The sequence below is a fragment of the Umezawaea tangerina genome (assembly GCF_003002815.1).
In the GTDB taxonomy this organism is placed as follows: Bacteria; Actinomycetota; Actinomycetes; order Mycobacteriales; family Pseudonocardiaceae; genus Umezawaea; species Umezawaea tangerina.
The window spans coordinates 114,445-227,423 of record NZ_PVTF01000002.1 but is presented as its reverse complement, the minus strand read 5'-3'; the positions used below and the strand labels follow the sequence as shown (position 1 = coordinate 227,423).

At 72.9% G+C, this 112,979-nt stretch carries 105 protein-coding genes (2 of these 105 only partly in view); 68 read left to right on the top strand and 37 right to left on the bottom strand.

All coding sequences use genetic code 11. The features are described from left to right. On the top strand, positions 1–8 hold the end of the coding sequence (locus tag CLV43_RS07100; protein WP_106186251.1) for a hypothetical protein. Its footprint begins 601 nt before the window's first position; the window shows 8 of its 609 coding nt (coding positions 602–609); its start codon lies beyond the left edge, outside the window; its stop codon occupies positions 6–8. Beyond that, on the top strand, positions 5–3,172 hold the full coding sequence (locus CLV43_RS07095; RefSeq protein ID WP_106186250.1) for an ATP-binding protein: 3,168 nt from the start codon (positions 5–7) through the stop codon (positions 3,170–3,172). Before CLV43_RS07100 ends, CLV43_RS07095 begins: the two co-directional genes overlap by 4 nt. Here the strand turns inward: CLV43_RS07095 and CLV43_RS07090 are convergent, their stop codons facing one another. Continuing rightward, positions 3,173–3,952, bottom strand: a complete 780-nt coding sequence (locus CLV43_RS07090) for an endonuclease/exonuclease/phosphatase family protein (RefSeq protein WP_106186249.1) — start codon at positions 3,950–3,952, stop codon at positions 3,173–3,175. A gap of 143 nt (positions 3,953–4,095) precedes the next feature. On the opposite strand from CLV43_RS07090, the gene CLV43_RS07085 reads away from it, so the two are divergent. Next, complete coding sequence (locus CLV43_RS07085) at positions 4,096–7,734, top strand: DUF4132 domain-containing protein (protein ID WP_170155724.1); 3,639 nt, start codon at positions 4,096–4,098, stop codon at positions 7,732–7,734. Here the strand turns inward: CLV43_RS07085 and CLV43_RS07080 are convergent, their stop codons facing one another. From CLV43_RS07080 to CLV43_RS07070, 3 genes are read right to left on the bottom strand one after another with little or no spacing between them, the layout of a single operon-like run. After that, entirely contained in the window at positions 7,735–8,328 is a 594-nt protein-coding gene (locus tag CLV43_RS07080; protein WP_106186247.1) for an ABC transporter permease, read from the bottom strand. Between the two features lie 28 nt (positions 8,329–8,356). Further along, positions 8,357–8,932, bottom strand: coding sequence for a TetR/AcrR family transcriptional regulator (locus tag CLV43_RS07075; RefSeq protein WP_211304272.1), 576 nt, complete (start codon positions 8,930–8,932; stop codon positions 8,357–8,359). Between the two features lie 56 nt (positions 8,933–8,988). Further along, positions 8,989–10,044, bottom strand: coding sequence for a medium chain dehydrogenase/reductase family protein (locus tag CLV43_RS07070; protein WP_106186245.1), 1,056 nt, complete (start codon positions 10,042–10,044; stop codon positions 8,989–8,991). 107 nt (positions 10,045–10,151) lie between these two features. On the opposite strand from CLV43_RS07070, the gene CLV43_RS07065 reads away from it, so the two are divergent. The 3 genes from CLV43_RS07065 (at position 10,152) to CLV43_RS07055 (ending at position 14,279) form a co-directional block, all read left to right on the top strand. Next, positions 10,152–10,796 carry a TetR/AcrR family transcriptional regulator gene (locus CLV43_RS07065; RefSeq protein ID WP_106186244.1) on the top strand — a complete coding sequence of 215 codons (645 nt, stop codon included), beginning with the start codon at positions 10,152–10,154 and terminating at the stop codon, positions 10,794–10,796. A gap of 716 nt (positions 10,797–11,512) precedes the next feature. Continuing rightward, the gene (locus CLV43_RS07060) at positions 11,513–13,198 is read left to right on the top strand and encodes a DUF4832 domain-containing protein (RefSeq protein ID WP_106186243.1); all 1,686 of its coding nucleotides are present in this window, start codon (positions 11,513–11,515) and stop codon (positions 13,196–13,198) included. Positions 13,199–13,250: 52 nt separating this feature from the next. Beyond that, positions 13,251–14,279, top strand: a complete 1,029-nt coding sequence (locus CLV43_RS07055; protein ID WP_106186242.1) for a S66 family peptidase — start codon at positions 13,251–13,253, stop codon at positions 14,277–14,279. 193 nt (positions 14,280–14,472) lie between these two features. On the opposite strand, the gene CLV43_RS07050 is transcribed toward CLV43_RS07055, so the two are convergent. The 7 genes from CLV43_RS07050 to CLV43_RS07020 all read right to left on the bottom strand — a co-directional run bounded on the left by CLV43_RS07050 (position 14,473) and on the right by CLV43_RS07020 (position 22,242). Continuing rightward, a complete protein-coding gene (locus CLV43_RS07050; protein ID WP_170155723.1) occupies positions 14,473–15,435 on the bottom strand; it encodes a LysR family transcriptional regulator in 963 nt (320 codons plus the stop codon). Between the two features lie 152 nt (positions 15,436–15,587). Beyond that, entirely contained in the window at positions 15,588–16,028 is a 441-nt protein-coding gene (locus tag CLV43_RS07045) for a hypothetical protein (RefSeq protein WP_106186240.1), read from the bottom strand. A 17-nt stretch (positions 16,029–16,045) separates the two neighbouring features. Then, a complete protein-coding gene (locus CLV43_RS07040; RefSeq protein ID WP_106186239.1) occupies positions 16,046–16,588 on the bottom strand; it encodes a CGNR zinc finger domain-containing protein in 543 nt (180 codons plus the stop codon). 73 nt (positions 16,589–16,661) lie between these two features. After that, on the bottom strand, positions 16,662–17,954 hold the full coding sequence (locus CLV43_RS07035; protein WP_106186238.1) for an MFS transporter: 1,293 nt from the start codon (positions 17,952–17,954) through the stop codon (positions 16,662–16,664). 165 nt (positions 17,955–18,119) lie between these two features. Then, positions 18,120–18,539: a cupin domain-containing protein gene (locus tag CLV43_RS07030; protein ID WP_170155722.1), complete on the bottom strand. Its 420-nt coding sequence runs from the start codon at positions 18,537–18,539 to the stop codon at positions 18,120–18,122. Between the two features lie 46 nt (positions 18,540–18,585). Further along, the gene (locus tag CLV43_RS07025) at positions 18,586–20,301 is read right to left on the bottom strand and encodes an AMP-binding protein (protein ID WP_106186236.1); all 1,716 of its coding nucleotides are present in this window, start codon (positions 20,299–20,301) and stop codon (positions 18,586–18,588) included. Between the two features lie 12 nt (positions 20,302–20,313). Then, on the bottom strand, positions 20,314–22,242 hold the full coding sequence (locus CLV43_RS07020; RefSeq protein WP_106186235.1) for an FAD/NAD(P)-binding protein: 1,929 nt from the start codon (positions 22,240–22,242) through the stop codon (positions 20,314–20,316). A 1,225-nt stretch (positions 22,243–23,467) separates the two neighbouring features. Between CLV43_RS07020 and CLV43_RS07015 the strand changes: the two genes are divergently transcribed. The 5 genes from CLV43_RS07015 to CLV43_RS06995 are packed head-to-tail and all read left to right on the top strand — an operon-like array spanning position 23,468 to position 28,347. After that, the gene (locus CLV43_RS07015; RefSeq protein ID WP_106186234.1) at positions 23,468–24,253 is read left to right on the top strand and encodes a YqcI/YcgG family protein; all 786 of its coding nucleotides are present in this window, start codon (positions 23,468–23,470) and stop codon (positions 24,251–24,253) included. 29 nt (positions 24,254–24,282) lie between these two features. Continuing rightward, positions 24,283–24,642, top strand: coding sequence for a cupin domain-containing protein (locus CLV43_RS07010; protein WP_211304271.1), 360 nt, complete (start codon positions 24,283–24,285; stop codon positions 24,640–24,642). Next, complete coding sequence (locus CLV43_RS07005; RefSeq protein ID WP_106186233.1) at positions 24,639–25,871, top strand: ATP-grasp domain-containing protein; 1,233 nt, start codon at positions 24,639–24,641, stop codon at positions 25,869–25,871. Before CLV43_RS07010 ends, CLV43_RS07005 begins: the two co-directional genes overlap by 4 nt. Continuing rightward, positions 25,868–27,064, top strand: coding sequence for an MFS transporter (locus CLV43_RS07000; protein WP_106186232.1), 1,197 nt, complete (start codon positions 25,868–25,870; stop codon positions 27,062–27,064). The genes CLV43_RS07005 and CLV43_RS07000 overlap by 4 nt, the downstream gene beginning before the upstream one ends. Continuing rightward, entirely contained in the window at positions 27,061–28,347 is a 1,287-nt protein-coding gene (locus CLV43_RS06995) for an ATP-grasp domain-containing protein (protein ID WP_146174669.1), read from the top strand. The genes CLV43_RS07000 and CLV43_RS06995 overlap by 4 nt, the downstream gene beginning before the upstream one ends. Before the next feature lie 42 nt (positions 28,348–28,389). On the opposite strand, the gene CLV43_RS06990 is transcribed toward CLV43_RS06995, so the two are convergent. After that, positions 28,390–28,905: a flavin reductase family protein gene (locus CLV43_RS06990; protein WP_106186230.1), complete on the bottom strand. Its 516-nt coding sequence runs from the start codon at positions 28,903–28,905 to the stop codon at positions 28,390–28,392. Between the two features lie 209 nt (positions 28,906–29,114). Here CLV43_RS06990 and CLV43_RS06985 point away from each other — a divergent pair, with 209 nt between their 5' ends. The 3 genes from CLV43_RS06985 to CLV43_RS06975 all read left to right on the top strand — a co-directional run bounded on the left by CLV43_RS06985 (position 29,115) and on the right by CLV43_RS06975 (position 32,483). Beyond that, positions 29,115–29,999: a LysR family transcriptional regulator gene (locus CLV43_RS06985; protein ID WP_106186229.1), complete on the top strand. Its 885-nt coding sequence runs from the start codon at positions 29,115–29,117 to the stop codon at positions 29,997–29,999. An 82-nt stretch (positions 30,000–30,081) separates the two neighbouring features. Then, positions 30,082–31,302 carry an LLM class flavin-dependent oxidoreductase gene (locus tag CLV43_RS06980; RefSeq protein ID WP_106186228.1) on the top strand — a complete coding sequence of 407 codons (1,221 nt, stop codon included), beginning with the start codon at positions 30,082–30,084 and terminating at the stop codon, positions 31,300–31,302. Further along, positions 31,299–32,483 carry an acyl-CoA dehydrogenase family protein gene (locus tag CLV43_RS06975; RefSeq protein ID WP_106186227.1) on the top strand — a complete coding sequence of 395 codons (1,185 nt, stop codon included), beginning with the start codon at positions 31,299–31,301 and terminating at the stop codon, positions 32,481–32,483. The genes CLV43_RS06980 and CLV43_RS06975 overlap by 4 nt, the downstream gene beginning before the upstream one ends. Here CLV43_RS06975 and CLV43_RS06970 read toward each other — a convergent pair. Continuing rightward, on the bottom strand, positions 32,473–34,773 hold the full coding sequence (locus tag CLV43_RS06970) for a molybdopterin-dependent oxidoreductase (protein WP_106186226.1): 2,301 nt from the start codon (positions 34,771–34,773) through the stop codon (positions 32,473–32,475). The genes CLV43_RS06975 and CLV43_RS06970 overlap by 11 nt on opposite strands. Before the next feature lie 158 nt (positions 34,774–34,931). Between CLV43_RS06970 and CLV43_RS06965 the strand changes: the two genes are divergently transcribed. Genes CLV43_RS06965 through CLV43_RS06945 form a run of 5 tightly spaced genes read left to right on the top strand, consistent with a single transcriptional unit; the run spans position 34,932 to position 41,150 of the window. Further along, a complete protein-coding gene (locus CLV43_RS06965) occupies positions 34,932–36,593 on the top strand; it encodes an ABC transporter substrate-binding protein (protein WP_211304269.1) in 1,662 nt (553 codons plus the stop codon). Between the two features lie 9 nt (positions 36,594–36,602). After that, the gene (locus tag CLV43_RS06960; RefSeq protein WP_106186225.1) at positions 36,603–37,583 is read left to right on the top strand and encodes an ABC transporter permease; all 981 of its coding nucleotides are present in this window, start codon (positions 36,603–36,605) and stop codon (positions 37,581–37,583) included. Further along, entirely contained in the window at positions 37,580–38,422 is an 843-nt protein-coding gene (locus tag CLV43_RS06955) for an ABC transporter permease (protein WP_106186224.1), read from the top strand. Before CLV43_RS06960 ends, CLV43_RS06955 begins: the two co-directional genes overlap by 4 nt. Then, positions 38,401–40,059, top strand: coding sequence for a dipeptide ABC transporter ATP-binding protein (locus tag CLV43_RS06950; RefSeq protein ID WP_106186223.1), 1,659 nt, complete (start codon positions 38,401–38,403; stop codon positions 40,057–40,059). Before CLV43_RS06955 ends, CLV43_RS06950 begins: the two co-directional genes overlap by 22 nt. Continuing rightward, complete coding sequence (locus tag CLV43_RS06945; protein WP_106186222.1) at positions 40,056–41,150, top strand: LLM class flavin-dependent oxidoreductase; 1,095 nt, start codon at positions 40,056–40,058, stop codon at positions 41,148–41,150. The genes CLV43_RS06950 and CLV43_RS06945 overlap by 4 nt, the downstream gene beginning before the upstream one ends. Here the strand turns inward: CLV43_RS06945 and CLV43_RS06940 are convergent. Next, entirely contained in the window at positions 41,143–42,570 is a 1,428-nt protein-coding gene (locus CLV43_RS06940; RefSeq protein ID WP_106186221.1) for a DUF2867 domain-containing protein, read from the bottom strand. The two genes, CLV43_RS06945 and CLV43_RS06940, sit on opposite strands and share 8 nt — an antisense overlap. Before the next feature lie 113 nt (positions 42,571–42,683). On the opposite strand from CLV43_RS06940, the gene CLV43_RS06935 reads away from it, so the two are divergent. After that, on the top strand, positions 42,684–43,445 hold the full coding sequence (locus tag CLV43_RS06935; RefSeq protein ID WP_106186220.1) for a sulfite exporter TauE/SafE family protein: 762 nt from the start codon (positions 42,684–42,686) through the stop codon (positions 43,443–43,445). Between the two features lie 6 nt (positions 43,446–43,451). Here the strand turns inward: CLV43_RS06935 and CLV43_RS06930 are convergent, their stop codons facing one another. Further along, complete coding sequence (locus tag CLV43_RS06930) at positions 43,452–44,726, bottom strand: ABC transporter substrate-binding protein (RefSeq protein WP_106186219.1); 1,275 nt, start codon at positions 44,724–44,726, stop codon at positions 43,452–43,454. Between the two features lie 291 nt (positions 44,727–45,017). Here CLV43_RS06930 and CLV43_RS06925 point away from each other — a divergent pair, with 291 nt between their 5' ends. Genes CLV43_RS06925 through CLV43_RS06910 form a run of 4 tightly spaced genes read left to right on the top strand, consistent with a single transcriptional unit; the run spans position 45,018 to position 47,427 of the window. Beyond that, complete coding sequence (locus CLV43_RS06925; protein ID WP_106186218.1) at positions 45,018–45,449, top strand: SRPBCC domain-containing protein; 432 nt, start codon at positions 45,018–45,020, stop codon at positions 45,447–45,449. Then, a complete protein-coding gene (locus CLV43_RS06920) occupies positions 45,439–45,768 on the top strand; it encodes an ArsR/SmtB family transcription factor (protein WP_106186217.1) in 330 nt (109 codons plus the stop codon). Before CLV43_RS06925 ends, CLV43_RS06920 begins: the two co-directional genes overlap by 11 nt. 32 nt (positions 45,769–45,800) lie before the next feature. After that, positions 45,801–46,943 carry a DUF899 family protein gene (locus tag CLV43_RS49130; RefSeq protein WP_106186216.1) on the top strand — a complete coding sequence of 381 codons (1,143 nt, stop codon included), beginning with the start codon at positions 45,801–45,803 and terminating at the stop codon, positions 46,941–46,943. 49 nt (positions 46,944–46,992) lie between these two features. Next, positions 46,993–47,427 (top strand): VOC family protein, encoded by a 435-nt coding sequence (locus tag CLV43_RS06910; RefSeq protein ID WP_106186215.1) that lies wholly within the window; start codon positions 46,993–46,995, stop codon positions 47,425–47,427. A gap of 6 nt (positions 47,428–47,433) precedes the next feature. Here the strand turns inward: CLV43_RS06910 and CLV43_RS06905 are convergent, their stop codons facing one another. After that, positions 47,434–48,315 carry an SDR family NAD(P)-dependent oxidoreductase gene (locus tag CLV43_RS06905; RefSeq protein WP_211304300.1) on the bottom strand — a complete coding sequence of 294 codons (882 nt, stop codon included), beginning with the start codon at positions 48,313–48,315 and terminating at the stop codon, positions 47,434–47,436. A gap of 77 nt (positions 48,316–48,392) precedes the next feature. Here CLV43_RS06905 and CLV43_RS06900 point away from each other — a divergent pair, with 77 nt between their 5' ends. From CLV43_RS06900 to CLV43_RS06885, 4 genes are all read left to right on the top strand, one after another. Beyond that, a complete protein-coding gene (locus CLV43_RS06900) occupies positions 48,393–49,310 on the top strand; it encodes a LysR family transcriptional regulator (protein WP_211304299.1) in 918 nt (305 codons plus the stop codon). A gap of 235 nt (positions 49,311–49,545) precedes the next feature. Beyond that, the gene (locus tag CLV43_RS06895; protein ID WP_106186213.1) at positions 49,546–51,309 is read left to right on the top strand and encodes a fibronectin type III domain-containing protein; all 1,764 of its coding nucleotides are present in this window, start codon (positions 49,546–49,548) and stop codon (positions 51,307–51,309) included. A gap of 649 nt (positions 51,310–51,958) precedes the next feature. Beyond that, on the top strand, positions 51,959–53,149 hold the full coding sequence (locus tag CLV43_RS06890; protein ID WP_106186212.1) for a beta-1,3-glucanase family protein: 1,191 nt from the start codon (positions 51,959–51,961) through the stop codon (positions 53,147–53,149). 95 nt (positions 53,150–53,244) lie between these two features. After that, positions 53,245–53,442, top strand: coding sequence for a hypothetical protein (locus tag CLV43_RS06885; RefSeq protein WP_106186211.1), 198 nt, complete (start codon positions 53,245–53,247; stop codon positions 53,440–53,442). Positions 53,443–53,612: 170 nt separating this feature from the next. Here the strand turns inward: CLV43_RS06885 and CLV43_RS06880 are convergent, their stop codons facing one another. Beyond that, complete coding sequence (locus CLV43_RS06880; protein ID WP_106186210.1) at positions 53,613–54,797, bottom strand: hypothetical protein; 1,185 nt, start codon at positions 54,795–54,797, stop codon at positions 53,613–53,615. 143 nt (positions 54,798–54,940) lie between these two features. On the opposite strand from CLV43_RS06880, the gene CLV43_RS06875 reads away from it, so the two are divergent. The 4 genes from CLV43_RS06875 (at position 54,941) to CLV43_RS06860 (ending at position 57,864) form a co-directional block, all read left to right on the top strand. After that, entirely contained in the window at positions 54,941–55,561 is a 621-nt protein-coding gene (locus CLV43_RS06875) for a DUF998 domain-containing protein (RefSeq protein WP_106186209.1), read from the top strand. A gap of 34 nt (positions 55,562–55,595) precedes the next feature. Next, positions 55,596–55,967 carry a YciI family protein gene (locus CLV43_RS06870; RefSeq protein ID WP_106186208.1) on the top strand — a complete coding sequence of 124 codons (372 nt, stop codon included), beginning with the start codon at positions 55,596–55,598 and terminating at the stop codon, positions 55,965–55,967. 25 nt (positions 55,968–55,992) lie between these two features. After that, positions 55,993–57,225 (top strand): RNA polymerase sigma factor, encoded by a 1,233-nt coding sequence (locus CLV43_RS06865; protein WP_106186207.1) that lies wholly within the window; start codon positions 55,993–55,995, stop codon positions 57,223–57,225. Positions 57,226–57,297: 72 nt separating this feature from the next. Continuing rightward, entirely contained in the window at positions 57,298–57,864 is a 567-nt protein-coding gene (locus tag CLV43_RS06860) for a sigma-70 family RNA polymerase sigma factor (RefSeq protein WP_211304268.1), read from the top strand. Between the two features lie 316 nt (positions 57,865–58,180). Here the strand turns inward: CLV43_RS06860 and CLV43_RS47005 are convergent, their stop codons facing one another. Then, positions 58,181–58,924 carry a zf-HC2 domain-containing protein gene (locus CLV43_RS47005; protein WP_170155720.1) on the bottom strand — a complete coding sequence of 248 codons (744 nt, stop codon included), beginning with the start codon at positions 58,922–58,924 and terminating at the stop codon, positions 58,181–58,183. A 64-nt stretch (positions 58,925–58,988) separates the two neighbouring features. Between CLV43_RS47005 and sigC the strand changes: the two genes are divergently transcribed. From sigC to CLV43_RS06825, 5 genes are all read left to right on the top strand, one after another. Beyond that, positions 58,989–59,555, top strand: a complete 567-nt coding sequence (gene sigC / locus CLV43_RS06845; protein WP_245886199.1) for an RNA polymerase sigma factor SigC — start codon at positions 58,989–58,991, stop codon at positions 59,553–59,555. Positions 59,556–59,706: 151 nt separating this feature from the next. Further along, entirely contained in the window at positions 59,707–60,765 is a 1,059-nt protein-coding gene (locus tag CLV43_RS06840; protein ID WP_211304267.1) for an ABC transporter substrate-binding protein, read from the top strand. Between the two features lie 2 nt (positions 60,766–60,767). After that, entirely contained in the window at positions 60,768–61,829 is a 1,062-nt protein-coding gene (locus CLV43_RS06835; RefSeq protein WP_245886198.1) for a FecCD family ABC transporter permease, read from the top strand. After that, positions 61,830–62,621, top strand: a complete 792-nt coding sequence (locus CLV43_RS06830; RefSeq protein ID WP_106186204.1) for an ABC transporter ATP-binding protein — start codon at positions 61,830–61,832, stop codon at positions 62,619–62,621. It begins immediately after the preceding gene. Between the two features lie 58 nt (positions 62,622–62,679). Then, entirely contained in the window at positions 62,680–63,111 is a 432-nt protein-coding gene (locus CLV43_RS06825) for an MFS transporter (protein WP_106186203.1), read from the top strand. Positions 63,112–63,285: 174 nt separating this feature from the next. Here the strand turns inward: CLV43_RS06825 and CLV43_RS50310 are convergent, their stop codons facing one another. The 3 genes from CLV43_RS50310 to CLV43_RS06810 form a co-directional block, all read right to left on the bottom strand. Further along, the gene (locus CLV43_RS50310; RefSeq protein WP_211304266.1) at positions 63,286–63,471 is read right to left on the bottom strand and encodes an ATP-binding cassette domain-containing protein; all 186 of its coding nucleotides are present in this window, start codon (positions 63,469–63,471) and stop codon (positions 63,286–63,288) included. Between the two features lie 120 nt (positions 63,472–63,591). Then, the gene (locus CLV43_RS06815; RefSeq protein WP_146174667.1) at positions 63,592–64,371 is read right to left on the bottom strand and encodes a hypothetical protein; all 780 of its coding nucleotides are present in this window, start codon (positions 64,369–64,371) and stop codon (positions 63,592–63,594) included. Between the two features lie 88 nt (positions 64,372–64,459). Beyond that, the gene (locus tag CLV43_RS06810; RefSeq protein WP_106186201.1) at positions 64,460–65,503 is read right to left on the bottom strand and encodes an alpha/beta hydrolase; all 1,044 of its coding nucleotides are present in this window, start codon (positions 65,501–65,503) and stop codon (positions 64,460–64,462) included. Between the two features lie 257 nt (positions 65,504–65,760). On the opposite strand from CLV43_RS06810, the gene CLV43_RS06805 reads away from it, so the two are divergent. The 7 genes from CLV43_RS06805 to CLV43_RS06775 all read left to right on the top strand — a co-directional run bounded on the left by CLV43_RS06805 (position 65,761) and on the right by CLV43_RS06775 (position 71,727). Continuing rightward, on the top strand, positions 65,761–66,582 hold the full coding sequence (locus tag CLV43_RS06805; protein ID WP_170155719.1) for an SAM-dependent methyltransferase: 822 nt from the start codon (positions 65,761–65,763) through the stop codon (positions 66,580–66,582). 71 nt (positions 66,583–66,653) lie between these two features. Then, a complete protein-coding gene (locus CLV43_RS06800) occupies positions 66,654–67,910 on the top strand; it encodes a cytochrome P450 family protein (RefSeq protein WP_146174666.1) in 1,257 nt (418 codons plus the stop codon). Positions 67,911–68,076: 166 nt separating this feature from the next. Continuing rightward, a complete protein-coding gene (locus CLV43_RS06795) occupies positions 68,077–68,820 on the top strand; it encodes an IclR family transcriptional regulator (RefSeq protein ID WP_281262146.1) in 744 nt (247 codons plus the stop codon). 61 nt (positions 68,821–68,881) lie between these two features. Beyond that, positions 68,882–69,934 (top strand): aromatic ring-hydroxylating oxygenase subunit alpha, encoded by a 1,053-nt coding sequence (locus tag CLV43_RS06790; RefSeq protein WP_106186197.1) that lies wholly within the window; start codon positions 68,882–68,884, stop codon positions 69,932–69,934. Beyond that, a complete protein-coding gene (locus CLV43_RS06785) occupies positions 69,931–70,113 on the top strand; it encodes a hypothetical protein (RefSeq protein WP_106186196.1) in 183 nt (60 codons plus the stop codon). Before CLV43_RS06790 ends, CLV43_RS06785 begins: the two co-directional genes overlap by 4 nt. Next, on the top strand, positions 70,113–71,009 hold the full coding sequence (locus tag CLV43_RS06780) for a PDR/VanB family oxidoreductase (protein WP_106186195.1): 897 nt from the start codon (positions 70,113–70,115) through the stop codon (positions 71,007–71,009). The genes CLV43_RS06785 and CLV43_RS06780 overlap by 1 nt, the downstream gene beginning before the upstream one ends. 118 nt (positions 71,010–71,127) lie before the next feature. Next, entirely contained in the window at positions 71,128–71,727 is a 600-nt protein-coding gene (locus CLV43_RS06775; RefSeq protein WP_106186194.1) for a TetR/AcrR family transcriptional regulator, read from the top strand. A gap of 27 nt (positions 71,728–71,754) precedes the next feature. Here the strand turns inward: CLV43_RS06775 and CLV43_RS06770 are convergent, their stop codons facing one another. Together CLV43_RS06770 and CLV43_RS06765 are read right to left on the bottom strand one after the other, a co-directional pair. Next, complete coding sequence (locus CLV43_RS06770; RefSeq protein ID WP_106186193.1) at positions 71,755–72,864, bottom strand: aldo/keto reductase; 1,110 nt, start codon at positions 72,862–72,864, stop codon at positions 71,755–71,757. A 76-nt stretch (positions 72,865–72,940) separates the two neighbouring features. Then, complete coding sequence (locus CLV43_RS06765) at positions 72,941–74,578, bottom strand: ABC-F family ATP-binding cassette domain-containing protein (RefSeq protein WP_106186192.1); 1,638 nt, start codon at positions 74,576–74,578, stop codon at positions 72,941–72,943. 352 nt (positions 74,579–74,930) lie between these two features. Between CLV43_RS06765 and CLV43_RS06760 the strand changes: the two genes are divergently transcribed. Together CLV43_RS06760 and CLV43_RS06755 are read left to right on the top strand one after the other, a co-directional pair. Then, positions 74,931–75,536, top strand: coding sequence for a VOC family protein (locus CLV43_RS06760; RefSeq protein WP_106186191.1), 606 nt, complete (start codon positions 74,931–74,933; stop codon positions 75,534–75,536). A gap of 67 nt (positions 75,537–75,603) precedes the next feature. Next, positions 75,604–78,324: an ATP-binding protein gene (locus CLV43_RS06755; RefSeq protein ID WP_106186190.1), complete on the top strand. Its 2,721-nt coding sequence runs from the start codon at positions 75,604–75,606 to the stop codon at positions 78,322–78,324. Here the strand turns inward: CLV43_RS06755 and CLV43_RS06750 are convergent. Further along, positions 78,281–79,273, bottom strand: a complete 993-nt coding sequence (locus CLV43_RS06750) for a hypothetical protein (protein ID WP_146174665.1) — start codon at positions 79,271–79,273, stop codon at positions 78,281–78,283. The two genes, CLV43_RS06755 and CLV43_RS06750, sit on opposite strands and share 44 nt — an antisense overlap. A gap of 198 nt (positions 79,274–79,471) precedes the next feature. Between CLV43_RS06750 and CLV43_RS06745 the strand changes: the two genes are divergently transcribed. Beyond that, a complete protein-coding gene (locus tag CLV43_RS06745; RefSeq protein ID WP_211304265.1) occupies positions 79,472–81,505 on the top strand; it encodes a glycosyl hydrolase family 28-related protein in 2,034 nt (677 codons plus the stop codon). Between the two features lie 176 nt (positions 81,506–81,681). After that, positions 81,682–82,467 carry a nucleotidyl cyclase domain-containing protein gene (locus tag CLV43_RS06740; RefSeq protein WP_106186187.1) on the top strand — a complete coding sequence of 262 codons (786 nt, stop codon included), beginning with the start codon at positions 81,682–81,684 and terminating at the stop codon, positions 82,465–82,467. A 55-nt stretch (positions 82,468–82,522) separates the two neighbouring features. Here the strand turns inward: CLV43_RS06740 and CLV43_RS06735 are convergent, their stop codons facing one another. Beyond that, positions 82,523–83,089: a TetR/AcrR family transcriptional regulator gene (locus tag CLV43_RS06735; protein WP_106186186.1), complete on the bottom strand. Its 567-nt coding sequence runs from the start codon at positions 83,087–83,089 to the stop codon at positions 82,523–82,525. A gap of 90 nt (positions 83,090–83,179) precedes the next feature. Between CLV43_RS06735 and CLV43_RS06730 the strand changes: the two genes are divergently transcribed. Together CLV43_RS06730 and CLV43_RS06725 are read left to right on the top strand one after the other, a co-directional pair. Next, a complete protein-coding gene (locus tag CLV43_RS06730; protein ID WP_106186185.1) occupies positions 83,180–83,797 on the top strand; it encodes an NAD(P)-dependent oxidoreductase in 618 nt (205 codons plus the stop codon). Further along, a complete protein-coding gene (locus CLV43_RS06725; protein WP_106186184.1) occupies positions 83,794–84,696 on the top strand; it encodes an SDR family NAD(P)-dependent oxidoreductase in 903 nt (300 codons plus the stop codon). The genes CLV43_RS06730 and CLV43_RS06725 overlap by 4 nt, the downstream gene beginning before the upstream one ends. A 45-nt stretch (positions 84,697–84,741) precedes the next feature. Here CLV43_RS06725 and CLV43_RS06720 read toward each other — a convergent pair whose 3' ends face one another. After that, the gene (locus CLV43_RS06720; protein ID WP_106186183.1) at positions 84,742–86,661 is read right to left on the bottom strand and encodes a discoidin domain-containing protein; all 1,920 of its coding nucleotides are present in this window, start codon (positions 86,659–86,661) and stop codon (positions 84,742–84,744) included. A 123-nt stretch (positions 86,662–86,784) separates the two neighbouring features. Between CLV43_RS06720 and CLV43_RS06715 the strand changes: the two genes are divergently transcribed. From CLV43_RS06715 to CLV43_RS06700, 4 genes are all read left to right on the top strand, one after another. Then, positions 86,785–87,771, top strand: a complete 987-nt coding sequence (locus tag CLV43_RS06715) for a LacI family DNA-binding transcriptional regulator (protein WP_106186182.1) — start codon at positions 86,785–86,787, stop codon at positions 87,769–87,771. 54 nt (positions 87,772–87,825) lie between these two features. Next, positions 87,826–88,377 carry an RNA polymerase sigma factor gene (locus CLV43_RS06710; RefSeq protein ID WP_106186791.1) on the top strand — a complete coding sequence of 184 codons (552 nt, stop codon included), beginning with the start codon at positions 87,826–87,828 and terminating at the stop codon, positions 88,375–88,377. Further along, complete coding sequence (locus CLV43_RS06705; protein WP_106186181.1) at positions 88,374–89,273, top strand: hypothetical protein; 900 nt, start codon at positions 88,374–88,376, stop codon at positions 89,271–89,273. Before CLV43_RS06710 ends, CLV43_RS06705 begins: the two co-directional genes overlap by 4 nt. 234 nt (positions 89,274–89,507) lie before the next feature. After that, the gene (locus CLV43_RS06700; RefSeq protein ID WP_245886197.1) at positions 89,508–92,645 is read left to right on the top strand and encodes an AfsR/SARP family transcriptional regulator; all 3,138 of its coding nucleotides are present in this window, start codon (positions 89,508–89,510) and stop codon (positions 92,643–92,645) included. Here the strand turns inward: CLV43_RS06700 and CLV43_RS06695 are convergent. Next, positions 92,642–93,076, bottom strand: coding sequence for a hypothetical protein (locus CLV43_RS06695; RefSeq protein ID WP_146174664.1), 435 nt, complete (start codon positions 93,074–93,076; stop codon positions 92,642–92,644). The two genes, CLV43_RS06700 and CLV43_RS06695, sit on opposite strands and share 4 nt — an antisense overlap. A 188-nt stretch (positions 93,077–93,264) precedes the next feature. Between CLV43_RS06695 and CLV43_RS06690 the strand changes: the two genes are divergently transcribed. Further along, positions 93,265–94,104, top strand: a complete 840-nt coding sequence (locus tag CLV43_RS06690) for a DUF4394 domain-containing protein (protein ID WP_106186179.1) — start codon at positions 93,265–93,267, stop codon at positions 94,102–94,104. A gap of 63 nt (positions 94,105–94,167) precedes the next feature. Here CLV43_RS06690 and CLV43_RS06685 read toward each other — a convergent pair whose 3' ends face one another. Together CLV43_RS06685 and CLV43_RS06680 are read right to left on the bottom strand one after the other, a co-directional pair. Then, entirely contained in the window at positions 94,168–95,067 is a 900-nt protein-coding gene (locus tag CLV43_RS06685; RefSeq protein ID WP_425445736.1) for an arabinan endo-1,5-alpha-L-arabinosidase, read from the bottom strand. 163 nt (positions 95,068–95,230) lie between these two features. Further along, on the bottom strand, positions 95,231–96,055 hold the full coding sequence (locus tag CLV43_RS06680) for a hypothetical protein (RefSeq protein ID WP_106186177.1): 825 nt from the start codon (positions 96,053–96,055) through the stop codon (positions 95,231–95,233). A 106-nt stretch (positions 96,056–96,161) separates the two neighbouring features. Here CLV43_RS06680 and CLV43_RS06675 point away from each other — a divergent pair, with 106 nt between their 5' ends. Genes CLV43_RS06675 through CLV43_RS06660 form a run of 4 tightly spaced genes read left to right on the top strand, consistent with a single transcriptional unit; the run spans position 96,162 to position 98,435 of the window. Continuing rightward, positions 96,162–96,902: a type VII secretion target gene (locus tag CLV43_RS06675; RefSeq protein ID WP_106186176.1), complete on the top strand. Its 741-nt coding sequence runs from the start codon at positions 96,162–96,164 to the stop codon at positions 96,900–96,902. Next, positions 96,902–97,921 carry a CHAP domain-containing protein gene (locus CLV43_RS06670; protein WP_106186175.1) on the top strand — a complete coding sequence of 340 codons (1,020 nt, stop codon included), beginning with the start codon at positions 96,902–96,904 and terminating at the stop codon, positions 97,919–97,921. The genes CLV43_RS06675 and CLV43_RS06670 overlap by 1 nt, the downstream gene beginning before the upstream one ends. Continuing rightward, positions 97,918–98,193, top strand: coding sequence for a YbaB/EbfC family DNA-binding protein (locus tag CLV43_RS06665; protein WP_245886196.1), 276 nt, complete (start codon positions 97,918–97,920; stop codon positions 98,191–98,193). Before CLV43_RS06670 ends, CLV43_RS06665 begins: the two co-directional genes overlap by 4 nt. Beyond that, a complete protein-coding gene (locus tag CLV43_RS06660; protein WP_106186174.1) occupies positions 98,181–98,435 on the top strand; it encodes a hypothetical protein in 255 nt (84 codons plus the stop codon). Before CLV43_RS06665 ends, CLV43_RS06660 begins: the two co-directional genes overlap by 13 nt. Positions 98,436–98,446: 11 nt before the next feature. On the opposite strand, the gene CLV43_RS06655 is transcribed toward CLV43_RS06660, so the two are convergent. After that, positions 98,447–99,208 carry an ESX secretion-associated protein EspG gene (locus CLV43_RS06655; protein WP_106186173.1) on the bottom strand — a complete coding sequence of 254 codons (762 nt, stop codon included), beginning with the start codon at positions 99,206–99,208 and terminating at the stop codon, positions 98,447–98,449. 71 nt (positions 99,209–99,279) lie between these two features. On the opposite strand from CLV43_RS06655, the gene CLV43_RS06650 reads away from it, so the two are divergent. Continuing rightward, positions 99,280–100,032, top strand: coding sequence for a helix-turn-helix transcriptional regulator (locus CLV43_RS06650; RefSeq protein WP_245886195.1), 753 nt, complete (start codon positions 99,280–99,282; stop codon positions 100,030–100,032). Here CLV43_RS06650 and CLV43_RS06645 read toward each other — a convergent pair. The 5 genes from CLV43_RS06645 to CLV43_RS06625 are packed head-to-tail and all read right to left on the bottom strand — an operon-like array spanning position 99,959 to position 103,037. Further along, on the bottom strand, positions 99,959–100,504 hold the full coding sequence (locus CLV43_RS06645; protein WP_245886194.1) for a hypothetical protein: 546 nt from the start codon (positions 100,502–100,504) through the stop codon (positions 99,959–99,961). The genes CLV43_RS06650 and CLV43_RS06645 overlap by 74 nt on opposite strands. A gap of 20 nt (positions 100,505–100,524) precedes the next feature. Continuing rightward, positions 100,525–101,163 (bottom strand): hypothetical protein, encoded by a 639-nt coding sequence (locus CLV43_RS06640; RefSeq protein ID WP_106186170.1) that lies wholly within the window; start codon positions 101,161–101,163, stop codon positions 100,525–100,527. Beyond that, a complete protein-coding gene (locus tag CLV43_RS06635; RefSeq protein ID WP_106186169.1) occupies positions 101,156–101,422 on the bottom strand; it encodes a hypothetical protein in 267 nt (88 codons plus the stop codon). The genes CLV43_RS06640 and CLV43_RS06635 overlap by 8 nt, the downstream gene beginning before the upstream one ends. Next, positions 101,419–102,603 (bottom strand): PPE domain-containing protein, encoded by a 1,185-nt coding sequence (locus tag CLV43_RS06630; protein WP_106186168.1) that lies wholly within the window; start codon positions 102,601–102,603, stop codon positions 101,419–101,421. The genes CLV43_RS06635 and CLV43_RS06630 overlap by 4 nt, the downstream gene beginning before the upstream one ends. Continuing rightward, positions 102,600–103,037, bottom strand: coding sequence for a hypothetical protein (locus CLV43_RS06625; protein ID WP_146174663.1), 438 nt, complete (start codon positions 103,035–103,037; stop codon positions 102,600–102,602). The genes CLV43_RS06630 and CLV43_RS06625 overlap by 4 nt, the downstream gene beginning before the upstream one ends. 747 nt (positions 103,038–103,784) lie before the next feature. Here CLV43_RS06625 and CLV43_RS06620 point away from each other — a divergent pair. Beyond that, positions 103,785–105,797, top strand: coding sequence for a carbamoyltransferase family protein (locus tag CLV43_RS06620; protein WP_106186166.1), 2,013 nt, complete (start codon positions 103,785–103,787; stop codon positions 105,795–105,797). Between the two features lie 72 nt (positions 105,798–105,869). Continuing rightward, positions 105,870–106,403 (top strand): chloramphenicol phosphotransferase CPT, encoded by a 534-nt coding sequence (gene cpt, locus CLV43_RS06615; RefSeq protein WP_106186165.1) that lies wholly within the window; start codon positions 105,870–105,872, stop codon positions 106,401–106,403. Positions 106,404–106,761: 358 nt separating this feature from the next. Here the strand turns inward: cpt and CLV43_RS06610 are convergent, their stop codons facing one another. Then, entirely contained in the window at positions 106,762–107,661 is a 900-nt protein-coding gene (locus tag CLV43_RS06610) for an aldo/keto reductase (RefSeq protein WP_106186164.1), read from the bottom strand. An 88-nt stretch (positions 107,662–107,749) separates the two neighbouring features. Between CLV43_RS06610 and CLV43_RS06605 the strand changes: the two genes are divergently transcribed. Beyond that, positions 107,750–108,451, top strand: a complete 702-nt coding sequence (locus CLV43_RS06605; protein WP_106186163.1) for a TetR/AcrR family transcriptional regulator — start codon at positions 107,750–107,752, stop codon at positions 108,449–108,451. 100 nt (positions 108,452–108,551) lie between these two features. After that, positions 108,552–109,259 (top strand): FadR/GntR family transcriptional regulator, encoded by a 708-nt coding sequence (locus CLV43_RS06600; RefSeq protein ID WP_106186162.1) that lies wholly within the window; start codon positions 108,552–108,554, stop codon positions 109,257–109,259. On the opposite strand, the gene CLV43_RS06595 is transcribed toward CLV43_RS06600, so the two are convergent. Then, positions 109,239–110,084, bottom strand: coding sequence for an alpha/beta fold hydrolase (locus CLV43_RS06595; RefSeq protein WP_106186161.1), 846 nt, complete (start codon positions 110,082–110,084; stop codon positions 109,239–109,241). The two genes, CLV43_RS06600 and CLV43_RS06595, sit on opposite strands and share 21 nt — an antisense overlap. 126 nt (positions 110,085–110,210) lie before the next feature. On the opposite strand from CLV43_RS06595, the gene CLV43_RS06590 reads away from it, so the two are divergent. The 4 genes in view from CLV43_RS06590 to CLV43_RS06575 are tightly spaced (at most 41 nt apart) and all read left to right on the top strand, a layout consistent with a single transcriptional unit that may run on beyond the window. Next, positions 110,211–110,564 (top strand): 2Fe-2S iron-sulfur cluster-binding protein, encoded by a 354-nt coding sequence (locus CLV43_RS06590; RefSeq protein ID WP_106186160.1) that lies wholly within the window; start codon positions 110,211–110,213, stop codon positions 110,562–110,564. Between the two features lie 2 nt (positions 110,565–110,566). Then, positions 110,567–111,478, top strand: a complete 912-nt coding sequence (locus CLV43_RS06585) for a catechol 2,3-dioxygenase (protein ID WP_106186159.1) — start codon at positions 110,567–110,569, stop codon at positions 111,476–111,478. Continuing rightward, positions 111,475–112,257 carry a 2-keto-4-pentenoate hydratase gene (locus CLV43_RS06580; RefSeq protein ID WP_106186158.1) on the top strand — a complete coding sequence of 261 codons (783 nt, stop codon included), beginning with the start codon at positions 111,475–111,477 and terminating at the stop codon, positions 112,255–112,257. The genes CLV43_RS06585 and CLV43_RS06580 overlap by 4 nt, the downstream gene beginning before the upstream one ends. Positions 112,258–112,298: 41 nt before the next feature. Then, a protein-coding gene (locus tag CLV43_RS06575) for an acetaldehyde dehydrogenase (acetylating) (RefSeq protein ID WP_245886242.1) crosses the window boundary here: on the top strand, positions 112,299–112,979 show its 5' portion. It continues 192 nt past the right edge of the window; the window shows 681 of its 873 coding nt (coding positions 1–681); its start codon is at positions 112,299–112,301; its stop codon lies beyond the right edge, outside the window.

Genomic DNA, 112,979 nt, shown 5'->3' with positions numbered 1-112,979 from the left:
CCAGGTGAACGAGGACGAGCGGCAGGCGCTGTCCTCGATCCAGTTCAGCTGGGCCGTGACCCCGGACGACATCTGGAGCCCGGCCGACCACCACGTCGACGGCCTGCACCCGCGGGCCGTCGAGACGATCACCCACGCCCTGGGGGCCGCCCGCCGACGCCCCGGCACCTCGCCCATGGGGCTGGTCCTGCGCGGCGAGCGCGGTGTCGGCAAGACGCACATGCTGGGGTGGCTCCGGCGGCAGGTGCAGGACGACGGCTCGTTCTTCCTGCTGAAGCTGCTCGACCGGGAGTCGTTCTGGGCGGGCGCCGTCCACGGGGTGCTCAGGGGGCTGCTCGGCCCCGACGGCGGTCAGCTGGGCACGATGCTGGGCAGGCTGGCGGATCTCACCGGTCACGACGCCGAGTCCCGGATGCGGCTGAGCGGCCCGCTGCCGGTGCGGAAGCAGGACGTCGACGGCCTGCTGGAGCGGCTGCACGCCGTCGACCCGAGAGTGGCGACCGAGTGCCAGGACACCCTGCGCGCCCTGGTGCTCTACCGGAAGACGGGCAAGGACTGGGAGGTCGGCAACGCCTACCTCGTGCTGGAGCACGGCATCGACGAGGCCGACCGGGTGAAGTGGGGCTTCCAGACGACCGACAGGTCCCGGCAGCTGCTGCTGGGCGACCTGTCCAGGATCTTCGCGCTCACCGGGCCCGTGGTCATGGCCGTGGACCAGGTCGACAGCGTCATCACCGAGGCCGCGGACGGGCCGGGGGAGCAGGCGCTGGTCGACCGCCTCGCCGACGGGCTGATGCGACTGCGGGAGGAGGCCACCCGCACGATCGTCGTGGTGGCTTGCATCCCGCGCTCGTGGGAGCTGATCGAGCACAAGGCGGTCAACTCCGCGGCCGACCGGTTCCGGGTCGTCGACCTGCGCACGGCCATGCCCAGCGCCTCCGTGGCGGCCGCCATCGTCGAACGGCACCTCGGCGGCCTCTACGGCGAGATCGGGTTCGAGCCCCGGTACCCCTCGTGGCCGGTCCTGCCCTCGGCGTTCGAGGGCAAGGAGGTGGCGCACTCGACGCCGCGCCAGCTGCTCCAGCGCGTCGACGAGCACGTCCGCCGGTGCGTCGCGCTGGACGAGGTCGTGGAGCTCGCGGACTTCGCGGACCGCGAGGTGGAGGTCTCGGGCGCGCCGCCGTCGGTGCCCGCGGAGTCCGAGGAGCTGGACGCGTTGTTCGCGCGGTTGTGCGCCGAGGCGGACATCGTGTCGCCGCTGGACCCGAAGCACGAGGACCGGCTCATGTCGGCCCTGCTCGGCGCGGCGCTGCGCTGCTTCGTGCTGGAACAGGACGTCAACGGCGGGCTGTTGGGCATCGACCCGCCGCCCGGTGTCAACCCGGCGCTGCACGCCCGGCTCCGGCTGACCGTCGACGAGGCCCGCGAGGACGAGGTCCACTGGAGCTTCCGGGCCATCTCGCACACCCACCACAGCGCGGTGCTGGCCCGGTTGAAGTCCGCCCACCTGGAGGCGGAGCTGCGCCGGGGTGACGGGCGCAAGCACCTGGTGGTGCTGCGCAACACCCCCTTCTCGTCCGGGCGGGCGACGGCCCAGGCGCTGGCCGTCCTCGAGGAGGAGGGTGGCGTGACCAGGACGATCGAGTCGCACGACCTGCGCGTGTTCACGGCGCTGGACGGGATGCTGCGCCAGTCGCCGCCGGGCTTCCTGCCCTGGCTGCTGGAGCGGCGTCCGGCGACGACCTCCCACCTGCTGGCCGGGGTCCTCGCCGACCTGGACGTCGTGGTCGGCGAGGCCGCGACCGCGGTACCCGAGGAGGCTGTGCCCACGGAGGCTGTGCCCGCGGAGGTGATGCCGGACGACCCGGCACCGGAGTGGCCGGGTGTCAGCGGCACGCTGGGTGCCGGTCCGGTGCTGGAGGAACCGCAGGCCGCGCCGGAGCCCGGTGAGTCCTCGATCCGACTCGGAACGGGTGTCAACAACGGGAAGCCGTTCACCCTGGAGCTCGCGCAGCTGCGCAAGCACACGGTCGTGTTCGCGGGCAGCGGGTCGGGCAAGACAGTCCTGTTGCGACGGTTGGTCGAGGAGGTCGCGCTGCACGGGGTGTCGTCCATCCTGATCGACACCAACAACGACCTGTCCCGGCTCGGCGACCGGTGGCCCGCGCCGCCGAACGGCTGGGAGCCGGGCGACGCCGAGCGCGCGGACCGCTACCTGCGCGAGACCGACGTGGTGGTGTGGACACCGCGCCGCGAGGCGGGCCGGGCACTCGCGCTCGACCCGTTGCCGGGGTTCGACCGCGAACCGGAGGACCCCGACGAGTTCCGGATGGCGATCGACGCGGCCGTGGCGGGCCTGCTGCCGCGCACTGGGCTGACCGGCCGCAAGGTCAACGCGGGCCGGGCGGTGCTGACCCAGGCGCTGACCCGGTTCGTCCGCGGCTCCGGCGGTGACCTCGGGGACTTCCTCGCCTACCTGGAGAACATCCCGTCCGGGGTGAGCACGGTGCGCGACGCGGTGCGGCTGGCGGGCGACATCGCCGACGGCCTGAACACGGCGATGATCAACGACCCGGTGTTCGGCGGCGCGGGGGAGCGGCTGGACCCCGGCGTGCTGCTGACCCCGCCGCCGGGCAAGCGCGCCAGGGTGTCCGTGGTCAGCTGCATCGGGCTGCCCAACGAGGAGCAGCGGCAGACGTTCGTCAACCAGCTGCAGCTCGCCCTGTTCTCCTGGGTCAAGCGCAACCCGGCCAGGGACCGGCCGCTCGGCGGTCTGCTGGTGCTGGACGAGGCGCAGACGTTCGTGTCCTCCCGCACCACGACCGCGTCCACGCAGAGCACGCTGACGCTGGCGTCGCAGGCCCGCAAGTACGGGCTGGGCATGGTGTACGCGACGCAGGCGCCCAAGGCGCTGCACAACGTGGTCACCGGCAACGCCGCGACCCAGTTCTTCGGACTGCTCAACGCCGGTGTCCAGATCCAGGCGGCGGTGGACCTGGCCAGGGCGAAGGGCGGTCGCATCGAGGACGTGTCCCGGTTGCCCGCCGGGCAGTTCTACGGCGCGACCGAGGGCACCGGGATGTCCAAGGTGCGCGTGCCGATGTGCCTGAGCCACCACCCGCCCACGGCGCTGACGGAGGAGGAGGTCATCGCGCGGGCCCGGCGCGGCTGATCAGAACGTGTAGTTCACGACGAACGCGGGGTGGTCGGTGCGGCGCATGGTGTAGGTCTGGGTGGAGACGAAGGCGAGGGTGCGGGCGACGACGTGCTGGACGTCGCCGTCGCCCTTGCGGAACCAGCCCGACGGGACGCAGTTCTGGGCGTTGGTGGTGGAACCGGGGCTGTACTTGAGGTTCAGGTCGCCGACGACGACGTGCCGGGTGGACGGCGAGGCGGTCGGGTCGTAGGACAGGACGGTGGCGGGCACCAGTTCGCGGCACTGGGCGAGTGCGGTGGTGCCGGTGGTGCTGAGGTGGGTGGTGCAGGCGGTGAAGCCGCGCACGGCGCTCAGCGCGCACGCCCAGGCCCGCATCTCGGTGCCGCCGTCCTGCGCGGCGTACACGCCGGTCCCGCTGGTGGCGATGCCCTCCTTGACGATGATCCCGCTGCCGTACGCGCCGCGGCCCGCCGTGCACTGGTAGTCCGAGCCCGTGGACCGGTTGCGCACGAAGGCGAACTGGTAGCGCGCGCTCGTGCCGACGGCCGCGGTGAGGGCGGGCAGGTCGGAGAGGCACACCTCGTTCACCGAGACGACGTCGGGCTGGCGGTTCTGGATCATCGTGACGGCCTCGCCCACGGCGAGCCCGTTCTGGTAGCAGCCCGCGATGCCGCTGTTGCAGAGGTTCATCTGCAGCACCTTGAACGCGGTGGCCGCGTGCGCGGGGACCACCGCCGACGCGGACAGGAGCAGCGCGGCCAGCAGGAGGCCGGTCGTTCGGCGCGGTGAGCCCATGGCGCCCATGCTCTGCCCTGGCCGGTGTCCGGTCGTACCGCCGACCGGACGCGCGGGCCCCCGTCGCTTCGGGAAACCGCCGGAACTGTCGGTGCTCCGGGTTACGGTGCGGCGGACATCGATCCACAGTGGTGGGAGGGGCCGTGCGGCGGCTGGAGTACGTCGGGGGAAGCTCCGAGAAGTTCTGGGAGGCGTCCCGGCAGGACACCGCCGTGACGGTGCGCTGGGGGCGCCTGGGCACGACCGGGCAGAGCAAGCGCAAGGAGTTCGCCGACGAGGCCGCCGCGGAGGCGTTCCTGTCCACGCAGGCCGCGGGCAAGCTCCGCAAGGGCTACCGCGAGATCGGGGGAGACCCGGCCGAGGCCGCGCCGGTGGTCGTGGCGGACCGGACCGCCGAACCGGTGCCGGAAGCGGAGCCGGTGGTCGTGGCCGATCCGACTGGCGACCCGGTGGCGGAGGCCGCGTCGGTGGTCGCGGACTGGCCGGACGAGGACGTGTTCGCGCCCGGCGGGCCGGTGCGGGCGGCGTACCCGCGTCGCGACCAGGGGCGTGGGCGGTACCAGGCCGACCCGGCGGTCGACGGCACGGCGGCGGAGTTCGCGCAGCGGTACCGCCGCAAGCTGGACGCGGTGTTGCAGGCGACGGACCGGGAGATCGGCCAGGCGGTGGCGCGCTACCTCGACGGTGCGGCCGACCCGTTGGGTGCCGCCGCCACGGCTGTCGCCCTCGCCGGGATCGTGGGCTACCGGGAGCGGCGCGACCTGGCGAAGCTGGCCCCCGAGTGGGTCCGGCGGAACGGCGTGGGGTTCGCCGCCACCGCGACGGTGCTCGCGGCCGAGGTGGTGAGCGACACCGGAGGCCCGGCGAACCGCACGCCGATGGTCCTGCGCCGGGCGAAGGGCGACGAGCGGCTTCCGTGGGGCTCGGTCGTCGACGAGGTGCGCGGTGACGTGCGGCGCGCGCTCGCCGCGGCCGACGACGAGCAGTACGCGGCGGCGGTCGCCGAGGTCACCGCGCTGTCCACCGGTGGTCCCGGTGCCTGCGTCGCGGCGTTCCTGCTGCCGACCGAGACCGCGCTGGTGGACCGGGCGCTCGCCGTCGTCGCGGACATCACGGGCGGGATCACGGCGGCCTGCGCGGTAGCCGCGGTGGGCACGCCGGAGCAGCTCGCGGAGGTCTCGCGGTTCACCGCGCACCGGGCCGCCGAGCGGGACGGCAGGGTCGTGCCGACCCTGCTGCGGGCCCTCGGACCGGCCGCCGCGGCCGCGTTCGCCGACTGGCTGGAGGGCGCCGACGCCGACCTGGGCCGCAGGCTGCTGGCCGGGCTGGTCGAGATGCCCACCGACGACGCGTTCACCCGGCTGCTGGTCCGGGTCGACGGTCCGCACGTCCGGCCCGCGCTCCAGGAGGCGGTGCGGCGCTACCCGCGGCGGGCGGCTCGGCTGCTCGCCGCGGCGGTCGTGGGCGGCGAGCCGTGGGCGCCCGCCGCGCGCGACCTGCTGCGCAGCCACCTCGTCGCGTTCCCCGCCCTGCTGGACGACGTCGTGCCCGGCTTGGCGGCCGCGCAGCGGGAAGCCGCGCTGGCGCTGCTCGACGGCGTCGACCGGCTCCCCGACGCACCCGCCGAGCTGCTGCCGGACGTCCTGCGCACCCCGCCGTGGACACGCCCCCGTCCCGCGCCGCCGGTCGTGCTGCCCGGACTGCCCGTCACCGCCGCGGCGCGGATCGCGTGGCTGCCGGGGGAGGAGCGGGCCGCTGCCGCCGAACGGGACGGGAACCTCCTCTACCACCGCCGCACGACCGACTGGGCGGCCGAGGTGGCGCACCGGGTCGAGAACGGCGGCATCGCCTACCCGACGCTCCTGCACGCGCCGCTGGAGCTGGTGGGGCCGCTGGTCGGCGTGTACCGGCCGCGCAGCGCCTGGCGCGTCGAGTCGTGGGGCACGGCGCTGCTGGAGCGCTTCGGCCTCGCCGCGCTGCCCGCCCTGCTCAGCCTCGGCGGAACGGCGGACGTCCTGCGCGTGCTCCACCCCGTGCTGGACGAGCGGGTCGCACGGGCGGTGGTGGCCGCGCTGGACAAGAAGTCCGCGCGGTCGCAGGCCACGGCCTGGCTCACCCGGCACGGTGCCGCCGCCCTGCCGTTCCTGCTGCCCACCGCCCTCGGCGCGCCGGGCCGGGAGCGGACCGCGGCGGAGGGCGCGGTCCGGCTGGTCGCCGCCGACGTCGGCGAGACCGCGGTGCTGGCCGCCGCGTCCGCTCTCGGCGCCGACGCCGTGGGCGCCACGCGCACCGTCCTCGCGACGGACCCGTTGTCCCTGCTGCCCAAGAAGCTCCCGGTGCCCGGCGCGTGGGTGGACCTGGCGTCGTTGCCGCAGGTCCGGTTGCGCGACCGGTGGTTCGCGCTGCCCGCCGACGCGCTGCGCGACCTGCTCACGATGTTGGCGCTGGGCCGCCCCGGCGAGCACTACGGCGGCGTCGACCCGGTCGTGCGGGCCTGCGAGCCCGCGTCCCTCGCCGCGTTCGGCTGGGGCCTGTTCGAGCAGTGGCGGGCGGCCGGGATGCCGCCCAAGGACGGGTGGGCGCTGACGGCGCTCGGCGTGCTCGGCGACGACGGCACCGTGCGCGCCCTCGCCCCGGTGATCCGCGCCTGGCCGGGCGAGGGCGGCCACGCCCGCGCCGTCACCGGCCTCGACGTGCTCGCCGACATCGGCACCGACGTGGCCCTCATGCACCTCGACGGCATCGCGCGGAAGGTGAAGTTCGCCGGTCTGCGCGAGCGGGCGGGGGAGAAGATCGCCCACGTGGCCGCGAGGCTCGGCCTGTCGCCGGAACGGCTGGCCGACCGCCTCGTCCCGGACCTCGGCCTGTCCCCGGACGGCTCGCTGGTGCTCGACTACGGTCCGCGCCGGTTCGTCGTCGGGTTCGACGAGCGGCTGCGGCCGGTCGTGTCCGATGAGGACGGCAAGCCCCGCAAGTCCTTGCCGAAGCCCGGTGTCAAGGACGACGAGGAGCTGGCGACCGCGGCGTACCAGCGCTTCGCCGGGCTGAAGAAGGACGTGCGCACCCTGGCCGCCGACCAGATCACCCGGCTGGAACGGGCGATGGTGGGCGGGCGGACGTGGACCGGCGCGGAGTTCGCCGAGTTCCTCGTCGGTCACCCGCTGCTGGTGCACGTGGTGCGGCGGCTGGTGTGGGTGGTGCTGAGCGGTTCGGGCGCGGTGACCGGCTCGTTCCGGGTGGCGGAGGACCGGTCGCTGTCCGATGTGGACGACGAGGTGCACGCGCTGTCCGCGGACGCCGTGGTGGCGGTGGCGCATCCCGTGCGGCTGGGCGACTCCACGACCGCGTGGGCCGAGGTGTTCGCCGACTACGAGATCCTGCAACCCTTCCCCCAGCTCGGCCGCCCGGTGCACGTGCTCACCGAGGCGGAGCGGGCGGGCAGCAGGCTGACGCGGTTCGAGGGTGTCGTCCTGCCCACCACGCGGGTGCTGTCCCTGGTGCGCCTGGGCTGGCAGCGCGGCGCGCCCATGGACGGCGGCGTGGAACCGGGTCTCTACAAGGAGCTCCCCGGCGGTCTGCACGCGATCGTCGAGCTCGACCCCGGCTTGGTGGTGGGCGACCTCGACGCCCTCGGCGACCAGACCGTGCGGCGCGTCTTCGTCGACCGCGACACCGCGGGCCACCGCTGGCACACCAACCCGGCCGACACCACGCTCGCCGGGCTCGACCCCGTGTCGGCCAGCGAGGTGGTGGGTGACCTGGCGGAGCTGACCGGGAGGTGATCAGGCGGTGAGGCGGCGGTGTTCGAGGAGGGCGGCGACCGCGTAGCCGCCGCCGCCCGCGATGGCGAGGACGGCGAAGAGGGCGGAGGTGTCGAGCAGGAGGGCGGCGGAGGAGGTGAGGGCGAGCCAGGCACCGAGGCAGTAGTGCAGGACGTTGCGGCGGACGGCGCCCTCGCCGAGGTAGAGCAGGCCGACGACGAGGCCGGAACCGGTGGGCCACAGGACGGTCTGCAGGTCCGGGGTGTCCACCATGGACGTGAGGCCGGTGATGACCAGGAAGAGCGCGGTGAACCCGCCCGCCCAGGAGAGGCCGAGGAGCTGGCCGGAGAGGGCGTCGGGGCGGCTGGCGCCGCGTTGGGCGGTGAGCGCGGCGATGGTGCTGTGGACCGTGCCCGCCGCGAGGCCGATGCCGAGCAGGGTCATGGGGAGCCAGCCGGGTAGTGGGAGCAGGGGGTCCGCGCCCTTGGACAGGGCTGCGGCGCCGTGGCCGAGCACGTAGGCGAGGCCGAAGCTGACGTAGGTGGCGCGGTTGTCGACCCGGCCGGTGCGGACGGCGGCGGGGGCGGTCGGTGCGGTGAGGGTCGCGGTGCTCATGGCTGGTGCCTCCGGTGGCGGGTGGTCGTCAGGCGACGAGGTGGGACAACGGGACGGCGAGCCGTTCGGTGATGTCGGCGGGCCAGGGGAACGAGGTGGCGATGGCGCGCTGGTGGGCGAGGCCGTGCAGCCCGACCCACAGCGCGACCGCGTCGGCGTCCGGGTCCTCGCTGGTGCAGCAGCCGGCGTCGACGCAGGCGGTCATGGCGTCGGCGACGAGCCGCAGCGTTCCCGCGCCGAGCTCGGCGAGCTGGTCGGGGGTGATGCCGCTGTCGGCGGCGGGCATCCAGGCGCCGCCGAACATCAGGCGGTAGCGCTCGGGATGGGTGCGGGCGAAGTCCAGGTAGGCCCGGCACAGGGCGTGCAGCCGGGTCCTCGGGTCCTCGCCCGCCGCGTCGACGGCGGACCGGAGCCACTCGCACAGCTCGGCGAACGCCTGCTGCACGACGGCGAGCACGATGGCCGACTGGTCCAGGAAGTGCGGGTAGATCGACGGAGCGGCGATCCCGACGCCGCGGGCGACCGCCCGCAGCGTCACGGCCCTCGGGTCGCCGCCCGCGTCGAGCAGGGCGGTCGCGACCGCCAGGATCTCGGCGCGGAGCAAACCGCCCTCTCCACGCCGGTTGCGCGCGCGGGGCCGTGGCGAACCGGCCGCGGTGCTCATGGCCTGGGCACGTCGGGGACGATGACGATCTTGCCCGCGACCGTGCGCGACTCGGCCAGCGCCAGCGCCTCCCCGGCCTTGGCCAGCGGGAACTCCGCGGCGATCTGCGGGGTCAGGACGCCGTCGGCCACCAGCGCCAGCACCCGGGTGAGGTCGTCGCGCAGCCTGCCGCGGAAGGTCTCCAGGCGGCGCTTGCCCGCCCAGAAGTTGTAGAAGCTCGCGCCCTTGCCGTTGGGCAGGTAGTTCCACGCCAGCAGCCGGAAGAACGACTTCAGCACCGGCAGCTGCGAGTTGCCCTCGTCGTCCTTCGTCGCCGCGGTGCCGTAGGACACCAGCGTCCCGCCCTTGCGCACCAGTTCCCACGACTTGTGCAGACCGGCACCGCCGACGTGGTCGAACACCGCGTCCACGCCGTCCGGCGCGATCTCCCGGATGCGCTCGTACATGGCCGGGTCGCGGTAGTCGACCGGGACCACACCCAGCTCGCGCAGCGTGTCGTGGTGCCGCGGCGACGCCGTGCCGATCACCTTGATCCCCGCGTGCCGGGCCAGCTGCGCCAGCGTCGACCCGACGCCGCCGTTGGCGCCCAGCACCACGATCGTCCCGCCCGACCGCACCTTCGCCGACCGGTGCAGCATCTGCCACGCCGTGACGCCGTTGACCGCCACCGTCTCCGCGGCGGCCGCCGACACGCCCTCCGGCACGGCCACCAGGTCACCCGCGTCGAGCAGCAGCGAGCTGGCCCAGCCGCCGATCTTCGTGGCCGCCGCGAACCGGCGGCCGACCAGCCCTGGGTCCACGCCCGCCCCGACCGCGGTCACCGTGCCGACGACGTCGTAACCGGGCACGAAGGGGAAGGCGGGCTGGTCGTAGTACTTGCCGCGCCGCATCTGCTGCTCCGCGAACGACACGCCGCTCGCCTCCATCCGCAGCACGACCTGCCCCGCGGCGGGCGCGGCCAGCTCACGGGTGCGGACCTCGAGCCCGTCCGTCCCGACCTTGCCCGGCAGGACGACCTCGGTGGCGCGAGTGCTGACAGTGCTGCTGTTCATGGCGTTCTCCCTGTGCGGTCGTTGTGCTTACGGCGATAAGGTTACGCACGTTCGCTTAGCGAGCACAAGAGGTAACGCAAGTAAGTTTCTTCGCGTAAGGTAACGGCATGGCAGACACCACGGAGTCAGACGCGCCAGCCCCCACCCGCGCCCGCAACCGCCGGGGGGAGGGCGCTCGCCTGCGTGACGACATCGTCGCCGCCGCCGTGGAACTGCTCGACGAGACCGGCGACGAGAAGGCCGTCACCCTGCGCGCGGTCGCCCGCCGCGTGGGCATCGCCGCCCCCTCGATCTACCGCCACTTCCCCGACCAGCCGATGATCATGCTCGCGGTCGTCCGCCAGGCCTTCACCGAACTCGAGGACCGCCTCCAGTCCGCGATGACCACCGCACCCCCCGACCCCCGCTCCCGCCTACTGGCCCTGGGCCACGCCTACCTCGACTTCGCCCAAAGCCACCCCGGCCGCTACCGCACCATGTTCGGCGGCCTCTGGATGCCCGACCTCGACCAGACCACCCTGACCGAAGCCGACCTCGCCGCCCTCGGCGACACCAGCATGCAACTCCTGGTCGACGCCCTGACCGGCTGCGTCGAGGCCGACCTCGCCACCAGCGACAACCTCCCCGCCGACGCCGTCGCCCTCTGGCTAGGCCTACACGGCCTCGCCCACCAACGCGCCGTCACAGTCGCCTACCCCTGGCCCCCCGACATCGCCGACCGCATCATCACCACCCTGGCCCACCTGAAGTAGCCCAACGACGCTGGAAGCAGGGGTGGGGTGGGAAAGAAGGTGGCGGTGGGATGGGCTGGGGTAGTGGTGGGGCAAGTGCTCGTCCGCTTGCGCGGACGAGGCAACGACGCTGGAAGCGGGCGTTGGGCGGGGTGATGGGACGCAAGTGCTTGCCCGCTTGTGCGGAGCGGCCCATCGACGCTGGAAGCAGAGGCGGGGTGGGAAAGAAAGTGGTGGTGGGATGGGCTGGGGTGGTGGTGGACAAGTGCTTGCCCGCTTGTGCGGAAACGCCCAGCGACGCTGCAAGCGACCACGCTTACCCGCTTAACCACGCCGGAAGCGAGCAACCGGCCAGTGACGCTGCAAGCGACCGCGCTCGCCCGCTCGTGCGCCCGCTTGACGATGCTGGAAGCGAGCAACCGACCTGCGCACGCTGGAAGCGAGCGTGCTCGTCCGCTCGTGCGGTCGGCTTGACTTGGGGTTTTTGGGCTTAAACTTGCGGCGGCGGGCAGGCTCTACCACCTGCCCTTTTTCGCCCGACGAAGCCCAAAAAAGGGGCCCCAAGTCAAGCCGACCGCACCCGGAGACGGCTGTAGCGATACCCGGTGTCGAGGAACCAGCCACCCATACCGGGCAACACCCACAGACCGACCAGACCTCGCCCTCCTCTAGATACGCCTCCTCCTGCCCCGCTTAGATAAAACCCCCGCCGCGGGCGCAACCACCGAGGAGACCACGTGCCGAAGATCGTCTGGGGCTTGACCCTCGCGCTGGCCGCCACCTGCACGGCGGCGACCCCCGCCGGTGCCACCATCTCCACCCCGTCGGTGACCAGCACCGCCACCACCGTCACCTACCAGGTCGCCTACACCGGCACCCCCGCGTTCGCGCGGGTCTACGTCGACGTGGACCGCGACGCCACCACCGGATTCCCCCAAACGGGCACCGGGGCCGACTACCTCGTCGAGAACGGTTCCCTGTACCGCCACACCGGCACCGGCTGGTCCTGGACGCTCCTGAAAACGGTCTCGTTCACCTCGTCCAACGGCTCGGCCCGGTGGACCGTCGACCGGGCCGATCTCGGCGAGCAGGCGTCCCCGAACGACGCCGACGCCGTGTTCCAGGTCGAGTCGCCCTTGGAGACCTCCGCCAAGACCACGTACTCCTACACCGGCGGCAGCGGCGGTGGCACCACCTACGAACCGTCGTCGGCCACCATCGCCAACCCGGAACGCGGCCTCTACCACCACACCCAGGACTGCGACAAGGCCGACTTCTCCGCCGACACCCTCCGCCAGTACCGCGAGTCGCAGTCCATCACGCTGGTGATGTGCGTCTTCTACTTGGCGGAGTTCAAGTCCGCTCCCATCGCCCAGTCCGCTTTGGACCGTCTCCAACGCCAGTTCGCCGCGGCCCGCGCGGCGGGTGTGAAACTGGTGCTGCGCTTCGCCTACACGGCGTCGGACGCCGGTGACGACGCGCCCAAGGACCGGGTGTTGGCCCACCTCGACCAGCTCGCTCCTTACCTCTCGGGCAACTCGGACGTGGTCGGCGTGGTGCAGGCGGGCTTCATCGGCGCGTGGGGGGAGTGGTACTACACCCGCAACTTCGGCAACGCCGGCTCGGTGTCCTCAGCCGACTGGGCGAACCGCAAAGCGGTGGTGGACAAGCTGTTGAGCGTGCTGCCCGCGACCAGGGCCGTGCAGCTGCGCACGCCGAAGTTCAAGCGGACCCTGTACGCGGGCGGCGCGACGCGGTTGGGCCACCACAACGACTGCTTCCTGGCGAGCCCGGACGACTTCGGCACCTACGAGAACACCGCGGTGGAGTACCCGTACCTGGAGACCGAGACCCGCACGGTGCCGATGGGCGGCGAGACCTGCGCCCAGAACGCGCCCCGCTCGGACTGCCCGACCGCCACGGCCGAGCTGTCCCGGTTCCACTGGTCGTACCTGAACACCGACTACCAGCAGGGTGTGCTCCAGTCGTGGGCGGCGCAGGGCTGCCTGGCGGACGTGACCAACCGGCTCGGGTACCGGTTCACGCTGCGCGACGGCTCGTTCCCGGCGACCGCGGCGCGCGGCGGTGGTCTCGCCGTCCGGATCAGCCTCACGAACGACGGTTACGCCGCCGCGGTCAACCCGCGTTCGGTGGCACTGGTGCTGCGCAACACCTCCAGCGGCGCGGTGACCCGGCTCCCGCTCAACGCCGACCCGCGCACGTGGCTGCCCGGCACGACCACGGTGGCTCAGACCCTGACGGTGCCGTCGTCACTGGCACCCGGCACGTACGCGCTGCTGCTGGAGCTTGCGGACCCGGCGCTCCCCGGCCGTCCGGAGTACTCCGCGCGGACGGCCAACAACGGCCTGTGGGAGGCGTCGACCGGGTTCAACGACCTCCGGCACGCGGTGGTCGTCTCGTGAACCCGAGGTGATCGGGCGGGGGAGGGGGCGGCCGCTGGACTACGTTGACCCCATGGCCGTCACCTTCCCCGCACCGCTCGTACCGGGTGACCGGATCGGCGTCACGGCGCCCTCCAGCGGTGTCCCCGATGACATGAAGGGGCGTCTGGACCACGCGATCCGCGTCGTGGAGTCCCACGGCTACGAGGTGGTCGTGGGAACGTGCATGGACGGCTCCGGGCACGTGAGCGCGCCCGCCGCCGAGCGCGCGGCGGAGCTCGTGGCGATGCTGACCGACCCGGCGATCAAGGCCGTCGTGCCGCCGTGGGGCGGGGAGACGGCGATCGACCTGCTGCCGCTGCTCGACTGGGACGCGCTGCGCGGGGCCGAGCCGACTTGGGTGGTCGGGTACTCCGACATCTCGACGGTGATCACGCCGCTGACCCTGGTGACCGGGGTCGCGACCGTGCACGGCAACAACCTGATGGACACGCCCTACCGCACGCCGGAAGGGTTGTCGTCCTGGCTGGACGTCGTCGCGGCTCCGGCCGGGTCGACGCTCGTGCAGACGCCGCCGGGCCTGCACCGCACGGCGGGGTTCGACGACTACCGGCTGCACCCCGAGGTCGACCGGTTCGTCCTGGACGCGCCCGGCCGGTGGACGAGGCTCGACGGCGAAGGTGACGTGGACGTCGTGGGGAGGCTGGTCGGGGGCTGCGTCGAGACCCTGTGCAACCTGACCGGCACCCCCTTCGGTGACGTCGCCGGGTTCCGCCGGAGGTCGGCCCCGGAAGGGCTGATCGTCTACGTCGAGGCGTCGGACTCCGACGCCGCGGCGATCTGCCGCCACCTCCACGGCATGAGGCTGGCCGGGTTCTTCGACGGCGCCGAAGCCGTCCTCGTCGGTCGAACCGCTGCCCCCGCGTGGGGTGCGCTGACGCAGCACGCCGCCGTGCTCGACGCGCTCGGCGGACTGGGGGTGCCGATCATCGCCGACGTCGAGTGCGGCCACGTCGCGCCGTTCATGCCGCTGGTCAACGGCGCGTTGGGTCGGGTCGTGCACACGGCCGGGCACGACCGCCTGGAACAGACCCTGGCGTGACGGGCCCGCGGTCCCGGAGTTCGCGGTCCGCCGCACCACCGGGAGAGTCGCCGGGTTCGGCCTTGGAGTGACCTATGTGGACACCGCGGTGCCGTCATCCGGTCGTAGGACGAGCCGATGGTCCACAGTGGAGAGACGGTGGTCGGGACCGCCGGACGCGTGGTGGGGGATCCCGCGTCCGGCGGTCCCGCGGTCACCCGGAGACCAGGCCGGGGTAGCGCGACCCCGTGCTGGGCGAGGGGATCCGGGGGACGATGCCGCCGTGCGGGCCGCGGTCCGGGCGGTGCCACTCGCCCGCGACCCGGTCGAGCTGGGCGTCCAGCGCGGTCAGCAGGCGGGACTCCTCCCAGTTCTCGCCCCACAGCGCGTAGCTGCTGACGGTCACCGGCGAGGCCCAGCACAGTTCGACCAGCTCACCGGCCAGCAGCTGGTCGGTCACGGCGACCTTCGGCAGCAGGGCCACCCCCTGGCCCGATCTCGCCGCGATCTTCACGGCCTCGATGGTGCCGAACTGGAACGGCGCGACCGTGCGGTCCGCGGGCAGCGCGGTCCGCAGCGCGACGTCGTACACGCAGGTCGCCTGCACGATCAGGGTTCTCGTGCCGCACAGGTCCGCCGAGGTGACGACGTCCCGCTCGGCGAGCGGGTGCTCCGGCGTGGCGACGAGGGTCAGCGGCTCGGTCGCCAACCGCTTGGACTGCGCCCCCTCCGGGCCCGGATCCACGCAGTGGGTGACGGCGACGTCGATGTCGCCGCGCGCCAGCGCTTCCGCCATGTGCGCCGGTCCCTCGTGGAAGGTTCTCAGCGTCAGCCGGACGTCGGGGTGCGCCGAGTGGAAGTGCCGGATGACGTCGGGGAGGCGGTAGGTCGTGATCGACTCGCTCGCGCCGATGGTCATCCGGCCCACTAACGACGCTTTGGGCGCCAGGACCGACATGGCCTCGTCGGACAGTCTGAGGAGCCTGGTGACGTACGGCAGGAAGCGCTCCCCGCCCGGAGTCAGCCTTACCCCTTCCCGTCTGCGCTCGAAGAGCGGCGCGCGCACGACCGCCTCCAGTTTCTTGATCTGCGAGGTGACGGCGGACTGCGAGTACCCCAGGATCGCCGCCGCCTTCGTGATGCTCCCCGTCTGAGATACGACCCGAAAGGCGTTCAATTGCCGGATGTCCAATTTGAGTCCCCAGAAACTGCTCCGTGCCCCGAATGCTTCATCGCTTTGCAGTGGCGCGACCGGTCGATCATATCGGCGATCCAAGTTTCGGGGGCGTCGTTCGGATGGGCTGGAGAAAGTGATTGCGGTAACCCGAATCAACATCGGTTCTCGCAATTGTGGGCGTACTGAGGTTTCGCCCGATCCGTTCCGAATGGTGGGACGGCGGCGCGGATCCCGCGGGCCGCCGCGGCCGCGGCCACCTCCGGGTCGTCGCACGCGAACACCGTCACGGCCGCGCCGAGGCTGAGCGCCGTGGCGAGGTGGACGGCCTGGCTCTCCTCCATGCCGCCGTCGGTGAGCGAGTCGGCGGACTCCCGCATCAGGTCCGACACCTCGACGGTGACGACCGCGGGCGAGTCGAGGACCGCCCGCGCGCGCCGGAGGACCGCGGAGGGCAACGGGGGAGAGGTGAGTTCGACCTTGCTCAGCTCGCTGGACACCGCGATGCCGTCCTCCGTCTCCGACAGCAGGGCCGGCAGCGGATCGTCGTCGAGTCCGGCGACGCGGACGAGCGCCGAAGTGTGCAGGTAGATCATGGGCGGTCCTTGTCGTGTCAGGGTTGGGCGGCACGGCCCCTGTGCGCGGCAACCCGTGCCCGGTTCCCGCAGGTCGCGGAGGAGCACCAGCGGCGGGAGCCCGCCCGCGAGGTGTCGACGAAGAACGTTCCGCACACGTCGGCCTCGCACTGGTGCAGGCGGACCAGGTCCGGGCCGCCGACCAGGTCGACGAGGTCGCGCGCGACCACCGCCAACGCCTGCTCCGGGGTGGGTACCGCGACCTCGCGCCGGAGCCCACCGCCGGGGGTGTCGACCAGGGAGACGGCGGGCGCGGGGTGGGCGGCCCGGCGGTTGACCAGCGCCACGTCGTCCGGGCGGGGCGCCCCGCCGCCCGTGACGGCCACCAGCAGCCGGTAGGACGCCTCGCGCAGGGCGCGGAACCCGGTCACGTGCGCGGCGTCGGGCTCCTCGGTGGGGCGCAGTCCGCGCCGCGCCAGCCAGCCCGCCAGCGACACCGGATCCGCCAGGTCGTCGCTGGGCTCGCCCAGCCTGCCGCGCACCGTGCCCACCAGTTCGAGGCACACCCGCTCGTGCCGCACCGGATCGTTCAGGACGTCCGCCTCCTCCGCACCGGTGGCGCGCGGACCGGTCGCCGCGCGCCGTCGAACCGGCTCAGCCCACAGGGAGCTCCCTGGGCATCAGCAACGCCGAGGCTACCGCCGGCAGCGCGCCGACCAGGAGCATCACCACGGGCCACGACGACGCCGCGAGCACCAGCGGGATGATCAGCGGCGTCACGAACGCGCCGCCGAACACCATCGTGTTCTCCAGTCCGAGCGCGGTGCCCGAGCGCTCCGCGCCCGCCATGGTCGCGATCTCGGCGTAGTGCACGCCGTGCCAGCCGCAGGCCAGGAACCCGGCGGCGACGAACAGGCCGACCACGATCCACGTCGGCGCGAACGAGTAGAGCGACACCCCGACGAACGCCGCCGCGATGGCCCAGCTGTACACGCGCACCAGCGTCCGGCGGTAGCGGCCGCCCCGCTGGTCGGTCCACCGGCCGCCCACCACGCGAGAGGCGGCGGCGAGGAGCTGCACCACGACGAGCGCCACCACGACGCCCTCGATCGGCAGGCCGATCTCGGAGGTGAGGAACACCGTGCCGAAGGTGAGGACGGTGAACTGCGGGAGGTCGAGCAGGAACGCGGTGATCGCCACCCGCCAGATGTCCCAGCGCTTGAGCGGGCTGACCACGGTGGTGGCGGCCATGCCGTCGGTGGCCTTGGTGCGCGCGATGGGCGGCTCGTCCAGCCACAGGACCACGGCGACGGTCGCGGCGAGCATGAACGCGGTGAGGAACCCGAACACCCAGCGGAACCCGGCGCCGAGGGCGAGCGACGGCATGATCGCCGCGCCCAGCGCGCCGCCCAGCGGCACGGCGGCGACCCGCAGGCTGATGGCGAAGCCGCGCTTCTCGGGCGGGAACCAGCCCATCACGGCACGTCCGGAGGCGCCGTTGACGCAGCCGCCGAGCGCGCCGGACAGGAACAGGACCGCCGCCAACGCCCAGGCGGCCGGTGCCGTGCCCCCGCCGGGGACCAGGAACGCGGTCACGTAGGCGAGGGTCGCCGTCGTGCCGCCGAGGCCGATGATCAGGACGGTCCGCTCGCCGATGCGGTCGGACAGCACGCCCCAGAACACGTCGGTGATGAAGATGCCCGCGGTCACGGCCGCGAGCACGAGACCCAGCTCGGCCAGCGAGAAGCCGTAGGCGGCGGCGAGGATCGAGCCCGAGGTGGGGATGCCCTGGAAGGTGGCGCTGAACGCGGCCTGGGCGAAGATCCCGATGCCCAGGATGCCCCAGCGGTAGCGGGGGGAGTGCTTCTTGCCGGTGCGGCCGACGACCACGTCGTCGCCGCGCGGTGGCGGTGTGAGGTCCGGTCGGTCCTGCGTCTGCTGGGACATCGAGTGCTCTCCTGGTTCGTTGCGCGGAAACCGGTGGATCCGCAGGACACGACCGTCATGTAATGGCTTCAACCCATTACATGATGGTCGTAGAGGGGCCGCGGGGGCAAGCGCCACCCGCGGCCGGGGTGGCGGGGCCCGGTCGGGCCCCGCCACGGGGGAGGACTACTCGGCCTTGGCGCCCGCGGTCTGGAGGGCGGCCGCCTCCTCGGCGGTCACGCGGCGGGTGCCCTTCTCCCGCACGACGAGCGCGTAGCAGCCGGTGGGGGAGGAGACCTGGTGGATGCTCTCGGGCTTCTCGATGAACAGCGTGCCCGCCGGGTAGCGGTCGCCGTTGTCGTTGTGCAGCTCGCCGTCGAGGATCAGCAGCATCTCGTAGCCGAGGTGCTCGTGCAGGTCGCCGTGCGAGCCGGGCTTGAAGTGCGCGATGTACGCCTCCGCGCCCGCCGGGCCGGTCTCGGCCTGGGTGTAGAGCCACTCGACGTCCACCGCGTTGCGACCGGGCTGGACGTACTCCTCCCACTTGATCTGGCCGTTGTGCAGACCGCCGGTGAACAGGGACGAGTAGACCTTGATGTCGCGCATGGCAGTTCTCTCTCCTTCGGGGTTGCGGTGCGGGGTGGGCGTGCGGTCAGCCGATGCCGGGGGCCGCGGGCAGCGCGGCCTCCAGCAGCACATCGGCCAGGTGCTCGACGGTGCCGGGGAACTCCACGCCCCTGGCCCGCTCGACGTCGCGGGCCCGCAGCTCGTTGCGGCGGATCTTCCCGGACGTGGTCTTCGGCAGCGCCGCGAACTCCAGGCGGCGGATCCACTGGTGCGGCGCCAGGTTCGCCCTGGCGTGGTCGAGGATGCGGCGCGCCGTGTCGACGTCGGGCTGCTCGCCCGCGGCCAGCGACACGTACGCCTTGGGCACCACCAGGCCCACCGGGTCCGGCGCGGGCACCACCGCGGCCTCCGCCACGGCCTCGTGCTCCAGCAGGACGCTCTCCAGCTCGAACGGCGAGATGCGGTGGTCGTAGGACTTGAACACGTCGTCGGTGCGCCCGACGTAGTGCAGGTAGCCGTCCGAGTCCCGCTGCGCGATGTCGCCGGTGTGGTAGTAGCCGTCGGCGAACGTCCTGGCGTTCTTCTCCTCGTCGTCCACGTAGCCGGGCATCACGCCCAGCGGGCGGCGGGAGAGGTCGACGCACACCTCGCCCTCGTCGCCCACCGCGCCCGTGGTGGGGTCGACCAGCACGATGTCGTAGCCGGGCAGCGGCTTGCCCATCGACCCCGGCCGCACCGGCAGGGACGGGCTGTTGCCGATCTGGGCCGTCGTCTCGGTCTGCCCGTAGCCGTCGCGCACGGTCAGCCCCCACGCGGCGCGGACCTGGTCGATCACCTCGGGGTTGAGCGGCTCGCCGACGCTGCCCGCCTCGCGCAGCGCCACCGGCCACCGGCCGAGGTCGTCCTGGATGAGCATCCGCCAGACCGTCGGCGGCGCGCAGAACGTCGTCACCCGGTGCTCGACCATGCGGTCCAGCAGGTCCTTCGCGTTGCCGGTGGTGACGCTCAGGACGGTCGCCTCGGCGTTGAGCGGCACGAAGAACGAGCTCCACGCGTGCTTCGCCCAGCCCGGCGCGGACACGTTCAGGTGCACGTCGCCGGGGCGCACGCCGTTCCAGTACATGCCCGACAGGTGCCCCACCGGGTAGCTGACGTGGGTGTGGCGGACCAGCTTCGGACGCGAGGTCGTCCCCGACGTGAAGTACAGGAACAGCGTCTCGTCGGCGCGGGTCGGCGCGTCCGGGGTGAAGCCCGCGGGCGCCGACCGCAGGTCGTCCAGGGCGAGCCAGCCGGGCACGCGGCCCGCGCAGATCCGGGTGACGTGCTCGGGCAGCCACCCGAACTCCCCGGCCAGCTCCGGCGTGGTGAGCACGTGCCGCACGTCGGCCCGGCGCACCCGGTCGGCCAGGTCGGCGCCGGACACCGTGGTGAACGTGGGCACGACCACCGCGCCCAGCTTCATCGCGGCCAGCTGCGACTCCCACACGGCGAGCTGGTTGTCGAGCATCATCAGCAGCCGGTCGCCGCGCCGCACGCCTGCGGCGCGCAGGCCGTTGGCCAGCCGGTCGGACCGCTCCGACAGCTCGGCGTAGGACACCCGCTCGTCGTGCCCACCGCCCACGACGTGCAGCGCGGTGCGGTCGTTGCCCCTGGCCACGGCGTCGAACCAGTCCAGGGCCCAGTTGAACTCGTCGAACTCCGGCCAGGTGAACTCGGCGTGGGCGCGGTCGTGGTCGTCGCGCAGCTCCAGCAGGAGGTCGCGGGCCGCCCGGAACCTCTCGGTGGCGGATTTCGGTGACATGGCGCTCTCCCCTCAGATCGCGACGGTCGTGCGGGAGCGGGCGGACAGGACGACGGGCGGCCGGGTCGAGCCCCGGCGGCGCAGGACGTCCTCGGCGATGCCGTCGGCGTCGGTGTGGAAGCCGGTCATCGGGCCGGGCCTGCCGTTGCCGATCTGGGTGAACCAGCGGGTGTTCTCGGTCGGCACGCCCAGCGCGTACAGGTCCGGGTCGGGGTTGCCGAGCGCGTCGACGACGTGGAACGGCCTGCGGGTGACCGCGATGCTGCCGGTCGGGAACCGCTCGCCGGTCGCCGCGTCGGTGTTGACCAGCTCGGTGATCAGCCCGTCCGCCAGCAGCCCGGCGATGAGCGGGTCGGCGTCGGAGGACAGCAGCGGCCGTGGGATGCGGGCGTCCACCAGCGTCGTGACGGCCCGTCGGGATCCCTCCACCCGCGGCGAGGTCAGCACGAACGCGCCGCCCACGTGGTCGGCCTCGACCCGCGTCGCGGGGCCGACCACGGTCAGCAGCCCGGCCCTGATCAGGGCGCACGCCTGCGCCACCCGCATCGCGGGAGGTCCGGCCGACACCATCGTGTTGATCGGGTTGAACCAGGACAGGAACGCCCGGTGCGACTCGGGCCGCAGACCCGCGAAGTCCACGGCCTGCCGCACCACCCCGCGGGTGTCGCGCAGGATGTCCAGGGACGCCTTGAGCGGGTTGTCGACGTTGCCCTGGCGCGCCTCGGCGATGTCGTGGCCCAGCAGGTCGAGCAGCTCGTCGTGGAACGCCTCCGGGCTGTCGAACAGCCGGTCCCCGAACGGGCGGGCCAGGCGTTCCAGCGCGGGCGGCGCCACGTCCGCGAGACCCCACTGCGCGAGCAGGCCCTCGCGGTCGGTGCAGGACAGGTGCAGCTCGGCGAACCGCTCGGCCGCCTCGTCGCCCAGCCGCTGCCGCACGTGCGCGGTGCGGTAGACGTGCTCGATCTCCAGCCGCAGCAGCGGCAGCACGTCCCGCACGAAGTCCAGCTGCGCGGAGCCGGTGGTGCGCTGGGCGTCGCGCCTGGCCCGCAGGATCGCGTCCTCGGTGACGAACTTCGGCTGGTAGCGGTAGGTGGGAGCCTTCTGGTTGCGGCCCCGCGCCAGCATCACCAGTCCGCTGCGGGACCCGGCCACCAGGTGCGGCTCCCGCCCGCTGGGCAGGTACTCGGTGCGCCCGTCCCGTTCGACGAACCGGCCGCCGCGGCCGACCGTCAGCTCCGCCATCACGTCGAAGAACGTCAGCCCGAGCCCGATCACCCCGACCTGCTCGCCCGCCTCGACGACGTCCAGCGGCAGGTCGGCGGCCGAGTCGCCGCGCAGGTAGGTCAGCCCCGGCCGTTGCCGGGCGAACGTGAGCAGCGCCTTCTCCGCGTCGTCCGGGGTGACCCTCGGGTGCCCGGTGGTCAGCACGACCTTGTCGACCGCGACCGACGTACCGCCGGAGCCGGTCACCGTGGTCAGCCCGTGCTCTCGGGTCAGCGCCGCGCACGCCTCGGGCACGTGCCGGACCTTCACCCCGGACGGGGCGTTGGCGACCATCGCCTCGAACGCCGTCCGGAGGTACTCGCCGTACACCGACCGCGGCCCGTAGTCGTCCGGGCCGATGGCCGACCAGCGCGGGTGCGTCGCCAGCCACTCGGCGAACGACGGGCCCGACCCGGCCCGCACCGGTCCGCCGTCCGGACCGGCCGAGAACACGCTCACCTCGCCCGCCGGGGTGTTCATCAGGAACCAGTCGGGCTGCGAGGTCCGCCAGACCCGCCCGGCACCGGGTTCGCCCGGATCGAAGAGGTGGATGCGCACCTCACCCGCGATCGGCCCGTCCTGCAACCGCACCAGGAGCCTTTCCAGGACCGAGAGTCCACGCGGGCCGGCGCCGACGATCGCCACGTCCAGGTCCGCTCGTAGGACAACGTCAGTCACGGCTTTCCTTTCCAGGAATCGGATTGATTGATTTCCCCGCCTATTTCGGCGGGGCGGAGGAAACGTTCTGAGACGAACCTACGATCAGGTTTCGCGGTCGACAAGATCTTGCGCGGGTCGGAACTTCGATTCCTCCATCGAGGAAACAGATGGCCCAGTTCGCCGTGCATTTCCCGGAGTGGAGAGCTGCGGTCGGCGGGTGGATAGTGCGTTTTGTCGCTTTGTCGTACGACGTCTGATTCGTCTGCCCGGCCGGGACCTCGTCGCGGCGGACGGCCGGACGGGACGGCGACCGCGTCACCAGCCGCTCGGCGTCGAAACCGCTGGTGTGCAACGGGTACGCGGACCTCGGGCCGGGGTACCGGCCGTGGTCCGTCCCGACGGTGCCCACCGCCGGTGAGGTCGACCCCGTGTGAGATGCGGTGGGCCGCCTGGTGGAAAGCGATTTCCTTGATCGGTGGGCGGTGTGGTGTGCCGACCAGGCCGGCGTCGGACACCGTCGCCGAGTGCGGTGCACCCTCCTCGGCCGGGGCGTGCTCGGACCGGACGTCGCGGTACCCACGCCGCGCCGGCCGCCGCCCGCGGCCGTGAGGTGTGCTCCGCACCTCGGGTCGGCCCGAGGCGTACGGGGCGCGGTCGCCGGACGATCCGCCGGCCGACTCCGTCACCGGGGGCTGTGCGGCATCGGTCGGCTCCACCTGACGGCCGCCGGGTGGAGCGGTGTCCTGGGCGTCGGATACGTCCGACCGGCGTTGTCAAGGTCACCTTTCGCGACCCTGAGGTCTTTCGCGATCGAGCTATTCGCCACTTCTATCGGAAGTCCGAAATGGGAACGCCGTCCGTCCGCTTTCTTACGCTCCGTGAACGCGTAGCCACCCAGTCGTAGGAGTTCGGGTCCGAATCTCCCGGACTTCGGGATGTAGAGGCATTTGGCGGATGGAAAGACGCTTGACCCGTAACATAGCGTGGGCAACGGAAATAAAGCCGCTGACTGGACGTCAACGGTCAAGACACGAACGACGCAAGCCCGATGGACCGAACGGACCCGACCCACTGGGGCACCACTTCTCGCACGACACCACGGGTTCCACGGAACGAGCACCGCGGAAACAAGCCGGATGTTTCCCGGCATGTCGCCATGCGCTCGACGGGCGGGCGCCTGATGTGAAAAGCGAATAATTCTATTCAACGCGCCTATATCGCGGACCAACCTGGAGCACTCCGAATGAAGACGTCGTCCCAAGTGCGCGCGCCCGGCCACCCGGCCGAGGCGCGGGCGGACCTGCTGGTCTCCCCGGCCGCCACCCCGCCCGGCTCGTGGCCGGTGCTGGCGGCGCAGCTGTTCACCGAGCGCATGCTCGACAGCGCGAACCCGTTCCCGTGCGTCTTCGGGGTCGACGCGGTGCGCAAGGAGACGCTGCGCTACGCGTTCATCCCCAACGGCGGCCAGCGCGTCCCCGTGCTCGCCGAGGCGTTGCGGCAGTTCACGGACGTCGCGGAGAGCCTCGGTCGCCGCACGTCGCTGGTCTGCTTCTTCGAGTTCGACCCGCGGCTGGACTCGCTGGACAAGCACCGCGAGCACTTCTGGTCGCTGCTGCGCGAGGTGAGCGCGACGGACTCGGCGCCGTGGCCGGAGGACATCTCGCAGGACTTCGACGACCCCACGTGGGAGTACTCCTACAACTCGACGCCGATGTTCGTGGTGGCGAACACGCCCTACCACGTCGAGCGGCGCAGCAGGTACTTCGAATACTTCGCGATCACCTTCCAGCCGCGGTTCGTCTTCGACGACCTCAAGGGCGGCACGGCGACCGGCGACAACGCCCGCAAGGTGATCCGCGAACGCCTGGCCAAATACGACACGGCGGAGCGCACCCCCTTGCTGGGCAGTTTCGGCGAGGCCGGCAACAAGGAGTGGGAGCAGTACTTCCTCTCCGACGACAACGAGCCGAACCCGCCGGGGGCGAGGTGCCCGATCGCCCGCGGAAAGATTTCCGAGCCAACCTCATAATTCCCGTTCCCGGCACCGAGGAGACAGGCATGTCACCCACCATCACCATCGAGCCAGAAGCCCCGCTCACCGACCGGATCAACGCATTCCTGCCCGCGCAGGGCAGTTTCGAGGTGCAGCACGACCAGGAGGGCAAGACCCACGACTGGCACCGGCACAGCATCGACGAGACGTTGTTCGTGGTCGACGGGGTGCTCAACGTCTTCTGGCTGCAGGACGGGGAGGTGCACCGGCACGCGTGCGGCCCCAACTCGAAGCTCCAGCTGCCCGCGAACACCGTCCACGGCTCGACCGCGGGCGAGGGCGGCTGCGTCTACCTGATCGCGCCGGAAGCGGGCCGGACCGCCGAGACCACCTTCCTGCCCGAAGCGGAGCACCCGGCGACGTGACGAACAAGCGCTTGGTCCTGATCGGCAGCGGGGGCGCCGCGTTCCGCGAGTACGCGCTGCGCGCCATCTCCCGCAAGGCCGACGTCGTCCTGGTGTCGGACGCGCCACCCCGGTGGGAGGCCGCCTACTGCGCGGACTCGCTGCTGGTGGACCTCTCCGACCACGAGTCCGTGCTGGCGGCGGTGCGCGGCGTCCCGGCCGACGGGCTGCTCACCTACGACGAGCGCTACGTGGAGCTGACCGCCCGGCTGACCGCGGAGCTCGGCTTCCGCGGTCCCGGCGTCGACGCCGTGCGCGCCGTCAAGGACAAGAGCGCTTTCCGCGCCCTGCAACAGGAGTCCGGGCTCGCGCCGATCCGCTTCGGCGTGGCGGAGACGCCCGAGCAGGCGCGCGAGGTGCTCAGGTCGGTGGGGCTGCCCGCGGTGTTCAAGCCGAGGGCGCTCGGCGGCAGCGCGGGCGTCGCGATGGTCACCACCGACGACGAGGTCGACGCGGCGTTCGAGGTCGCCACCTCGGCCAGGGTGGGGGTCGTCAGGTCCCGCTACGACGGGGTGCTGATCGAGGAGTACGTGGACGGCCCCGAGATCAGCGTGGACTCGGTGACCTTCGGCGGCGTGACCACGCCGCTGGTGGTGGCCGAGAAGCAGACGGGACTCGCCCCGTACTTCGAGGAGATCGGCCACGTCGTGCCCGCGCCGGACGCCCTGGCACCGCCGGAGGTGCACGACCTGGTCCGCCGGGCGCACGCCTTGGCGGGCCTGGACGACGTCGTCACGCACACCGAGGTCAGGCTCGGCCCGGACGGGCCGAGGATCATCGAGCTGAACGCCCGGCTCGGCGGCGACCTGATCCCCTACCTCGGCCTGCTGGCGCACGGGGTGGACCTGGCGTCCGCGGCGGCCGACATCGCGCTGGGCGTCGTGCCCGCGGTCGACCGCCGGGACCTGGGGTCCGCCGCGGTGCGGTTCCTCTACCCGGCGACCGACGTCCGGCTCAACGGCGTCGCGCTGCCCGCCGCGCTGGCGGAGCGCCCGGAGCTGGACTCGTTCGCGGTGCTGGGCACCGCGGGTGCCGAGCTGCTGCTCCCGCCGCGCGGGTACCTGTCGCGGCTGGCCGTCGTGGTCGTGACCGGGGGCAGCCGGGAGGCCGCGCTCGACGCCGCGCTGGAGATCTCCTCGGGCGTCGAGGTCGACGCCGACGAGCTGGCCGTGGCGGGGACCGCCCGATGACGCTTCCGGTCACCAAGCCGCGGTCCGTGCTCGCAGTGGTCATGGGGGCGCCCGCCCCGGTGTGGATCCTGATCGTCGGGGTCTTCGTCAACCGGGTCGGGTCGTTCTTCTCCACGTTCGCCACGCTGTTCCTCGTCGACCGCGGGTTCACCGCCGCCGAGCTGCCCCTCGTGCTCGTCGCCATCGGCGCCGCGGGCATGGCGGGCTCGCTCGGCGGCGGGTGGCTGGCCGACCGGGTGGGCCACCGCGGGTCGCTGGTGACGTCGATGACCGGCTCCGCCGCGTCGTTGGCGCTGCTGGCGGTGGCACCGAGCAGCGCGCTCGTCGTGGTGGCGGTGTGCCTGGTCGGGTTCTTCGGCCAGTCCTACGTCCCGGCCGCGTCGGCGCTGCTGGTGCGCAACAGCGACCCGGTCGACCGGGTGCCGGTCTTCGCGTTCTTCCGGCTGGCGCTCAACGTCGGCGCCGCGCTCGGACCGTTGATCGCCGGTCTGGTCGCGACCCGCTCCTACACCGCGCTGTTCCTGGTCGACGCCGCCACCTGCGCGGCGTGCGGGCTGGTCATCCTGCTCGGCCTGCGCGGGCGCGGGACGGCACCGGAACCCGTTGCCGCGCAACCGGAACCGGGCGCCCCCGACGTCCCGATCCGGGGCCACCGGGGCGTGGTGCTGCTGTGCCTGCTGCTGTTCGTGGTCGCCTCGATCTACGCGCAGCACATGTCGACCATGCCGCTGCAGCTGACCGAGGCGGGCAGCCCGGCCAGCTTCTACGGGCTCCTGCTGGCGCTCAACGGGTTCCTGGTGATCGTCGGCGAGCTGCCGATCAGCTCGGTGACGCGCAAGCTGCCGTGGCGGGTGCCGGTGGTCGCGGGCATCGTGCTGATGTCGGCCGGTCTGGTGGTCGCCGGGCTCGGCGGGGTCGCGATCCTCGTGGTGCCCGCGTTCGTCGTGTTCACCATCGGCGAGATGGTGTTCGCCCCGGTGGCCAACGCCGCCGTGGCCGAGCTCTCGCCGCCGGGGGCCACCGGGCGCTACCAGGGCATGCTCGCCACCTGCCAGAGCCTCGGCTTCACCCTCGGGCCCGCGCTCGGCACCGCCGTCTACGCGCTGAGCCCGTCGGGCCTGTGGTGGGGCATCGCCGTCGTCACCGTCGTCGTGTGCGCCGGAATCCTCATGATCTGGAAGGTGTGGAGATGACGTCTCTGGTCGACCGCCACGTGGTGCTGGCCATGCGGACCGGGTTGCAGATCAGGTACGACCACGTGGACACGATGTTCCGGCTGGGGCTGACCATCCACCTGGTGACCGAGGACAAGGCGGCGCGCGAGGACCCGCGGTACGCGACCGTGCGGCTCATCGGCACCGGGCTGTCCACCGACGCGTTCGCCGACCACGTGGTGGCCGCGCTGCGGGAGACCGGGTCCGAGCTCGCGGTCACGTTCCAGGAGACCGACATCGTCGCCGTCGGCCTGGCCAACGCCGCGCACGGCGTGGCGTGGAGCCGTCCCGAGGCCGACGCGACCGCGCGGGACAAGACGCTGCAACGCGCGCACCTGGCCGCCCACGGGCTGCCGTCGCCCGCGTTCGTCGAGGTCGGCGACCGCGACGTCGACCCGGCCCTGGTCGCGCCGCTCGGGCTGCCGTGCATCGTGAAGCCCAGCCGCGGCGCAAGCAGCACCCACGTCGAGCTCGTGCGGGACCCCGCCCGGATCCCCGAGGTGCTCGACGGGATCGCCGCGCTGGCGGCCTCCGGCGACGGCAACTTCTACGACTCCGTGCCGGAGAAGTGGGCGCTGGTCGAGGAGTACCTGCCCGGCCGCGAGGTCACCTGCGACGGCGTCGTGGTCGACGGCAGGTTCCACCTCGGCGGCGTGAACACCAAGCAGCTGCCGCACCCGCCGTGGTTCGAGGAGGACCTCTACGTCCTCCCGCACGGCGACCCCGCGGTGGAGGCCGAGATCACCGCCGTCATGGAGGACCTGGCCCGCTCGCTCGACGTGCGGGTCGCGCTGCTCAACGCCGAGTTCCGCCAGGCCGCCGACGGCGGTTACCGGATCGTGGAGTTCAGCACCCGCATCAGCGGCGGCCACGTCTACCGCCACGTGCGCGACGTCCACGCCGTCGACCTCGTGGAGCTGTTCCTGCTCGCGGCGTTCGGCGAGGCCGCCACCGCCACGGCGCTGGCCGAGCAGCGCCACCCCGGCAGGCTGGCGACGTGCATCAAGTTCGTCTACCGCGACGGTGTGGTGGAGGAGAACTGGGCGGGCGACGCCCGGTACTCGCCGTCGTTCCGGGAGTACTACGCGCTCGCCAAGCGCGGTGACACCGTCCGCTCGGCCCCGCACGGTTTCGACATCTGCGGCCTGCTGTCGGTCTGGGGCCCGTACGACCCGGAGAACCACCCGGCGGGCATCCAGCACATCGCCGACGAGGTGCTCTCCCAGCTCCACCTCGAGGTCCGGCCCCTCGACCAGGCCTGACCCCGAGTCGGGGGTGGTGGTCGCCGCCACCACCCCCGGACCTCAGGCCGGGCGGTCCAGGCCGAAGCGGCCGCGGTGGAACACCAGCGGCCGGGAGCGGTCGGTGTGGGCGGCGGTGTGCAGGCGCAGCAGGACGATGGTGTGGTCGCCCGCCTCGACGTGGTGGTGGATCGTGGTGTCGAACCAGGCGACGCCGTCGGACAGGGTGACCGCGCCGCTGTCGCCGACGGCCAGGTCGAGGCCGTGGAAGCGGACGTCGGCGCGGCCCGCGAGCCGGCGGGCCACGGTGTCGTGGTGGTCGGCCAGGACGGTCACGCCCAGGTGGTCGGCGCGGCGCAGGACGGGCCACGTCCGGGACGTGGTGGCGATGGAGAAGGACACCAGCGGCGGGTCCAGCGACACCGAGGTGAACGAGCTGGCCGCCAGTCCCACCACCTCGCCGTCGACGCGCGCCGCGACGGCGACGACACCGCTGGGGAAGGCGCCGAAGGCGGCGCGCAGCCCGGTGGGGTCGAGACCACCCCCGATCGCGGGGACCAGGTCGGCGTGACGGCTCATCTCGCACTCCTTCCGAGCAGCGGTCCGATCCCGGCCGCGACGGGTCGTGGTCGAGGTGTCCAGCCTCGCCCGCTCCGCGCGGGCCCGTCCAAGTGCCATTCCCGATGGCTTCCCATGCGGGAGTGTGATGGGTTGGCAAGGGGGCGGGCGGGGTTCCCACATGGCGGTCGGGCTCCTCGGACACCCCTCCGGTCGGCTCTAATCGGTCCATGACCACCTCGTTGGACCTCGAACACCTGCGCACGCTGATCGCGATCGCCGAGTGCGGCGGGTTCAGCAAGGCCGCCGCCGTGCGGCACATCAGCCAGCCCGCGCTGAGCCAGCACGTCCGGCTGCTCGAACGCGGCCTCAAGCGCAAGCTGTTCGAGCGGGACGGCCGGAACATGCGCTTCACCCACGAGGGCGAGCGGGTGCTGGCCGAGGCGCGCCGGATCATCGGCGTGCACGACGCGTCGCTGCACCGGCTGGAGGCGGAGCGGGACCGGACGATCGTGGTCGGCTCGACCGAGCACAGCGCCCAGCAGATCCTGCCGGAGATGATCCGCGCGTTGCAGGCGGCGTTCCCCGACTGCTCCACCCGCTTCGAGATCGGCCGGTCCACCCAGCTCGCCGAGGCCGTGACCAAGGGCGTGGTGGACTTCGCGTTCGTCCTCGACCCCAGCGGCCACGGCGCGGGCCACCTCGTCGGACGGCTGCCGCTGGTCTGGTACGCCGCACGGGGATGGCGGCCGCCCGAGCCCGCCCGGACGTGGCCGCTGGTCGCGTTCGAGGAGCCGTGCGGCCTGCGCGAGCGGGCGCTGTCGATTCTCACCGGCGAGGGCCACCACGTGGAGGTCACCGCGCAGTCCACGACGCTGGAGGGCGTGCTCGCCGGGGTCCGGGCGGGGCTGGGCGTGGCGCTGCTGCCGAGCGCGGGCGGCCGCCCGCCGGGGCTGGCCGTGTGCGGCGACCTGCCCGAGGCGGGCACGACCCACCTGCGGATGGTGGCCCGGCGAGGCCTGTCGGCCGACGTCGAGCGGACCGCGCTCACGGCGGGCGTGGACTTCTTCGAGCAGCGCCCGCACCTGCAGCTCGTCCCGGCCCAGGGCGCCTGACCCCGTCCACAACGCGGACCTATCGGAATCCATCACACACTTGTCTTGGACGCCCCTCGGACCGCCGACCTACGTTCGGTGCGTGACCAGCGCACCCGAGTTCGACCAGAAGATCCCCGAGACGGCCTCGCGGAAGGTGGAGTTCATCAGCCTGTCGCACCTGAACCCGTCGACCGAGCTGAACCCGATCCCGACCTGCGGCATCGACCTCGGGTACTTCCGCGAGTACGTCCGCTCCCTCGAGGACGGGGGCTACGACTACACGCTGCTGCCCTACGGCTCCGGTACCGCCGACTCGTTCGTCGTCGCCTCCGCCGTCGGCCAGCTCACCGAGCGGATCAAGCCGATCGTCGCCCTGCGCCCGAACACGACGTTCCCGTTGGTGGGCGCACAGAAGCTGGCCACCCTCGACCAGCTGACCGAGGGCCGGGCGGTCGTCCACCTGATCTCCGGCGGCAGCGACGCCGAGCAGGCCCGCCAGGGCGACTACCTCCCCAAGGACCGCCGCTACGCCCGCACGTCGGAGTACATCGACCTGCTGCGGCGCGCCTGGACCGAGCCCGCGCCGTTCAGCCACGAGGGCGAGTTCTACAGGTTCGACGACTTCGGCCCCGGCTTCGCGCCCCACGGCTCGCCCATCCCGATCTCCATCGGCGGCCAGTCCGACGAGGCGTTCCGGGTCGGCGGCGAGAAGGCCGACGTCTTCAGCTTCTGGGGCGAGCCGCTGGACGACCTGCGCGGCGAGATCGACCGCGTCCACGCGATCGCCCGTGCCGCGGGCCGCACGACGCTGCCCCGGATCTGGGTGACGTTCCGGCCGATCATCGCGGCGACCGACGAGCTGGCGTGGCGCAAGGCGCACGAGTACGTCGAGAAGATCGCCGACACGTTCGGCAAGGCCGCCTACGGCAAGCAGCGCCTCCAGCAGCCGGGAACGCCGCAGAACGTCGGCTCGCAGCGTGCGTTGTCGTTCGCCGAGAAGTCCGATCTCTACGACCGGGCGCTGTGGACGAGGACCGCCGCCGTCACCAACGCCGGCGGCGCGTCGACGGCGCTGGTGGGCTCGCCGGAGACCGTGGCGGCCGCGATCCTCGACTACGTCGACCACGGCGCGGACCTGGTGAGCATCCGGGGCTACGACACGCTCGCGGACGCCGTCGACTACGGCAGGCACGTGCTTCCGCTGGTGCGCCAGGAGATCGCGCACCGCGAGGCGACCGGCAGGCGCGGCACGCTCCAGGCCGAGCACCTCGGCAACTACGCCGAGGACTACCGGCGGCACGCGACGGCGGGCCGGTCGTGACGAGCACCGCGGTGCACGCCCTCCCGGTGCCGGACCTCTCGGACGACGCCCTCGCGGCGGTCACGGCCGAGGTGGCCGCGACCGCCGCGGAGTACGACCTGAGCGGCGCGGTTCCCCTGCGCGGGCTGGCGGCGGTGCACCGGGCGGGCCTGTTCACGGCCACGGTCGGGCAGCGCTACGGCGGTCCGGGCGCGGGTCCCCGCGAGACGACCCGCATCCTGACCGCGCTGGGCGAGGGCGACCCGTCCGTCGCGCTGATCGTGGCGAACACCCTGATGGCGCACGCCTCCCAGGCCGCGAACGCGCACTGGCCGACCGCGTACTACGACGACGTGCTGGCCCGCTCGGTGCGCGGCCCGGCGCCGGTCAACGCGATCAGGGCGGAACCGGAACTCGGCGCGCCGGCCCGTGGAGGCCTGCCGAGGACGACGGTCCGGCGCACCCCGTCGGGCTGGATCCTCAACGGCCACAAGGCCTACGCCACCGGTGGCACGGCCCTGGCCTACCACGTCGTGTGGGCCGTGGCCGACGAACCGGACGGCGACCCGGACGCCCCGCGCGTCGGGCACGTCGTCGTCCCCGGCGACCTGCCCGGCATCACCTGGGTCGACACCTGGGACCACCTCGGGCTGCGCGCCTCCAACACCCACGACGTCGTGTACGAGGACGTCGTGCTGCCCGCGGACGCGTTCGTGGAGATCCCGCGCGGAGCCGACGGCGTCTACCGCGACCCGGCGGCCGCGGCCGGACCGGGCAGCTTCGGCCATCCGGCGCTCTACCTCGGCGTGGCCAAGGCGGCGCGCCGCGCGTTCGCGGATTTCGCCCGGTCGCGGGTGCCCGCCGCGCTCGGCAGGCCGATCGCGACGACCGAGCGGATCCAGGCGGTCGCGGGGGAGGTCGACCTCCAGATCGCCCAGGCCGAGACCCTGCTGCACGGCGCCCTGCTGCGCCTGGAGACGGGCGACCCGGCGGTCGCGCCCCAGCTCTCCGTGCTCAAGGTGGCGATCGCGCGCTCGGTCGTGTCGGCAGTGCAGACGGCGGTCGCGGCGCTGGGCAACCCGGCGCTGTCCCGGCGCAACTCCCTGGAAAGGCACCTGCGCGACGTGCTGTGCGTCCGCGTCCACCCGCCGCAGGAGGACACCGCACTGGTCGCCGCGGGCAGGCGAGTGCTCACCGGCTGAACGGCGGAGGCTCGTACGCCCGCACCGGCGGCACGGGACCGTCGTAGCGGGTCACGGCCACCAGCACGTGCGCTCCGCTGGTGGCCTGGGTCAGCGTCGACGTGCCGACGTCGCGGGTGAGCACGTTGACGTTGCCGTTCACGCAGTCCGCGACCTCCGGCGCGCTCGGGTCGTACCAGGCGCCGGTGTGCATCTGGGCGACGCCGGGCAGTAGCGCGTCGGTGACTACGACCCCGGCGAGCAGGCTCCCCTGTGGACTGCGGACCAGCGCGACATCGCCGTCGGCCAGCCCGCGGGCGGCCGCGTCGGCGGGGTTCAGGCGCACGGGCTCGCGGCCCGCGACCTTGGTCGACCGGCTGGCCGCGCCCATGTCCAGCTGGCTGTGCAGGCGGTGGGTCGGCTGGTTGCACAGCAGGTGCAGGTCGAACTCCGCTGCCGCCGGCGCGCCCCACCACTGCGTCGGCTCCCGCCACCGGGCGTGCCCGGCGACGTCGGCCAGGCCGAAACCGGCCAGCGTCGCGGAGAACAGCTCGATCCGACCGCTCGGCGTGTCCAACGGGTTCGCCACCGGATCCGCGCGGAACGCGGTGAACACCGCGTCGTCGTAGGACTTGCGCGGCAGCTCGACGCCGCCGTCGCGCCAGAACTCGGCGAACGGCGGCGCGGGCGGTGACGCCGGAGCGGCCCGCCACCGTTCGTAGATCCGCTCCAGCCACTGCCGCGAGTCCAGGCCCTCGGCGAAGTCCGCGCCCAGCCGCTCGGCCAGCCGGGTGTAGATCCACAGCTCCTCGCGCGCCTCACCGCGCGGCGGGACGACCCTGGGCACCGCGCGCAGCCTGCTGTCACCGGCCCCCGCCGCCACGTCGTCGCGCTCCAGCGTGCCCGCGACGGGCAGCACGACGTCGGCGTGCCGGGCGGTCGGCGTCCAGTGCGTCTCGTGCACCACGAACGTGTCCAGTGTGGACAGTGCGCGGCGCAGCCGTCGGAGGTCCTGGTGGTGGTGGAACGGGTTGCCGCCCGCCCAGTAGGCGAGCCGCGTCCGCGGGAACCGCACCGTCGTACCGTCGTAGGGGATCTCCTCGCCGGGGTGCAGGAGCAGGTCGCTGATCCGGGCGCACGGGATGAAGTCCGGCACGGGGTTGGTGCCCTGGGGGAACGTCGGCAGCGGCGCGCCCGCCACCCCGACGCCGTAGTCGCCCATCGACCCGAAGCCGTGCGCGAAACCGCCGCCGGGCAGGCCGATCTGGCCGAGGAACGCGGCCAGCGTGAGCCCGGCGAAGATCGCCTGCTCGCCGCCTTCCCCGCGCTGCAACGAGTACACGACGTTGACCATCGTGCGCCCGGCGGCCATCCGGTGCGCGAGCGCGCGGATCGCGGCCGCGGGCGTCCGGCTGATCCGCTCGGCCCACTCGGGTGTCTTCGGCACCCCGTCGGTCTCGCCGAGGACGTACCGCCGGACCTCGTCGGCCCCCACCGTGAACGCCGAGAGGAACTCCTCGTCGGCGAGGCGGTCGACGACGAGCACGTGGACCAGCGCCAGCATGACGGCGGTGTCGGTGCCCGGCATGACACCCACCCACTCGGCGCCGAGGTCGGCGAAGGCGTCGTCGCGCTGGGCGGTCAGCGCCACGACCTCCGTGCGGCGGCCCACCGCCCTGGCCAGGTCGGAGCCGACGTGGCGGGCGTGTCCACCCGGCACCACCCAGGTGTTGGAGCGGCGCACGCCGCCGAAGCTGACGAGGAGGTCGGTGTGCTCGGCGAGGTCGGCCCAGGAGGCCGGCTTGTACCGCAGGTCGAGCGTGCCGCGCGCGCCGATGAGGTGGGGGAGCAGCACCGTGCTGGCGCCGCGGCTGTAGTCGCCGACCGAGCGGGTGCAGCCGCCGATCGTGTTGAGGAACCGGTGCAGCTGGCTCTGCGCGTGGTGCAGCCTGCCCGCGCTGCCCCAGCCGTAGGAGCCGCCGAAGATCGCGCTGTTGCCGAACTCCGACCGGACCCGCCCCAGCTCGCGGGCGAGCAGGTCGAGCGCGGTGTCCCAGTCGACCTCGACGTACTCCTCCGCCGGGTCGCCGCGCCGGGCGTCCGGGCGGGGGCCGTCCTCGAGCCAGCGGCGGCGCACGCTCGGCCGCGCCACCCGCGAACGGTGGCGGTGGGCGTCCGCGACGTTGCCGATCGCGGGCGCGGCGTCGGGGTCGTCGGCGTGCGCGCGGGCCGCCACGACGTCGCGGCCGTCGGCGGACACCTCGACGAGGTAGGTGCCCCAGTGCGCGCTGGTCTCCCGGATCCGGCTCACCGCACCGATGCTAACCACGACCCCGACGGGCTGGTGGACGTCGTCGATCAGAGTCCTCGATGGGTTCCGATCCCCATTTCGTCTTGGACCCCGCGCACGGGCCGCTCCTAGGTTCGGGACGAGCCTTCGCCCCTCCACCGTCCCGAGGAGAAAGCCCCGTGAACACCTCCAGCGCGGCACGCCGCGTCAGACCGCCCGGCCGCGCGCTGCGGATGATCGTCGGCCTCGCCACCGCCGTCGCCCTGGCCGCCTGCGGTCCCGGTGTCGCGGCGAACCGGGGCGGTTCGGGCGAACCCCGGCAGGGCGGTGACGTCACCTTCCTCATCGACTCGCTCGGCGACACCTGGATCCCCAACAACAGCGCCATCTCCAGCTTCCAGGGGCACATCTGGGGCCACTTGACCGACAAGCTCGTCTACGTCGACGAGAAGGGCGTGGTGAGCCCCTGGATCGCGAAGAGCTGGGAGCAGAACCCCGACGCCACCGAGTTCACGCTCCACCTGCGCACCGGCGTCACGTTCTCCGACAAGACACCGCTGGACGCCACCGCCGTGCAGGCCAACCTGGACATCTGGGCCAGGGGCGACGCGACGAGGGGCATCAACCCGATCGGGCTGTTCCCCAAGACCTACGACCACGCCGAGGTCGTGGACGCGGCCACCGTCAAGGTGTTCTTCAAGGCACCGACGCTGGGCTTCATCCCGACCCTGGGCTACCACGGCTCGATCCTGGTGTCCCCGAAGACCATCGCGCTGCCCGCCGCCCAGCAGGCCGACCTCTCCAACGACCTCGGCAGCGGCCCGTTCGTCCTGTCGTCGTGGAAGGAGGGCGACAGCGTCGTGCTCAAGAAGCGCGCCGACTACGACTGGGCCCCCGAGGTGCTCGGCCACCAGGGGCCCGCCTACCTCGACTCGATCACCTACAAGCTGGTGGCCCAGCCGTCGGTGCGCACCTCGGCCGTCCAGTCCGGACAGGCCGACGTCGCCTACAACCCGTCCCCGCAGGAGCTGAAGTCGTTCGCGGACCAGGGTTTCACCACCGCGACCCCGCGCTACCTCGGCTTCGTCAACGGCTTCGCGGTCAACACCAAGGTCGCGCCGTTCGACGACGTGAGGGTCCGGCAGGCGCTCCAGCACGGGATCGACCGCAAGGAGATCATCTCCACGGTCTACACACCGGACTGGCAGCCCGCCCAGTCGTTGTTCCAGAGCAACGTCCCCGGCGCGACCGACCACAGCGCCGACTTCGCGTTCGACGCCGCCAAGGCGGGCGCCCTGCTCGACGAGGCGGGCTGGGCCAAGGGTGCCGACGGCGTCCGCGCCAAGGACGGCGAACCGCTCGCGCTGACCCTCTACGCCAACCCGTACCTGGCGACGTCGAAGTCGGTCGACGAGCTGGTCTCCCAGCAGCTCGGGAAGCTCGGCTTCAAGGTGGACGTCCAGGCGTTCGACGTCGTGACCTACGGCGAGCGCGTCAAGGTCAACAGCCCGTCGGTGGCCGCCTACGAGGTCACCAGGAGCTTCATCGACGCGGGCATCGTGGCCGGGATCCTCACCGACGCCAACAAGGGCGAGAACTGGTTCGGGCTCGGCCAGAGCGACCAGAAGCTCGTCCGGCTCGCCACCGGCGTGGCCGGTTCCGGCAGCGTCGAGGCCCGCGCCCCGCTGCTCGACGAGCTGCAGGGGTACGTGCTCCGGCAGGGCTACTTCGTGCCGCTCACGCAGATCGTCCAGCGGATCTACCTGCAGTCGCCGCGGCTGCACGGCGTGGTCTACAACGGCCTCGCCTACGCGAACTACTACACCGCCTGGCTCGGCTGAGGTGACGACGTGAACCGCGACTACGCGAAGTACGCGCTGCGCCGCGTCCTCCAGGCGATCGTCGTCGTCCTGCTGGCCTACGTGTTCACCTTCGTCGTGATCAGCGTGCTGCCCGGCGACCCCGTCACGAACACGCTGCGCAACCCGCAGAACGGGTTCACCGAGGAGGAGATCACCAGGATCGTCTCCTACTACGGCCTCGACCGCCCGGTGCACGAGCAGCTGTGGGACTCGTTGTCCCGCCTGGTGGTCGGCGACCTCGGTGTCTCGCTGCGGTCGGGACTGCCGGTGACCAGGCTGATCGGCGAGGTGGTCGGCTCGACGCTCGTCCTCGCCCTGTCGGCACTGGCGGTGGCGCTGGTGCTGGCGTTCGCCATCGGGTTCGGCACCCGGTACCTGCCCAAGCGCGGCGGACAGGGCCTGCTGCGGGCGTTCCCCGCGCTGTTCCTGTCCGTGCCGAACTTCGTGGTCGGCCTGGTGCTGATCAGCGTGTTCGCCTTCCAGCTCGGGCTGTTCCGGGTGATCGACTCCGAGGGCGGCGCGGCCACCTCCTTCGCCGCGATCGCCCTCGGCATCCCGGTCTCCGCCCAGGTCGCCGAGGTGCTCATCGCCAACCTCGACCACGAGGCGGGCCAGGAGTACGCGGCGGTCGCCCGCTCGCGCGGTCTCGGCCGGACCCGGCTGTTCCTGCGGCACCTGCTCAAGCCGTCCTCGCTGCCGGTCGTCACGGTCATCGCGCTGACCGTCGGCGAGCTGCTCGGCGGCGCCGTGATCACCGAGCAGATCTTCGGGCGCACCGGCGTCGGCAGCCTCGTCGAGCGGTCCGTGACGACCCAGGACCTCCCGGTGCTGCAAGCCGTCGTCACTTTGGCGGCGGTCACGTTCGTGGTGGTCAACCTCGTCGCCGACCTGCTGTACCCGCTGCTCGACCCGCGGGTGCGCCTGGCAGGCGGCCGGTCGAGGGGGAAGGCGGAGGTGGCCGCGCCATGACCGTCGCCGCAGTCCCGTCCGCGCTGCCCGCGGTGCGCCGCGGGCAGGCCGCCAAGGTCCCGCCCACCGTCGCCGTCTCCTTCGCCGTCCTGGCGGTCGTGCTGTCGTGGTCGGTCGTCCCCGGCCTGTTCACCGCGCAGGACCCGGTCAACGGCGTCCCGGCGGACAAGTTCCTCCGGCCGAGCACCGCCCACCTGTTCGGCACCGACCACCTCGGCCGCGACCTGTTCACCCGTGTCGTCCACGGCACCGCGTCCTCTGTGACCAGCGCGCTGATCGCGGTGGGCATCGGCGTCGTGGTCGGCGGTCTGATCGGGCTCGTCGCGGGGTTCGCGGGCGGCTGGGTGGACAGCGTGCTGGCCCGGCTGGTCGACGTGCTGCTGGCGATCCCGTCGTTCCTGCTCGCGGTCGTCGTGGTCAGCTCGCTCGGGTTCCAGACGGTCAACGCGGCCATCGCCACGGGTGTCTCGGCGGTGGGCGTGTTCGCCAGGGTGATGCGGTCGGAGGTGCTCAAGACCCGCCAGGCCGTCTTCGTCGAGGCCTCCTACCTCCAGGGCGGGTCGCGGTGGCACATCCTGGTCCGCCACGTGCTGCCCAACGCCTCCCGCTCGGTGCTGATGCTCGCCGTGCTCCAGTTCGGGCTGTCGATCCTGGTGATCGCCGGCCTCGCGTTCCTCGGGTACGGGGACCCGCCGCCCGCCTCCGACTGGGGGCTGCTCATCGCGACGGGCAAGGACTACCCGCTGGCCGCGTGGCTGGTCTACGCGCCCGCGTTCGTCACGATCGCCACCGTCCTCTCCGTGAACAGGATCAGCCGATGGCTCCGCAAGACCGACTGACCCTCGACCGGGTCGAGGCACCAGGGCAGGCGTCCGCGGGCGCGCTGCTGCGCGTCGAAGGACTGTCCGTGTCCTACGGCGACCACCAGGTCGTCTCCGACGTGGGCTTCGCCCTGCGGCGCGGCGAGAGCCTAGCGCTCATCGGCGAGTCCGGCTCGGGCAAGTCCACCATCGCCCGCGCGCTGCTCCGCCTGCTGCCCCAGGGGATCGGCCGCGCGAGCGGGTCGGTCGAGTTCGACGGCCACGACGTCCTGTCGCTGCCCGAGCGGCGGTTCCGGCCGTTGCGCGGCAAGAGGATCGGGTTCGTGCCGCAGGACCCCGGCACCTCCCTCAACCCGGTGCGCACGGTCGGCTCCCAGGCCCGCGAGGCCGCCGCCCTGCTCGGCGGACCCGGCGGGCACGAGGAGCTGGTGCTGGACACCTTCGCCCAGGTGGGGCTGGACAACCCCCGCCGCGTCTACGACTCCTACCCCCACCAGCTGTCCGGCGGCATGCTCCAGCGCGTCCTGATCGGGCTCACGGTGCTGCCGCGACCCGCGCTGATCGTCGCCGACGAGCCGACCTCGGCGCTCGACGTCACCATCCAGAAGCGCATCCTCGACCTGCTGTCGGACCTGCGGCGGGACCTGGACATCAGCCTGCTGCTGATCACCCACGACCTCGCGGTCGCCGCCGAGCGCGCGGACTCGCTGGTGGTGCTCAAGGACGGCGTCGTGCGGGAGGCGGGCCGCACGGCGGCGGTGTTCTCCGCACCCTCGTCGGACTACACGCGGCGGCTGCACGCCGACGTCCCCGCGCTCAACCCCGACCGCTACCGGCACCTGCGCGACCGCGAGCCCGCGGGTGGTCCCCCCAAGATCGAGGTCACCGGCGTGACCAAGTCGTTCACCGTCGACGGCCGCAGGCTGACCGCCGTGGACGACGTGTCGTTCAGCGTGCCCACGGGCACCACGCACGCGTTGGTCGGCGAGTCCGGCTCGGGGAAGACGACCACCATCCGCCTGCTGCTCGGGCTGGAGGAGCCCGACCGCGGCGCCATCTCCGTGGCGGGGGAGGAGGTCGCGGGCCGGTCGCACGCGTCGCTGCGCTCGATCCGGCGGCACCTGCAGCTGGTGTACCAGAACCCCTTCACGTCGCTGGATCCCCTGTGGACGGTCGAGCGGCTGGTGGGGGAGTCGCTGGACCGGTTCCGCGTCGGGACCCGCCGGGAGCGCGCCGACCGGGTCCGCGAGGCGCTGCACTCCGTCGGGCTGGGCGAGGACCTGTTGTCCCGCAAGCCCTCCGCCCTGTCGGGTGGTCAGCGGCAACGGGTCGCGCTCGCCAGGGCCCTGGTGCTGCGGCCGGACGTGATCGTGCTCGACGAGCCGACCTCGGCGCTCGACGTGAGCGTGCAGGCCGGGATCGTCGAGGTGCTGCTGTCGTTGCAGGCCGAGCTGGGGCTGACCTACGTGTTCGTGTCGCACGACCTGGCACTGGTTCGCCAGCTGGCGCACACCGTGTCGGTGATGCACCGGGGGCGGATCGTCGAGAGCGGGGAGGTCGGCGCCATCTTCGACCACCCGCGGGAGTCCTGCACCCGTGCCCTTGTGGACTCGATCCCCGTGGGTGCCGGTGCCGTCGCGGAAGGGGTGTCATGACCGCCACGCGGTCCGCTGCCGAGCCCGTCGGGTCGTCGTTCCGGCCCAAGGCCCGGCTCGGCTTCAACACCCGCGTTTCGTTCAGCGACGACCGCGGTCCGGCACAGGGGCTGCGGGACGGCGTCGAGCTGTTCACGGCGGCCGAGGCGCTGGGCTACCAGTCCGGCTGGGTCTACCAGCGGCACTTCGACCACTACCTGTCCTCGCCGCTGCCGTTCCTGGCCGCTGTCGGCCAGCACGCGCACCGCATCGCGCTGGGCACGGCCGTCCTCCCCATGCGCTACCAGGACCCGATCCTGCTCGCCGAGGCGGCGGGCACCACGGACCTGCTGGTGGGCGGGGACCGGCTGGAGCTGGCCGTCGCCACCGGTGCCGGCGCCGCGTTCGACGCGGTGTTCGGCGCCGTGGACACCGACACCAGGACGGAGGCGCGGCGCCGCCAGCTCCGGTTCCTCGCGGCGGTCGGCGGCGCGACGCTGCACACCGTCGACGGACCCGGTCAGGGCGCTCCGGTGGGGACCGAGCTGAAGGTCACCCCGCACAGCCCCGGACTGCTGTCGCGGATCAGGCAGGGGGCGGCGAGCATCGACTCGGCCGTGCGGGCCGCCGAGCTGGGGATCGGGCTGATCACCGGGACCGTGCTGCACGACCTGGCCGAGGGCGAGACGTTCGGGCAGCACCAGGCGCGGGTGGTCGAGGCCTACCGGAGCACGTGGCGGGAGAGGTACGCGACGGAGCCGCCGCCGGTGGCCGTCGCGGCCTCCATCCTGCCCGGCGGGACCGCCGAGCTGCGGGAGACCTACGCCGCCTACGACGCGCAGCGCCGCTCCGAGGGCATGCACGCCTCCCGGCCCAAGGGGGCGCTGGAGCCCGTGGTGACCGGCAACCTCCCCGCCGGGGTGCGGATCAGCCCGGTGTTCCACGGTGACCCGGACGCGGTCGCCGAGGCGGTGCTGGCCGATCCGGGGATCGCCGCGGCCGACGAGGTCGTGCTCTTCCTCCCGCCCGCGTTCGGGCTCGAGGAGAACGTGCGGCTGCTGACCGACCTGGCCGCCACGGCGTCCGCCTTCGGGTGGGTCCCGGCTACCTGAGCCGCGCCACGACGTGGCTCGCGGCGTCGCGCAGCGCCTCGGCGACGGCCCGCGGGCCCTCGGCGGAGGAGCTGCGGGCGATGCCGTGGGCCATCGTGGCGAACACGATGTCGTGCAGCGGTTTCTGCACCTGCCAGTAGAGCCTGCCCGCCTGGCCGTCCGGGGTGAACGTGATGGTCTGGCGGTAGCGGGTCCGCCCGCCGTGGACCTCGACGCCCATCCTCAGGACGGTGTCGCCGGGCATCCGCATGTCCGCCCGCAGGACGAGCGTGCGCGCGGTGTCGTCGCGGTGCAGCACGGTCCAGGAGTCGACGACGTCGCCGTCGGTGATCTCCGGGGCCCGGCCGCGGTAGAGGCCGACGCCGCCCGCGAGGTGGTCGAGCGCGCCGCGGAAGGTCCACACGAGCGGGATGGTGTGCCAGCCGTTGGGGCCGCCGAGGCCGGTGACGGTGCGCCACACCTCGTCCGGTCCGGCGGTGGAGGTCACCACGACCTCGTCGACGAACGGGGTGTCCGACGTCGTCGGGACCTCCGCGGGCGGGCAGGCGGCGCGGATGGCGTTGTCGACGGTGGTCGGACCGCCGGGCGGTGGCGGCAGCACGGTGGTGACGTCGCTGTCGGTGGGCTGGAGGTCGTGGTCCAGCGACTCGAACAGCGGGCCCGCGACGGAGGAGGGGATCGGCGTCACCAGGCCGGCCAGCCTGGCGGCCAGCCGGTGCGACCAGACGGGCGCCGGGACCGGGAGGCGGACGCGCAGGCCGGTCACCCGTGCGTACCGCTGGATGAGCTCCAGGTAGCTCAGCGCCTCGGGGCCGGACACGTCGAACGCGCCGCGGACCGGGTGCTCCAGGTCGGCCGCGGCGAGGAGGTAGTGCACGACGTCGGCGGCGGCGACCGGCCTGCTGGTGTTGCGCGTCCAGCGCGGGACGGGCACCCACGGGACGAGGCGGGCGGTGCGCAGCAGGTCGAAGCTCGCCGAGCCCCGGCCGATGATCATGGACGCCTGCAGCGCCAGCGCGGGCACCCGGCCGTGGGTGAGGATGTCGCCGACCTCGGCGCGGGACGCCAGGTGCTCCGACACGTCGTCGCAGGTCGGGCGGGGGCCGCCGACGTAGACGACCTGCCGGACGCCCGCGGCCGCGGCCTCGGTGGCGAGGACGGTGGCGGCGCGGCGGTCGACGTCGGCGAAGTCGTCGCGGTCCAGCGAGTGCACGAGGAAGTAGACGACCGCGACACCCGCCAGCGCGGCGCGGACGGCCTCCGGGTCGGTGGCGTCGCCGGTGTGGACGGCGACCGGCAGCGGGTCGGCCGACTCGGGGGAGCGGACCAGCGCGCCCACCTCGTGACCGGCCTCGACCAGTGCGGGGACCAGCAGGGAGCCGAGGTAGCCCGTCGCCCCCATGACCAGGCACCGGGTCATGGCGCGGTCCGGCGGGCAGCGGGGGCGGGGCTCGTCCTGGGGAGTCGCATCGGTCCCACGCTAGGGCCAAGTGGGCGTCTCCGCTGGACCGGAGAGCGGTAGCGTCGGTCCACGTGCTCCCCACGATCGCCGTCCTGGTCGCGCTCGGTTGCCTGAGCGGGGTCACGACCGTCCTGTTCGGCTTCGGCGGCGGCTTCGTCACCGTCCCGGTCGTGTACTCGGTGGCCGCGGGCGGTCCGGACGCGATGCACGTGGCGGTCGGGACCTCGGCGGCGGTGATGGTGGTCAACTCGTTGGGTGCCACCCTCGCGCTGCACCGCTCCGGCAGGCTGCGCCGGGAGTACCTGTGGCCGCTCGCGGCGTACGTGTCCCTCGGCGCTGTCGTCGGCACCCTGGCGGCCACGCTGGCCCCGGACTCCCTGCTGCACCTGCTGTTCGCGGCCTACCTCGTCGTGACGATCCTCGACGGCGTGCTGCGCCGGGGGTTCCTGCACGGCGGCGCACCCCGCCCGCTGGGGCGGCTCACGACCACGGCGGGCGGGGTGGGGATCGGCGTCGTGGCGAGCTTCCTCGGCGTCGGCGGCAGCGTGCTGACGGTCCCGCTGCTGCGCCGCCGCGGGCTGCCGATGGTCGACGCGGCGGCCATGGCGAACCCGCTGAGCCTGCCGGTGGCCGTCGTCGCGACGACCCTCTACCTGCTCGGACCCGGCGGACCGACGGGCGCGGTCGACGTGGTGGCCGCGGCCGCCCTGCTCGCCGGGTCGCTGCCCACCATCGCGTTCGCCCGCGGGCTGCTTCCCCCGATCCCCGACCGCGCGCACGCCGTGGCCTACCTGTGCCTGCTGGTCGCGGCACTGGTCGCCGTGCTGGTGTGAGTCGGGTCAGCCGCCCGCCAGGATCCGGTCGGTGGCGGTACTGGCCTCGGCCAGCGCGTCGGCGGGGTCGGTCTGGCCCAGCAGGACGCCCTGCACGGCGGTGCCCAGGACCTTGGAGATCTCCGGGTACTGCGCGATGTTGGGCCTGGCCTTGCCCACGTTGTCGGACAGGTTGTCCACGAACAGCCGCGCGGCCGGGTACTTCTGCTGGTAGGCCGGGTAGCCGGGCAGGGTCTGCTCGGACTTGCGCAGCGGCAGGTGCCCGGTCTGGGTGGCGTACTCCAGGTGGATCTCGGGGGACAGCAGCCACTGCAGGAACGGCCACGCCCGCTGCTGCGCGGACTTGTCGAACAGCATGAAGTTGTCCGGACCGGCGATGGTGGAGTGGTTGAGCTTGCCGGGCAGGATCTGCACGCCGTAGTTGACGTCGTCGTTGATCCCGCTCAGGTCCCACGGGCCCGTCCACATCATACCGAGCCTGCCCGAGTTGAACAGGTTCAGGTACTGCTGGTCACCCTGGTCGAGGTACACCGACTTGTCGGTGACGGCCATGTCGCGCAGCAGCTTCGCGGCCTGCAGCCCGGCGGGCGAGTCGAACGCGGCCTTGGTGTTGTCGGGGGTGAGCAGGTCGCCGCCCGCCTGCCAGAGCAGCGCGAGGTAGCGCCACACGGTGTCCTCGGAGCCGTCGTTGACGTAGGCCCACCCGTACCGCGTGCCCTCCCGGTCGGTGAGCCGCTTGGCGGCCGACCGGAAGTCGTCCCAGGTCCACTGCGCCGTCGGCGCGTCCAGGCCCGCCTCGGCGAACAGCTTCTTGTTGTAGACCAGCGCCAGGTTGTCCACCAGCGCCGGGAGGCCGTAGATGTGGCCGTTCACGGTGGCCGCGTCCCGCACGGCGGGGAAGAAGTCGTCCCAGGCGAAGTCGGGGTTCTCCTTGACCAGCTCGGTCAGGTCGGCGGTCTGCGGCCGGGCCGAGAGCGGGGTGATCGAGGAGCCGAACTCGTAGGCGACGGTGGGCGGGTCACCGGAGACGAACGAGGCGAGCGTCTTCTGCAGCGCGGTGTCGTTCCCGCCGTCGAAGACCAGCTCCACCTTCTGGTCGGGGTGCTCGCCGTTCCACCGCTCGGCGAGCTTCACCAGCGCGTCGGCCTCCTGCTCGGTGTAGCCGTGCCACAGCGTCAGGGCGGTGCCGCCCGCGGCCGGGTGTGCTGAGCAGGCGGTTGAGGCGAGAACGATGCCCGTGGTCATGAGTGCCAGCAGGCGTCTGAGTACGCGCCTCGTCATGGAATCTCCAGAAAGCTGCTCGTTTTCGATCGATGAACGGGACGTTAGATCAGCATCGATCACAAAAACAAGGTCTATGTCGACGTCAACTTCAAGTGATCCATGGTCAAGTGCGCAGCACACGCGCCTGGCTGTCGAAGATCGCCATGAGGGCGGTGAGCGATTCGCTCAAACTCGAGCACCGTTCGGTTATCGCTTCGGAGGGCGCGGGCGTTACCGCCCCGGTTGACGCAACCGCAAGGTTGCCATAGTGTCGCAACCGACAAGTTGCTACTCATGCAGGAGGCAGTCGTGGCTTTCCCGGACCGCATCGAACGAGTCGTCGAGATCGCGCACCCGCCCGTCGAGGTGTGGGCGGCCCTCACCACGGCCGAGGGGTTGGGCACGTGGTTCGGCAACAGCGCGACCATCGACCTGCGCCCCGGTGGCGCCGCCGAGCTGACGTGGACCGGTGGTCACCGCGCCGAGCTCCGGATCGAACGCGTCGAGGAGCCCGCCGTGTTCGGCTACACCTGGCACGTCGACGGCCTGCCCGACGACGACCCGCGCCGCACCTACGTCGAGTTCACCCTGGAGCCGGTCGGTGCGGGCACCCGGCTGACCGTGGTCGAGACCGGGTTCGCCCAGGTGCCGGAGGACGTGCGCCGCAAGGCCTTCGACGGCAACACCAACGGGTGGGCGAGCGAGCTGGGCGAGCTGGTCGACTACCTCGATGCAGCCTGAGATCGAGGCGATCGCCGAACAGGTCTTCGTCGCACTGGCCGACCCGAGCCGCCGAGCCGTCCTGGCCGCGCTGGCCTCGGGCGGCCCGGCCACCGCCACCGACCTCGCCGGGCGGCTGCCCATCACGAGGCAGGCGATCGCCAAGCACCTGGCCCTGCTCGCCGAGGCGGGCCTGGTGACGGCCGAGCCGGGGGAGCGGCGCCGGGTGCGCTACCGGCTCCGCTCGGCCCCGATGCAGGTGGCGCAGCAGTTCCTGGCCGCGCTGGCCCGTGACTGGGACGGTCCGCTCGACGCGTTGAGCGACTACCTCGGTCGGTGAGCCCGAGCACGGCACTTCGAGGAGGGAACACCATGGGAGAGCGCGGTTTCACCACCGGCTTCACCGCGGACCGCGGTCCGCGGGAGGTCTTCGACGCGGTTCTGGACGTCCGCGGGTGGTGGTCGGAGGACGTCGAGGGTCGCACGGCCGAGGTCGGTGACGAGTTCACCTGCCGGGCGGGCGAGCCGCACCGCCGCAGGATCAGGGTCACCGAGGTCGTCCCCGACCGCCGGGTCGTGTGGTCCGTGCTGGACGACCACGTCGGCTCCACCGAGGACCGGACCGGGTGGACCGGCACGACCATCGCGTTCGACATCGCCGAACGGGACGGCCGGACCGAGGTCCGCTTCGCCCACGAGGGCCTGCCTGCCGAGCACGAGTGCCACGGGACGTGTTGCGCGGCCTGGGGTTTCCACATCGGGACCAGCCTGCGGGAGCTGGTCGAGACCGGCGTGGGCAGGCCCGACGAGGTCGACCGGCGGCCCGCCGGGGAAGGCGTGCCCCAGGTCGTCGGGGAGCGGGAGTGGCAGGAGGCCCGCGACGAGCTGCTCCGCGCCGAGAAGGAGGCCACCGCCCTGCTCGACGCCCTCGCCGCCCGCCGCCGGCGCCTGCCGATGGTCCCGGTCGCGACCGACTACCGGTTCGACACCCCGGACGGGGTGAGGTCGCTGCCCGACCTGTTCGACGGCCGCGCGCAGCTGGTGGTCTACCAGTTCATGGACAACGGGCCGGACCACTACTGCCCCGGCTGCACCTGGTTCACCGACAACATCCCCTCCACGGCGCCCGCGCTGCTGGCCGAGCAGGGGATCACCTGGATGACCGTGACGAACATGCCCCTCGCGCAGGCCGAGGAGTACAAGGCGCGCAAGGGCTGGACACTGCCGTTCGCGTCCTCGCGCGGCACGACGTTCGCCGACGACTGCGGGGCGGGCGACGGCTTCCGGCTCACGATGTTCCTGCGCGACGGCGACCGGGTCCACCGGACCTACGCCACCACCGGCCGCGGCATCGACCGGCTCGCGTTCGTCACCAGCCTGCTCGACCTGTCGGTGTTCGGGCGGCGGGAGGAGTGGGAGGACTCGCCCGCGGGCTGGCCGCGGCAGCCCACGGCCCGCCACCCGAACACCATGACGGCCGACGGCCGGGCGCTGAGCTTCGGGCGGTTCCGCTGAGCGGCGAGCCGGGTGCCCGGTGGCGGGCGGGCGTCGTTACGGTGGACCGATGGCGTCGGTGAGGCAGGTCCAGGTCACGTTCGACTGCGCGCGCCCCGAGCGCGTCGCCCGGTTCTGGTGCGAGGTGCTCGGCTACGTGGTCCCGGCTCCTCCCACGGGGTTCGACTCGTGGGACGACCACGACCGCTCCCTGCCGCCGGAGAGCCGGGACTCGTGGTTCGCCTGCGTCGACCCCACGGGTGCGGGCCCTCGGCTGTTCTTCCAGCGCGTCCCAGAGGGCAAGGTCGTCAAGAACCGGGTGCACCTCGACGTGCGGGTGGGCACCGGGCTCGTGGGTGCCGAGCGCCTGGCCGTCCTCAAGGCGGAGTCCGACCGGCTGGTCGCGCTCGGCGCGACCGTCGTGCGGGTGCTGGAGGCCGACGAGGAGAACGAGTCCTGCATCGTGATGCAGGACGTCGAGGGCAACGAGTTCGACCTCGACTGAGGGTGCTCACGGCGTGAGCAGCCGGTCCTGTTCGGTGGGCGGCGTCCCGCCGTGCCAGGGCAGCGGCTCGCCGAACCGGACCAGCTCGCCGTGCAGCGCCGGGTCGACGCCGTCGGCGGACACCAGGTCCAGGACCGCCCGCGCGGCCCGCGCCGGGGAGCGGGCCGCGCTGAAGTCGGCGAACCACGGCCGCGAGGTCGCGGTGTCGACCATGCCGGGGCAGACCGAGGCGACCAGCGTCCCGGTGGCCAGGTCGCGCTCCCGGCGTTCGGCCGCGACCGCCCGCACGGCGGCGACCTGGGCCACCTTGGACGGCACGTTCAGCCACCGCGGCCACCCCTCGTCCCGCGCGGTCCCCGACCGGACGGCCTCGCGCCAGGACTCGACGGCGCGCTCGACCCCGTCGAGGGACGCGCCGTCGAACAGCGGCCGGAGCCGGGCGGGCAGGTGACCGAGGGAGCCCAGCGTGCTCGCCACCACGAGCAGCCGTCCGCCGTCGCGCAGCACCGGGCCGAACGACCGGAGCACCGCGTGGGTGGCGCTGTTGGACACGTCGATGAACTCGTCGGCCTGCGCGGCCTGGGACACCTCGGGGAGCAGCCGCATGATCGCGTTGGAGATCATGACGTCGACCCCGCCGTGCCGCTCGGCCAGTTCGGCGGCCAGCGCGGCCACCGAGCTGGCGTGGACGACGTCCAGCACCCGGCCCTCGACCCGTGCTCGGGTGGCCGGTGCCCGTGCGACCTCACCGGCGGCGTCCGCGACGCGGCGGGCGTCGCGGCCGGTGAGCAGGACGAGGTCGTCCGGACCAAGCCGGGCGGCCAGGCCCTCGACGAGGGCGCGGCCGAGACCCTGGTTGGCCCCGGTGACCAGTGCGATGCGCGGAATGCCCATGAGGGTCACGCCAGGAACGGCCCGGCCATGAGTCCGACGACGGTCGGGCACACCTGGTACGCGTGGACGTCATGGACTTCGGGGACGTCACGCTGACCGCCCTGCGGGTCTTCCGCGCGGTCGCCGAGCAGGGCCGGTTCACCGCCGCCGCGGTCTCGCTGGGCTACACGCAGTCCGCGGTGTCGCGGCAGATCGCCTCCCTGGAACGGGCGGCGGGCGTGGAGCTGTGGGAACAGCGCTGGGAGGGGGTGCGGCTGACCGCTGCCGGGCGGGTCGTCCTGCGGCGGGCCGTCCGGGTGCTGGACGAGGTCGACGCGACCGCGCGCGAGCTGTCCGGTGCCCGGACCGCGACCGTGCACGTCGGCTGGTTCACCAGCGCGGGTGCGGCCCTGCTGCCGGCGGCGCTGACCGCGTTGCGCGGCACGGACCCCGCGATCACCGTCGTGACCAGGGAGGGCAGCACCCCGGCACTCGTCCGCGCGCTGCGGGCGGGCAGCGTGGACCTCGCCCTGCTCAGCTCCGCGCCGCCGTTCCGACCACCGGACGCCGAGTCGCCCGCGCTGGAGCTGCGCACCCTCACCGAGCGCGGCCTGCGCCTGGCCGTCCCCGCGGGCCACCCGCTCGCCAGGGGCGAGTTCGTCGACGTCGCCGACCTGGACGGGCAGCGCTGGATCGCGGGACCGGCCACCGGCGAGGACCACCTGATGGGTGTGTGGCCGGGGCCGGGCGGGCGGCCGGAGGTCGCGCACACCGCCAGGGACTGGCCGGCCAAGCTCCGGCTCGTCGCCGCGGGCTGCGGGCTGACCACGGTCCCCGCGCTGCTCGCCACCGCTGTGCCGGAGGGCGTGCGCGTCCTGCCGGTCCGCGGCGGTCCGCAGGAGGTGCGGCGCCTGGTCCTGGCCAGGCTCCCGCACCCGCCGACCGAGGCCGAGGCCCGCGTCGCCGAGGCCCTGCGCACCGCGGCGACGACCCTGGGCCCCGCACGGTAGGGGGCGGGTCGAACAGGGGGAGGACTGGGGTCGGAACGCGTTAAGCAGCAACGATTCCGGTGCTGGACCGTCTCCTTTGGACGGATGCCGACCTCCCCGCCGCCTGCGTCTTGTGGAGGTTCGGGACCTTCCGAGATGATCGCCGGACCGACGACCCACCCGACCCCGGTGACCACGAGGTTCCGCGTCCCCTCCCCGGCGCGTGGACCCGTGGTCGGGCGGAAGGAAGAAACCCATGCCACGGACCGGATCCACGTCACCACCCCACGGGCGCCCGCGGCCCACCGCCGCCCGCCTCGCCGCGCTCCTCCTGTCGACGGCCCTGGTCGTCGCGGGCCTCACCTCCCCCGCCGAGGCCGGGACCGGACGAGCGGGCGGCGGTGGGCCGATCAGGGTGATGGTGGTCGGCGACTCGATGACCCACGGCGCCGAGGGCGACTGGACCTGGCGCTACCGCCTCTGGCAGTGGTTCCGCGACGAGGGCGTCGCCGTCGACTTCGTCGGCCCGTACACCGGCACCCAGGACGCCGCCGTCGCCGCGCCCCCGGCCCCGCCCGCGCTGCAGGACGACCCGCCCGCCCCCGCGTCGCCGCCCCGCACCTCGGGCGCGTACGCCGCGGGCGCTGAGTCGTTCGACAGCGACCACTTCGCGGTCTGGGGCCGCCAGGCGGCCCAGGACAAGTCCCGGATCCGCGAGCAGGTGGCCCGCTACCAGCCCGACTACCTGCTGGTGGGGCTCGGCTTCAACGACCTCGGCTGGTTCGTCAGCGGCCCCGAGGGCACCCTCGACAGCATGAGGACGCTGGTCGACGAGGCCCGCGCCGCGAAGCCGGACGTCAAGCTGGCCCTGGCCAACGTCCCCCAGCGCACCAGGATGGACGGCCGCGAGGACCTGCCCCGCAACACCGACGCCTACAACGGGATGCTGGCCGCCGCGATCCCGTCGTGGAGCACGCCGGAGTCGCCCGCGGCGCTGGTGGACTGGCGCGGCAACTACGCCTGCGAGCTGGACGGCTGCCCCGACGGCTACGACGGCCTGCACCCCAACGCCTCCGGCGAGTACAAGATCGCTCAGGCTTTCGAGCGCACCCTGCACGACAGCTACGGCCTCGGCGCCGACGTGCCCGCGGTCCCCGGCACCATCCCGGCGCGGCCGACGCCCGTGCCGGGCAACGTCGTCGCGAGCCCCAGCCTTGGCGGCGTCACGGTCACCTGGGACGCCGTCTTCGGCGCCTACGGCTACACCGTCCGCAGCAGGCTCAAGGGTGCCACGACGTGGAACGAGTCCAGGGTGGGCGCGAACCGCCACGACACCGGGTGGACGTCGGACGGCCAGGAGTACGAGTACCAGGTCCGCACCGAGAACGGCGACCAGGTGCACTCCGACTGGTCGGCGGTCGTCGGCGCGGTCGCCCACCCGCGGACCGCGCGCGGTCCGGGCGACATCGTCACGCACGCCACCGCCACCGGGGTCGACGTGTCGTGGGGCGAGCCGACCGGCGACCACACCGACACGATCGACCGCTACCAGATCATCACCCTGGACAAGGACGTCCCCGGCGCGTGGATCGGCGGCACCGCCGTGAAGGGGAGGTCGGTGCACATCGACGGGCTCGTGCCCGGCCACCACTACTCCGTGGCCGTCGCGACCTGGAACGCCGCGGGCGGTGGCATCCCCGCGGGAGCCCGGCCCGTGGTGGTCGGTGCGGGCACCCCGCCCGTGCCGACCGACCTGCGGGTCACCTCCACCGACGCCGTGACCGTGCGGCTGTCGTGGACCGGGTCGAGCCAGGCCGCCGGGTACCGGGTGTGGGTGCGCGACGTGAACAGCGGCGCACCGTCCACGGCGGACGAGAACGTCGTGGAGTCCACCACCCACGGCGTCACCTACCTGTTCCCCGGCGTGTGGAACTACGAGTTCTGCGTCACGGCGGTCAACGGCGCGGCCGAGTCGGGCAAGTCCGAGTGCGTCGTGGCACCCCGCCCCGAGGGCAGCTGACCCCGGCCGTCCCGCGACCACGGGAGCCCCGGAAACCGAGAACACCGGTTTCCGGGGCTCCTCCGCGTTTACCGCCGCGCATTTCCCGTCGACCGATCGGTCTGCCCTCCACGCCCGGTCGGGCAGACGTCCGAATGGTCGTGCCCGTTCTTCCCCCGGCGGTGCCCGATTAGACCGACGCACGCCCGGCCGCCCTTGTCCACCGGAAGGCACCGCAGGTTCGAAAGTCTGTGGAGAAAAAAGTGTTATCCGCCGGGATCGCGTCCACCGGGGGTCTCAAAGACTTTGCAGATGCATTCCCGATGTTTGCACGGGCACACTTCTTGTTTGCACCGGCACACATTTTCGCTGCTGATCCGTGATCGAATCGTGCTGGTCACACCCCTAAAGCGGGCCGTTCGGCGGTACGTATTGCGCCGTTCGCGGCATTGCGCGCCGAGGAGCGGTCGACTCTGATGGGGCCGCACAACCGAAAGGGAAATCGCCAACCGCATTCTGCGACCGGCGGATTGATTTCCCGACTTGTCCAAACCTGCGACACACAGCACGCGGCATGTCGGTCACGTCATGCCCGCGTACTCCGCGACACCCTGCGGGCGACTCCCTGCACGCCCATCACGCGGATGAACAGCAAGGAGATCCGAACACCATGTTGAGCAGAAGGTCCTTCCTCGGCGGCATGTCCGCCGCTGTCGTGGGCGCACCGCTGATGGGTGCCGCGTTCGGCGGCCTCGCGACGGCGGCCCCCCGTCACGCCGTCGCCAAGGCCGCCGGTGGTTCGCTGCCCCTCACGATCGTGAACCACACGTACCGGTACACGAACCAGCAGATCTTCGCGTACATCGTCGGAACGGACCTCAAGACCGGCCAGCAGATCTTCGTCACCCGCGACGGCGCCGCGACCCCGGTCTCGGCCGCCAACAACGGGTCCGAGGGCTTCGCGGACCTGTCGATCCCGATGGTGCAGGACGGCGACACGCACCTCGCCATCCCGGCCAACATGTCGGGCCGCGTCTACTTCTCCATCGTGGACAAGGTGAAGTTCAAGGTCGTCGCGGACGGCAACGGCAACGCCGCGCTCCAGCACCCCGCGGGCTGGGTGTCGGGCGACCCGAGCTTCTCGGTGCTGCACGACTGGATCGAGTTCACGCACAACGACGGCGGCATGTTCTGCAACACCACGATGGTCGACATGTTCAGCATCCCGCTGGCCATCCGGCTCGTCGGCTCGACCACGCAGGACACCGGCCGCCTGGTCGACGGCGGCCGTGACAAGATCTTCGACCACGTCTCGGCCGACCCGACCTACGCCAAGCTGGTCGTCAAGGACAAGCTGCGGATCATCGCGCCCGGCCACGGCATCGACAGCGGCATCTTCCCGGCGAACTACTTCGACTCCTACATCGACGCGGTGTGGAACAAGTACTCGTCGGAGACCCTGACCGTGAACACCGGCGCGGGCAGCTTCACCGGCCGGGTCGTCGACGGCAGGTTCACCTTCTCCGACGGCATCGCGTCCTTCGCCAAGCCGACGACGCTGGACCTGCTCTACTGCAACGGCGCGCTCGGCGCGCCCAACGACGGTCGGACCGGACCGGTCGCCGCGATCCTCGGTGCCGCGTTCAACCGGTCGACGCTGCTGACCAGCACGACCCAGCCCACCACCGACCGCGGGTCGTTCTACAAGGACCGGATCAGCAACCGCTTCTCCGAGGCTATGCACCTCAACACCGTCGACGGCAACGCCTACGGCTTCGCGTTCGACGACGTGGCCAGCTTCGCCTCCTACGTGCAGGACGGTGCCCCCACCTCCATCACGGTGAGCCTGACCAACTTCTGATGAGCTGGACGGTGATCTCCACGTTCCCCTGCAGTACGTGGAGGTCACCGTCCTTTGTGGAAGTTCCACCACCGGGGCCGGGCGAGGAGGGGGCAGTGGTCAAGACCAGCGGAGCGGACCGGGAGTCGCGGTGCTACCCCGTCCAGGGCAAGGCACTGCGGATCCAGACCGACAACCCGCCGCGCGGGCACGGTTTCCTCCTCGGCCCGCGAAGCCGGACCGTGCCACCGCCCCGCGACCCGAGGTCCGCCGAGGGCCTGTCGTGGCTCGTCAAGACGCCCTTCCAGCCCTGAAGCCCTAGGGCGTGTATTCGAAGTCCGTGTTCGCGGTAGCCGGGCCTGAGGCGGCCCCTGGGGGCACGGCCTGGTGGTCCGCATACAACAGCGGTATGCGGACCACCAGGCCGCACCGCCAGGAACCACCTCAGGCGCGACTCCCATCGAACGAGACTTCGACACACGCCCTAGCCCCGGCCGCGCCAGGGCAGCAACCGGCCGGTCCCGGCGGGCGGCCGGGCCCCGTCCGCGGCGATCGCCTTGCGGGCCACCCGCAGGAACTCCCTGCGCGCCGACTCGACGCCCTTCCCGGCCCCGAGCAGCGCCTGGGTGAACGTCGTCGCGTCCCACGTCACGTGCACCCCGTGCCTGCCGAGGTACAGCCCCACCGCGTGCACCCGGTACCGGTCTGCCGTGTCCAGCCACGTGTACGCCGCCAGCCGCCACAACCAGCGCGCCACCACTTCCGGGTCGTCGGCGTGCACGGTCGTCGTCACGTCCAGCAGCCGGTCGCCGACCAGCAGGTCCGCGTCGGCCCAGTGGTCGACCAGCACCGGCGCCGACACGCCCCACACCCCGGCGGGCAGCCCGCTGCCCGCCTGCCCGGTGTCCGCCCGCTTGAGCGCCGCCGGACCGGCGGGCTCGGCGTAGTCGTGGCCCCACCCGCGCCACAGCTCCAACGGCCGTTCCCGCTGGTCGCCCTGGTTCTGGCGCAGCCGCTCGGCCAGCTCGGCCAGCTCGACGACCAGCGCCTCCTCGGGCAGGTCCCACAGGTCGTCCACCGTGTAGCCCTCCCGCGCGTGCAGCCCGGCCAGCCACTCCGGCAGGTCGTCGGACGCCCAGCCCGCGAGCAGCACGCACATCCTCGCGAACCCGGCCTCCACGTTCGGCGTGCCCAGGACGCCGGGCCCGGCGTGCCCGTCGAGGTAGCGGACCAAGCGGCCGAAGAGCTCCGTGAGCACCGGCTCGTGCCGGGTCGGCGGCGGACCGTCGTCCGGCCCGGCCAGGTCGACCCACCCGCCGGGCGCGGGCCGCAGCTCCAGCCCGCGGGCGGCCCGGCCGGGGGCGAGGCCGCGGTGCGACGGGAACCCCGCCGCGGTCCGGTCCGCCCACTCGCGGGACGCGAGCCCGGCGCGGACGAGCCCGTGCAGGGCGCGGTACGGGGGAGCGCCGTCGACCAGCAGGGCCAGCCGGGCGCCGAACGCGCCCTCGACCAGCGCCCAGTGCTCCGGCCCGACCGGCCCGGCGGGCCGCACCGGCTCCACCCTGAGCGCGGTGGCGGTGATCGACTGCGCCAGGCGCCCGGTGCCGGGGAAGCGGCCCGCGAACCACGCGCCGAGCGCTCCGCCGTCGAGCTGGCTGGTCAGACTCACCGGAGCATCATCCCCTCAGCCGTCCACACCGGCCTGTCCAGGTCCACACCGGACGGCCGGGAGAAAAGTCCGACGGTCCTGTCCGATCCGGCGCGTCCCGTTCGAGGCACAGGTGAGGCCACTCGAACGAAGGAGACAGCGACATGACTCCGACGCTCACCCGCACCACCCGACCGCTGCTCGTCTGCGGCGTCCTCGCGGGCCCGCTCTACGTCGGCACCTCCCTCGCGCAGGCGTTCACGCGCGAGGGCTTCGACCTGGGCGAGCACGCCTGGAGCCTGCTCGCCACCGGCGACCTCGGCTGGATCCAGACCGCGAACTTCGTGGTCACCGGCCTGCTCACGATGGCGGCCGCGGTCGGCCTGCGGTGGGCGTCCGTGCGCGGCGCGGCGCTGGTCGGCGGTTACGGCCTGAGCCTGGTCGCGGCGGGCGCGTTCCGCGCCGACCCGGTGCCGGGCTTCCCCGTCGGCGCGCCCGCCACGACGACGCCGACCTGGCACGGCATGCTGCACCTCGTGGTCGGCGGGATCGGGTTCGCGTGCCTCGTCGCCGCCTGCCTCGTGCTGGCGGCGGGCTTCGCCCGTGCCGGGAACACCGGGCTGACCTGGTTCTCCCGCGTCACCGGTGTGGTGTTCGCCGCCGCGTTCGTCGGCATCGCGAGCGGGTCGCGCGGCCTCGCCGTGCTCGCGTTCTGCGCCGCCGTCGTCCTCGCCTGGGCGTGGCTGGGCACCGTGTGCGCCCGGTTCGCCCGTGTCGCGGCCTGACCCCACCGACCCGTCCACCGAAAGGACCACGACCATGCGCTACCTCGTCCTGCTGAAGGCCGCCCAGCCCACCACCCCGCCGCCTCCCGGTCTGCTGGAGGCGATCATGAAGCTCGGCGCGGACGCCACCGCCGCGGGCGCGCTGCTGGACACCGCGGGCCTCGCCCCGAGCGCGGCCGGGGCCAGGGTGACCCTGGAGGGCGGCGGGCTGAGCGTCACCGACGGCCCGTTCGCCGAGGCGAAGGAGACCATCAGCTACGCCCTCTACGAGGTCCGGTCCAAAGAGGAGGCCGTGGAGTGGACGTCCCGCTTCATGAAGCTCCACCGCGACCTCTGGGAGGGCTGGGACGGCGTGGCCGAGGTGCTGAAGGTGTTCGGCCCCGAGGACTTCGGCGGCCAGGGCTGAACCCCGCGTGCGAGGATCGGTGGCCATGACGTCCACCGATCCCCGCCGCGTGGTGGAGGCGGTCTGGCGGATCGAGTCCGCCCGGATCGTCGCGGGTCTCGCGCGCCTGGTCGGCGACGTCGGCCTCGCCGAGGAGCTGGCCCAGGACACGCTGGTCATCGCGTTGGAGCGGTGGCCGACGGACGGGGTGCCGGACCACCCCGGCTCCTGGCTGATGGCGACGGCCAAGCACCGCGCCGTCGACCTGCTGCGCAGGCGCACCCGCTACCGGGAGAAGCTCGCCGAGATCGGCCGGGCGACCACGGATGTCGACGACCCTGACCTGGCCGCGGCGCTCGACGACTACGTGGGCGACGACCTGCTGCGTCTCGTCTTCACCACCTGCCACCCGGTGCTGCCGACGGAGTCGCGGGTGGCGCTCACCCTCCGGCTGCTCGGCGGGCTGACCGTCCCCGAGATCGCCCGTGCGTACCTGGTGTCGGAGGCGGCGGCCGCCCGGCGCATCACCCGCGCGAAGCGGACGCTCGCCTCCGAGCGGATTCCCATCGAGCTGCCGCCACCGGCCGAGGCCGCCCAACGCCTGGCCTCCGTGCTGGAGGTCGTCTACCTGGTCTTCAACGAGGGGTACGCGGCGACCGCGGGCGACGACTGGACCCGGCCGTCGCTGTGCCAGGAGGCGCTGCGGCTCGGCCGCGTCCTGGCCACGTTGGCGCCGCACGAGCCCGAGGTGCACGGGCTGGCGGCGCTGATGGAGCTGCAGGCGTCGCGGCTGCCCGCGCGGACCGATGCCACCGGGGCACCGGTGCTGCTGCAGGACCAGGACCGGTCGCGGTGGGACCGGCTGCTCGTCCGCCGCGGCCTGGACGCGCTCGCGCTGGCGGAGGGCACGTTCGGGCCGTACGCGTTGCAGGCGTCGATCGCGGCCTGCCACGCACGGGCGGCGCGGGCCGAGGACACCGACTGGGACCGCATCGCGACGCTGTACCAGGTGCTCGCCCACGTGTCGCCGTCCCCGGTGGTCGAGCTCAACCGCGCGGTGGCGGTCGGCCACGCCCACGGCGCCCAGCACGGGCTGGCCGTCGTCGACGCGCTGGAGCTGCCGAACTACGCGCTGGTGCCCGCGGTGCGCGGTGACCTGCTGGCCAGGTTGGGCCGCTCGGCCGAGGCCCGCGAGGAGTTCCTCCGCGCCGCCGCGATGACGCGGAACACGCGTGAGCGGGAGCTGTTCGAGGGGCGCGCGGCGGGGCTCGAAGGGTGAGGATCCCGGCTTGGGGCCGAACGAGTGGTCCTGGGGTTGAACGAGTGGACCGGGTGTTCCGTAGTCCTCGGTGTGAGGCTGCTGCGATGTGATGACGCCGAGGTCACCGGGCTGGCGCTGCGGGCGCGGGCGGGGGATCCGGGGGCCGTGGAGGGGTTCGTGCGCGCCACCCAGGGGGACGTGTGGCGGTTCGTGGCACACCTGGCCGGGGACGTGCAGCTGGCCGACGACCTGGCGCAGGAGACCTACCTGCGCGCGCTGCCGAGCCTGGCGCGGTTCCAGGGGAGGTCGTCGGCGCGGACGTGGCTGCTGTCCATCGCGCGGCGGGTGGTGGCCGACCACATCCGGTCGGTGCGGGTCCGGCCGCGGGTGGACGGGCGGGACGACTGGGTGAGCGTGGCGGAGAGGGCGCAGCCGGGGCAGCCGGGAGTGGCCGAGGGGGTTGTGCTGAACGCGGTCGTGGCGTCGTTGGAGGGGGAGCGGGGGACGGCGTTCGTGCTGACGCAGGTGCTGGGGCTGTCGTACGCGGACGCGGCTGAGGTCTGCGATTGTCCGGTGGGGACGATTCGGTCGAGGGTGGCGAGGGCGCGGGAGGATCTGGTGGGGTTGTTGGGGGAGGGGAGGAGGTCGGTGGGGTAGGGGTGTTGTGTGTCGTCCAGTATGGGTGAGCTGGTGAGTTGAAACCGGGTGTCGCTACAGCCGTCTCCGGGTGCGGTCGGCTTGACTTGGGGCCCCTTTTTTGGGCTTCGTCGGGCGAAAAAGGGCAGTTGGTAGAGCCTGCCCGCCGCCGCAAGTTTAAGCCCAAAAACCCCAAGTCAAGCCGACCCCACGGCGGACGAGCCCCGCTCGCTTCCAGCGTCGTTGGGTGACTTGTGTTTCGGTTCCAGCGTCGTTGGGTGGGCGCCTTGTCGCTTCCAGCGTTGTTGAGCCGTCGGCGTTCGCTCACCGCTTGTGGTCAGGCGGCGTGTTTGCGGCTTACCGGGCGTAGGTGGCGCCAGCGGCTGGGGCCGTTGTCGTTGTGGGGGTTGGGGGTGGGGGTGTTGTCGGTGTCGATGTCGAGCGGGGAGTCCGTGTTTGTGGTGGTGCGGGCGCCGTCTTCCGGGGTGTGGCGGGTGCGGTGGACGATCAGGAGGACGACGAGGCCGAGGACGAGGAAGAGGTGGGTGGTGATGCGGGCGAGCGTGGCTGTGCCGGTGATGAGGTCGTGGGTGGAGAAGAGGGTGAGGACGGTGACGAAGCCGGCCATGACGGGGAGGAGGCCGGTGCTGGCTTTGGGGCGGAGGGCGGTCCAGAGCATGCCGAGGCCGAGGGCGAGGTTCCAGGCGGTGCTCTCGTTGAAGAGGTGCGGGGAGCCGTGGGCGGCGTGGACGTCGGTGCCGCCCGTGCTGAACACCTGAGCCAGCCCGAGCGTGAGCTGGGCGACGCCGATGCCCGCCAGGACCATGCGGGGGTACCAGCCGCGCGTCGTCCGAGGTCGGGGGAGTGGCGGTGGGGTGGCGGCGAGGATCTGGGCGGTGAGGTCGGGGACCTCGACCGCCGGGCGGATGCGCAGGCCGCGGGTGATGGTGGCGACATCTTGTTGCCACTTGCGGCAGGCGGCGCAGGACGCGAGGTGGGCATCGGTCACCTCGGTGGGCACGGGTTCGGGCTCACCGTCGGCTCGCGCCGACACGGCTTCCCGGCAGATGTCGCAGTCCACGTGGAGATTGTCGCTCCAAGAGGAGCAGAAGTTCCCGCGGGTTTCTGGGTTAGCCTCATCCACCGTGCCCACTACACGTGACGACGACGCGGTGACGGAATGCGCTCTCGCCGCCGGTGCAGGTGACCGGGCGGCGTTGGAGCGGTTCATCCGCGCCACGCAGCGCGACGTGTGGCGGTTGGTGGCCCACCTCGCCGACGTCCGCGTGGCCGACGACCTCACCCAGGAGGTCTACCTGCGCGCGCTGCGCAGCCTCCCCGGCTTCGAGGGGCGGTCGTCCGCGCGGACGTGGCTGCTGTCGATCGCGCGGCGGACGGTGGTCGACCACGTGCGGGCCGCGGTGGCCCGGCCGTCGATCGCGTGGGCGGCCGACTACGTGCAGGCCTCCGACGCCGACACGTGGAAGAACACGCGCACCGGGTTCGAGGACGTCGTCGAGCTCAACGTCATGCTGGCCGCCCTGACCCCGGACCGCCGGGAGGCGCTGCTGCTGACCCAGGTGTTCGGGCTGTCCTACGCCGAGGCCGCCGAGGTGTGCGGCTGCCCGATCGGCACGGTCCGCTCCCGCGTCGCACGAGCCCGCGACGACCTGCTGAGGGCGGGGGACCAGGAGGACTCGGGCGCGGTCTGATCCCGCCGCGGACCTGCCCGCACGGCAACGTTCCGCGCCGACGGCCGCCCGCGTCCACACCGGACCGCGATGCGCGGGAACCAGGACGGGGCGGGAGCCGACTACTGGGTGTTGGGCCGGCAGGGGATCGGGCCCGGACAGGAGTCGGGACGTGCGTTGTCGGGTGCTGTGCGGTGTGCTGGTCACCGCGGCCTTTTTGCTCTCGGCGTGCGCGGGCGGGGTGTCCGCCTCCGCGCCGCAGGCACCCGCCGGAGCCGGGTTCCCGGTGGAACTGGAGAACTGCAAGGGATCCGCGGTCACCTTCGACGCCCCGCCGTCGAAGATCGTGACGAGCAACGCCTCCAGCCTGGAGATGCTGTTCTGGCTCGGCGCGCAGGACCGGGTGCTGGGCACCGGGTTCCCACCAGCCGAGGGCACCATGCCCGAGCGGTTCGCCCGGGACGCGGCGAAGATCCAGGTGTTGGGCGACAAGGTGATCGCCAAGGAGAAGCTGCTCGGCTCCGGTGCCGACCTGTACATCGACACGTTCAGCAACATGGGCATGATGGGCGGTGCCGCTGGTGTCGCCCCCACCGAGGAGGAGTTCGCCGCGGTCGGCATCAAGCACCTCTTCCTCCAGTCCACCGCCTGCCCGGCCCAGTCCGGTGGTCCGGTGGTGGACCTGTCGGCGGTCGAGGGCGATCTCAAGCGCCTCGGCGCGATGACCGGCACGTCGCCCAGGGCCGGGGAGCTGGTGGCGGAGATGGAGCGCAAGACCGGCGAGGTCCGCGACGCGCTCGCGAAGGTGCCGCAGGACCAGCGGCCGACGTACTACTTCTTCGACGTGGGCGCGACTCCCGGCCAGCCGGTCGCGGCGTGCAACCAGCAGGTCGCCAACGCCGTGATCACCCTCGCCGGAGCCCGCAACGTCTACGGCGACTGCTCGGGCGGGTTCAAGCCGGTGGGCTGGGAGGACGTCGTCGCCCGCGACCCGGACTGGATCCAGCTCGGCGTCCGCAACCGCGGCGACGCGCGGGCCAACCAGGCCGGGTTCGACGAGGCCGTGAAGTTCCTCAAGGAGTTCCCCGCCACCGCCGGGCTCAAGGCGGTCCGCGAGGACAGGTTCCTCCGGATCCCCTCGGAGCGCACGACCATCGCGAGCGTCCGCAACGCCGACACCGTCCGCGAGATCGCCACGACGCTGTACCCGGACCTCGTCAAGGCGGGCTGACCGTGGCCGTGTTGTCGTTGCGCCGCAAGCAGGATAGGGACACATCGGCGGCGCGGGCCGGTCTCGTCGCGGCGGTGCTGGTGGTGGCGCTGGTGGTGCTGCTGACGGTGGCGGTGTCGCTGGGGTCGAGCAGCATCCCGGTCGGCCAGGTCTGGGCGGCGGTCGGCCGCAAGCTGACCGGTGCCGCGCCGGCGGCCGGGACGTCCGACGTGATCGTGTGGCAGCTGCGCGTCCCCCGCGCCCTGCTGGCCGCGATCGTGGGCGCCGGGCTGGGACTGGTCGGCACGGCCGTGCAGGCGTTGGTGCGCAACCCGTTGGCCGACCCCTACCTGCTCGGCATCTCCTCCGGTGCCTCGCTCGGCGCCGTCGCGGCCATCGTGCTCGGCGCGGGCGCGGGTGGGCTGTTGGGGCTCGGCCTGTCCGGCGCCGCGTTCGTCGGCGCGCTGGTGTCGTTCAGCCTCGTGTGGACGATGGCGCGCCGGGGCGGCGGCTTCTCCCCGTTGCGCCTGGTGCTGGCGGGCGTCGGCATCGGGCAGTTCCTGTCCGGCATCACCAGCTACCTCGTCCTGCAGACCGCCGACGAGCAGCAGACCCGCGGCGTGCTGTTCTGGCTGATGGGCAACCTCGGCGGTGCGAAGTGGAGCCTGCTCGCCGTGCCCGCGGCAACCGTGGTGCTCGTCGGTCTGCTGCTGCAGTCCCGCGCCCGAGGTCTCAACGCGCTGCTGATGGGCGACGAGACCGCCGCCGGGCTGGGCGTCGACGTGGCGAGGCTGCGCCGGGAGCTGTTCGTCGCCACCAGCGTGCTCACCGGGGTGCTGGTCGCGGTGTCCGGCGCGATCGGATTCGTCGGCCTGATGGTGCCGCACGTGTGCCGCCTCGTCGTCGGCGGCGACCACCGGCGCCTGCTGCCCGTCGCCGCGCTCACCGGCGCGGTCCTGCTGGTCGCGGTCGACGTCGTCGCCCGCACCGCGCTGGACACCCAGGAGCTCCCCGTCGGCGTGGTCACCGCGTTCATCGGCGCGCCCACCCTGCTCTACCTGCTCGACCGCAGGCTGGAGGCGTAGATGAGGCTGGAGATCGAGGACCTGCGCGTCGCGCTGTCCGGCCGCGAGGTGGTCTCCGGCGTCCACCTGCTGGCCGGGGACGGCGAGATCGTCGGGCTCGTGGGCCCCAACGGCAGCGGCAAGTCCACCGTGCTGCGCACCGTCTACCGGCACCTGCGCCCCACCGCCGGGAAGGTGCTGCTCGACGGCGACGACATCCGCGACCTCACCGCCCGGCAGGCCGCCCGCCACGTCGCCGCGCTGCCCCAGGAGCGCGGCACCGACTTCGAGCTGTCGGTCCGCGAGGTCGTCGCGATGGGCCGCACCCCCTACAAGCGCGCGTTCGCGGGCGAGGACCCCGAGGACCGGGAGATCATCACCACCGCGCTGGAGCAGGTCGGCATGGCGGCCGACGCCGGGCGCGGGTTCTCCACGCTGTCCGGCGGCGAGCGCCAACGCGTCCTGCTCGCCCGCGCGTTCACCCAGCGGCCTGACGTCCTGGTCCTCGATGAGCCGACCAACCACCTCGACGTGCGGCACCAGGTCGAACTGCTGGCCCTGCTGCGCGAGCACCGCCGCACCACGGTCGTCGCCCTGCACGACCTCAACGCCGCCGCGTCGGTCTGCGACCGCCTGCACGTCCTGCACGACGGCGCCGTCGTCGCCTCCGGCACCCCGCGCGAGGTGCTGACGAGCGAGCTGATGGCCGGGGTGTTCGGCGTGCGGGCCGCGGTCGTGGACCACCCCCTCACCGGCGACCCGCTCATCGCCTTCGACCACCGCGCGCCCGCGGACGTACCGGTGGTCGCTTGAGGGGGAACCGCGCCCGGTGCCAGGCCGACCCGTGCGATGACACCAGGGGAGGTGGGACATGACCGCACCACCGAGGGAAGGCGCTCGCGCGCGGGTCTTGGTCCCGGCGGTGCTGAAGGCGGCGATGGCGTTCTCGATGCTGCCGCTGTTCCTCCTCGGCACCCTGGCCCCCGCGCTGGTCGCCGAGTTCGCCATCCCGCGCCCGCTGCTGGGGGCGCTGGTCACCGCGGGATTCGACGTGGTCGCGGTGCTGTCGCTGGTGATCGGCCCGGTGGTGGACGCGGTCGGGGCGCGGCGGTCGGCGGTCGCGCTGTTCGCCGTCAGCGGGACGGCGCTGGCCGCGTTCGCCACGGCGTCGCACCACCTGGTGCTGGTGGCGGCGGTGGGGCTGGCGGGAGTGCCGCAGGCGCCGGCCGACCGGTCCACCAACAAGATCGTCGCCACCGCCGTCGAGCCCGCCCGCCGTGGCGTGCTCATCGGGGTCAAGTAGTCCGGCGTTCAGCTGGGCGCGTTCGTCGCGGGCCTGCCGCTGGCGTGGCTGGCCGACGGCGTCGACTGGAGGGCGGCGGTCGGGACGGCGGCCTGCCTGGCGCTGCTGTTCGCGGCGGCCGGGTTCCTGCTGCCCGCCGACCCGGCACCCGCGCGGTGTCCGGTGTTCGCGGTGTCACTGTCCGCGGGCCCGACGGTGTGGTGGCTGCTGGGGTTCCACGACCCCGGCCCGCACCGCGTGCAACCCCAGCACAGCCCGCACCAACGTCGTCTTCCCCGACCCGTTGGTGCCGGTCAGGGCGACCCGCTCACCGGCCTCCACCACCAGGTCCACACCCCGCACGGATGTCCCGCCGCCCATGCGCGCACGTCACCCCGCGCAGGCACACCCGAAACGCCACCGCCACCACATTCGTCGCCCACCTGGTTCGCCCAGTAGTCGCGACACGAGGGGTGTTGGTTCCCCGTCACCTAGGCTTGATCACCGGGCGGTCAGATCGTCCGTCGGCACGGGCTGCCTGAGGTAGCCCATGATCGCGTTGTCGATCACCTTGGCCTCACCGGTGGCCATGAACCCACCCCGGTCCACGGCTTGGGCGATGGGTTCACGGCACCGCCGACCGATCTCGGCGAACCGCGGCAACCACTCGCCGAACGCGACCCGGTCGTTCGGAACCGCCTTCTGGCCGGTGAAGAAGGTGAACGTGTACTGGCGGTCGATCGGCGGCACGAGGTCGGGCAACAGGTGGTGCAGGAACTTGCTCCCCGCGACGATCTGCGTGCCGGACGTGCTGACCTTCATGCCGGCGTACACGTACTCGAGGAAGCGTTCGTCGTCGAGCAACGACGTCACCCTGGTGTGCAGGCGTCTGCGCTCGATGGCACGTTCGTGGAAGTACAGGCTCGGCCCAGGGAATGCCTGGCTCCGTTCGAAGGCCTCGACCCACCCGGCGAAGTTCGCGATCAGCGACTCCACGTTGCGCGTCTTGTCGCGACGTGGAGTCCGCCGGACCTGAACGGAGGAAGGGGCCTCTGCCGGAGTGGCCGGGGTGTCGGTCGTGATGAGGGCGTTGACCAGTTTGCCGTCGGCGCCGCGGTAGCGGGTGATGACCCGATCGGCGGCGAGCTGCCTGCAGATCGTGTTGACGTGGTGCCGGTCCATCGACGCGATGCGGGCGATCTGGTCGTCGTCGACGGGGAGACGGCTGGTGTGCAGGGCGGACAGGACCTGCGCTCGTCGGCTTGTCCCTTTTGGTGTCACACCGGCATTGTGCCGCTCCCGCGGCATCACGCGCGGCAGGCCGCCTTCGGTGGTGGGGCGAGGTCGTCCCACCACCGAAGGCGATGGCTCAGCCCACGTACCGGGCCAGCCAGGTGCGGGTGGCGGTGCGGTAGTCGGGGGAGTTGAGGGCGAGGGCGATGGAGTGGCCGGAGCCGGGGAGGACGTAGACGGACAGGTGGGCGGAGGGGCTGAAGTAGGGGGCCTCCTGGGCGCGCAGGGCGTCGGCTGTGGAGCAGTCGCGGATGAGGCCGCAGAAGCCGGTGTCGGCGGTGCCGTTGGCGAGCAGGACGGGCACGTCGATGCCGGTGGACATCGGGCTGACGAGGCCGAGGGAGATGATGTCGACGAGGCTGGTGGCGGAGACCTGGTCTTTCGCGTACTGCTCGTCGGCCTGCACGGCGAGCGGGTCCAGGTCGGTGGGGCCGTGGTACATGGTGCCGCGGGCGCCGGGCCTGGAGGTGAGGTAGCCGGGGTCGCCGCCGCGGGGCGACAGCTGGGGGTCGAGGGTGACCGGTTGCAGGCCGAGGCCGACGTCGCCGACGACGACGGGCACGTTGGGCAGGTGGGTGACGCCGGTCAGCACGACGCCGTCCACGTCGTGGTAGGTCGCGGCCTCGATCACGGAGATGGCGGACCCGGCCGAGTGGCCGACGAGGACGACCTTGCCGTAGGCGGTGCCGCCGATCTGGCCCGCGCGCAGCCTGCCCACGACCTGGTGCACGGCCGATGCCTGGCTCAGGCCGGTCAGCAGGGTGCTGAGCGGGCGGGTGCTCTCGCCGACGCCGAGCTCGTCGACCGCGAACGTCGCGAGCCCGTGCGCGGCCATGTCCCGCTGGTAGGAGAAGCGCTCCGGCTGGTAGGGCAGGTCCCAGTAGACGCGGTTGTACGTGGCGCCGTGCAGCAGGAGCTGGATCGTCGTCGGGGTGCTGTCACCGGGCAGGCACAGCTGCCCGCGCACGGTCATCGGCAGCAGCACCACGGCCGTGACGGGCACGGAGACGGTGGAGCACCGCGGCGCCGCGGGGGCGGCGGCGGCCGGGACGACGGGCTGCGCGGAGAGCGCGACGGCACCGGTGATCAGGGACGTTACGAGTGTCCGTAGAAATCGCATTCTTGCAGACCTGCTCAAGGTCGGGGATGGGGAAGGTGGCACAGTACTGCCATCGAGTCGACCGCCACGATCACCTGATCGGTTATCTCCGCGCGACGATTCCCACAATATTTTTCGCGGATCGAACGTCCCACCTATGGCGCAACTTCCGGATTTCTCCGCGGATCCCGTCGGAGGTGTTCGGATTGTTCGCTAAGCTCCTCCCTTCGAACGCCTTCGATCGCCTTCGGACGACTGGTCGAGATGGGGTTTCCGCGGTGGCTGTCAGCGAAGCCGACTGGGGCATGCCGGGTGTGGACCTGAGCCGGGCGAGCCCTTCGCGGGTCTACGACTACCTCATCGGCGGCGGGTACAACTTCGCGGTCGACCGGGAGTGGGCCGCCGAGGCGATCCGGCGGATGCCCTGGATCCGGGCGGCCGCCCGGTCGAACCGGGCGTTCCTCGGCCGGGCGGTGCGCATGTGCGCGGAGGAGGGCGTGCGCCAGTTCCTGGACCTCGGGTCCGGGATCCCCACGGTGCAGAGCGTGCACGAGATGGCCCGCGCCGTCGCGCCGGACTGCAACGTCGTCTACGTCGACAACGAGGCGGTCGCGGTCGCGCACAGCCAGCTGACGCTGGAGGGCGCGGACGGCACGGCGATCATCGAGTCGGACATGTGCGACGTCGACCACGTCCTGGGGCACCCGGACACGCGGCGGCTGCTCGACCTCGACCAGCCGGTCGCCCTGCTGATGACGGCGTCCCTCTACTACATCCCCGACCCCGACCTGGCGGCCCGCACGGTCGCCCGGTACCTCGACGCCGTCCCGTCCGGCAGCTACCTGGTGCTGTCGCACGCCACGCTGGGCCAGGACCAGCGCGACGCGATGAAGCTGGGCGGCGTGCTGGAGATGACGAAGACCCTCACCAGCTCCGCCACGGCCAGGACGCCGGAGTGGATCAGCGCGCTGCTGGCCGACCTGGACGTGGTCGAGCCGGGCCTGGTCTACACCTCCTTCTGGCGTCCCGGCGGGCTGCGGGTGCTGGACGAGACCCCTTGGCACGACTCGGTTCTCGCGGCCGTGGGGCGCAAACCGTGACCAACGGGCCACGCACGACCTGGTGACCGTCGCGGCCACCATGGCATCGGAAGGTGGATGTGGTGGAAGCGATGCAGAGCACAGGAGACCCCGCGAGAGTCCCGGCGCCGCTGGCGACCGACCTCGACGGCGGGTGCCCGGTGGACGTCGGGGAGACCAACGGGGTCGGTCCCGCTCGCCGGGGGCGGCTGACCAGCGGCATCGAGGCGTGGCTGGTGACCAGGTACGACGAGGTCGACGCGGCGCTGGTCGACCCGCGGCTGGTGTTGTCGGCACCGGACGTGGAGGCGGAGCTGGTGGCCCGCGGGGAGCTGCCGCGGCGCTTCGCCGGGCAGCTCCAGCGGGCGCGCCGGAGCCTGCTGAGCACGGACCCGCCGGAGCACACCCGGCTGCGCAGGCTGGTCGCGAGCAGCTTCACGGCCCGGCGCGTGGACGCCCTGCGCCCGCGCGCCGAGCAGGTCTGCGAGGACCTGGCGCTCGCCCTGGGCAAGGAGTCCGCGTCGGGGGACGCCGTGGACCTGGTCGACTCCTACGCGTTGCCGCTGCCGGTCGTGATGATCTGCGAGCTGCTCGGCGTGCCGACCGAGGACCGCGAGGACTTCCGGAAGTGGACCAACGCCATCGTCTTCGACCAGGGCGACGGTCCCGCGGTGGCCCGCTACCAGGCCGCGTCGGCGAGCCTGGACGACTACTTCGGCGCGCTGGTCGAGCGCAAGCGCGACCACCCGGCCGACGACCTGACCAGCGCGCTGGTCGCGGCGCACGACGGCGGGTCCTCGCTGGACGCGGCCGAGCTGCGGACCATGCTGGCCCTGCTGCTGGTCGCGGGGCACGAGACCACGGTGAACCTGATCGGCAGCAGCGTCCTGACGCTGCTGCGCAGTCCGCGGCAGTTCGCGGCCCTGCGTGCCCACCCGGAGCTGATGGCGGACGCGGTGGAGGAGTGCCTGCGCCACGTCGGCCCGGTCGGGTTCAGCTCGCTGCGGTTCACCACGGCGGACCTGGAGCTGGGGGAGGTGACGATCCCGGCGGGCCAGGCGGTGGCGCTGGGGCTGTGGGCCGCCGACCACGACCGGGGGCGGTTCCCCGACCCCGCGGAGTTCGACATCGGACGCCCGGACAACCGGCACCTGGCCTTCGGTCGCGGCGCCCACTTCTGCGTCGGCGCGAATCTCGCGCGAATGGAGGCGCAGGTGGCCGTGCACACGCTGTTGCGGCACTTCGACGATGTGTCACTCGCGGTGCCGGAGAACGAATTGCGTTGGCGGATGGCCAACACCCGCGGATTGGTGGAACTGCCCGTCCGGCTCACCGCCACCATTCCGTAAGCGGGCCTTTTCCGCATTTTTCGTGAATTCGGTCGACCGTGGAATCACGTCCGACCGCCGTCCGGGAACCGGTCGTTCCCGGACGGCGAATCCGGTGTCCGACCTCCCCGGACGGAGCTCGCGGACCTACGATGGCGCACGGGGTTGCGAGGCGGGAGTCCACGTGGTGCACCGCGGTCGTACCGGGTCCGTGCTGGCCCGCGCACTGCGCCTGCTCGGCGCGTTCAGCGACCGGCGCACCACGATGACGCTCAGCGACCTGGCCCGGCACTCCGGCCTCCCGCTGTCGACCACCCACCGGCTGCTCGCCGACCTGCTGGAGTGGGGCGCGGTCGAGCGCGACGACGCGGGCCACTACCGAGTCGGGCTGCGGCTGTGGGAGCTGGGCTCGCTGGCGCCGCGCTCGCAGGGGCTGCGCGAGCGGGCGCTGCCGTTCCTGGAGGACCTGTCCCGGATCACCGGCGAGAACGTCCAGCTGGCCGTGCGCGAAGGCCGGGAACTCGTGTTCGTGGAACGGATCGCGGGCACCGGGGCCGTGCCGGTGCTGACCAGGGTCGGCGGCCGGTTCGCGCTCACCGCCACCGGCGTCGGGCTCGTGCTGCTCGCCCACGCGCCCGCCGACGTGTGCGACGAGGTGCTGGCCGGGCCCGTGCGGCGGTTCACCGCGCACACCATGACCGACCCGGACGTGCTGCGCGCGGTGCTCGCCGACGTGCGCGCCTGCGGTTTCGCCATCAGCGACCGGCAGGTCACCGACGACGCGCTGTCCGTCGCCGCGCCGGTGCACGGCCGCACCGGCCGGGTGATCGCCGCGGTGTCGGTGGTCGTCCGGTACGGCACCGCCCCGCCGCACGCGCTGGTCCCGTTGGTGCGCAACAGCTCCCGCTCGATCTCGCACGCGCTCCTCTGAGCCTTCCGACATCCGGAAGGGCTCTTGGCCCGCACACCCCGCTGCTCCCAGGATGCCCGGCATGACGAGTATTCCGCGCGACCAGTGGTACGTCGCCGCCTACGGCCGGGAGATCGGCCCGGCGCTGTTCTCCCGCACCGTCTGCGGCGAGTCGATCCTGTTCTGGCGCACGGCTTCCGGCCGCGTCACCGCCGTGGCCGACCGCTGCGTGCACCGCCGCTTCCCGCTGTCGGAGCTGCCCACCCGGCTGGTGGACGACCAGGTGGTGTGCGGCTACCACGGCTTCACCTACGGCGCCGACGGCCGCTGCGTCGCCGTGCCCGGCCAGACCCGCGTGCCCCGCACCGCGCGGCTGAGCACGTACCCGGTGGTGGAGCAGGACTCCTTCGTGTGGGTGTGGATCGGCGACCCCGTGCTCGCCGACGGGACCACCATCCCGCGCGCGCCGTGGTTGACGGCACCGGACTACACGACGGTGAGCGGCATGGAGCCGTTGGCCGCGCGGTTCGGGCTGCTGGTGGACAACCTGCTCGACCTGTCGCACGAGACCTACCTGCACGGCGGGTACATCGGCACGCCGGAGGTCGCCTCCACCCCGATCACGACCGAGGTCGACGAGGCCGCGGGGATCGTCTACGTGAGCAGGCGCATGGCCGACGCCGCCTGCCCGCCGTTCTACTCCCGCTCCACCGGGCTGACCGGGCGGATCACCCGTTGGCAGGACATCGAGTACGCGCCGCCGTGCCTGTACAAGCTGCACAGCCGCATCGCGCCGGTCGGCTGCCTGCCGGACCCCGACGGCACCGACCTGGACGCGTTCCACGTCGAGGTCGTCTACGCGATCACGCCGGAGACCGAGCACACGACGCACGACTTCTGGGCGGTGGCAAGGGACTTCGCGCTGGACGACGAGGAGGTGTCGGCGTTCCTCGCGGAGAGCAACCGGACCGTCGTGCTCCAGGACGTGGCCGCGCTGGACGTGCTGGAACGGGTGGTCGCGAGCGAGGAGGACGGCTACCAGGAGCTGTCGATCAACATCGACACCGGTGGCCTGGCCGCGCGGCGCATCCTGGCGCGGCTGGCCGGTGGGCGGGTCCACCAGGTCACCTCGTGAGGTACCGCGTGCACTGGGTGCCGGGGTCCGACCGGCTGCGCGCGGTGTGCCACTGCTCGGCCGCGCGCGACTTCGAGGACCCGGTGGCGCTGTGGGACTGGCTGCTCGCCCACCCGAGCGGCCACCGACCCGCCGTCCCCGAGCCCACGCCCGTGCCCGCCGCTGCCGGGGTGTCCTAGTGGACCTGGTGCTGGTGGACCGGCAGTCCATCGCGGACGACGTCGTGCTGCTGTCCCTGCGCCGCGAGGACGGCGGCGCGCTGCCGCCGTGGGAACCGGGCGCGCACGTGGACGTGGTCCTCGGCGACCTGGTCCGCCAGTACTCGCTCTGCTCCGATCCCGCGGACCGCACGACGTGGCGGATCGCCGTGCGGCGCGCGGAGGACGGGCGCGGCGGGTCGTCGCGGGCGCACGCCCTGGCCGTCGGCGACGCGGTCTGGGTCCACGGCCCCCGCAACACCTTCCCGCTCGTGCCCGCCGCCCGCTACCTGTTCGTCGCGGGCGGCATCGGCATCACGCCGATCCTGCCGATGGTCCGCCGCGCCGCCGCGGACGGGATCCCGTGGCGGCTCGTGTACGTCGGTCGCCGCCGGTCCGCCATGGCGTTCCGCGACGAGCTGCCCGACGGCGTCGAGCTGCACCCGCGCGACGAGGTGGGCCCGCCCGACCTGGCCGCGTTGCTGTCCGGCACCGACGACGGCACAGCGGTGTACTGCTGCGGCCCCGAGAGGATGCTCGCCGCGGTGTCCTCCCGTCCACGCGGGCCGTCCCCGCACGTGGAGCGGTTCTCGGCGCTCCCGGTCGGCGAACCGGGAGCGTTCGAGGTGGAGCTGGCGAGCAGCGGACTGGTCCTGCCCGTCCCCGCGGACCGCTCGGTCCTCGACGTCCTGGAGGCGGCCGGTGTCGCGGTGCTCTGGTCGTGCCGCGAGGGGACGTGCGGCACGTGCGAGACCGGTGTGCTCGCCGGGGCGCCGGAGCACCACGACACCGTGCTGACCGAGGACGAGCGGCGGGTGGGCGACGTGCTGATGGTGTGCGTGTCGAGGTCGTCCGGCCGCCTGGTCCTCGACCTCTGACCACGCCGGGAGGCCGAAGTGCCCGCGCGGCCCGTCCCGCGGTCGGACGTGCGGCGGCGGTCCTGCTGGACGGCAGACCCGGCGGTACTGTACTGGTGAGTCCACTCCGGGAGGCGCTGTGCTGACGAAGAAGGGTGCGGCGACCCGTTTGCGGATCGTCGACGCCGCCGCGACCGAGATCCGCGAGCGCGGCGTCACCGCGGTGACCCTGGAGGACGTCGGCAGGCGCAGCGCCACCGGGAAGAGCCAGCTGTTCCACTACTTCCCCGACGGCAAGGAGCAGCTGCTGCTGGCCGTGGCCCAGCGGGAGGCCGACCGGGTGCTGGAGGACCAGCAGCCGCACCTCGGCGAGCTGACCTCGTGGGACGCCTGGGACCGGTGGCGCGACGCGGTGGTCGAGCGCTACCGGCGGCAGGGTGTGCACTGCCCGCTGGGCGTCCTGATCACCGAGGTCGGCAGGCACACCCCGGCGGCGCAGGCGGTGACCGGCCTGCTGCTGGAGCGGTGGCAGCGCGAGGTCCGCGCGGGCATCGGGCACATGCGCTCCGAGGGGCTGGTCGGCGAGCACGTCGACCCGGACCGCGCGGCGGGCGCGGTGATCGCCGCCATCCAGGGCGGGGTGGCGATCCTGATGTCGACGGGGTCGTCGCGGCACCTGGAGTCGGCGCTGGACCTCTGCCTGGACTACCTGCGGACCAGCGCCTCCGCGCGGCCCTGACCCGACCATCCGGAGTGGACTGTCCGATCAGGACTGCCCGGTGGTGACCCAGTTCCGCACGTCGGGGTGGTACCCGGCGGGCTTGTCGCCGAGCCGCACGCCCGCGTTGACCAGCCACCCCTGGTAGTCCGGCGTGAACATCCGGTACAGCGACCGCGGCGGCTCGGCACTCGCCTCGTCCAGGGCGGCGCGCAGCTCGGCGGGCAGCTCGAAGTCCAACGCCACCAGGCTGGAGTCGAGCTGGGCCGCGCTGCTCGCCCCGACGATCGCCGAGGCGACCCCCGGCCGCGTGACGACCCAGTTGAGCGCGACCTGGGCCGTGCTCACCCCGAGCTCGCCCGCCACGTCCTCCAGCACCCGCAGCACCCGCCACTGCCGGTCCGTCCACGCGGGACTCGCCGTGCCGTCGCCGGTGAGCCTGCCCTCGCCGGTCACGCCCGCGCCGGTGTCGCGGTACTTGCCGGTGAGGAAACCGCCCGCGAGCGGGCTCCACGCCGTGATGCCGATGCCGAGCTGCCGCCCCGCGTCGACGTGCTCCGCCTCGATCGTCCGGTCGACCAGCGAGTACGGCAGCTGCAGGGCGACCATCGGCGCGAGCGAGTTCGCCTCGGCGACGCCCTGGGCGTGCGCGGCGTACCAGGCGGGCACGTCCGACAGGCCCGCGTAGCGGATCTTGCCCGCCCGCGTGAGGTCGTCGAACGTGCGCACCACCTCCTCGACCGGCGTGATCCGGTCCCACGTGTGCAGCAGGAACAGGTCGAGGTAGTCGGTGCGCAGCCTGCGCAGCGACGCCTCGACCGCCCTGATCACGTGCTTGCGGCCGTTCCCGCCCGCGTTCGGGTCGCCGGGGTCGACGCTGTTGGTGACCTTCGTGGTGAGCACGATCCGGTCGCGGGCCCCGGTCTCGGCGATCAGCCCGCCGAGGATGCTCTCGCTCTCGCCCGCGGTGTAGAAGTCGGCCGTGTCGACGAAGTTGCCGCCCGCGTCGAGGTAGCGGCGCAGGATCGGCCGGACCTCGTCCTCGGTCCGGCCGTAGGCGGCGTGGAAGCCGCCGGTGCCGAAGTTCATCGTGCCCAACGACAGCCTGCTGACGCGCAGCCCCGACCGGCCCAGCAGGTAGTACTCGTCCAGGGACATGGATCCGCTCGCTTCCCGAAGTGGTTGGTCACCTCATCGTGGACACGAAAAAATGGACCCGCAAGTACAGAAACGCTCAGTCCGCGGACGGTCCGCCGGCCTCCAGGAGCTTGCCGTCCTCGAGTCGCAGCCTGCGGTCGATCCCGATCCCGGCCAGGAAGCGCTCGTCGTGGCTGACGACGAGGAACGCGCCCCGGTAAGCGTTGAGAGCGCTTTCCAGCTGGGCGGCGCTGTCCAGGTCGAGGTTGTTCGTCGGCTCGTCGAGCAGCAGCAGCTGGGGCGCGGGCTCGGCGTGCAGGACGCAGGCCAGCGTGGCCCGCAGCCGCTCGCCTCCGGACAGCACGCCGACCGGCAGGTGCGCCCGCGGACCGCGGAACAGGAAGCGCGCCAACAGGTTCATCCGCTGCGCGGGCGGCATCTCCGGCGCGAACGCCGCCAGGTTCTCGGCCACTGTCCGCTCGTCGTCGAGCAGGTCGAGCCGCTGCGACAGGTAGGCGATCCGGCCGTCGACCCGGCTGGTGCTGCCCGCGTCGGCCTCCAGCCCGCCCTGCACGATCCGCAGCAGCGTGGACTTCCCGGTGCCGTTCGGGCCGGTCAGCGCGATGCGCTCCGGACCGCGGACGACCAGGTCGACACCGTCGCCCACGAACAGCTCCCGCCCGCCGTGGGCCATCCGCAGCCCCTCGCCGACGAACAGCGTCCGCCCCGCGGGGACGGCCGTGCCCGGCAGTTCCAGGGTGATCGTCCGGTCGTCGCGCACCGCCCGTTCGGCCCGGTCGAGCTTCTCCTTGGCCGCGCCGACCCTGGCCGCGTGCGTCCCGTCCGCCCTGCCCGCGGACTCCTGCGCGTCGCGCTTCATGGTCCCGGCGAAGATCCTGGGCAGGCCCGCGTTCCCGAGGTTGCGCTTGGCGTTGCTCGCCCGGCGGGCGGCGCGTTCACGGGCCTGCTGCATCTCGCGCTTCTCCCGCTTGACGTCCTGCTCGGCGTTGCGGACGTTCTTCTCCGCCACCTCGCGCTCGGCCCGCACGGTCCGTTCGTAGTCGGTGAAGTTCCCGCCGTGGAACCGGATCCCGCCCCCGTCGAGCTCGGCGACGCGGTCCACCCGGTCCAGCAGGGCCCGGTCGTGGCTGACCACGAGCAGGCACCCCTGCCAGTCGTCGAGCACGGCGTGCAGCCGGTGCCGCGCGTCCAGGTCGAGGTTGTTGGTGGGCTCGTCGAGCAGCAGCACGTCGGGACGCCTGAGCAGCTGCGCGGCCAGGCCCAGGGACACGGTCTGGCCACCGCTGAGCGTGCGCAGGCGGCGGTCGAGGTCGATCCCGCCGAGGCCCAGCCGGTCGAGCTGGGCGCGGGTGCGCTCCTCGACGTCCCAGTCGGTGCCGATGGTGGTGAAGTGCTCCTCGGCGACGTCGCCCGACTCGACCGCCCGCAACGCGCGCAGCACCGGCTCGACGCCCAGGACCTCGGCGGCGGTCAGGTCGGCGGTCAGCGGCAGGTCCTGGGGGAGGTACCCCACCACGCCCTCCGCGGACACGCTGCCGGAGGACGGCCGGAGCTCACCCGCGATGAGCTTGAGCAGGGTGGACTTGCCCGCGCCGTTCGGCGCGACGAGCCCGGTCCGGCCGCCGGGGACAGTGAACGACAGCCCGTCGAAGACGGGGGTGTCGTCGGGCCAGGAGAAGGACAGGGCGGAGCAGACGACGTGGGCGTCGGACATCGGTTGGTACCCCAAGGCGTGGGAGCGGGGCGCACGGCTCCGCTGGTTGTGCTGGTGGACGACGAGACGGCCGTCGCGGCGCCGCTGCGATCAGCGCGCCGTGGGCCTGCACCTACCGGGTCTCACCCGGAGATGTCGTCTTCACCTGCCACGTCGGGTCTCCCTGTCATCGGGTCTGCCGGGCCGACGATACCAACGACCTCCCGCGCGCGCCTCCCGCTTTCGGCCACGGGCCCCCGGAGGGCCAGGGCACGGGGGTGCACCAGGGACTCCCACTGGGGCGACGACCGGGTGCGCGGACGGATGCTGGGGTCGGCCGTCGAGCGGCGGCCGACACGAGGAGGAGCAACCGATGGTGGACCTGAAGGTCGAGATCGTCGTTCTGCCGGTCGCGGACGTGGACCGGTCCAAGGAGTTCTACGCGGGCCTCGGCTTCCGCGAGGACGTCGACTACACCGGCGAGGACGGCTTCCGGGTCGTGCACTTCACCCCGCCCGGCTCGGCGACGTCGATCATCATCGGCGCCGGGGTCACCGACGCCGCCCCCGGCTCGGTGCGCGGGATCCACCTGGTCGTGGACGACGTCCTCGCCGCGCGGGACGAGCTCGTGGCCCAGGGCGTCGAGGTGAGCGACGTCTTCCACGACGCGGGCGGCGTGTTCCACCACGCGGGCGAGCGCGACCGCGTTGCCGGACCGGACCCGGACCGGCGGTCCTACGGCTCGTTCCTGTCCTTCGAGGACCCCGACGGCAACGGGTTCGTGCTCCAGGAGGTCACCGAACGCCTCCCCGGCCGCGTCGACCGGGTCGTCTACGGCTCGGTGGCCGAGCTGGAGCAGGCGTTGCGCGACGCGGCGGCCGCGCACGGCGCGCACGAGCAGGAGCTCGGCCACGCGGACGTGGACTGGCCCGCCTGGTACGCCGGGCACATGGCCCGGCAGGCGGGTCTCGTCGCCTGACCGCGACGCCGTCGCGCCCGGCGTGCCGAAGATCCGCTTCGGGGTAGCCTCCGCCGGGGAGGCTGACGTGGACGGCGACAACGGGGGACCGGCGCTGCGCGGCAGGCGGGTCGAGCAGGACGCGCTCGACGGCCTGCTGCGGGACGTCCGGGCCGGGCGGAGCCGGGTCCTGGTGCTGCGCGGCGAGGCGGGCGCGGGCAAGACCGCCCTGCTGGACCACCTCGTCGGGCACGCGCGGGCGGTCCGGGTGAGCAGGGCGGCGGGCGTCGAGCCGGAGACCGAGATCGCGTACTCCGCCCTCCAGCAGCTCTGCGCGCCGCTGCTGGACCACCTGCCCGCGTTGCCCGCACCGCAGCGGGACGCGCTCGGCACCGCGTTCGGCCTCGGCGCGGGCGACCCGCCGCAGGCACTGGTCGTCGGTCTCGCCGTGCTCGGCCTGTTCGCCGAGGCCGCGGCGGAGCGGCCGCTGGTGTGCGTGGTGGACGACGTGCAGTGGCTGGACCGGATGTCCGAGGTGATCCTCACATTCGTCGCGCGCAGGCTGGACGCCGAGTCCGTCGCGCTGGTCTGCGCCGTCCGCGGCCCCGGCGACGAGTCGATCCTCGCCGGCCTGCCCGAGCTGCGCGTGGCCGGGCTGCCCGCGGCGGACGCGCGGGCCCTGCTCGACTCCGTGCTGCCCGGACCGGTCGACGACCGCGTGCGCGACCGCGTCGTCGCCGAGACCCGCGGCAACCCGCTCGCGCTGCTCGAACTGCCGCACGGCCTCACCCCGGCCGAGCTGGCCTTCGGGTTCGGCGCGCCGAGCGCGACCGCGTTGGTGGGCAAGGTGGAGGAGGGGTTCCTGCGCCGCGTCACGGCGCTCCCGGCCGACACCCGCACGCTGCTGCTCACCGCCGCCGTCGAGCCGACCGGTGACGTGACGCTGCTGTGGCGCGCGCTCGACCGGCTGGGCGTGGGACCGGACGCGGCGGCAGCGGCGGAGGCCGCGGGGCTGGTCGAGCTCGGCGCCAGGGTCCGCTTCCGCCACCCGCTGGTGCGCTCGGCGTGCCGCCGGTCCGCCGACGCCGCCGCGCTGCGCGAGGTGCACCGGGCACTGGCCCAGGTGACGGACCCGGAGCAAGACCCCGACCGCCGCGCCTGGCACCGGGCGCACGCCGCGGTCGGCCCCGACGAGGAGGTCGCGCGCGAGCTGGAGCGGTCGGCGGGCCGGGCACTGGCCCGTGGTGGACGGGCGGCGGCCGCGGCGTTCCTGGAACGCGCCGCCGAGCTCACCCCCGATCCCAAGGCACGGGCCGCACGTGCGCTGTCCGCGGCGCACGCCCGGTTCGACTCGGGCGCGTTCCCCGAGGCGTCGGAGCTGCTGGCCGCCGCCGAGCTGGGGCCGCTCGACCCAGTGCGGAAGGCCGGGGTGGAACGGCTGCGCGCCCGGATCGCGTTCACCCTCGACCGCGGCCGCGCCTCCGGTCCACCGCTGCTCGCGGCCGCGCGCAGGCTGGCGGGGCTGGACCTGGCCGCGGCGCGGGACACCTACCTCACGGCGCTCGGCGCCGCCGTGCACGCCGGTCGCCTCGGCGGGGACCGGCGTCGGGTGGCCGAGGCCACCCACGAGGTGCCGCCGGGTGACGAGCCCGCGGGCGCGCTGCTGACCGGGCTCGCGGCGTGGACCCTGGACGGGTACGCGCCCGCGGTCCCGTTGCTGCGGCGGGCGTTGGCGGGACTGACGGCGGAGGCGGACCTCGGGCTGCTGTGGCTGACCGGGCCGGTCAGCCACGAGCTGTGGGACGACGTGACCTGGCACCGGCTCACCGCCCCCGCGGTCGGCTTCGCCCGCACGACGGGCGCGTTGTCGGCGCTCCCCACGGCGTTGGCGTCGCGCGCCGGTGCCCTGGTCGTCGCGGGCCGGTTCGGGGAGGCGTCCGACCTGCTCGACGAGGCCGCCGCCCTCGCCCAGGCCACCGGGCAGGCGGCGCACCCGTTCGCCGCGCTCACCCTGGCCGCCCACCAGGGCCGGGAGCTGCCTGCTGCCGAGCTGGTCGACGCCGCGGTCCGGGACGCCGAGGCGCTGGGCGAGGGGTGGCTGCTCGGCATGGCCGAGTACGCCGAGGCGGTGCTGGCGAACGGGCTCGGCCACTACCCGGCCGCCGTGGACGCCGCCCGCCGTGCGGCCGGGCACGACGACCTGGCGGTGGTGAACGGCGCGCTCGCCGAGCTGGTCGAGGCGGCTGACCGTGCCGGGGACACCACGTCGGCGACCTGGGCGAGGGAACGGCTCGCCGAGCGGACCGGTGCGGCGGGCACGGACTGGGCACTGGGCGTGCAGGCCGTGGCCGACGCCCTCGCGGGACCTCCGGGGCAGGCCGAGGACCGGTTCCGCGAGGCCGTCGGACGACTGGGCGGCGACCGGCTCGGCCTGCCGCTGGCCCGTGCGCGGCTGCTGTTCGGCGAGTGGCTGCGCCGGGAGAACCGCCGCGCCGACGCCAGGGCGGAGCTGCGCGCGGCGCACGAGGCGTTCACCGCGATGGGGGCGGCGGGGTTCGCGGAACGGGCGGGGCGGGAGCTGGCGGCGACCGGTGAGACGGTCCGCAAGCGCACCGGGGCCGGGCTCGACGAGCTCACCCCGCAGGAGGCGCGGATCGCGCGGATGGCCGCGGCCGGGCACACCAACCCGGAGATCGGCGCGGTGCTGTTCCTCAGTCCCCGCACCGTCGAATGGCACCTGCGGAAGGTGTTCACCAAGCTGGGCGTCACCTCGCGCCGTGAGCTGGCGACGGCGCTGCGCGACCGGTGAGCGCGGCGACCACCGCCGCGACCGCATCCCGCTGGGCCCGGCGCACGGCGTGACCGACGCGTTCGGGACCGTCGGGCAGCGCGAGCGCGTGGGAGAACACCGCCTCGCCCAGGCGTCTGGAGAGACGCAGGAGACCGCCGCCCAGGTCGTCCGGCGCGGTCGGCCACAGTCCGCACAACGCGTCGCGCGCGGCGATGGCGCCCGCACGGGTGGTCGCGGTGGAGATCCCGCGTTCGTCCACAGTGGACTTCCGCGGAGGTCTCCTGCTGGGAGGCGGTTGCGCGCGCAGCCAGTCGGCGGCGTCCCGGCGGCCCAGCGCGTCGCAGAAGGCGGGCCAGGCGCACCGGCCGAGGACGTCGGCCACCAGCGACCGGGTCCGTGCCGGGTCGGGCAGGGTGGCGTCCCCCGCGACCACCGCGCGCAGCACGTCGCCGATCGGGTCGTCGTCGATGCCGGGCACCAGGAGCACGCGGCGGACGTGGTGCAGCACCCTCAGCCCGTCACCCGCGCGAGGCCGCGCTGCCGCAGGCAGGTCGTCGAGGTCGCGGGGCATCCGCAGACCGGGGATCGGCGCGGGCTCGTTAGTGCCGCCGACGACCAGGTCCGACGGGGCCTCCAGCAGCGCGCGGTACCGGTCGCCTCCCGGCGGCAGGTGGTCCACGGCCCGGTGGTGGCCGCGGTGCGCGGCGCACATGGCGACCCCGCAGCACCGCTCCCCGGTGCGGGCGCCGCAGTGGACGCAGCACAGCGCCACGATCCTGGCCCGACCGCGCAGCAGTCCCGGCGCGCCGACCCACCGCGCCCATGCGGTGTGCGGGCTGTCGCGCCGCTGGACGAGGAAGTCGACGGCCTCCCCGAACCCGTGCTCGTCGGGCGGTGAGGCGGTGATGTCGTAGCCGTCGACCAGCACGGAGGTGTCGGGGGTGAAGGGGGGAGGCGGTCCTGCCACGCCCCCATGGTGCCCTGCCGTCTAGTTGCGGCAAGACGGTGCAATAAAGCGACTGACTAGTGCAAACGCTGGTCAATCTGATGAAACTGGCCGACAACTTCTTGTGGGTGGCCGCACGGCATCTTAGAGTCGCCTCACCCCGAAGCCGGGCGGCCCGCGGGTGGCCCGTCGAGAAGTCCGGAAGAAATGAGTCCCCCGATGTCACGGAGCACCACCGGAGTTGCTGCGAGGCGTTCCACCGGGCGGTCGCGCTGGGTCGCGGCCGCGGCGACGGCGGTGGTCACCGCCGGCCTGGTCACGACCGCGGGCACGGCCGCCGCGAGCGCGCCGTCGGCCCCGGTCGTCACCCGCGCCGCCCTCGCGCCGTCGCTGGTCGCCGGTCGCGGCGCCAAGGTCGACTTCGTCGAGCAGGAGGCGGAGAACGCGGCCACGAACGGCGTCGTCATCGGACCGGACCGCTCGGCGTACACGCTGCCCGCGGAGGCGTCCGGCCGCAAGGCGGTGAAGCTGGCGCCGGGCCAGTACGTGGAGTTCACGCTGCCCGGCGCGGCCGACGCGGTCACCGTCCGGTACAGCATCCCGGACGCCCCCGCCGGCGGCGGCATCACCGCGCCGCTCGACGTGGCCGTGAACGGCCGCCACGCCAGGACCGCGACGCTCACGTCGCAGTACTCCTGGCTGTACAACCAGTACCCGTTCTCCAACGACCCCGGCGCGGGACTGCTGCACCCGGACTGGTGGATCACCGAGTGCTCGTGCGTGCCCGCGGCGACCACCCCGGCCCCGGTGATCACGACCCCGTTCCGGCCGAGCCACTTCTACGACGAGCAGCGGGTCAGGCTCGACCGCGTGTACGCCGCGGGCGCCAAGGTCCGGCTCACCGCCCCGGCCGGGTCGAACGCCGCCTGGACCGTCATCGACCTGCTGGACTCGCAGCTGGTCGGCCTGCCGCACGTCGAGCTCACCGCCGTGAACGTGCTGCTGTTCGGCGCCGACCCGACCGGCGGGCGTGAGTCCGCCGACGCGTTCGACAAGGCCATCGCGCTCGCGAAGCGCCTGCACCGCAAGGTCTACCTGCCGCCGGGCACCTACCAGGTCAACCGCCACGTCGTCGTCGACGACGTGACGATCGTGGGCGCCGGCAGCTGGTACACCACGGTGAAGGGGCACGAGGTCGCGCTGGGCGCACCCGCGCCGGACGGCTCGGTGCACACCGGCGTCGGCTTCTACGGCAAGGACGCCGCCTCGGGCGGCAGCCGCAACGTGCACCTGTCCGGGTTCGCGGTCGAAGGCGACGTGCGCGAGCGCGTCGACACCGACCAGGTCAACGCGGTCGGGGGAGCGATGAGCGACTCGACGATCAAGGGCCTGTACCTGCACCACACCAAGGTGGGCCTGTGGTTCGACGGGCCGATGACCAACACGCGGGTCGAGGGCAACGTGATCGCCGACCAGATCGCCGACGGCCTCAACTTCCACACCGGCGTGACGAACTCGGTGGTGTCCAACAACTTCGTGCGCAACACCGGTGACGACGGGCTGGCCATGTGGTCGGAGGAGGTCGGGAACGCGGGCAACGCGTTCGACCACAACACCGTGCAGACCCCGACCCTCGCCAACGGCATCGCGATCTACGGCGGCACCGACACCACCGTGTCGGACAACCTCGTCGCGGACCCGATCCGCGAGGGCAGCGCCATCCACGTCGGGTCGAGGTTCGGCGCGGAGGCGTTCACCGGGTACGTCCGGGTCACCGACAACACCACCGTGCGCTCCGGCACGTTCGAGCTGAACTGGAAGATCGGCCTCGGCGCGATCTGGCTCTACGCGCTGGACAAGGACATCAGCGCCGACGTGCAGGTCGTCGGTGACCACTTCCTCGACAACACCTACAACGCGATCATGCTCGTCAGCGACTTCCCGGTGAAGGACCGGGTCTCGATCACGAACGTCCACTTCAAGGACATCCGCGTCGACGGCACCGGCACCTCCGTCGTCAGCGCCCGCTCAGCCGGCTCGGCGACCTTCCAGAACGTCGACGCCCGGAACGTCGGCGCGGTCGGCGTCAACAACTGCGGCTCCTTCAACTTCACCCCGGCCGGGTCCGAGTTCTCGCTGACCGACGCGGGCGGCAACGACGGCGGCTGGCTCGCCCCGTGGCAACTGCCCAACACCATCACGTGCGACGACCGCCCCGCGGTCGCCCCACCACCGGCGCCGTCCGCCTGGTAGCGCGTCCTCGGACTCCCCGCCGTTCCGGTACTCGTCCGTGCCGTCGGCCGCGTGCGCGCGCCATGGGTCACACTGGCCTCGACCAGTTCACCCGGACCGCGGCAGCGCACGCGGTCGCACCAGGTTGGAGCGAGAACACCTTGTCCAGCAACGACGTTGTTCCCGATGACGAGCCCATGGAGTTACCGCCCTACCGCGCGGTGCTCATCGTCGACACCAAGGACTTCGGCAGCAACTCCAGCCGGGTCCAGGCGGAGATGGCCGACACCATCTACGACGTGCTGAGCCGCGCGTTCGAACGGGCCGGGCTCGCGCAGGTGTTGGCCGAAGCCCTGTTCCCGCACAACACCGGCGACGGCTACGGGCTCGGCTTCGACCCCCGCCACCTGCCCGCCGTCGTCACCCGGCTGTTCGACGCCCTCCAGGACGAGCTCGCCGACCGCGACAAGCGGATGCGCGCCACCGGTCGCCCCGGCACCCTCCGCATGCGCGCCAGCCTCAACGTCGGCCCGGTCCGCCCCGAACCCGACCGCCGGGCCGCCGTCGTCGGCAGCACCGTCATCACCGCCTACCGCCTCCTCGACTCCGCCCCGGTCCGCGACGTCCTCACCCAGTCCGACCCCACGCAGACCTTCGTCTCCGTGGTGCTGTCCCAACGCGTCTTCGAGGACGTCCTCGCCACCGAGTACGCCACCCTGCCCGCGACCAGCGTCGTGCCCACCACCGTGCAGGTGAAGGAGTTCACCGGCACCGTCTACCTCTACGTCCCCAAACCCAGCGGCGACCTGCTCCGCACCGGCATCGGCACCGCCGCCGACTACCGCTCCGACCTCGCCGACGCGAAACCCACCCGCGAGCAGCCGACCTACGGCAACACCACCAACATCATGACCGGCACCCACTCCGGCACCGCCATCCAGGTCGGCCACGTCCACGGCAACATCCGCCACCACGACCGCTGACACCCAGTTCCCCGCTTCGACCCCGGTCCGGGATCGCGGGGGTGCGCGCGGTAGCTCAGTCCCGCCACGTCCCGACGCTGTCCAGCAGGTGGCTGATCAGCATGTCCGACACCGTCCCCGCCTCCATCGCCGTCCGGTACAGCATCGGCCCGATGAGCAGGGCCGCGGCGTCCTCCGAAGGCAGCACCGTGGTCAGTTCGCCGGTCTCCTGAGCGAGGTCGAGGGCGGTGGTGATGCGGGTGGTGACGGCGGCTGAGGAGTGGTTGCGGCGGGTGGCGGCGTCGGGGTCCCAGAGGGCGGTTTGCATGAGGGTGAGGGTGACCGCGGCGACGGCCGGGAGGGTCAGTTCGTCGGCCAGCTTGCGGAGCTCCTGGTGCAGCCACGGCCGGACGGGGCTGGTGGGGGAGCGGAAGAACGGCAGGTCGGAGCCGGACATGGCGGCGAGCAGGAGGTGGTCGGCGCGTTGCCAGTGGCGGTAGACGGTGGCGCGGCCGACGCCCGCCTCGTGGGCGACGCGTTGGTGGGTGACCGAAGCCGGTCCCTCGCGGACGAGCAGGGTGTGGGCGGCGGCGAGGATGGCGTCCCTGCTTCGCGCGGTCCTGGGGTCCACGGGGGTGTCCATCCGCGAAGTCTACGAGACAAGTTGACTCATAGTTTGCCGGACTGCCATGATGGCACTTGTGAGGCAAATTGTCTCAAAGATGGAGGGCTGATGAACGTCGTCGTCTTCGGTGCCACCGGCGGAACGGGCCGGGCGACCGTGCAGCGGGCCCTGGAGGCCGGGCACCGGGTGACCGCGGTCGTCCGGCGTGGTGGTGCGCTCGCGGCCGCACCCGGCTTGCGACCGGTCGTCGTCCCGGACCTCGGCCGGGTGGGTGAGGTGGTCGACGCGGTGCGCGGACAGGACGTGGTGATCAGCGCGTTGGGCACCAACGAGAAGGGGCCGGTCAGCGTGTGCGCGGACGGGATCCGGTCGATCCTGGGGGCGATGGCGGAGACCGGGGTGCGGCGGCTGATCGCGGTGAGCGCGCACGGTGCCGCGGAGACGCACGACCGCTCGCTCTACTCGCTCGCGCTGTGGGCGGCGCTGGCGGACAAGATGCGGGACAAGGAGGCCATGGAGGAGTTGATCCGGGCGTCCGATGTGGACTGGACGATCGTCCGCCCGCCCGCGCTCAAGGACAGGCCGCGCACCGGTTCCTACCGCACGGGCCCGCGGCTGCCGATCCGGCTGACCTCGGCGATCTCCCGCGCGGACCTGGCGGACTTCCTGCTGCGCGAGGCGACCACCCCCGTCTACGTCCACGCCTTCCCGCGGATCGCGGCATGAGCGGCGCGACCGGCGCGACCGGCCGGGTCGCGCTCGTCACGGGTGCCACGGGCGGGATGGGGCGGGTGATCACCACCGAGCTGGCCAGGCTCGGGTTCACGGTGGTGGTCGTGTGCCGCACGGCCGCGCGGGGCGACGACGTCGTGCGGCACGTCGCGGAACGCGTGCCGGACGCCGTGGTCGAGGTGCTGACCGGGGATCTCGCCGAGCGCGCGGACCTGCACCGCGTCGCCGCCGGGTTCGCCGAACGCCATCCCGCGCTGAACGTGCTGGTCAACAACGCCGGCGCGCACTTCCGCGACCGCGTCCTCAACTCCGACGGCGTCGAGATGCACGTGGCCGTCAACCACCTGGCCGGATTCACCCTCACCGCGCTGCTGCTCGACCAGCTGCGCGCGGGCGCGCCGGCCAGGGTGGTCAACGTCGTCTCGGCGTCGATGTCGGACACCCGCCAGGTGCCGATCCGCGACGCGCCCCGGCCCGTGCGCCTGGACAACCTCGACGACCTGCGCCTGGTCAACCCGGCCGAGGGCTTCGAGCCGTTCGAGGCCTACGCCCGCTCGAAGCTCCTCACCACCATGTGCGGCTACGTCCTCGCCGACCGGTTGCGCGACTCCGGTGTCACGGTGAACGCGGTCCACCCCGGCCTGGTCGCGACCGACATCATCGCCGACATCGCCCCGCGCGTCGCGAAACCGTTCCTGGGCCTCGTCCGGCGTGGCCTGCTCACGCCGGAGGAAGGCGCGCGGGCCGCGTTGCGGCTGGCCACCGACCCGGCGCTGGACGGCGTGACGGGCCGGTACTTCGTCCGCGACGAGGAGCGGCGGTCACCGGAGGTGTCCTACGACCCGGAGCTGCGGGAGCGGGTCTGGACGGCCAGCCGCGAGCACGCGATCTGACCTCCACCGGTCCCGGCCACCGCGGCGGCCGGAACCGGTGGGGCGTCAGCGGTAGAGCCGGATGTCGGCGACGCTCCACCAGTTGCCCGCCGCGCCGGTGGACGTGACGCGCAGGTAGCGGGCCGTCGTGGGGCGGACGTCGACGGTGGTCAGCTGGCCCGTCCCGGTGCCCGTGGCGAGGGTGCGCCAGGTGGTGCCGTCGGTGCTCGACGACAGCTGCCACGAGCGCGCGTAGTCGCCCTCGTACCCGCCGCTGTCGATGGCGACCCTGGTGAAGTGCTTGCGGGACTTGAGGTCCAGCTGCACGTACTGGCCCGCGGCCTGGCCGGTGCCGCTGGACCAGCGGGTCGACGCGTCGTCGTCCGCGACCAGCGCCACGCCCTCACCGGCGGGGGAGGCCGTCGCGGTGGCACCGGTCAGCGGCACCGCGTCGAACCGGGAGCGCAGGGCGTCGTCGCGCGGCCAGGTGAACGTCGCCAGCGCGCCGCCGGGCAGCGTGTACTCGAACTGCCTGTCGCCGACGCTCACGGCGAACGTGCGCGGCTCGTCGTTCTCGTTGTGCACGACCAGTGCGGTGGACCCGTCGGGGTTGTGGAAGGCCGTGTCGACGACTTGGCCGTTCCACCCGGTGGTGCCGAACGACGTGCTGGCGATCCGCGTCGCGCCGGGCTTCACGAACTTCGACAGGTGGCCGATCGTGTAGTACTCGGCGTCGGTGGTCACGCTGCCGTCCGGTTGCGCGGTCACCAGGCCGGTGCAGGTGTCGCAGCCGCCGAGGTGCGGGCCGCCGGTGCTGTCCAGCGCGATGTTCCAGTTGACCGCGGACCTCGCCCAGTTGCGGGTCGTGCCCATGACGACGTTGCGCGCGTGCCACCGCAGGGTGTCGTTGAAGACCTTGGCGGGCGGGTCGCCGGGGCCGTGCGAGCCGGAGCACTCGGTGAACCAGATCCCCTTGTCGGGGAAGGCGTCGTGCAGCTCCGTCTGGTCCGAGGGGTCGCCGGAGTAGCAGTGGTAGGCGGTGCCCGCGATCCACCGCGCGGCCGGACCGCGCAGCACCTGGTAGGGGTAGTCGGTCTCCGGTGAGGAGCCGGGGGGAGTGCCCTCGACGTCGCCGGGGTGGGTGGACCAGTTGTGGTCGTAGGCCAGGATCTTCGTGCGCGGGCTCGCGACCCGCAGCTTCGGCCCCAGCGCCTCGATCACCTTCAGCTGCTGCGCGACCGGCATGTCCGTGCCGGGGTACCGCGACGGCGTGCGGTTCTGCGGCTCGTTCTGCACCGACAGGAAGTCGATCGGCACCCCGGCCCGCTCGTAGGCCTTCACGTACTTCACCAGGTACCGCGCGTAGGCGTCGTACACGGCGGGGTCGTCCTTGAGGCGGCCGCCGACCAGCGAGTCGCCGGTCTTCATCCACGCGGGCGGACTCCAGGGCGTGCCCATGACCGACAGCGCCGGGTTGAGCCGCTTGGCCTGGCGCAGCAGCGGCAGGACCCGCTCCTCGTCGCGGGAGATGCTGAAGTGCCGCAACGGGAAGTCGGTCTGCCCCGCCGGCACGTCGTCGTAGGTGTAGTGCTCGGCGGCCGCGGTGAAGTCCGACGACCCGACCGGCTGCCGCAGGAAGCTCACGCCGATGCCGCGCACCGGGTCGAACAGCGCGCGCATCGTCTCGTCGCGCACGGCGGGCGCCAGCCCGCGCAGCACGGCGGCCGACGAGTCGGTGATCGACGCCCCGAACCCGTCCACCCGCTGGTAGGACCGGTCCGGGTCGACCACGATCGTGGGGTGCGTCGAGGTCCCGGACCCGAAGACGACCGGCGCGCGCTCGGCCATCAGCTCGGCCCGGTCGGGCGTCGTGACCCACACCCGCGCGCGGGGCGCGTCGTGGTGCGGGGCCATCGCCTGCACGGACGCCGTGCCCGCGAGGGTCAGTGCTACTGCCGCCGCGACGCCGTACGCGGTTCTTCCCATGGCCACCCGTCCCGATGTGTAACAGGGCATCACTCAGGATGTAACAAGTTGTTCCGACATGGAACACGCACGCCTGGTTCAACGTCAAGAGGCAGGTCAGGGGCCGCCGGTTATAGTGATCGAGTGGAGCGGCGAACGAGGGTGCGGGACATCGCCGCGGAAACCGGGGTCTCCATCGCCACGGTGTCCCGCGTGCTCAACGACCACGTCAACGTCTCCGCGAGAACCCGCGAGCTCGTGCTCCAGGCCGTCGAGCGGCACCGCCGCGACGACACCCCGCCCGGCGCGGTCCACGTCCGGTGCCCCTACCTGCTGACCGACTACTTCGGACTGATCGTCTCCTCGATCGCCGAAACCCTTCGCCTGCACGGGATGCGCATGGTGCTCGACGCGGGCGAGGCCTCCCAGCGCGACGACGCGCTGAGCACCCTGCCCGACCAGCCGGGCATCGGCTCCGCCATCCTCATCCTCCCGCCCGAGGAGGGCGCTCAGCTCCTCGCCCTGTCCCGCACCGGTTTCCCGTTCGTGGTCGTCGACCCGCGCACACCCCCGCCCCCGGACGTCGCCGCGGTCTCCGCCGCCCACTTCGCGGGCGCCCGCGCCGTGGCCACCCACCTCGTCGAGCTCGGCCACCGCCGCGTGGGCGTCATCGCGGGACCAGAGGAGTGGCTGGCCAGCGACGCCAGGGCCGCGGGCCACCACGCCGCGTTCGCCGCGGCGGGCGTGCTCCCCGCCCGCCAACGCATCCGCCACGTCGAGCCCACAACCGACGCGGGCCTGCGCGCGGGCGGCGAGCTGCTGGACGCCGCCGACCCGCCGACCGCCCTCGTCTGCTTCAACGACAAGCTCGCCGTCGGCGCACTGCGGGCCGCCCGCGCCCGCGGCCTGCGCGTCCCCGAGGACGTGTCGATCACCGGCTTCGACGACATCGACCTGAGCCGGGCCACCACCCCCGCGCTGACCACCGTCCGCCAACCGCTGGCCGAGATGGGCCGCATCGCCGTCACCCAGCTCATGCGGGTCCTGGACGGCCACCGCCCGGAAGCCCTGCACCTGGAACTGTCGACCACGCTCGTCGTCCGCGACTCCACCGGCCCGGCCAGGACCTGACCGCATCCCCTCGGGGAACCTCCGCCGGTGCGCCTCCGTGTTACCGGTGTGGGCATGCGAAGAAAAGATCCCGAAGACGAGGCCTTCCGGCGGTTCGCCGAGTCGGCGATCCCGGCCATGGGGCGGCTCGCCTACCTGCTCTGCGGGGACGGCCACACGGCGGACGACCTGGTGCAGGCGTCGCTGATCAAGCTGCACCGGGCCTGGCGGCGGATCGACCCACCGGTCGGCGTCGACGCCTACGTGCGCACGGTGCTGCTGCGGTGCTGGCTGGACGAGCAGCGCAAGCCGTGGCGGCGGCGGGAGTCGCGCGACGGCGTGGTGCCGGACCTGCCCGACGACCTCGCCGACCCGGCGCTGGTCGACTGGACGTCCGGCGACACCGAGGCGCTGCGCAAGGCGTTGGCGACGCTGCCCGCCCTGCAACGGGCGGCGGTCGTGCTGCGGTTCTACTCGCAGCTGTCGATCGCCGAGACCGCGGCCGCGCTGCGCTGCACCGAGGGGACCGTGAAGAGCCGGACGGCCAGGGGGTTGGCGGCCCTGCGCGCCGCCCTCTCCGGGACATCGGAAGACCTGATCACCATGGAAAGGCGGACTGACCGGTGAACGACCAGAAGCTGGTGGAAGCGTTGGCGACGTTGGCGGACACCTCGCGGACCCCCGACGTCGACGTCGACGTGGTGATCCACAAGTCCCGCACGCGGGCTCGACGGCGGACCGCGGTGGTCGCCACCGCGCTGGGCACGACCGTGGTGCTCGGCGGGCTGCTCGCCTTCGGCGGGCCGCTCGCGGGCAGTTCGCCCCCGGCACCCGACGCGGCGACGACGGACGCGGCGACGTCCAGCGCGGCGACGTCGGACCCGGCGGCGCCCGACGGGTCGGCGTCCGGGAGGGTGCGGCCCTACCCGCAGCTGCCGAAGGGGCCGGTGCCCGTGCCGAACGCGGACGCGCGCCCCAAGCTCCCCGTGTTCGCCGACGTGCTCAAGGCCAAGGTGCCCGTCGTGGTGCCGGGCGCGGTGACCCACGAGCAGACCTTCGGGATCCCGGTGCCGCGCTGGGACCTCACGACCAACTTCACCATCGTCGGGGATGCCGTCAACGGCGAGCTGCTGGTCCGGGTGTTCGGCAAGTCGGCGGCGCGGGTCGTGCGGCAGCTCCCACCCGGCGAGTGCACGCTCGTCGAGCCGGCGGCGGTCGAGCCGGACCACGGGACGGGGGCGCTGTGCTACCGGCAGGCCGACGGCAGCTACGTCCGGGTCGACGAGGAGTCCGACGGGTCCATGGCGCTGCCCGACCCGCTCGTCGTCGCGTCCCGGACGAACGACGACAGGTCGGGGACGGGGAGCTCCTTCCAGCAGCGGCACCGGGTCGCCAAGCACTACCGCGCCGACGGGACGGTCGTGGAGGTCTGGGGCAGCTCGGGGGTCGACGGCGCGCCTCCGACGGTGTTCACCGACCAGCAGCTGGTCACCCTGGCGACCGACCCGGCGTTCGTGATCTGACACCCGCGCCGCGAACCCCTTGCCGCACAGGGGGTTCGCGGTCGTCCGGTACGGCGGGGGATTCCCCTCCGGGTGGAACGCGCGCCGCGTCTCGACTGGCGGCCCGCTGAGCTGCGCGCACGCCCGAGCGGACCGACCGGTGGCGGAAAGCGCTAGCCTGGGGCGAGCCAGATAGCGTTCGCCTCCGGTGCCGGGCGGCGGGCCACGTGTCGACCGGCGGTGGTGGTGAAGTCCGTGCGGATCCAGGTGCTGGGTCCGTCGCGGGCGTGGGGCGACGACGGGGAGATCGAGCTCGGACCACCGGGCAGGCGCGCGGTCCTGGGGCTGCTGGTGCTCGCCGAGGGCGATGTGGTGACCAAGCGCGAGCTGGTCGACTCGCTGTGGGGCGACAGCCCGCCGCGCAGCGCGGTGAACGTGCTGCAGACGCACGTGAAGCACCTGCGCCGACTGCTGGAGCCCGACCGCGTGCGCCGGACCAGCAGCGCGGTCCTGCCGCACGTGAGCGGTGGCTACGCGGTGAACCAGGACGCCGTGGACGTCGACCTGGTGCGCTTCCGCGGCCTGGTCGCGCGGGCCGGTGCCGCGCAGCGCGACGACGACACGGCCAGCGTCGCGGCGCTGCTCGGGGAGGCGCTGCGGCTGTGGCAGGGCAGACCGCTGGCCGACGTGCCGTTCCTGGCCTCGCACCCGAAGGTCGTGGCGCTGGTGTCGAAGCGCTGGGAGGTGCTCGGCCGGTACGGCGACGCCATGATCGAGATCGGGGCGGCGGCCGACATCCTCCCCGATGTCACCGCGGCGGCGGCCGAGCAGCCGCTGGACGAGCCCGCGCAGGCCAGGTTGATCCGCGCCCACCACGCCGTGGGCCGGCGGGCCATGGCCTTCCGGATCTACCACGAGGTCCGCGACCGGTTGGTGGACGAGCTCGGCATCGATCCCGGCCCGGAGCTGCGCGAGGCCCACGCGGCGCTGCTCCAGGACATCGGCGGCACGACCCGTGCGGCCGCACGCCCGCAGTCCGGGTTGCGGGTGCCGAAGCAGCTGCCCGCCGAGCCCGGCGGGTTCACCGGCCGCACCGCGCAGTTGTCCACATTGGACGCCATGGTGGCGGGTGGCGACCGGTCCGGCGGCGCGGTGGCGATCGCCGCGATCTCCGGTACCGCGGGGGTCGGCAAGACGGCGCTGGCCGTGCACTGGGCGCACCGCGTCCGGGACCGGTTCCCCGACGGGCAGCTCTACGCCAACCTGCGCGGCCACACGCCGGGTCCGGCGGCGACGCCGATCGAGGTGCTCGCCCAGTTCCTGTCGGCACTGGGTGTGCCGGCCGAGCGCGTGCCCGTCGACCTGGACTCGGCGTCGGCGATGTACCGGACGCTGATGACCGACCGCAGGACGTTGGTGCTGCTGGACAACGTCGCCGGTCCGGACCAGATCCGGCCGCTGCTGCCCGCCGGTCCCGGCTGCCTGGTGGTGGTGACCGGCCGCGACCGGATGACCGGGCTGGTCGCCATGCACGGCGCCCGCCAGCTCACGCTCGACGTGCTGGACCCCGCCGACGCGCTGGAGCTGCTGGCGTCCGTACTCGGACCCGGCCACGCCGCGGCCGCCGAGCTGGCCCAGCTGTGCGCCTACCTGCCGCTGGCGCTGCGGATCGCGGCGGCCAACCTCGCCGAGCACCCCGGCAGCGGGGTCGACGACTACGTCGTCCGGCTGCGCGAGGGCAACCTGCTGGCGGCGCTCTCCGTGCGGGGCGACGAGCACGCCGCCGTGCGGACGGCGTTCGACCTCTCCTACGCGGCGCTGCCCGCCGCGGCGCAACGGCTGTTCCGGCTGCTGAGCCTGGTGCCGGGCACCGACTTCAGCACCGAGGCGGTCGCCGCGCTCGCGGGGACCGACACCGGGCGGGTCGGTCCGCTGCTGGACCGGCTCGCGGCCGCGCACCTGGTCGAGCGGCACGGGCCCGACCGCCACCGCTTCCACGACCTGCTCCGCCGCTACGCCGCCGAGCAGGTGGACCGGGAGGACCCGGAGCAGGACCGGGACTCGGCCAGGCGCGCGTTGTACGAGTGGTACCTGCACGCGGTCGACGGTGCCGCCCGGCTGCTGTACCCGCACATGCTGCGGCTGCCCGTCCCGCCGCTGGAGGCGCCGATGCCCGCGGGTGTCACCGACCTCGCCACGGCGTCGAACTGGCTGGACGCCGAGCGCGGCAACCTCGTCGCGGCCGTCCGGGAGGCGGCGCGGGTCGGGCCGCGGCGGATGGCCTGGCTGCTCGCCGACGCGCTGCGGGGCTACTTCTGGAAGAGCATGCGCCGGGTGGAGTGGTCGGCCACCGCCGAGGCCGGGCTCGCCGCGGCCGAACGGGAACACGAACCGCGCGCGGGCGCCGCGGCCCGGCTCAGCCTGGCGGACCTGAACTTCCGCCAGGGCCGCTACCGGCAGGCCGTCCGGCACTACGCGCACGGGTTCGTGCTCGCCCGGCAGGTCGGCTGGGTCGAGGCGCAGGCCGCCGTCCTCGGCAACCTCGGCTGCGCGTACTGGCAGGCGGGCAAGCTCGCCGTCGCCGCCGCCAGGTTCAGCCGGGGGCTCGCGCTCAGCCGCACGATCGGCCAGACCGCGGGCGAGGCCGTCGCACTGGGCAACCTCGGCCTGGTGCACTGGGAGATGGGCGGGCTGGCGCAGGCGGCCGAGCACTACGAGCAGGCGCTGACCCGGTACCGGCGGATCGGGTCCCGCTACGGCGAGGCGATCAACCTGAGCAACCTCGGCCAGGCGCAACGCGCCAGGGGAGCGCCCGACGAGGCGTCCGAACTGCTCGTCCGCGCGCTCGCGCTGCACCGCGAGGCGGGCGACCGCGGCGGCGAGGCCGAGGTGCACAGCCGGTTGGCGGGCGCGTACGGCGACCTCGGCCGGCGCGCCGAGGCCTTCGACCACGCCCGCGCGGGCGTCACCCTGGCCCAGGAGACCGGCGACCCGCGGACCGAGGCCGAGGCGCTGGCCGCGCTCGCGGCCCTGCACCACCGGTCCGGCCGCGGGCAGGACGCCGTCGACCGCTACCAGCAGGCGCTGGACCTGAGCCGCGAGACCGGCGACCGCTACCCCGAGGTCGAGATCCTCATCGGCCTGGCCGCGGCCACCGGGGACGGCGACCACGCCCGGCACGCGCTCGCCCTCGCCGAGCAGGCGGGCTACCTCGCGCTGCGCGGACAGGCGCTCACCGTGCTCGCCGAGATCCTGCTCGACGCGGACGAGGCCCGTGCCGCGCTCCACCACGCCCGCCGCGCGCTCGACGTGCACCGCGAGACCGGTCACCGCCAAGGTGCCGCCCGGACCGCCGCGGTTCTCAAGCGGGCCGGGGACCGGACCGCGGTCTAGTCCTCCACCCCGTGGCTCACCTCGTAGGTCCCGTTCGGGTGGACGGTGACCACCACCCACGGGTTCACGCCCTGGACGCCGCCGTCGCCGCGCACGCACGTGTACTCGCTCATGTCGAAGGCCACCCACGACTCGGTGCCCCTGGTCACCGACTCCTCCATCCGCCCCGCCCAGGCGCACGCGGTGCTGTGCTCCACGTGGCTCACGTCCGGCAGCACCCAGACGATGCTGCCCGCCTCCACGCACCAGGACAGGGTGTAGGTGTAGGTCCACAGGCCGTTGTACCCGATCTCCACCGGGGTGACGGACTTCGGCTCCGACGAGCACGTCGGCGGTGCGGTGTCGGCCCCGCGCGCCGTGGCGGGCGCGCTCCACCCCAGGAGTGCCGCCGCGCACACGGCGAGCGCCGCCACCGCACGTCTGATCGTCATCGTTGGTCCCCTTCTCGTTCGCGTTCCTCCAATCTGCTGCCTCCCCTTGTCGTGCACAAGACGCCGAAGCGAGCAGCGGCGCCGACGTCCAACGGATGTCCAGTGCCGCCGAATAGCTTGGGGCGCAAGGGCTCCAAGAGGGGAGAGAGCTGATGAGGACGCACTTCACACGAGGGTTCAGGAAAGGGATGGCAGCGGCCGCCGTCGTCGTTTCCGTCGCCGCGGCGGTGGTCGTCGGGAACACGGCCAGCAGTTCGGCCGCCACCCCCAGCCTGCGGGCGTTCGGCATCTCGGCCGACGGCACGCTGATGGCCACGTTCACCACCGACCGGCCCCAGGTGTTCGACTGGTTCCGGCTCATCACCGGGTTCGTCGGCGACACCTCGGCGATCGGCCTCGACTTCCGCGTCCAGGACGGGCTGATGTACCTGGTCGGCAACAAGGGCGGCATCTACACCGTCAAGACACCGCCCGCGGTACCGGACGTGGTCGTCACCAAGGTGTCGCAGCTCCAGGTCCCGTTGTACGGCACCAACTTCGGCGTCGACTTCAACCCGGCGGCCGACCGGCTGCGGGTGATCAGCGACAACGGCCAGAACCTGCGGCACAACCTCAACGACCACACCACGATCGAGGACGCGGTGCTGACCACCCCGCCGACGCAGTCGCCGACCAAGGGCGTCACGGCCGCCGCTTACACCAACAACGACCTCAACCCGGACACCGCCACCACGCTGTTCGACATCGGGACGATCACCGACCAGGTGCTGATCCAGTCGCCCGCCAACAACGGCACCCTGGCCGCCACCGGCTCCCTGACCGTGGACGCCGGGACCAACGCCGGGTTCGACATCTTCAGCGTCCTGACCAACGGCAAGACCACGTCCGTCCTCGGCTTCGCCACGCTCGTCGCCCCGAACGGCACGGCTTCGCTCTACAGCGTGAACCTGCTCTCCGGTGACGTGTCCGCCATCGGCCAGTTCCCGCTCCCGTTCACCGACCTGGCCATCTCCCTCACCGGGAGCTGACCAGCACCGACCGCCGCCGCCGGTGAGCCCGTCCCTGGTTCGGGGGACGGGCTCACCACCGCGCTAGTGCACGTAGGGCCACCCCGCCGAGTCCCAGCCCAGCCAGTTGATGCCGAGCAACGACGTCCCGTTGTCGTTGTAGTAGTGGTAGGTGAGGATGTCGCTGTCGGTGTCGGTGAACACGTCCTGGTGGCCGGGCCCGTGCACGCTGCCCTCCGAGGCGAGGATCTGGGTGCCGCCGCCGGAGGTCATGGCCACGCCGCCGCGGTCGGTGTAGGGGCCGGTGACGCCGGAGGAGCGGCCGACCATGACGCGGTAGGTGCTCGACGCGCCGCGGCAGCAGTAGTCGAAGGAGACGAACAGGTAGTAGTAGCCGCCGTGCTTGACGATGTTCGGCGCCTCGATCGGGCCACCGTTGCGCCCGGCGACGGAGCGCATCGCGGAGTCGGAGCGCAGCCCGGTGGACGGGTTCAGCGCGATCATCCTGATCCCGGACCAGAACGACCCGAAGCTGAGCCACCAGCGGCCCTGGTCGTCGACCACGAGGTCGGGGTCGATGGCGTTGAAGTCGTCACCGGAGCGCGACTCGACGACCAGGCCGCGGTGGGTCCACGTCCCCGACGCGCCGCTGGTGCTGGTGGCGAGGAAGATCGCGGACTTGTTCACCCCGAACGTCGAGGCGGAGTAGTACATGTAGTACTGACCGTTCCGATAGGACAGATCGGGCGCCCACAGGTTCCGGCTCCCGTTGGTGTACGCCGTGGTCCACGGGGCGCCGCCGGGGAACGCCGACCCCGCGTTGCGGAACGCGGTCCGGTCGGCCGAGGTCTTCAGCGCGATGTTGTCCCCGGTGTGCGCGACGAGGTAGCCGCCGGCGGGCTGCTTGACCATGCTCGGGTCGTGCACGCCGATGTCGCCGGTCACCCGGCCGGGAGCCGCGTGGGCGGGGGTGTAGGACGCCATCGCCGTGACGGCGGCCGTCGCGGCCACCAGTGCCAGTGCGCGCTTCTTCCATGCGGACAAGGGATCTCCTTTGATCCTTGTGCGGAAAGTGCATGGCGGCGGCGGAATTCCGGGAACGTTCCCGGAATTGCAGGGTAGCCAGTGCAGGCGGAATTGCCAATGTTCACCCGCGGGGCTGGAGGTCGTCGAATGTTCGACGATTTCCTCGAATTGTCGCGCTGTTCGTTCGACGCGCATTCCGGATCCGCACCACCAAGAGCTGCACCGCCACCGCCACCGCCGCGCCGATCAGGAACGCGGCGCCGCCCAGCGGGCGCACGAGAGCGGCGACGCACAGGCAGAACAGCGCGAAGCCGAACAGACCGGTGAGCACGCCCGCCATGGTCCGGGTGGTGGCCGCGCGGCCGAGCTGCGCGTGCACGAACGCGGCGACCACGCTGGTGGCGACGGGGAAGGGCGCCAGCAGGCCGGTCCACCGCGGCCCGAGCGCGGCGGAGGCGGTGGTCACGGTGAGCACCAGGAGGGCGGTCGCGACGGCGCGGCCGGGGAGGTCCCACGCCGGTGGCGTCGGGCGTCCGGCGTCGACGGCCTCGGAGTTCGGCATGAGCGCCATCGCCACGCCGGTGGCCGTCAGCGTCAGCACGAGCGCCACGAGTGCCGTGACGTGCGCGAACGACAGCAGGACGTCCATCGCGAGGACGGCGGCACAGCTCACGGCCACGGCGGTGGGCCAGCGGAAGCGGTGCGCGGTGCGGGCGAACACCACCGCGAACGCGGCCAGCGAGACCAGTCCGAGCAGCGACGACCCGGCGGCCGCGGCGGCGAAGTCCGGCCCGTGCAGCCGGTAGGAGATGAACAGGATCGGCCCGGCGACGATCGGGAGTGCGACGAGGATCCCGGTGAGGTGGGCTCCCCAGCGGCGACCCGCCAGGGTGGAACCCACGACCAGCAGCGGAGCGAGCAGCAGTTTCAGCGCGAGGACGTCCACTTGCCGTCAGTCTGCCAGACCGGGCCGGTAGTCGGGGCGTGCACCGCTGCTGTCCCGGCGTGCAACGGCGCTTCCGCCGCGGGCGCGGTGACCGCAGGGTGGCGGCATGAGCACGTTGAGCCCGGAGCGGATCGCCCGGTACGCACAGGACGCGGGGTTCCGCGGGCAGGACCTGACGATCGCCGTCGCGGTAGCGCTGGCCGAGTCGGGTGGCGACCCCCGAGCGCACAACGCCACGCCGCCGGACGACTCGTACGGCCTGTGGCAGGTCAACATGCTCGGGGCCATGGGGCCCGAACGACGGCGCGAGCTCGGGCTGAGGTCGGACTCCGAGCTGTTCGACCCCGCGGAGAACGCCAAGGCCGCCAACAGGATCTCCGGCGACGGGCGGTCGTGGACGCCGTGGTCGACCTACACCAGCGGCGCGTACAAGAAGCACCTGGAGGCGGCCCGGCGTGGCGTCGAGGCGATGCGGCGCAAGGGGAGCGGCGGCGGCGACAGCGGCGGCAAGGGCGGCGGCGCCAACGGGTCGGGCGGGTTCTCCGTCGACACCGGTGTGCTGGCCGACTACGCGAAGCGGACCCGGCACACCGCCGACGAGGTGACCGCGCTCGGCAGGAAGCACGTCCGCGAGGTCCGCGAGGTCGCGGAGGACAGCTTCGGCCGCATCGGGAAGCAGTCCGGGTTCGCCGAGGCGCTGGACAACTTCGGCGCAGCGCTGCGCAAGCAGGTCAAGGCGGTGGCGCACAACAGCGACACCCTGGCCTCCTCGGCGGCCGGCGCGGCCCGGTCCTACCGGGAGCAGGACGACGACGCGGCGCGGTCGCTGCGCGGAGGGGGACGGTAGTGGACACGCGGGCGCTGGCGCGGCACTTCGCCGAGAGCATGATCGGCCACCGGAACTCGTTGGCGGGCAAGGCGGAGGACGCGGTGAAGGTGCAGTACGCGCTGAACCGGACCGCTTCCGGCCTGACCGACGGGCGGGAGGAGCAGGCCAAGGCCGCCAAGACCGTGCTGGAGCACTGGAAGGGCGACAACTCGCACGGCTTCGAGAAGCGCGCGAACCGCCTCGGCGGGCAGCTGCGGACCACCGCGGACGCCGCTCGCGAGGCCGAGGAGGTGGTCGAGGGCGTCACGAGCGCGTTGACCACCGGTCACGCGCGGGCGCGGCAGGCCGTCGAGGAGTACCTGGGCCTGGCGGAGGGGTTGCTCGACACGGGGCAGGCCGTCGGCACGCAGGCCGCGCTGCTCAAGGCCGTCGCCGGCGCGGCGGACCTGGAACCCCGGTACACCAAGGAGACCGCCGAGACCGTCCGGCACGTGCGGGGCGAGCTGGAGGACGCCGCGCGCAGGCTGCGGGCGCTGGAGAAGGAGGTCGGGCACGACGGCGTCGCCGACCAGCGCGCCTCGCCCACGCGCGGGAGCACCCGCCCGTCGGCCGTGCGCGCTCGTGGCCGGTCCCGCACGATCGTCTCGGCTGCCAGGCGCGAGCTGGGCACCCGCGAGAGCCCTCCCGGCAGCAACCGGAACCCCTACGGGCCCACCGCCGCGTGGTGCTCGTCGTTCGCCACGGCCATGTGGCGCAAGGCGGGCGTGGACATCCCGCTGCTGCCGTTCACCGGCGACGTGTTCAAGTGGGGGCAGCGCAACGGCAAGGCCTACACCTCACTCCGCGCGGCGCGGCCGGGGGACGTGCTGCTGTTCGGCACCGGCCCGAGCAGTCCCGCGACCAGCAAGCACATCGGGATCGTGGAGCGGGTCTCCGGCGACACCGTGACGCTGATCGAGGGCAACTCCGGCGACTCGGTGCGGCGCAACACCCACAAGCTCAGCTCGGCCACGTTCTACGGAGGGGTGCACCCGTGATCACCGCGAACGCGCACGACCCGGACACCGGCATCTCCGTGGAGGTGGGACCCGGTGGTGGCCTGCTGGACCTGGCGCTGGACGCCCGGTCGCTGCGGCTGGGCCCGTCGGGGCTGGCGAAGGCCGTGCTGGGACTGGTGGACACCGCCACGGCGCGGGCGAACGCGCGTGTCGGGCGGGCGGTCGGGGACGTGAGCGCGCTCGGCCTGGGCGTGGCGGAGCGGATGGCCGAGTCGGTCGAGGACACGACTCCCGAGACGTGGCGGGTGTGATGGGGGTCGGGGAACGGCTCGACGCCGTCCGGTGCGCGGCGGAGGACCACGGGGTCGTCGTGGTCGTGGACCTGCACGGGAAGCCGGTGGACCTGACCTTCACCCGCGAGGCGCTGCGGATGGGGCCCGCCGACCTGGCCGCGGTGGTCCGACGGCTGACGGCGGAGGCCGCGGCGGCGGCACTGGCCGAGGGGATGGCCGTGATCGGGGAGCTGGTGCCCGAGGCGCTGGTCACCGGGTGACCGGCGCGGGGTCAGCCGGAGACCGCGGCGAGCAGGGTGCTCAGGTGGCGAGCCAGCCAGGCGGTGTCGGCCGGGCTGATCCGGACCCACTCGGTGCCGCCGGTCCGCTCAGTCGCCATCGCGTAGCGACCCGCGGCGGTGTCCGTCCAGCTCAGCACGCCGGAACGACCCGCGGGACCGGTGGCGGCGAGCTGGCCGGTGGCCCGGCGCGGCGAGTCGACCAGGGTGGTGATGGCCCTGGTGCCGCGACCGGTGAGGTCCGCCTTGGCGAGCGCGCGTTCGAGGCCGTGGTGGCCGGACTCGGTGTAGGCGTCCACGGCGGCGGTGAACACCGGCTTCGGCAGCTGGAGCTGGTCGCCGGGGCCCGCGTGGGCGTCGCCGACGACCCTGGTGACCGCGGCCGCGAGGTCGGTCACGGGTTCCAGGACGACCTCGCGGTCGTTCAGCACGGCCAGCACACCGCGCCCGCCGCGAGCCGTGGCGAGGACGCGCCACGGCGTGGGCCGGAACACCAGCGCGTCCACGGACAGCACGCCGTGGGCGAGCAGGCCGAACAGGTCCTCCAGGTCGGGGCCGACGTCCACGCCGTCGGCCAGCCCGGCCTCGGTCAGCGTGCGCAGGACGTCCGCGCCCAGCGCGTCGCGCTCCTGCTCGGTCGCGCCGTGCGACGGCACCTCCAGCGGGTAGGGCGGAGTGCCCGAGCCGAGGTCCTCCCACAGCAGGTCGAACTCGAGGTGGGAGAGGACCACACCGGTCGCCGTACGTCGTGCCATGGGCCGAACGTAGTGGTCCGGGCGCCGTCGTGCGTCCTGGTTGGACAACTCCGGTGATTAGGCTGCACACCGTGGACGTAGCGGGTGGGTTCCTGACCGTCCGCGCTTCCGGCGCGGCGGCGGCGAAAGCCGCGCTCTCCGGGGGCGCGGCCACACCGGAGCACATCCAGCTGCTGCTGCGCTGCGCGGTGCCCAAAGGGCTGCCGGGGGTGGGCACCGAGCTTCGGTTTCCCGATTGCTCGTTGCACGTGCTGCCGGTGGGCGTGGTGATGCTGACCGTCGCCCGCGCCCGGCTCACGACGGCGTTCGCGGACCTGAAGCCGCTGATGTTCCAGCCGGTGCCGGTCGACTCGGCGCTGCGCACGCTGTTCTCCGACGCGGTGGCCCACGTGCTGGCCGCCGCGCGCGGGCTCGACCCGCACGGCCTGGCGCACCACCTGCTGGGGCTGGCTGAGCTCGTGCTGCGCAGCGCCCTGCGGGCGGAGCTCGACCGGGTCGACGCGGTGGTCACCCGGCGCCGCGAGGCCGTGGAGTACATGCGCGAGCACTTGGCCGACCCGACCCTGGGCGCCGACCGGGTCGCCGAGGCCATGTTCATCTCGCGGCGGCGCCTCTACCAGCTCTTCGACGACGGCCAGGGCGTGTCCGAGCGGATCCGCGGCCTGCGGATCGACCGGGCCAAGGCGCTGCTCGCCGACCCGGCCGCGGCCGCGCGCGGGATCGGCGAGATCGCGCGCGAGTGCGGGTTCGTCAGCGCCGCGCACTTCTCCCGGACGTTCCGCCAGGTGGTGGGGCGGACTCCCACGGAGTTCCGGGCGGGCTGAACTCCAGCCCGGACATGAACCGCCCCGCGACGCCGGCCACGTCCAGCCAGCCGCGCCCGGTCGTGGAGTGCAGGGTGAACACCGCGATCCGCGGGTGCTCCGGGTCGGTCACCACGACCTGGAGCTGCGCGCCCTGCCCGGTCGCCGCGATCCGCTCGACGATCACGACGGGGTATCCGGTCGCGGTCTCGCCCTTGGTGACCTCGCGGATCGTCGGACCGTCGAGGTGCAGGCCCAGCTCGCCGGGGTCCATGGGCCGGTCGACGGGCACCACGCCCGCCATGAGCAGCGCGGGGTCGGCGTCCGGGTGGCCGACGACGGCCAGCAGCCCCACGCCGTGCCGGTGCGCGAGCTCCGCGGCCTGGGTGGCGGACACCTCCAGACCGGGGTCGCGGGTGCCCTTGAGCCGGTGCAGCACCGCGAGCAGGTCCGCCGCGGTGCGGTCGACGGTGTCGAGCACCACCGGGGTCACCCCCGGAACCGGAGCGAGTCTCACCCCAGGCCCGCCCGGAACGCCGCGCCCGCACCACGGGTGACCGCCGGGCGGGGCGGGCCGAGCAGCACGGACGCCAGCTCGGCGGTGAGCGCCGAGAACCCGGTCAACGCGTCCGCGACCGCCGTCGACGGCTCCTCGGCGCGCAGCCGCGCGGCGACCCGGCGGGCCTCCGCGTGGTGGTCGCGCTCCAGCCGCCGCGCCTCGTCGAGCACCTCGTCCAGCTGCCGGGTGAGCTCGTCGTGCCGGGCCACGGCCTCGTCGTGCGCCGACCCGTGCGCCGCGGTGAACCGGGCCAGCGCGCCGGTCCGGTCGACCTCGTCGGCGACGTCGGCCAGGTCCCGGCGCAGCCGCAGCGCACGCCGGTCCAGCTCCTCGGCCCGCCGCTGGTTGCCCAGCAGCGTGCCCGCCCAGCCGTCGAGCACCTCGGCCGCCGCCCGCATCGCGCGCCGCACCGCCGTCAGCTCCGACACCACCGCCTCCAACCGGGTCCTGAACCCGTCCGCCGCCGCACCGCTCCACCCCCGCGGTGAGGCACTGGGATCGGCGAACGCGGCGGCGCACCGCTCGCTCGCCGCCGCCACCGCGCCCGCGTTGCCCGGCGTCGGGTCGAACCTGAGGCCCCGGTACTCAGCCACGGGGCAGCTCGTCCGCCCGCCGGTAGGTCTCGCCCACCGCGCGCAGCCCGTCCGCCACCGCGTCCAGCCCGACGTCGCGCAGCACCGCGGCCCACTCCGCCACCAGCAGCTCCACCGCCCGTGTCACGCCTTCGGGGCCGAGGTCGCCCAGCGGCTCCTCCAGGGCGGCGGCCGCGGCGCGCACCTCCTCGGCGGACTCGTCGAGCCGCCCGGCGAACGCGGTCAGCTCGTCCGGGTCGACGCGGTAGCCGCCGGTCATTCGCCGAGCACCGGCGGGAACGCGGGCGGCAGGTCGTCGAGCAGGTCCAAGCCCAGGTCGTAGCGGTTGCGGTGCTCGCCGTCCTCCTCGCGGCCGCCGGGTGCCGTCGGCGGGTACATGCCGTAGCCCTGCGAGCCCGCCGCACCGGGGACGAGGCCACCGCGTGCCGCGGCCGCCGCGGGACCGGCTCCGATCACGCCGGACGCGCCGCCGTACCCGGCGCTGCCACCGGTGCCCGTTCCGACGCCGGTCCCGGTCCCGAAACCGGTGCCGACGCCCGTGCCGGTCCCGGACGACCCGCCGGGGAGGTGGCCGGACTGCGCGCCGGGAGTCCCATAGGCCGTGCCCGCCACCGACGCCACGCCGGTCGTGCCGTCGGGACGCCCGTCCGGTGTGGTCGTGGGCGGGCCCGCGTCCGGAGGCGTGGTGGTGGGCGGAGGAGTGGGGGTGGCGGTGGTCGGCGGGTAGGGCGGTGGGACCGGGACGGTGGGGGTCACGGGATCCGGGGTGATCGTGGTCCCCACCGGGGCCTCCTCGAACACCGGCAGCTTCACGCCGACCTCGTAGCTCGCGGCCTCGTACTGGTCCATGACCCGCACGGCCCGGTCCATGGCCTCCTGCTGCTCCTGCTTCGACGGCTTGTGGTCGTCCAGCAGCTGCTTGAGCATGTACGCGCCCTCGGGACCGTCGAGGGTGGTCACGTCGTAGCCCTCGCGGAACCACTTCTCGGCGGTCGGGTGCACCGGCTCCGGCATCGCCCTGGCCGCCTCGTCGACCGCCGCGGTGTAGGTGTCGAGCCCCGTGCCCACCTGGTAGGCGCGCTGCGAGGCGTCCGATGCCCACTCGGTGAGCCGCGACGCCGAAGCGGCACCGGCCACGGCGGACGGTCCGCGCCAGGACAGGACGAGGTTCTGCACGACCTTGTGGACGTCGGCGGTCGCCTGGTCGACGTCGGCGGCCAGCTGCTGCCACTGGTAGGTGCGGGTCGCCATCTGGCCGGTGTCGGCGGACTTCACCATCTCCCAGAGCCTGCGGTGCTCGTAGGCCCGCCAGTTGATCTTGCCGAAGTTCTCCGGCTCGCGGTTGGCCCGGCGTTGGCGGACACGCCTGGCGTTCTTCTTCCGCTCGGCCTTCGACGGCTGGTGCAGCTCGGAGTGGTAACCGCCCCTGCGCTCGTTCACAGCTGTCCCATCGCTCGGGCCGTGTGCTCGTCCTCGGCCTGGTGAGTGGTGCTGACCTGCTGCAAGGCCTCGCGCAGGGCGCCCAGTTCGGCGAGATAGGAGCGGAGGGCGGAACGAACGCCACCACCCACGTCGCCACTGCGGACCCCGAAGGCGTGCCGCATGTTGAGCGACACCGGGCCCTTGCCGTCACCGAGCGGCTGCTCGGACTCCCGCGCGGCCCGGCCGAGGAGGTCGGTGACGACGCCGTGGAGGCGGTCGAGGTCGGCGACAGCGGTGGTGAAGGCGGCGAGGTCCAGTTCGATGCGGTCACCGCCGTCGGCGATCACGTCGGCGGTGCCCGCGCCGGTGGGTGGGGCGATGACCGGGGTGGCGACCGTTGTGGTGGGCCGGTCGGTTTGCAGTTGTTCGCGCATCCGTTCGGCGTCTGCCACGCCGCGCACCCTGACGACCATGGCGACATCTTGAGCGGTGGAGGTGGGGGGAGGCCAGCGGGGTGCACGGTGGAGCATCGGCTGTGCACGGTGGGACAAGGGTGGGGGTTTTGGGTGTTTGGGTGGTTACTGGGTGTGGGGGTGGGTTCTCGGCGTTGGGTACTCGAGCTGTCGTGTGTCGCCCTGTATGGGAGCCGCGTGTTGTCTCGCCCGGTGTCGCTGCAGCGGACCTAGGTGCGGTCGGCTTGACTTGGGGCCCCTTTTTTGGGCTTCGTCGGGCGAAAAAGGGCAGGTGGTAGAGCCTGCCCGCCGACTCATTGTAAGCCCAAAAACCCCAAGTCAAGCCGATCGCACTAGCGGACGAGCGTGCTCGTTTTCAGCTGGGTTGGTCATTTGACTTGGGGTTTACAGCGTCGTTGGGCAAGCCGGTTTTTCGGCGTCATTGGGTCGTTTGTCTTTTGTTTTGGACGAACACTGGACGTGGGGTGACCGGTTGGATGGGTGGGGTCCGCAGGGCGGTGTGGTGCGGTGGTTTTGTGCGCGCCGACGGTCCGGGTGGTGGTGGGACGGGGCGGTGTGTGGTGCTAGCCGGACGATATCCGTGCTGGTTAGCTTTTGCCGGGTTCGGCGTCCGCGCTCGTGGACAGACCGCCTCCGGTTCGGCCGGGACTCGTCCGGTTCGGTAGTTCTTCCTGTGGTTCGTCCTGTTCGGCGAGCAGTCGCCCCATCGATCGAGCAGGAGACGACGTGTTGGTTCTGGGATTGAGCGGGAACTTCTCGGCCGAGGCGTCGGATCTGGTGCCGTCGTTGCCGGACCAGTGGTTCCACGACTCGGCGGCGTGCCTGGTGCGGGACGGGGTGGTGGTCGCCGCGGTGGAGGAGGAGCGGCTCAACCGGGTCAAGAAGACGACCAAGTTCCCGGTGAACGCGATCCGCGCGTGCCTCGACGTCGCCGGGGTGTCGATCGGTGAGGTCGACAGCGTGGCCTACTACTTCCGCGAGGACTACGTCGACACGACGTTGAACTTCTTCTACACCATCCACCCGCAGGTCCCGACGGTGTACTCGCGGGAACTGATCAAGCGGTGGTTCGCCGACTCGTTCGGGTGGGACCTCGCCGACGACAGGCTGCTGTTCACGCCGCACCACGACGCGCACGCGATGTCGACGGTGACGGGCTCCGGGATGGCGGAGTCGCTGGTGCTCGTCCTGGACGGCCGGGGTGAGGAGAACTCCGGCACCGTCTACCGGGCGGGCGATGGGCAACTGGAGAAGCTCGCCGACTACCCGGTCTTCAAGTCCCTCGGCATGCTCTACCTCAACGCCACCCAGCTGCTCGGGTACGGGTTCGGCGACGAGTACAAGGTGATGGGCCTCGCCCCGTACGGGGACCCGGAGACCTACCGGGAGGCTTTCGGCTCGCTGTACGCGTTGCGGGACAACGGGGAGTACGACCTCATGGCGGGCATGGTGGTGCCCGACCTCGTCGGACCGTCGATGGTGGCCAGGGGGTTCACCCCGCGTCGCAAGGGCGAGGAGTTCACTCAGGCGCACCGGGACTTCGCCGCCGCCGCGCAGGCGGGACTGGAGGAGATCGTCCTGCACGTGTTGGCGCACTGGGCGGAGACGACCGGGCTGCCGGGGCTGTGCTTCGGCGGCGGCGTCGCCCACAACTCCAGCCTCAACGGCGCGATCCTGCGGTCCGGCCTCTTCGAGGAGGTGTTCGTGCACCCGGCGTCGCACGACGCGGGCGCGGGCGAGGGCGCCGCACTCCTGGTGTCCCGGAAGCTGGGCGCGGACAGCGCCCCGGTGCGGCGGATGCGGACGGCCGACGCCGGACCCGCGCTGGGCACCGCGGACCAGGTGCGCGACGGGTTGGCCGCGTGGCACTCGGTGGTGGACGTCGAACGGCACGAGGACGTCGTGGAGGTCGCGGCCGGGCTGCTCGCCGGCGGCGCGGTGCTCGGCTGGGCGCAGGGGCGTTCGGAGTTCGGGCCGCGCGCGCTGGGCAACCGCAGCATCGTCGCCGACCCGCGACCCCAGGAGAACCAGACCAGGATCAACGCCATGGTCAAGAAGCGCGAGAGCTTCCGGCCCTTCGCGCCCGTGGTCGCCGCCGAGGACGCCACCACCTACTTCGACCTGCCCGTCACGAGGGCGAACTACGACTTCATGTCGTTCGTGGTGCCGGTGCGCGAGGAGCGCAGGCAGGAGCTCGGCGCGGTCACCCACGTCGACGGCACCGCCCGCGTGCAGGTCGTGGAGCAGGCCTCGAACGAGCGCTTCCACCACCTGGTCAAGGCTTTCGGCGAGCGCACCGGGACCCCGGTCCTGCTCAACACCTCGTTCAACAACAACGCCGAGCCCATCGTGCAGACCGTCGACGACGTGGTGGCCTGCTTCCTGACCACCGACCTCGACCACCTGGTGGTCGACGACTTCCTGGTGCGGCGGCGGTCGGCCGACCGGACCGTCGACCTGACCGCCCTCGTCCCGCGCTTCCGCCCGGTCACCAGGCTGGTCGAGCGGGCGGGCACCGGCAAGCCCGCCGCCGGTCCGGCCGTGCACGAGATCGCGCTCGATTACAGCGGCGGCCCGACCGCCCCGGTGTCCCCGGAGCTGTACGCGCTGCTGGGCTCGGTCGACGGCGTCAGCACCGTCGGCGACCTGGTGAAGGTCGCGGGTGGTGTGCCGGACGGCGTGCTCGGCGAGCTGCACGAGCTGTGGCGCCTGCGGTTCATCACGCTGACGCCCTGCTGAGGACGGCCGTCTGCGACGATCCGGTGGCCCGCCCGCACCCCGCGGGCAGACCCCGGAAGGCGAGCCGATCACGTGACGACCCAGGTCATCGTCCTCAACGGAGGTTCCAGCTCCGGCAAGTCCGGGATCGCGCGGTGCCTGCAGACCGTCCTGCCGGACCCGTGGCTCCGCCTCGGCGTGGACGACCTGGTCGACCGGCTGCCACCGTCCCTGGTGGACTCCGACGGCGGGGTCGAGTTCGGGCGGTGCGGCGAGGTCGTCGTGGGCGCGGCGTTCCGAGCGGTCGAGGACGCCTGGCTGGCCGGTGTCGCCGCGATGGCGCGGGCCGGGGCGCGGGTGGTCTTCGACGACGTGTTCCTGGGCGGCGCCGCCTCGCAGGAACGGCTCCGGGTGCGGCTGGCGGGTCTCGAGGTGCTGTGGGTCGGGGTCCGCTGCGACCCGGAGGTGGTGGCGGCGCGCGAGGTCGCCAGGGGTGACCGGGTGGTGGGGATGGCGGTGTCGCAGGCCGAGGTGGTGCACCGGGGTGTCGAGTACGACGTGGTCGTGGACACCGGACGGGCCGAGGCACTGGACTGCGCCCGAGCCATCGCCGCGCACGTGGTCTGATGCCGGGTGGGCCTGCGCCGTTAGGTGTGCGTGCTCCGAGCGCACCGGCACGCCGCCGGACCGCGGCAAACGGGATGCGGGACCGGAACCGCGGCCCTCGCGGTCGAGGAGAGGGCTCGGTCGGTTGCGTGGTGGACTGGGCACGAAGATCCTCCTCGTGGTCGATGGGGCGGGTCGTGCTCACGCCGGGCCGGAGCGGCGACACCTCGTGGTCGGTATCGGTGTTCGTCGTGGTGGTGGGCTGAGGCGCCTGCGGTCACGGTCGGACGCGCTGGTCGCGGGCAAGGTCTGGCCGCACCTCTCGCCCGTCGGGCGTGGGGCCACTGTGGGAACGTGGGCCTGGGGTGTCGTGACCGGATCATCGGCTTCCCGTCGCGGACCTGAGCGCGTCCACCGTGGACTGGTCCGGTCGGTCGAGGGCGGCGTGGGACTCGTCGACGAGGGTGGTGAGGCGGGTGATCTCGGTGTCGGTCAGGTGGTCGGCGACCTCGGACGCGCCCATGTTGGCGCGCAGGTGGTCGGGGTTCGACGTGCCGGGGATGACGACCACGGCGGGGGAGCGGCGCAGCAGCCAGGCGAGTGCGACCTGCGCGGGTGTGGTGTCGAGGCGGCGGGCGGGGGTGGTGAGCGCGTCGTGGTCGGTGAGCCTGCCCGCGGCGAGCGGGTAGTAGGGCACGAACAGGATCCCGTGCGCCTCGCAGTCGGCGAGGACCTGGACACCGCTGCGGTCGAGCAGGTTGAAGCGGTTCTGCACGGCCGCGATCGGGGTGATCCGTCGCGCCCGCTCCAGCACCTCCGGCGACGCTCCGGACAGCCCGATGCGCCGGACGAGCCCTTGGTCGCGCAGGTCGACGAGCGCGCCGAGCGAGTCCTCCAGCGGCACGTCGCTCGGCGGCACCGGTGCGTCGCCGCTCAGCCGCAGGTAAGTCAGGTCGCTGGCCTCCGCGCCCAGGTCGGCCAGGGCCTCGTGGACCTGGGCGCGGATGGTGTCCGGGTGGTCGGTGATGATCCAGGACCGGTCGGGGCCGCGGCCCGCGCCGACCTTGTTGCCGACGACCACGTCTTCGGAGAACGGTCGCAGCGCCTCCCCGATGAGCCGGTTGACCACCCGCGGCCCGTAGGCGTTCGCGGTGTCGAAGAACGTGACGCCCAGCTCGACCGCCAGGCGCAGCACGCGGCGCGCGGACTCCGGGTCGTCCGGCGGGCCCCACACGTTCGGCCCGGCGAGCTGCATGGCGCCGTACCCGACTCGGTTCACTGGCTTCTCCCTCGCTGTATCACCGCCACGCGGATTCGCGTAGCACTGCCCGTTTCAGTGATACGCCTTTTGCCGTAACATCGCAACCGTGGACGACGCGAAGACCCGGACCCGGAGGCAGATCCTCGAGGTGGCGGCGGAAATCCTGGAGCGTGAAGGTGCCGGCGCGGTCTCGACCCGCTCGGTGGCCGCGGCGGCGGGCATCCGCGCGGCCTCGCTCTACCAGCTGTTCGACGACAAGGACGGGCTCCTCGCGGCGCTGGCCATCCACGGCTTCGACCTCTACCTGGCCGAGAAGAACGCGCTGGCGTCCACCGACGACCCGGTCGCCGACATGCGCCGCGGCTGGGACGCCCACGTCGACTTCGGCCTGCGCCACCCGGCCTTCTACCTGCTGATGTACGGCACCGACCGGCCCGGCCGCCGACCGCCCGCCGCGGAGCAGGCGAGCGGCCTGCTGCGCGGGTTCCTCGACCGCGCGGCCGCCGCGGGCCGCCTCCGCATCCCGTCCGCGCTCGCCGCCCAGCTGACCCTGGCCGCCGTCACGGGTGTCGTGCAGACGCTGATCGGCCTGCCCGCGGAGCAGCGCGACCTCGCGCTCTCCACGAGGATGCGCGACACCCTGGTCGACTCCCTCGTCACCGACCCGCCCCCGGTCGCCGACGCGGGCCTCGCCTCGCGGGCCCTCGCCCTCGACGCCGCCCTGACCACCTCCGCCGGTGCCGCCCTGCCGCTGCGCCCCGCCGAGACCGCCCTGCTCCGCGACTGGCTCCACCGGCTCGCCCGGTGACCGTCCTCAGAGGACCGGAGCGACACGGCGCCATCGGCCTCGACGGGTGGCGCGGCGCGCTGTGGGAGACTGCGGTCATGTCGTACGCCGGGCGCTCGTGATGTCCTCCGTCCCCGAACGGATCGCCGCAGACCTCGAGCAGGAGATCCTGGAGCAGCGGCTGGACTCGGGCGCGCGCTTCGCCCTCCGCACGGAGCTGATCGAGCGGTTCGGTGTGAGCGCGAACGCGATGAACGAGGCGCTGCGCATCCTGCGGGAACGCGACGTCGTGCACGTCAAGCCGGGCGCCCAGGGCGGTGTGTTCATCTCGCAGCCGCCCCCGCAGGTGCGGCTCGGCGTGATCGACCTGTGGTTCCGCGGGCTGCTCGTGGACGCCGTCGACCTGTTCGAGGCCCGCTCCCTGCTGGAGGACGGCTTCGCCTCGGTCGCGGCGGAACGGGCCACGCCCGAGGACGCGCGGGACCTCGCGTGGGCGTTGGAGGAGCTGCGGAACGCGCGCGAGGACGCGCGGTCCTACCTCGAGGCGAACATGCGGTTCCACAGCGCGATCGCCCGCGCCGCACGGGTTCCGGTGCTCGCGGGCATGTACGAGTCGGTCGTGACGCTGCTGCGCGGCACGCTGGTGCGGGCCGAGTTCGCCGGGGCGAACGCGCGCGAGGCCATCGACCACAACGTCGAGGTGCACGCCCGGCTGGCGAGGGCGATCACGGCCCGCGACCACGGCGCGGTGGCGAAGGTCCTGGTGGAGCACCGTTCCGACCTCGTGCGGATCTCCGAGCCGTCGCGGTCACCGGGTCGCAGCGCCTGACCCCTCCCGCAGGAAGTCCCCGACGAGCCGGGTGAAGCGCGGCCCCTGCTCGATCTGCACCCAGTGCCCGCACCGCGCGAACACGTGCAGCTGCGAGCGGTCGATCAGCTCCAGCAGCCGCAGCGACGTGGCCAGCGGGATGACCCGGTCGTCGCGGCCGTGCACCACCAGCGTCTCGTGCGGGATCCCCGCGATCACCTCGTCCGGCAACGCCAGCCCGTCCACGCCGCGCTGCCTCGGCGCGGGGAACATCGTCGCGTACGCCTCGTGAACGCCCGGCCTGGTGGCGGCGGCCAGTCGGAGCCGCGCGAGGTCGTCGCCCACGCTCGCCGCGTCGTGGGTGAAGACGGCCATGAGGTCGCGCATCGCCTCCAGCGACGGCTGGAACCCCCACACGGCGTCGAGTCCCGGTGTGATCTCGAACGGCACGCCCACGCTGCCCATGAGCACGAGCCGGTCGACCCGCTCCGGGGCCTTCGCCGCCAGGCGCAGCGCCAGCGCGCCGCCGAAGCTGTTGCCCACCACGGAGACGCGCGCCAGGCCGAGCGCGTCGAGGAACCCCAGCAGGTGGTCCAGCCACACGTCAGGGCCGTAGGCGACGTCCCGAGGTCGTTGCGTGTAGCCGAACCCGAGGACGTCGGGAGCCAGCGCGCGGTGGTGGCGCGACAGCTCGGGCAGGACCGTGCGCCAGTTCGCCCACGCGGACACACCGGGGCCCGATCCGTGGACCAGCAGGACCGGCGGGCCGTCGCCGCGGTCGTGGTAGTTGGTCGCCACGCCGCCCACGTCGACGGTGAGGCCGATCTCCTCGTTGCTCTGAGTCACGATCCGATAGTTGCACAAGTATCTGGAAGAATCTAGGAAGTTCAGACTTGAACGATCTGAGGAACTGCGCTTATGCTTCCGGAACTAGCGGAACATTGCGGAACATTCGGTCCGAGAGGGAGCACGATGCCAAGGGTCACGGTGGTGCCGCACGACGTCCGCGTCCAGGCGCGACCCGGTGAGTCGGTCGTCGACGCGCTGCGCCGGGCCGGGTGGCGGAGCAGGTACCGGTGCCGCCGGGGCGGCTGCGGGGTGTGCAAGGTCCCCCTGGTCGAAGGGCGGGTGGACTACCCGCAGCCGGTCGCCGAGTCCGTGCTCGCCGCCGCCGAACGGGACTCGGGGCTGTGCCTGCCGTGCCGGGCCGTGCCCGTCACGGACGTCGTGGTCGACCTCGGCGCCGAACCGCTGCGCGCGGTGCTGGCCAGCACCGCTCTCCCCCGCACGGGTTTCTCCCGCACCACCGAACAGGAAGGACGGTGACCATGGCGGTCATCAGGCTGGGGTACGTGCACGTGCGCGTCACGGACCTCGCACAGGCTCGGCAGCACTACCAGGAGACGCTGGGCATGGACCCGGTGCACGAGGAGGACGGCCGGGTCTACCTCAAGTCGTGGGACGAGGACGACCACCACTCCGTCGTGCTGGAGGAGGGCGGGGTCGGCCTGGTCAAGTTCGGCTACAAGGTCACCGGCGACGGCACGCTCGACGCGATCGAGACCAGGGCGCGCTCGTTCGGCGCCTCCTGCGAGCGGATGTCCAAGGGGGACAACGCGGGCGTGGGCGACGGGCTGCGCGTGACGCTGCCGTCCGACCACGTGCTGGAGCTCTACTCCGACGTCGAGTACCTCGGCACCAACGTCGGCAAGCTCAACCCGGCGCCGTGGCCCCGCGGGCTGCGCGGCATCGGCGTGCCCCGGATCAACCACGCGCTGATCACCACCGAGGACCCGGCGCTGCTGGAGCGGTTCTTCCAGGACGTGCTGGCGTTCCGCCCGGCCGAACGGCTGGTCGCGGGCGACGAGGACTCCGACCTGGTCGGGTCGTGGATGTACTGCGGGGACCAGCCGCACGACATCGCGTTCGTCAAGGGCGCCAACGGGAAGCTGCACCACTTCGCCTACGAGGTCGACGACTGGAGCGCGCTGCTGCGGGCGGGCGACGTCATGTCGATGGACGACGTCCCGATCGACTTCGGCCCCGCCCGGCACGGCATCACCCGCGGCGGCACCATCTACTTCTTCGACCCCTCCGGCAACCGCAACGAGGTCTTCTCCGGCGGCTACCGCACCGGGCCGGACTTCCGGCCGATCACCTGGACGATGGACCAGGCCGCGCGCGGCATCAACTACACCCACCGCGAGATCGACCAGGCGTTCCTCGAGGTCGTCACGTGACGGTCGAGGCGGCCGCCGACCGGTTGCTGGGCGCGTACCGGGACCGCAGGCCGTGCGCCCCGGTGCGCGACCTGATCGGCGGTGACGACGTCGAGGCTGCGTACGCGGTGCAGCAGCGGGTGAACGAGGCCCGGATCGCCGCCGGGGCCGCGGTGGTCGGCCGGAAGATCGGGCTCACGTCCGCGGCCGTGCGGGCCCAGCTCGGGGTGGACAGCCCCGACTTCGGCGTCCTGTTCGACGACATGGCGATGCGCGAGGACCACCCGGTGCCGGTCGACCTCCTGCTGCAGCCCAAGGTCGAGGCCGAGATCGCGTTCGTGCTGGCGGAGGACGTCGACGACCCGGACGGCGACCTCGCCGGGCGGGTCGCCTACGCGGCACCGGCGCTGGAGGTCGTGGACAGCCGGATCGCCGACTGGGACATCACCCTCGGCGACACGGTCGCGGACAACGCGTCGAGCGGGCTCTTCGTGCTGGGCGAGGCGCGGGTCCCGTTGGGGCGCCTGGATCCCGTGGCCACCCGGATGGTGATGACCCGCGGCGGGGAGGTCGTCGCGCGGGGCACCGGCGCCGACTGCCTCGGCGACCCGCTGGAGGCCTTGCGGTGGCTCGCGCGGACGGCGTGCGCGACGGGGTCGCCGCTGCTCGCCGGACAGGTCGTGCTGTCCGGCGCGCTGGGGCCCATGGTCGTCGTCCGGGGCGGGGACACCGTGCGGGCGCGTCTGTCCGGGCTGGGGGACGTCACCGCGACGTTCACGACGGGGGAGGAGCGGACGTGAAGGTGGCCGTGATCGGTTCCGGGAACATCGGCACGGACCTGATGGTGAAGGTCATCCGGGTGTCGGACGTGCTGGAGATGGGCGCGATGGTCGGCATCGACCCGGCGTCCGACGGCCTGGCCCGCGCGGCCCGGCTGGGCGTCGCCACCACGCACCGCGGCGTGGAGGGCCTCATCGCGATGGACGGGTTCGCCGACATCGGGATCGTGTTCGACGCGACCTCCGCCGACGCCCACCACGTCAACGCCCGCCTGCTCGCGCCGCACGGCAAACGGCTGGTGGACCTCACGCCCGCGGCCATCGGTCCGTTCGTGGTGCCGTCGGTCAACCTGGACGAGCACGTCGGCGCGGTGGACGTGAACATGGTGACGTGCGGAGGGCAGGCCACCATCCCGGTGGTCGCGGCCGTCTCGCGGCTGGTTCCCGTCCCCTACGCGGAGATCGTCGCCTCGATCGCCTCGCGGTCGGCCGGTCCCGGCACCCGCGCGAACATCGACGAGTTCACCGAGACCACGGCACGGGCCATCGAGGCTGTCGGCGGGGCGGCCAGGGGCAAGGCGGTCATCGTCCTCACCCCGGCCCAGCCGCCGCCGATGATGAGGGACACGGTGCTGTGCCTGGTGGACGCCGAGGATCCCGCCGTGCACGACGCGATCCGCGCGGCGGTCGCGGACATGGTCGACCGGGTCGCGGCGTACGTGCCGGGGTACCGGCTCAAGCAG

What these genes read in the sequence shown, in the direction of transcription:
- CLV43_RS07090 (WP_106186249.1), bottom strand. Translation starts at nt 3,952, where the DNA reads ATGGGCTCACCGCGCCGAACGACCGGCCTCCTGCTGGCCGCGCTGCTC.
- CLV43_RS07080 (WP_106186247.1), bottom strand. Translation starts at nt 8,328, where the DNA reads ATGAGCACCGCGACCCTCACCGCACCGACCGCCCCCGCCGCCGTCCGC.
- CLV43_RS07070 (WP_106186245.1), bottom strand. Translation starts at nt 10,044, where the DNA reads ATGAACAGCAGCACTGTCAGCACTCGCGCCACCGAGGTCGTCCTGCCG.
- CLV43_RS07065 (WP_106186244.1), top strand. Translation starts at nt 10,152, where the DNA reads ATGGCAGACACCACGGAGTCAGACGCGCCAGCCCCCACCCGCGCCCGC.
- CLV43_RS07055 (WP_106186242.1), top strand. Translation starts at nt 13,251, where the DNA reads ATGGCCGTCACCTTCCCCGCACCGCTCGTACCGGGTGACCGGATCGGC.
- CLV43_RS07045 (WP_106186240.1), bottom strand. Translation starts at nt 16,028, where the DNA reads ATGATCTACCTGCACACTTCGGCGCTCGTCCGCGTCGCCGGACTCGAC.
- CLV43_RS07035 (WP_106186238.1), bottom strand. Translation starts at nt 17,954, where the DNA reads ATGTCCCAGCAGACGCAGGACCGACCGGACCTCACACCGCCACCGCGC.
- CLV43_RS07030 (WP_170155722.1), bottom strand. Translation starts at nt 18,539, where the DNA reads ATGCGCGACATCAAGGTCTACTCGTCCCTGTTCACCGGCGGTCTGCAC.
- CLV43_RS07025 (WP_106186236.1), bottom strand. Translation starts at nt 20,301, where the DNA reads ATGTCACCGAAATCCGCCACCGAGAGGTTCCGGGCGGCCCGCGACCTC.
- CLV43_RS07015 (WP_106186234.1), top strand. Translation starts at nt 23,468, where the DNA reads ATGAAGACGTCGTCCCAAGTGCGCGCGCCCGGCCACCCGGCCGAGGCG.
- CLV43_RS07010 (WP_211304271.1), top strand. Translation starts at nt 24,283, where the DNA reads ATGTCACCCACCATCACCATCGAGCCAGAAGCCCCGCTCACCGACCGG.
- CLV43_RS07000 (WP_106186232.1), top strand. Translation starts at nt 25,868, where the DNA reads ATGACGCTTCCGGTCACCAAGCCGCGGTCCGTGCTCGCAGTGGTCATG.
- CLV43_RS06995 (WP_146174669.1), top strand. Translation starts at nt 27,061, where the DNA reads ATGACGTCTCTGGTCGACCGCCACGTGGTGCTGGCCATGCGGACCGGG.
- CLV43_RS06990 (WP_106186230.1), bottom strand. Translation starts at nt 28,905, where the DNA reads ATGAGCCGTCACGCCGACCTGGTCCCCGCGATCGGGGGTGGTCTCGAC.
- CLV43_RS06985 (WP_106186229.1), top strand. Translation starts at nt 29,115, where the DNA reads ATGACCACCTCGTTGGACCTCGAACACCTGCGCACGCTGATCGCGATC.
- CLV43_RS06955 (WP_106186224.1), top strand. Translation starts at nt 37,580, where the DNA reads ATGACCGTCGCCGCAGTCCCGTCCGCGCTGCCCGCGGTGCGCCGCGGG.
- CLV43_RS06950 (WP_106186223.1), top strand. Translation starts at nt 38,401, where the DNA reads ATGGCTCCGCAAGACCGACTGACCCTCGACCGGGTCGAGGCACCAGGG.
- CLV43_RS06945 (WP_106186222.1), top strand. Translation starts at nt 40,056, where the DNA reads ATGACCGCCACGCGGTCCGCTGCCGAGCCCGTCGGGTCGTCGTTCCGG.
- CLV43_RS06940 (WP_106186221.1), bottom strand. Translation starts at nt 42,570, where the DNA reads ATGACCCGGTGCCTGGTCATGGGGGCGACGGGCTACCTCGGCTCCCTG.
- CLV43_RS06930 (WP_106186219.1), bottom strand. Translation starts at nt 44,726, where the DNA reads ATGACGAGGCGCGTACTCAGACGCCTGCTGGCACTCATGACCACGGGC.
- CLV43_RS06920 (WP_106186217.1), top strand. Translation starts at nt 45,439, where the DNA reads ATGCAGCCTGAGATCGAGGCGATCGCCGAACAGGTCTTCGTCGCACTG.
- CLV43_RS49130 (WP_106186216.1), top strand. Translation starts at nt 45,801, where the DNA reads ATGGGAGAGCGCGGTTTCACCACCGGCTTCACCGCGGACCGCGGTCCG.
- CLV43_RS06910 (WP_106186215.1), top strand. Translation starts at nt 46,993, where the DNA reads ATGGCGTCGGTGAGGCAGGTCCAGGTCACGTTCGACTGCGCGCGCCCC.
- CLV43_RS06900 (WP_211304299.1), top strand. Translation starts at nt 48,393, where the DNA reads ATGGACTTCGGGGACGTCACGCTGACCGCCCTGCGGGTCTTCCGCGCG.
- CLV43_RS06895 (WP_106186213.1), top strand. Translation starts at nt 49,546, where the DNA reads ATGCCACGGACCGGATCCACGTCACCACCCCACGGGCGCCCGCGGCCC.
- CLV43_RS06890 (WP_106186212.1), top strand. Translation starts at nt 51,959, where the DNA reads ATGTTGAGCAGAAGGTCCTTCCTCGGCGGCATGTCCGCCGCTGTCGTG.
- CLV43_RS06875 (WP_106186209.1), top strand. Translation starts at nt 54,941, where the DNA reads ATGACTCCGACGCTCACCCGCACCACCCGACCGCTGCTCGTCTGCGGC.
- CLV43_RS06870 (WP_106186208.1), top strand. Translation starts at nt 55,596, where the DNA reads ATGCGCTACCTCGTCCTGCTGAAGGCCGCCCAGCCCACCACCCCGCCG.
- CLV43_RS06865 (WP_106186207.1), top strand. Translation starts at nt 55,993, where the DNA reads ATGACGTCCACCGATCCCCGCCGCGTGGTGGAGGCGGTCTGGCGGATC.
- CLV43_RS06830 (WP_106186204.1), top strand. Translation starts at nt 61,830, where the DNA reads ATGAGGCTGGAGATCGAGGACCTGCGCGTCGCGCTGTCCGGCCGCGAG.
- CLV43_RS06825 (WP_106186203.1), top strand. Translation starts at nt 62,680, where the DNA reads ATGACCGCACCACCGAGGGAAGGCGCTCGCGCGCGGGTCTTGGTCCCG.
- CLV43_RS50310 (WP_211304266.1), bottom strand. Translation starts at nt 63,471, where the DNA reads ATGGGCGGCGGGACATCCGTGCGGGGTGTGGACCTGGTGGTGGAGGCC.
- CLV43_RS06810 (WP_106186201.1), bottom strand. Translation starts at nt 65,503, where the DNA reads ATGCGATTTCTACGGACACTCGTAACGTCCCTGATCACCGGTGCCGTC.
- CLV43_RS06800 (WP_146174666.1), top strand. Translation starts at nt 66,654, where the DNA reads ATGCAGAGCACAGGAGACCCCGCGAGAGTCCCGGCGCCGCTGGCGACC.
- CLV43_RS06790 (WP_106186197.1), top strand. Translation starts at nt 68,882, where the DNA reads ATGACGAGTATTCCGCGCGACCAGTGGTACGTCGCCGCCTACGGCCGG.
- CLV43_RS06770 (WP_106186193.1), bottom strand. Translation starts at nt 72,864, where the DNA reads ATGTCCCTGGACGAGTACTACCTGCTGGGCCGGTCGGGGCTGCGCGTC.
- CLV43_RS06765 (WP_106186192.1), bottom strand. Translation starts at nt 74,578, where the DNA reads ATGTCCGACGCCCACGTCGTCTGCTCCGCCCTGTCCTTCTCCTGGCCC.
- CLV43_RS06760 (WP_106186191.1), top strand. Translation starts at nt 74,931, where the DNA reads ATGGTGGACCTGAAGGTCGAGATCGTCGTTCTGCCGGTCGCGGACGTG.
- CLV43_RS06745 (WP_211304265.1), top strand. Translation starts at nt 79,472, where the DNA reads ATGTCACGGAGCACCACCGGAGTTGCTGCGAGGCGTTCCACCGGGCGG.
- CLV43_RS06740 (WP_106186187.1), top strand. Translation starts at nt 81,682, where the DNA reads ATGGAGTTACCGCCCTACCGCGCGGTGCTCATCGTCGACACCAAGGAC.
- CLV43_RS06735 (WP_106186186.1), bottom strand. Translation starts at nt 83,089, where the DNA reads ATGGACACCCCCGTGGACCCCAGGACCGCGCGAAGCAGGGACGCCATC.
- CLV43_RS06730 (WP_106186185.1), top strand. Translation starts at nt 83,180, where the DNA reads ATGAACGTCGTCGTCTTCGGTGCCACCGGCGGAACGGGCCGGGCGACC.
- CLV43_RS06725 (WP_106186184.1), top strand. Translation starts at nt 83,794, where the DNA reads ATGAGCGGCGCGACCGGCGCGACCGGCCGGGTCGCGCTCGTCACGGGT.
- CLV43_RS06720 (WP_106186183.1), bottom strand. Translation starts at nt 86,661, where the DNA reads ATGGGAAGAACCGCGTACGGCGTCGCGGCGGCAGTAGCACTGACCCTC.
- CLV43_RS06710 (WP_106186791.1), top strand. Translation starts at nt 87,826, where the DNA reads ATGCGAAGAAAAGATCCCGAAGACGAGGCCTTCCGGCGGTTCGCCGAG.
- CLV43_RS06695 (WP_146174664.1), bottom strand. Translation starts at nt 93,076, where the DNA reads ATGACGATCAGACGTGCGGTGGCGGCGCTCGCCGTGTGCGCGGCGGCA.
- CLV43_RS06690 (WP_106186179.1), top strand. Translation starts at nt 93,265, where the DNA reads ATGGCAGCGGCCGCCGTCGTCGTTTCCGTCGCCGCGGCGGTGGTCGTC.
- CLV43_RS06685 (WP_425445736.1), bottom strand. Translation starts at nt 95,067, where the DNA reads ATGGCGTCCTACACCCCCGCCCACGCGGCTCCCGGCCGGGTGACCGGC.
- CLV43_RS06675 (WP_106186176.1), top strand. Translation starts at nt 96,162, where the DNA reads ATGAGCACGTTGAGCCCGGAGCGGATCGCCCGGTACGCACAGGACGCG.
- CLV43_RS06655 (WP_106186173.1), bottom strand. Translation starts at nt 99,208, where the DNA reads ATGGCACGACGTACGGCGACCGGTGTGGTCCTCTCCCACCTCGAGTTC.
- CLV43_RS06635 (WP_106186169.1), bottom strand. Translation starts at nt 101,422, where the DNA reads ATGACCGGCGGCTACCGCGTCGACCCGGACGAGCTGACCGCGTTCGCC.
- CLV43_RS06600 (WP_106186162.1), top strand. Translation starts at nt 108,552, where the DNA reads ATGTCCTCCGTCCCCGAACGGATCGCCGCAGACCTCGAGCAGGAGATC.
- CLV43_RS06590 (WP_106186160.1), top strand. Translation starts at nt 110,211, where the DNA reads ATGCCAAGGGTCACGGTGGTGCCGCACGACGTCCGCGTCCAGGCGCGA.
- CLV43_RS06585 (WP_106186159.1), top strand. Translation starts at nt 110,567, where the DNA reads ATGGCGGTCATCAGGCTGGGGTACGTGCACGTGCGCGTCACGGACCTC.